107 protein-coding genes and 2 riboswitches (2 of these 109 only partly in view) are annotated in these 111,721 nt (G+C 67.6%); of the genes, 45 read left to right on the top strand and 62 right to left on the bottom strand.

Annotation, left to right across the window (positions count from 1 at the left end; genetic code table 11):
- The 4 genes from AC5P5X_RS08730 to AC5P5X_RS08745 all read left to right on the top strand — a co-directional run.
- A protein-coding gene (locus tag AC5P5X_RS08730; RefSeq protein ID WP_005411198.1) for a DNA topoisomerase I crosses the window boundary here: on the top strand, positions 1 to 35 show its final stretch. Its footprint begins 2,458 nt before the window's first position; only the last 35 of its 2,493 coding nucleotides appear in the window; the start codon falls outside the window, past its left edge; the stop codon is at positions 33 to 35.
- Between the two features lie 129 nt (positions 36 to 164).
- A complete protein-coding gene (gene tsaC / locus AC5P5X_RS08735) occupies positions 165 to 755 on the top strand; it encodes an L-threonylcarbamoyladenylate synthase type 1 TsaC (RefSeq protein ID WP_005411199.1) in 591 nt (196 codons plus the stop codon).
- 43 nt (positions 756 to 798) lie between these two features.
- Positions 799 to 1,488: a DUF4124 domain-containing protein gene (locus AC5P5X_RS08740; protein ID WP_059035553.1), complete on the top strand. Its 690-nt coding sequence runs from the start codon at positions 799 to 801 to the stop codon at positions 1,486 to 1,488.
- Positions 1,489 to 1,510: 22 nt separating this feature from the next.
- A complete protein-coding gene (locus AC5P5X_RS08745; RefSeq protein ID WP_111188951.1) occupies positions 1,511 to 2,257 on the top strand; it encodes a hypothetical protein in 747 nt (248 codons plus the stop codon).
- A 94-nt stretch (positions 2,258 to 2,351) separates the two neighbouring features.
- Here AC5P5X_RS08745 and AC5P5X_RS08750 read toward each other — a convergent pair whose 3' ends face one another.
- Positions 2,352 to 3,128: an SDR family oxidoreductase gene (locus tag AC5P5X_RS08750; RefSeq protein WP_005411202.1), complete on the bottom strand. Its 777-nt coding sequence runs from the start codon at positions 3,126 to 3,128 to the stop codon at positions 2,352 to 2,354.
- A gap of 111 nt (positions 3,129 to 3,239) precedes the next feature.
- Here AC5P5X_RS08750 and AC5P5X_RS08755 point away from each other — a divergent pair, with 111 nt between their 5' ends.
- Positions 3,240 to 3,452 carry a hypothetical protein gene (locus AC5P5X_RS08755; protein ID WP_033835254.1) on the top strand — a complete coding sequence of 71 codons (213 nt, stop codon included), beginning with the start codon at positions 3,240 to 3,242 and terminating at the stop codon, positions 3,450 to 3,452.
- Between the two features lie 99 nt (positions 3,453 to 3,551).
- Here AC5P5X_RS08755 and sppA read toward each other — a convergent pair whose 3' ends face one another.
- The 4 genes from sppA to AC5P5X_RS08775 all read right to left on the bottom strand — a co-directional run bounded on the left by sppA (position 3,552) and on the right by AC5P5X_RS08775 (position 8,771).
- Complete coding sequence (gene sppA / locus AC5P5X_RS08760) at positions 3,552 to 5,474, bottom strand: signal peptide peptidase SppA (RefSeq protein WP_005411204.1); 1,923 nt, start codon at positions 5,472 to 5,474, stop codon at positions 3,552 to 3,554.
- A 115-nt stretch (positions 5,475 to 5,589) separates the two neighbouring features.
- Positions 5,590 to 6,954 carry an MATE family efflux transporter gene (locus AC5P5X_RS08765; RefSeq protein WP_005414611.1) on the bottom strand — a complete coding sequence of 455 codons (1,365 nt, stop codon included), beginning with the start codon at positions 6,952 to 6,954 and terminating at the stop codon, positions 5,590 to 5,592.
- A gap of 235 nt (positions 6,955 to 7,189) precedes the next feature.
- Positions 7,190 to 7,774, bottom strand: a complete 585-nt coding sequence (locus AC5P5X_RS08770) for a DUF3106 domain-containing protein (RefSeq protein WP_005414612.1) — start codon at positions 7,772 to 7,774, stop codon at positions 7,190 to 7,192.
- Positions 7,767 to 8,771 (bottom strand): hypothetical protein, encoded by a 1,005-nt coding sequence (locus tag AC5P5X_RS08775; RefSeq protein ID WP_049450295.1) that lies wholly within the window; start codon positions 8,769 to 8,771, stop codon positions 7,767 to 7,769. The genes AC5P5X_RS08770 and AC5P5X_RS08775 overlap by 8 nt, the downstream gene beginning before the upstream one ends.
- A 413-nt stretch (positions 8,772 to 9,184) precedes the next feature.
- On the opposite strand from AC5P5X_RS08775, the gene AC5P5X_RS08780 reads away from it, so the two are divergent.
- Positions 9,185 to 11,362, top strand: a complete 2,178-nt coding sequence (locus tag AC5P5X_RS08780; RefSeq protein WP_111188972.1) for a primosomal protein N' — start codon at positions 9,185 to 9,187, stop codon at positions 11,360 to 11,362.
- A 96-nt stretch (positions 11,363 to 11,458) separates the two neighbouring features.
- Here the strand turns inward: AC5P5X_RS08780 and AC5P5X_RS08785 are convergent, their stop codons facing one another.
- Both AC5P5X_RS08785 and AC5P5X_RS08790 read right to left on the bottom strand, forming a co-directional pair.
- Complete coding sequence (locus AC5P5X_RS08785; RefSeq protein ID WP_005414615.1) at positions 11,459 to 12,079, bottom strand: glutathione S-transferase family protein; 621 nt, start codon at positions 12,077 to 12,079, stop codon at positions 11,459 to 11,461.
- Between the two features lie 143 nt (positions 12,080 to 12,222).
- Complete coding sequence (locus AC5P5X_RS08790; RefSeq protein WP_005411210.1) at positions 12,223 to 13,002, bottom strand: NYN domain-containing protein; 780 nt, start codon at positions 13,000 to 13,002, stop codon at positions 12,223 to 12,225.
- A gap of 123 nt (positions 13,003 to 13,125) precedes the next feature.
- On the opposite strand from AC5P5X_RS08790, the gene AC5P5X_RS08795 reads away from it, so the two are divergent.
- The gene (locus AC5P5X_RS08795) at positions 13,126 to 14,406 is read left to right on the top strand and encodes an NAD(P)/FAD-dependent oxidoreductase (protein ID WP_111188950.1); all 1,281 of its coding nucleotides are present in this window, start codon (positions 13,126 to 13,128) and stop codon (positions 14,404 to 14,406) included.
- Between the two features lie 91 nt (positions 14,407 to 14,497).
- On the opposite strand, the gene AC5P5X_RS08800 is transcribed toward AC5P5X_RS08795, so the two are convergent.
- From AC5P5X_RS08800 to AC5P5X_RS08810, 3 genes are all read right to left on the bottom strand, one after another.
- Complete coding sequence (locus AC5P5X_RS08800; RefSeq protein WP_111188949.1) at positions 14,498 to 14,953, bottom strand: hypothetical protein; 456 nt, start codon at positions 14,951 to 14,953, stop codon at positions 14,498 to 14,500.
- A gap of 5 nt (positions 14,954 to 14,958) precedes the next feature.
- The gene (locus tag AC5P5X_RS08805) at positions 14,959 to 15,390 is read right to left on the bottom strand and encodes a nuclear transport factor 2 family protein (RefSeq protein ID WP_099473983.1); all 432 of its coding nucleotides are present in this window, start codon (positions 15,388 to 15,390) and stop codon (positions 14,959 to 14,961) included.
- Positions 15,391 to 15,461: 71 nt separating this feature from the next.
- Positions 15,462 to 15,737: a GIY-YIG nuclease family protein gene (locus AC5P5X_RS08810; RefSeq protein WP_005411214.1), complete on the bottom strand. Its 276-nt coding sequence runs from the start codon at positions 15,735 to 15,737 to the stop codon at positions 15,462 to 15,464.
- A 40-nt stretch (positions 15,738 to 15,777) separates the two neighbouring features.
- Positions 15,778 to 15,867: riboswitch (glycine riboswitch) on the top strand.
- A gap of 13 nt (positions 15,868 to 15,880) precedes the next feature.
- Positions 15,881 to 15,986, top strand: a riboswitch (glycine riboswitch).
- 82 nt (positions 15,987 to 16,068) lie between these two features.
- Between AC5P5X_RS08810 and AC5P5X_RS08815 the strand changes: the two genes are divergently transcribed.
- Positions 16,069 to 16,686, top strand: coding sequence for a trimeric intracellular cation channel family protein (locus AC5P5X_RS08815; RefSeq protein ID WP_005411215.1), 618 nt, complete (start codon positions 16,069 to 16,071; stop codon positions 16,684 to 16,686).
- Positions 16,687 to 16,854: 168 nt separating this feature from the next.
- Here AC5P5X_RS08815 and AC5P5X_RS08820 read toward each other — a convergent pair whose 3' ends face one another.
- From AC5P5X_RS08820 to AC5P5X_RS08850, 7 genes are all read right to left on the bottom strand, one after another.
- Complete coding sequence (locus tag AC5P5X_RS08820) at positions 16,855 to 17,928, bottom strand: 3-deoxy-7-phosphoheptulonate synthase (RefSeq protein WP_012481383.1); 1,074 nt, start codon at positions 17,926 to 17,928, stop codon at positions 16,855 to 16,857.
- A gap of 295 nt (positions 17,929 to 18,223) precedes the next feature.
- Positions 18,224 to 18,481: a hypothetical protein gene (locus AC5P5X_RS08825; protein ID WP_005414620.1), complete on the bottom strand. Its 258-nt coding sequence runs from the start codon at positions 18,479 to 18,481 to the stop codon at positions 18,224 to 18,226.
- A gap of 112 nt (positions 18,482 to 18,593) precedes the next feature.
- Complete coding sequence (locus AC5P5X_RS08830) at positions 18,594 to 18,932, bottom strand: DUF6616 family protein (protein ID WP_043034564.1); 339 nt, start codon at positions 18,930 to 18,932, stop codon at positions 18,594 to 18,596.
- 47 nt (positions 18,933 to 18,979) lie between these two features.
- Complete coding sequence (locus AC5P5X_RS08835) at positions 18,980 to 19,720, bottom strand: DNA alkylation repair protein (protein ID WP_005411219.1); 741 nt, start codon at positions 19,718 to 19,720, stop codon at positions 18,980 to 18,982.
- The gene (locus tag AC5P5X_RS08840; protein ID WP_005414623.1) at positions 19,717 to 20,217 is read right to left on the bottom strand and encodes a MarR family winged helix-turn-helix transcriptional regulator; all 501 of its coding nucleotides are present in this window, start codon (positions 20,215 to 20,217) and stop codon (positions 19,717 to 19,719) included. Before AC5P5X_RS08840 ends, AC5P5X_RS08835 begins: the two co-directional genes overlap by 4 nt.
- 72 nt (positions 20,218 to 20,289) lie before the next feature.
- Positions 20,290 to 21,588 carry a sensor histidine kinase gene (locus tag AC5P5X_RS08845; protein WP_049396439.1) on the bottom strand — a complete coding sequence of 433 codons (1,299 nt, stop codon included), beginning with the start codon at positions 21,586 to 21,588 and terminating at the stop codon, positions 20,290 to 20,292.
- A 32-nt stretch (positions 21,589 to 21,620) separates the two neighbouring features.
- Positions 21,621 to 22,328: a response regulator gene (locus AC5P5X_RS08850; RefSeq protein WP_049396398.1), complete on the bottom strand. Its 708-nt coding sequence runs from the start codon at positions 22,326 to 22,328 to the stop codon at positions 21,621 to 21,623.
- Positions 22,329 to 22,434: 106 nt separating this feature from the next.
- On the opposite strand from AC5P5X_RS08850, the gene AC5P5X_RS08855 reads away from it, so the two are divergent.
- Entirely contained in the window at positions 22,435 to 23,364 is a 930-nt protein-coding gene (locus AC5P5X_RS08855; protein WP_099497522.1) for an aspartyl protease family protein, read from the top strand.
- 67 nt (positions 23,365 to 23,431) lie between these two features.
- Positions 23,432 to 24,595, top strand: coding sequence for a serine hydrolase domain-containing protein (locus tag AC5P5X_RS08860; protein WP_111188948.1), 1,164 nt, complete (start codon positions 23,432 to 23,434; stop codon positions 24,593 to 24,595).
- 28 nt (positions 24,596 to 24,623) lie between these two features.
- Here the strand turns inward: AC5P5X_RS08860 and AC5P5X_RS08865 are convergent, their stop codons facing one another.
- From AC5P5X_RS08865 to AC5P5X_RS08875, 3 genes are all read right to left on the bottom strand, one after another.
- Positions 24,624 to 25,235: a DUF6445 family protein gene (locus tag AC5P5X_RS08865; protein ID WP_111188947.1), complete on the bottom strand. Its 612-nt coding sequence runs from the start codon at positions 25,233 to 25,235 to the stop codon at positions 24,624 to 24,626.
- Positions 25,236 to 25,369: 134 nt separating this feature from the next.
- A complete protein-coding gene (gene groL / locus AC5P5X_RS08870) occupies positions 25,370 to 27,019 on the bottom strand; it encodes a chaperonin GroEL (protein WP_005411226.1) in 1,650 nt (549 codons plus the stop codon).
- An 81-nt stretch (positions 27,020 to 27,100) separates the two neighbouring features.
- Entirely contained in the window at positions 27,101 to 27,388 is a 288-nt protein-coding gene (locus AC5P5X_RS08875; RefSeq protein ID WP_005411227.1) for a co-chaperone GroES, read from the bottom strand.
- Positions 27,389 to 27,700: 312 nt separating this feature from the next.
- Between AC5P5X_RS08875 and AC5P5X_RS08880 the strand changes: the two genes are divergently transcribed.
- The 5 genes from AC5P5X_RS08880 to AC5P5X_RS08900 all read left to right on the top strand — a co-directional run bounded on the left by AC5P5X_RS08880 (position 27,701) and on the right by AC5P5X_RS08900 (position 36,053).
- Complete coding sequence (locus AC5P5X_RS08880) at positions 27,701 to 29,491, top strand: endonuclease (protein WP_043034559.1); 1,791 nt, start codon at positions 27,701 to 27,703, stop codon at positions 29,489 to 29,491.
- A gap of 68 nt (positions 29,492 to 29,559) precedes the next feature.
- The gene (gene cutA / locus AC5P5X_RS08885; protein WP_049396392.1) at positions 29,560 to 29,898 is read left to right on the top strand and encodes a divalent-cation tolerance protein CutA; all 339 of its coding nucleotides are present in this window, start codon (positions 29,560 to 29,562) and stop codon (positions 29,896 to 29,898) included.
- Positions 29,895 to 32,267 carry a protein-disulfide reductase DsbD family protein gene (locus tag AC5P5X_RS08890; protein WP_111188946.1) on the top strand — a complete coding sequence of 791 codons (2,373 nt, stop codon included), beginning with the start codon at positions 29,895 to 29,897 and terminating at the stop codon, positions 32,265 to 32,267. The genes cutA and AC5P5X_RS08890 overlap by 4 nt, the downstream gene beginning before the upstream one ends.
- A complete protein-coding gene (locus tag AC5P5X_RS08895) occupies positions 32,264 to 32,827 on the top strand; it encodes a TlpA family protein disulfide reductase (protein WP_099561452.1) in 564 nt (187 codons plus the stop codon). The genes AC5P5X_RS08890 and AC5P5X_RS08895 overlap by 4 nt, the downstream gene beginning before the upstream one ends.
- Before the next feature lie 706 nt (positions 32,828 to 33,533).
- Positions 33,534 to 36,053: a PepSY domain-containing protein gene (locus tag AC5P5X_RS08900; protein ID WP_111189003.1), complete on the top strand. Its 2,520-nt coding sequence runs from the start codon at positions 33,534 to 33,536 to the stop codon at positions 36,051 to 36,053.
- 46 nt (positions 36,054 to 36,099) lie between these two features.
- Here the strand turns inward: AC5P5X_RS08900 and AC5P5X_RS08905 are convergent, their stop codons facing one another.
- A complete protein-coding gene (locus tag AC5P5X_RS08905; protein WP_099473996.1) occupies positions 36,100 to 38,637 on the bottom strand; it encodes a methyl-accepting chemotaxis protein in 2,538 nt (845 codons plus the stop codon).
- A 204-nt stretch (positions 38,638 to 38,841) separates the two neighbouring features.
- Here AC5P5X_RS08905 and AC5P5X_RS08910 point away from each other — a divergent pair, with 204 nt between their 5' ends.
- Positions 38,842 to 39,681, top strand: a complete 840-nt coding sequence (locus tag AC5P5X_RS08910) for an arylamine N-acetyltransferase family protein (RefSeq protein WP_044570951.1) — start codon at positions 38,842 to 38,844, stop codon at positions 39,679 to 39,681.
- Between the two features lie 65 nt (positions 39,682 to 39,746).
- On the opposite strand, the gene AC5P5X_RS08915 is transcribed toward AC5P5X_RS08910, so the two are convergent.
- The 3 genes from AC5P5X_RS08915 to AC5P5X_RS08925 are packed head-to-tail and all read right to left on the bottom strand — an operon-like array spanning position 39,747 to position 41,876.
- Entirely contained in the window at positions 39,747 to 40,118 is a 372-nt protein-coding gene (locus AC5P5X_RS08915; protein WP_099473998.1) for a VOC family protein, read from the bottom strand.
- Between the two features lie 22 nt (positions 40,119 to 40,140).
- Positions 40,141 to 40,779 carry a response regulator transcription factor gene (locus tag AC5P5X_RS08920; RefSeq protein ID WP_005411236.1) on the bottom strand — a complete coding sequence of 213 codons (639 nt, stop codon included), beginning with the start codon at positions 40,777 to 40,779 and terminating at the stop codon, positions 40,141 to 40,143.
- Positions 40,776 to 41,876, bottom strand: coding sequence for a sensor histidine kinase (locus AC5P5X_RS08925; protein WP_043034553.1), 1,101 nt, complete (start codon positions 41,874 to 41,876; stop codon positions 40,776 to 40,778). The genes AC5P5X_RS08920 and AC5P5X_RS08925 overlap by 4 nt, the downstream gene beginning before the upstream one ends.
- A gap of 156 nt (positions 41,877 to 42,032) precedes the next feature.
- On the opposite strand from AC5P5X_RS08925, the gene AC5P5X_RS08930 reads away from it, so the two are divergent.
- The 3 genes from AC5P5X_RS08930 to AC5P5X_RS08940 all read left to right on the top strand — a co-directional run bounded on the left by AC5P5X_RS08930 (position 42,033) and on the right by AC5P5X_RS08940 (position 44,784).
- Positions 42,033 to 42,455 carry a DUF2141 domain-containing protein gene (locus tag AC5P5X_RS08930; RefSeq protein WP_043034552.1) on the top strand — a complete coding sequence of 141 codons (423 nt, stop codon included), beginning with the start codon at positions 42,033 to 42,035 and terminating at the stop codon, positions 42,453 to 42,455.
- Between the two features lie 26 nt (positions 42,456 to 42,481).
- On the top strand, positions 42,482 to 44,005 hold the full coding sequence (locus AC5P5X_RS08935; protein WP_043034551.1) for a carotenoid oxygenase family protein: 1,524 nt from the start codon (positions 42,482 to 42,484) through the stop codon (positions 44,003 to 44,005).
- 62 nt (positions 44,006 to 44,067) lie between these two features.
- Positions 44,068 to 44,784, top strand: a complete 717-nt coding sequence (locus AC5P5X_RS08940) for an ABC transporter substrate-binding protein (RefSeq protein ID WP_100438939.1) — start codon at positions 44,068 to 44,070, stop codon at positions 44,782 to 44,784.
- A 31-nt stretch (positions 44,785 to 44,815) separates the two neighbouring features.
- Here AC5P5X_RS08940 and AC5P5X_RS08945 read toward each other — a convergent pair whose 3' ends face one another.
- Entirely contained in the window at positions 44,816 to 45,715 is a 900-nt protein-coding gene (locus AC5P5X_RS08945; protein ID WP_100438940.1) for a LysR substrate-binding domain-containing protein, read from the bottom strand.
- Positions 45,716 to 45,813: 98 nt separating this feature from the next.
- On the opposite strand from AC5P5X_RS08945, the gene AC5P5X_RS08950 reads away from it, so the two are divergent.
- Entirely contained in the window at positions 45,814 to 45,957 is a 144-nt protein-coding gene (locus AC5P5X_RS08950) for a hypothetical protein (protein WP_164281572.1), read from the top strand.
- Between the two features lie 7 nt (positions 45,958 to 45,964).
- Here the strand turns inward: AC5P5X_RS08950 and AC5P5X_RS08955 are convergent, their stop codons facing one another.
- Entirely contained in the window at positions 45,965 to 46,531 is a 567-nt protein-coding gene (locus AC5P5X_RS08955) for a GIY-YIG nuclease family protein (protein ID WP_088431089.1), read from the bottom strand.
- Positions 46,532 to 46,573: 42 nt separating this feature from the next.
- Positions 46,574 to 48,127, bottom strand: coding sequence for an alkaline phosphatase (locus AC5P5X_RS08960; protein ID WP_495215963.1), 1,554 nt, complete (start codon positions 48,125 to 48,127; stop codon positions 46,574 to 46,576).
- Between the two features lie 121 nt (positions 48,128 to 48,248).
- Here AC5P5X_RS08960 and AC5P5X_RS08965 point away from each other — a divergent pair, with 121 nt between their 5' ends.
- Positions 48,249 to 49,043, top strand: a complete 795-nt coding sequence (locus tag AC5P5X_RS08965; protein WP_100438941.1) for a D-alanyl-D-alanine carboxypeptidase family protein — start codon at positions 48,249 to 48,251, stop codon at positions 49,041 to 49,043.
- Positions 49,044 to 49,056: 13 nt separating this feature from the next.
- Here AC5P5X_RS08965 and AC5P5X_RS08970 read toward each other — a convergent pair whose 3' ends face one another.
- The gene (locus tag AC5P5X_RS08970) at positions 49,057 to 49,650 is read right to left on the bottom strand and encodes a TetR/AcrR family transcriptional regulator (RefSeq protein WP_100438942.1); all 594 of its coding nucleotides are present in this window, start codon (positions 49,648 to 49,650) and stop codon (positions 49,057 to 49,059) included.
- A gap of 16 nt (positions 49,651 to 49,666) precedes the next feature.
- Positions 49,667 to 50,263, bottom strand: coding sequence for an NAD(P)H-dependent oxidoreductase (locus AC5P5X_RS08975; protein ID WP_049418037.1), 597 nt, complete (start codon positions 50,261 to 50,263; stop codon positions 49,667 to 49,669).
- Positions 50,264 to 50,389: 126 nt separating this feature from the next.
- On the opposite strand from AC5P5X_RS08975, the gene AC5P5X_RS08980 reads away from it, so the two are divergent.
- The gene (locus tag AC5P5X_RS08980) at positions 50,390 to 50,926 is read left to right on the top strand and encodes a hypothetical protein (RefSeq protein ID WP_005414649.1); all 537 of its coding nucleotides are present in this window, start codon (positions 50,390 to 50,392) and stop codon (positions 50,924 to 50,926) included.
- A gap of 33 nt (positions 50,927 to 50,959) precedes the next feature.
- Here AC5P5X_RS08980 and AC5P5X_RS08985 read toward each other — a convergent pair whose 3' ends face one another.
- Complete coding sequence (locus AC5P5X_RS08985; RefSeq protein WP_100438943.1) at positions 50,960 to 51,787, bottom strand: isocitrate lyase/PEP mutase family protein; 828 nt, start codon at positions 51,785 to 51,787, stop codon at positions 50,960 to 50,962.
- A gap of 166 nt (positions 51,788 to 51,953) precedes the next feature.
- On the opposite strand from AC5P5X_RS08985, the gene AC5P5X_RS08990 reads away from it, so the two are divergent.
- The 4 genes from AC5P5X_RS08990 to accC all read left to right on the top strand — a co-directional run bounded on the left by AC5P5X_RS08990 (position 51,954) and on the right by accC (position 55,427).
- Positions 51,954 to 52,682: a DOPA 4,5-dioxygenase family protein gene (locus AC5P5X_RS08990; protein WP_033834056.1), complete on the top strand. Its 729-nt coding sequence runs from the start codon at positions 51,954 to 51,956 to the stop codon at positions 52,680 to 52,682.
- Between the two features lie 384 nt (positions 52,683 to 53,066).
- A complete protein-coding gene (gene aroQ, locus AC5P5X_RS08995) occupies positions 53,067 to 53,510 on the top strand; it encodes a type II 3-dehydroquinate dehydratase (RefSeq protein WP_005411251.1) in 444 nt (147 codons plus the stop codon).
- A 59-nt stretch (positions 53,511 to 53,569) separates the two neighbouring features.
- Positions 53,570 to 54,049, top strand: coding sequence for an acetyl-CoA carboxylase biotin carboxyl carrier protein (gene accB, locus AC5P5X_RS09000; protein WP_005411252.1), 480 nt, complete (start codon positions 53,570 to 53,572; stop codon positions 54,047 to 54,049).
- Between the two features lie 10 nt (positions 54,050 to 54,059).
- A complete protein-coding gene (gene accC, locus AC5P5X_RS09005) occupies positions 54,060 to 55,427 on the top strand; it encodes an acetyl-CoA carboxylase biotin carboxylase subunit (RefSeq protein ID WP_005411253.1) in 1,368 nt (455 codons plus the stop codon).
- Positions 55,428 to 55,524: 97 nt separating this feature from the next.
- Here the strand turns inward: accC and AC5P5X_RS09010 are convergent, their stop codons facing one another.
- Positions 55,525 to 55,899 carry a hypothetical protein gene (locus AC5P5X_RS09010; RefSeq protein WP_005411254.1) on the bottom strand — a complete coding sequence of 125 codons (375 nt, stop codon included), beginning with the start codon at positions 55,897 to 55,899 and terminating at the stop codon, positions 55,525 to 55,527.
- Positions 55,896 to 56,861: a hypothetical protein gene (locus AC5P5X_RS09015; protein ID WP_032967023.1), complete on the bottom strand. Its 966-nt coding sequence runs from the start codon at positions 56,859 to 56,861 to the stop codon at positions 55,896 to 55,898. The genes AC5P5X_RS09010 and AC5P5X_RS09015 overlap by 4 nt, the downstream gene beginning before the upstream one ends.
- A 164-nt stretch (positions 56,862 to 57,025) precedes the next feature.
- On the opposite strand from AC5P5X_RS09015, the gene prmA reads away from it, so the two are divergent.
- The 3 genes from prmA (at position 57,026) to fis (ending at position 59,146) form a co-directional block, all read left to right on the top strand.
- A complete protein-coding gene (gene prmA, locus AC5P5X_RS09020) occupies positions 57,026 to 57,946 on the top strand; it encodes a 50S ribosomal protein L11 methyltransferase (protein ID WP_049459111.1) in 921 nt (306 codons plus the stop codon).
- Positions 57,947 to 57,988: 42 nt separating this feature from the next.
- Positions 57,989 to 58,756 carry a DUF3426 domain-containing protein gene (locus AC5P5X_RS09025; protein WP_100438944.1) on the top strand — a complete coding sequence of 256 codons (768 nt, stop codon included), beginning with the start codon at positions 57,989 to 57,991 and terminating at the stop codon, positions 58,754 to 58,756.
- Positions 58,757 to 58,870: 114 nt separating this feature from the next.
- The gene (gene fis, locus AC5P5X_RS09030; protein WP_005419706.1) at positions 58,871 to 59,146 is read left to right on the top strand and encodes a DNA-binding transcriptional regulator Fis; all 276 of its coding nucleotides are present in this window, start codon (positions 58,871 to 58,873) and stop codon (positions 59,144 to 59,146) included.
- Positions 59,147 to 59,272: 126 nt separating this feature from the next.
- Here the strand turns inward: fis and AC5P5X_RS09035 are convergent, their stop codons facing one another.
- From AC5P5X_RS09035 to AC5P5X_RS09060, 6 genes are read right to left on the bottom strand one after another with little or no spacing between them, the layout of a single operon-like run.
- On the bottom strand, positions 59,273 to 60,268 hold the full coding sequence (locus AC5P5X_RS09035; protein ID WP_495215964.1) for a phosphatidate cytidylyltransferase: 996 nt from the start codon (positions 60,266 to 60,268) through the stop codon (positions 59,273 to 59,275).
- Positions 60,265 to 60,894, bottom strand: a complete 630-nt coding sequence (locus AC5P5X_RS09040) for a lysophospholipid acyltransferase family protein (protein WP_005411260.1) — start codon at positions 60,892 to 60,894, stop codon at positions 60,265 to 60,267. Before AC5P5X_RS09040 ends, AC5P5X_RS09035 begins: the two co-directional genes overlap by 4 nt.
- Before the next feature lie 13 nt (positions 60,895 to 60,907).
- Positions 60,908 to 61,345 carry a hypothetical protein gene (locus AC5P5X_RS09045; protein ID WP_100438945.1) on the bottom strand — a complete coding sequence of 146 codons (438 nt, stop codon included), beginning with the start codon at positions 61,343 to 61,345 and terminating at the stop codon, positions 60,908 to 60,910.
- Positions 61,342 to 62,670, bottom strand: coding sequence for a phosphatase PAP2/dual specificity phosphatase family protein (locus tag AC5P5X_RS09050; protein WP_109337587.1), 1,329 nt, complete (start codon positions 62,668 to 62,670; stop codon positions 61,342 to 61,344). The genes AC5P5X_RS09045 and AC5P5X_RS09050 overlap by 4 nt, the downstream gene beginning before the upstream one ends.
- The gene (locus tag AC5P5X_RS09055) at positions 62,670 to 64,421 is read right to left on the bottom strand and encodes a bifunctional alpha/beta hydrolase/class I SAM-dependent methyltransferase (RefSeq protein WP_005414657.1); all 1,752 of its coding nucleotides are present in this window, start codon (positions 64,419 to 64,421) and stop codon (positions 62,670 to 62,672) included. The genes AC5P5X_RS09050 and AC5P5X_RS09055 overlap by 1 nt, the downstream gene beginning before the upstream one ends.
- Before the next feature lie 34 nt (positions 64,422 to 64,455).
- Positions 64,456 to 65,073 carry a CDP-alcohol phosphatidyltransferase family protein gene (locus AC5P5X_RS09060; protein WP_100438947.1) on the bottom strand — a complete coding sequence of 206 codons (618 nt, stop codon included), beginning with the start codon at positions 65,071 to 65,073 and terminating at the stop codon, positions 64,456 to 64,458.
- A 223-nt stretch (positions 65,074 to 65,296) separates the two neighbouring features.
- On the opposite strand from AC5P5X_RS09060, the gene purH reads away from it, so the two are divergent.
- The 3 genes from purH to purD are packed head-to-tail and all read left to right on the top strand — an operon-like array spanning position 65,297 to position 69,117.
- On the top strand, positions 65,297 to 66,880 hold the full coding sequence (gene purH, locus AC5P5X_RS09065) for a bifunctional phosphoribosylaminoimidazolecarboxamide formyltransferase/IMP cyclohydrolase (protein ID WP_099473486.1): 1,584 nt from the start codon (positions 65,297 to 65,299) through the stop codon (positions 66,878 to 66,880).
- A 16-nt stretch (positions 66,881 to 66,896) separates the two neighbouring features.
- Positions 66,897 to 67,775: a hypothetical protein gene (locus AC5P5X_RS09070; RefSeq protein WP_099473488.1), complete on the top strand. Its 879-nt coding sequence runs from the start codon at positions 66,897 to 66,899 to the stop codon at positions 67,773 to 67,775.
- Positions 67,776 to 67,833: 58 nt separating this feature from the next.
- On the top strand, positions 67,834 to 69,117 hold the full coding sequence (gene purD, locus AC5P5X_RS09075) for a phosphoribosylamine--glycine ligase (protein WP_111189005.1): 1,284 nt from the start codon (positions 67,834 to 67,836) through the stop codon (positions 69,115 to 69,117).
- Positions 69,118 to 69,195: 78 nt separating this feature from the next.
- Here the strand turns inward: purD and AC5P5X_RS09080 are convergent, their stop codons facing one another.
- The 8 genes from AC5P5X_RS09080 to rhlB form a co-directional block, all read right to left on the bottom strand.
- On the bottom strand, positions 69,196 to 69,528 hold the full coding sequence (locus AC5P5X_RS09080) for a helix-turn-helix domain-containing protein (protein WP_005414661.1): 333 nt from the start codon (positions 69,526 to 69,528) through the stop codon (positions 69,196 to 69,198).
- Positions 69,512 to 69,895, bottom strand: coding sequence for a type II toxin-antitoxin system RelE/ParE family toxin (locus AC5P5X_RS09085; RefSeq protein WP_033834072.1), 384 nt, complete (start codon positions 69,893 to 69,895; stop codon positions 69,512 to 69,514). Before AC5P5X_RS09085 ends, AC5P5X_RS09080 begins: the two co-directional genes overlap by 17 nt.
- Positions 69,896 to 70,070: 175 nt before the next feature.
- On the bottom strand, positions 70,071 to 70,946 hold the full coding sequence (gene rpoH, locus AC5P5X_RS09090) for an RNA polymerase sigma factor RpoH (RefSeq protein ID WP_005411269.1): 876 nt from the start codon (positions 70,944 to 70,946) through the stop codon (positions 70,071 to 70,073).
- Positions 70,947 to 71,224: 278 nt separating this feature from the next.
- Complete coding sequence (ung, locus tag AC5P5X_RS09095; RefSeq protein WP_099473496.1) at positions 71,225 to 71,938, bottom strand: uracil-DNA glycosylase; 714 nt, start codon at positions 71,936 to 71,938, stop codon at positions 71,225 to 71,227.
- A 9-nt stretch (positions 71,939 to 71,947) separates the two neighbouring features.
- Positions 71,948 to 72,790, bottom strand: a complete 843-nt coding sequence (locus AC5P5X_RS09100; RefSeq protein WP_043034539.1) for a response regulator — start codon at positions 72,788 to 72,790, stop codon at positions 71,948 to 71,950.
- A gap of 7 nt (positions 72,791 to 72,797) precedes the next feature.
- Positions 72,798 to 73,745: a permease-like cell division protein FtsX gene (ftsX, locus tag AC5P5X_RS09105; RefSeq protein WP_005414664.1), complete on the bottom strand. Its 948-nt coding sequence runs from the start codon at positions 73,743 to 73,745 to the stop codon at positions 72,798 to 72,800.
- 3 nt (positions 73,746 to 73,748) lie between these two features.
- Positions 73,749 to 74,435, bottom strand: a complete 687-nt coding sequence (gene ftsE, locus AC5P5X_RS09110; protein ID WP_005411273.1) for a cell division ATP-binding protein FtsE — start codon at positions 74,433 to 74,435, stop codon at positions 73,749 to 73,751.
- Between the two features lie 177 nt (positions 74,436 to 74,612).
- Positions 74,613 to 76,340 (bottom strand): ATP-dependent RNA helicase RhlB, encoded by a 1,728-nt coding sequence (rhlB, locus tag AC5P5X_RS09115; RefSeq protein ID WP_111174146.1) that lies wholly within the window; start codon positions 76,338 to 76,340, stop codon positions 74,613 to 74,615.
- Between the two features lie 511 nt (positions 76,341 to 76,851).
- On the opposite strand from rhlB, the gene trxA reads away from it, so the two are divergent.
- The 3 genes from trxA (at position 76,852) to AC5P5X_RS09130 (ending at position 80,939) form a co-directional block, all read left to right on the top strand.
- Positions 76,852 to 77,181 carry a thioredoxin gene (trxA, locus tag AC5P5X_RS09120; RefSeq protein WP_005411275.1) on the top strand — a complete coding sequence of 110 codons (330 nt, stop codon included), beginning with the start codon at positions 76,852 to 76,854 and terminating at the stop codon, positions 77,179 to 77,181.
- Between the two features lie 228 nt (positions 77,182 to 77,409).
- Entirely contained in the window at positions 77,410 to 79,155 is a 1,746-nt protein-coding gene (gene rho, locus AC5P5X_RS09125; protein ID WP_005414668.1) for a transcription termination factor Rho, read from the top strand.
- A 209-nt stretch (positions 79,156 to 79,364) separates the two neighbouring features.
- Positions 79,365 to 80,939 (top strand): sensor domain-containing diguanylate cyclase, encoded by a 1,575-nt coding sequence (locus AC5P5X_RS09130; RefSeq protein ID WP_111189006.1) that lies wholly within the window; start codon positions 79,365 to 79,367, stop codon positions 80,937 to 80,939.
- A 34-nt stretch (positions 80,940 to 80,973) separates the two neighbouring features.
- Here AC5P5X_RS09130 and AC5P5X_RS09135 read toward each other — a convergent pair whose 3' ends face one another.
- The 11 genes from AC5P5X_RS09135 to AC5P5X_RS09185 form a co-directional block, all read right to left on the bottom strand.
- Entirely contained in the window at positions 80,974 to 81,861 is an 888-nt protein-coding gene (locus AC5P5X_RS09135; protein ID WP_005414669.1) for an energy transducer TonB, read from the bottom strand.
- A 61-nt stretch (positions 81,862 to 81,922) separates the two neighbouring features.
- Positions 81,923 to 83,653 (bottom strand): bifunctional isocitrate dehydrogenase kinase/phosphatase, encoded by a 1,731-nt coding sequence (aceK, locus tag AC5P5X_RS09140; protein ID WP_012481420.1) that lies wholly within the window; start codon positions 83,651 to 83,653, stop codon positions 81,923 to 81,925.
- A gap of 146 nt (positions 83,654 to 83,799) precedes the next feature.
- Positions 83,800 to 84,159 carry a hypothetical protein gene (locus AC5P5X_RS09145; protein WP_005411280.1) on the bottom strand — a complete coding sequence of 120 codons (360 nt, stop codon included), beginning with the start codon at positions 84,157 to 84,159 and terminating at the stop codon, positions 83,800 to 83,802.
- 53 nt (positions 84,160 to 84,212) lie between these two features.
- Positions 84,213 to 84,629, bottom strand: a complete 417-nt coding sequence (locus AC5P5X_RS09150; RefSeq protein WP_111189007.1) for a roadblock/LC7 domain-containing protein — start codon at positions 84,627 to 84,629, stop codon at positions 84,213 to 84,215.
- Positions 84,622 to 85,170: a GTP-binding protein gene (locus tag AC5P5X_RS09155; RefSeq protein WP_049418054.1), complete on the bottom strand. Its 549-nt coding sequence runs from the start codon at positions 85,168 to 85,170 to the stop codon at positions 84,622 to 84,624. Before AC5P5X_RS09155 ends, AC5P5X_RS09150 begins: the two co-directional genes overlap by 8 nt.
- Entirely contained in the window at positions 85,163 to 86,125 is a 963-nt protein-coding gene (locus AC5P5X_RS09160) for a hypothetical protein (RefSeq protein ID WP_049418055.1), read from the bottom strand. The genes AC5P5X_RS09155 and AC5P5X_RS09160 overlap by 8 nt, the downstream gene beginning before the upstream one ends.
- Positions 86,126 to 86,439: 314 nt before the next feature.
- On the bottom strand, positions 86,440 to 88,662 hold the full coding sequence (locus AC5P5X_RS09165; RefSeq protein ID WP_005414674.1) for an NADP-dependent isocitrate dehydrogenase: 2,223 nt from the start codon (positions 88,660 to 88,662) through the stop codon (positions 86,440 to 86,442).
- A gap of 342 nt (positions 88,663 to 89,004) precedes the next feature.
- On the bottom strand, positions 89,005 to 89,517 hold the full coding sequence (locus AC5P5X_RS09170; protein ID WP_005411286.1) for a hypothetical protein: 513 nt from the start codon (positions 89,515 to 89,517) through the stop codon (positions 89,005 to 89,007).
- 45 nt (positions 89,518 to 89,562) lie between these two features.
- Positions 89,563 to 89,856, bottom strand: a complete 294-nt coding sequence (locus AC5P5X_RS09175; RefSeq protein ID WP_005411287.1) for a LysM peptidoglycan-binding domain-containing protein — start codon at positions 89,854 to 89,856, stop codon at positions 89,563 to 89,565.
- Between the two features lie 285 nt (positions 89,857 to 90,141).
- Complete coding sequence (gene queF, locus AC5P5X_RS09180) at positions 90,142 to 90,960, bottom strand: NADPH-dependent 7-cyano-7-deazaguanine reductase QueF (protein WP_012481425.1); 819 nt, start codon at positions 90,958 to 90,960, stop codon at positions 90,142 to 90,144.
- Between the two features lie 528 nt (positions 90,961 to 91,488).
- Positions 91,489 to 92,808 carry a M20 family metallopeptidase gene (locus AC5P5X_RS09185; RefSeq protein WP_005414678.1) on the bottom strand — a complete coding sequence of 440 codons (1,320 nt, stop codon included), beginning with the start codon at positions 92,806 to 92,808 and terminating at the stop codon, positions 91,489 to 91,491.
- Between the two features lie 188 nt (positions 92,809 to 92,996).
- Here AC5P5X_RS09185 and AC5P5X_RS09190 point away from each other — a divergent pair, with 188 nt between their 5' ends.
- From AC5P5X_RS09190 to AC5P5X_RS09230, 9 genes are all read left to right on the top strand, one after another.
- Complete coding sequence (locus AC5P5X_RS09190; RefSeq protein WP_043034293.1) at positions 92,997 to 94,241, top strand: efflux RND transporter periplasmic adaptor subunit; 1,245 nt, start codon at positions 92,997 to 92,999, stop codon at positions 94,239 to 94,241.
- Positions 94,242 to 94,315: 74 nt separating this feature from the next.
- Complete coding sequence (locus AC5P5X_RS09195) at positions 94,316 to 97,549, top strand: efflux RND transporter permease subunit (RefSeq protein WP_111189650.1); 3,234 nt, start codon at positions 94,316 to 94,318, stop codon at positions 97,547 to 97,549.
- 31 nt (positions 97,550 to 97,580) lie between these two features.
- On the top strand, positions 97,581 to 100,703 hold the full coding sequence (locus AC5P5X_RS09200; RefSeq protein ID WP_005411292.1) for an efflux RND transporter permease subunit: 3,123 nt from the start codon (positions 97,581 to 97,583) through the stop codon (positions 100,701 to 100,703).
- A gap of 168 nt (positions 100,704 to 100,871) precedes the next feature.
- Positions 100,872 to 103,049, top strand: coding sequence for a YccS family putative transporter (gene yccS / locus AC5P5X_RS09205; protein WP_111189651.1), 2,178 nt, complete (start codon positions 100,872 to 100,874; stop codon positions 103,047 to 103,049).
- A 156-nt stretch (positions 103,050 to 103,205) separates the two neighbouring features.
- Positions 103,206 to 104,000, top strand: a complete 795-nt coding sequence (locus AC5P5X_RS09210) for an SDR family NAD(P)-dependent oxidoreductase (RefSeq protein ID WP_012481431.1) — start codon at positions 103,206 to 103,208, stop codon at positions 103,998 to 104,000.
- Between the two features lie 84 nt (positions 104,001 to 104,084).
- Complete coding sequence (locus AC5P5X_RS09215; RefSeq protein WP_111189652.1) at positions 104,085 to 105,974, top strand: MFS transporter; 1,890 nt, start codon at positions 104,085 to 104,087, stop codon at positions 105,972 to 105,974.
- A 182-nt stretch (positions 105,975 to 106,156) separates the two neighbouring features.
- On the top strand, positions 106,157 to 106,444 hold the full coding sequence (locus tag AC5P5X_RS09220; RefSeq protein WP_005411297.1) for a CD225/dispanin family protein: 288 nt from the start codon (positions 106,157 to 106,159) through the stop codon (positions 106,442 to 106,444).
- A 34-nt stretch (positions 106,445 to 106,478) separates the two neighbouring features.
- Entirely contained in the window at positions 106,479 to 106,757 is a 279-nt protein-coding gene (locus tag AC5P5X_RS09225) for a CD225/dispanin family protein (protein ID WP_005411298.1), read from the top strand.
- Between the two features lie 43 nt (positions 106,758 to 106,800).
- The gene (locus AC5P5X_RS09230; protein WP_005411299.1) at positions 106,801 to 107,226 is read left to right on the top strand and encodes a DUF2752 domain-containing protein; all 426 of its coding nucleotides are present in this window, start codon (positions 106,801 to 106,803) and stop codon (positions 107,224 to 107,226) included.
- Between the two features lie 559 nt (positions 107,227 to 107,785).
- Here the strand turns inward: AC5P5X_RS09230 and ampE are convergent.
- From ampE to AC5P5X_RS09255, 5 genes are all read right to left on the bottom strand, one after another.
- Positions 107,786 to 108,673 (bottom strand): regulatory signaling modulator protein AmpE, encoded by an 888-nt coding sequence (ampE, locus tag AC5P5X_RS09235; protein WP_005414686.1) that lies wholly within the window; start codon positions 108,671 to 108,673, stop codon positions 107,786 to 107,788.
- A 134-nt stretch (positions 108,674 to 108,807) separates the two neighbouring features.
- On the bottom strand, positions 108,808 to 109,713 hold the full coding sequence (gene nudC / locus AC5P5X_RS09240) for an NAD(+) diphosphatase (protein ID WP_005414687.1): 906 nt from the start codon (positions 109,711 to 109,713) through the stop codon (positions 108,808 to 108,810).
- 121 nt (positions 109,714 to 109,834) lie between these two features.
- Positions 109,835 to 110,227, bottom strand: a complete 393-nt coding sequence (erpA, locus tag AC5P5X_RS09245) for an iron-sulfur cluster insertion protein ErpA (RefSeq protein ID WP_005411302.1) — start codon at positions 110,225 to 110,227, stop codon at positions 109,835 to 109,837.
- Positions 110,228 to 110,258: 31 nt separating this feature from the next.
- The gene (locus AC5P5X_RS09250) at positions 110,259 to 110,723 is read right to left on the bottom strand and encodes a bactofilin family protein (protein WP_024958552.1); all 465 of its coding nucleotides are present in this window, start codon (positions 110,721 to 110,723) and stop codon (positions 110,259 to 110,261) included.
- Positions 110,724 to 110,727: 4 nt separating this feature from the next.
- Complete coding sequence (locus tag AC5P5X_RS09255) at positions 110,728 to 111,471, bottom strand: DUF6776 family protein (protein ID WP_005411304.1); 744 nt, start codon at positions 111,469 to 111,471, stop codon at positions 110,728 to 110,730.
- Between the two features lie 179 nt (positions 111,472 to 111,650).
- Here AC5P5X_RS09255 and AC5P5X_RS09260 point away from each other — a divergent pair, with 179 nt between their 5' ends.
- Positions 111,651 to 111,721, top strand: the start of a protein-coding gene (locus AC5P5X_RS09260) for a DUF4126 domain-containing protein (RefSeq protein ID WP_005411305.1). The gene runs 547 nt beyond the window's last position; the window shows 71 of its 618 coding nt (coding positions 1-71); its start codon is at positions 111,651 to 111,653; its stop codon lies beyond the right edge, outside the window.

Here is a 111,721-nt window from a genome sequence, read left to right on the forward strand (position 1 = left end):
CGGCGAAGAAGGCCGTCAAGAAGGCCGCGAAGTAACTCCACGCCACACGTGGATGAGGGGTAGTGCCGGCCGCTGGCCGGCAGCCCCAGAAGCATCAGATGCCGGCCAGCGGCCGGCACTACCGGGTGCCAGGGTCCACCCCTTCTGCACGCAGCAGGGGGATAATGAAGGCCCACGCCGGGCCGGTCGCCGCCATGAAAGAACTCACCCTGGACTCTGCTGTCGCCACGCTCCGTGCGGGCGGCGTGATCGCCTACCCGACCGAAGCGGTCTGGGGCCTGGGCTGTGACCCTTCGCACGAGGCGGCGGTGCACATGGTGCTGCGACTGAAACAACGCCCGATCGAAAAAGGCATGATTCTGGTCGCGGCCGATCTGGCGCAGCTGGAAGGCTGGGTGCGCCTGCAGGCCCTGCCGGACGCACGCCAGCGCGCGGTGCTGGCCAGCTGGCCCGGCGCCAACACCTGGATCCTGCCGGCCGGACCCCGTGCCCAGCCGTGGGTCACCGGGGAGCACAGCGGCATCGCCGTGCGCATCAGCGCCCACCCGCTGGTGGCCGAACTCTGCCGTGCCTGGGGAGGCCCGCTGGTCTCCACCAGCGCCAACCTGGCCGGCGAACCACCGGCGCGCCGCCGCGAAGAACTGGATCCACGCCTGCTGCGCCTGCTTGATGGCATCCTGGATGGCGAAACCGGCGGCCTGGCCCAGCCCACCCCGATCCGCGACGCGCTCAGCGGCAACGTGCTGCGCTCCTGAGCGGCCGATTGCGCTGCCCCGGACAATCGCGCACCCTGCCGTCATGAACCTGCTGCGCACCGCTTTGGGCCTGTGCCTGCTGCTGCCATCGACGGCACCGGCGGCCGAGGATGTGCGGGTCTACCGCTGCGTCGCCAGCAACGGCGCCGTGGCCCTGCAGGACCGGCCCTGCAACAGCGGCCGCCAGGAAGTCCGCGACCTGCAGCGCCCGCGCGATCCAGCGCCGCGGGTGGTGCGCAGCGATGCGGCCCCCGCACCGCCGGACGAATCTCCGGTGATGCGTGACCGCGAGGTCCGCCACGTCTACATCCAGCCGCCCCAGCCGCTGTACGAATGCGTGCGCGACGATGGCCAGCGTTATACCAGCGACAGCAACGAGGGCAATCCGCGTTGGGTGCCGTTGTGGACCAGCGTCTGGCTGCCACACGGGCATCGGGGCCCATCGTACCCGGGTCCACGCCCGGCCATCGGCACACCGATCGGTCCGCCCGTCGGCGAGGGTGCAGGTTACCGGCCGCCCACCGTCGGCGTAGGCGTGCAGGTCCCGGCCGGCAGCGTGCTGGTGCGCGACAGCTGCCACGCGCTGCCGCCACAGGAGGTCTGTGCGCGCCTGCGCGACCGCCGCTGGGAACTGGACCGTCGCTACAACAGCGCATTGCAGAGCGAGCGCACCGCCATCAACAACGAACAGCGTGGCATCGACGCGCGCCTGTCACGCGACTGCCAGCGTTGAGCGCAGCCTGTACGCTGTGAGCATGAACAGACTGATCTGGTTGCTTCTGGCGCTGCTGTCCGGAAGCGCGTTGGCCGAAGAGGGCGTGATCTACCGCTGTACCTCCAGCAGTAGTGACGTCCCTACCCTGCAGCGCACGCCGTGCCCCACCGGCAGCAGGCAGCAGGTGCTGCGCGTGCCCGGCCCGGCCAACCCGCAGCCGGCTGCCGCTGCACCTGTGGCTGCGGAACCTGCACCCGCCCCCGTCGAAACACCCGCGCCGGTGCCGGCCGGACCGGCCGTTGCCCCTGCGGCCCCAGCGAAACCACGACGCGCGGACGAAGGACGCACCATCATGGAAGCGGGAATGGTTGAACGCGAAGGTGCCAACCAGATTCTCGACAGTGCGACCCTGCGCCGTGATGCCGATGCCCGTGCCGAAGCAGGCAACGGTCCACCGAAGCCGCCGCTTCCCCCGATCTTCCAGTGCACCGACGGACAGGGCGGTGGTTATCTGCACGAGTACGAGGCATCACCTGGTCGCTGCGAACCGATGACGGTGCAGGGCCTGGGCGGGGTCACGCCGATGAACGCGGCCGGCTGCGAAGTCGTACGCGACCGCTGCGAGGAACTTCCCGAAGCACAGCGATGCGGCAGCTGGCAGCAGCGCCTCCGTGATGCCCGCGGCCGTGAACGCTTCGCCGCACCGGAAAACCGCGATACCGCGCGCGGTGAACGCGAGCGGCTGCAGGCGGTGTTGGAGGCCAGCAACTGCCCGGTACCGGGGTGACCGCCACCCGGTAGTGCCGGCCGCTGGCCGGCAACTGCAATCATCTGAAGATCCTGTGGTTGCCGGCCAGCGCCCGGCACTACCTGCGGAAAGATCAGAACCCGTAGCGCAGGAAGCCGCCATCCACCGCGATGCACTCACCGGTGACATAGCTGGCTGCCGGCAGGCAGAGGAAGCCCACCGCGGCGGCCACTTCCTCCGGCTCGCCGATACGACGCATCGGCGTGCGGTTGATCACTTCCTCGTAGTAATCCGGGTCCGACAACGGACCGGAGGTCCGCCGCGTGCGGATGTACCACGGCGCCACTGCATTGACCCGGATGCCATCCTCGGCCCACTCGACGGCCAGGTTGCGGGTCATCTGGTGCATCGCGGCCTTGCTCATGCCGTAGACCACGCCGCTGCGCACATGGGTCAGGCCGGACACGCTGCCGACGTTGACGATCGACGACGATGCGTGGCGAGCCAGCAGCGGATGCGCGTAGCGCGACAGCTCGAACGCCGAGAACAGGTTGGTCTCGAAGATCTTCCGCCATTCGTCCTCTGAATACTCCGTGGCCGCCTTGGTGACGTTGCCGCCAGCGTTGTTGACCAGGATGTGCAGGCCATCACTGTGGTCTTCCACCCAGTCCAGGATCTGCCGGCGGTCCTCGTCGTCGGAGACATCGGCGGCCAGCGCGTGCACCTGCATCTGCGGATACACATCCAGCAGCTCGTCGCGCGCGGTCTCCAGCATGTCGATATCGCGCCCGACGATCATCAGGTCCGCGCCGAAGCCGGCCAGTTCGTGCGCGATGGCCAGGCCGATACCGGCGCTGGCACCGGTGATCAGGGCGGTCTGCCCGTCCAGGCGCCACCGTTGCTGGGTCATGTGTCCTCCGGGGCCGCGCCCGCTGCATTTCGATGCGGCAAGGATACGCGCTCACGGCGGCCCTCTGCCGAGGATGCGACACTGCACGTACGCCCACTGCGGAGAGCCGCCATGCGCATCCCGACCCTGTTCTCGTCCCTGCTGGCCGGCGTGCTGCTGGTGGCCTGCCAGCGGCCTCCGACGCCGAACCCGGAGAAGCCACCGGTGCCCAAAGCGATGTCGCGTGCGATGCAGGAACCGCTGGACCGCGCCAAGGGCGCGCAGAAAGCAGTGGAAGAAGCCGCCGCACGCGAACGCAAGGCCGAGGCCGACGCGACGCAGTGACCTGTGGGGTCAGAGCCCTTTGCGGGGCAAAGGGATCCGACCCCCACCAACGAAAACGCCCGGCCAGGGCCGGGCGTTTTCATTCGTCACCGTTGCCGATCAGAACCCGCAGAAGCAGTAGGCCAGCGCCTTCACCGGCGTGCCGTTGCCCTTCTCGCGCGCCGCGTTCTCGACAAAGCGCAGCTGCGTATCCACTTCCGGCATCGTGCGCGCCAGCACCATCCGCGCCATGCCCGAGTCGGACAGCATCCAGGCGCCGGCACGGCTGCCGGCGAAACCGCTGACAAACTGCGCGAACGGCGTCGCCGCCTTCTCGATGTAGCGCACGCGGTAGGCATCAGCCTTGCCCAGCTTGGCACGGCTGGCGGCATCGGCCACGGCATCCTTCAGGCCACCGAAGGCATCGACCAGGCCACGTTCCTTGGCCTGCGCACCGCTCCACACGCGGCCACGCGCCACTTCGTCGACGGCCTCGACCGGCTTCTTGCGGGCGTCGGCGACGCGACCGGTGAAGTCGGCGTAACCCTTGTTGATCACCGACTGGATGACCTGGCCCACGGCCGGATCCATCGGGCGGGTGACATCGAACGCACCCGCGAAACGGGTGGTGCCGACACCATCGGTGTGCACGCCGATCTTGTCCAGCGCGCGGCTGAAGTTCGGCACCATGCCGAAGATGCCGATCGAACCGGTGATGGTCGACGGATCGGCATAGATGCGATCGGCATTCATGCTGATCCAGTAGCCACCGGAGGCGGCCAGGTCGCCCATCGACACCACCACCGGCTTGCCGGCGGCCTGCAGGGCCACCACTTCGCGGCGGATCTGCTCGGAGGCGAACACTTCACCGCCCGGCGAATCCACGCGCAGCACCACCGCCTTCACGTTCTCGTCGTCACGCGCGGCACGCAGCAGCGCCGAGGTCGATTCGCCACCGATGCGGCCGGCCGGGAGATCGCCGCCGCTGATTTCGCCGGCGGCCACAACCACCGCTACCTGCGGACGGTTGTCCACCGGGTTGCGGCGCGCATCGAGCTGGCCCAGGTAGGTGCCGAAGTCGACGTTGCGGAAACCACCGTCGGCATCGTCGTCGGCCACGCCGCGCTCGATCATCAGATCCTCGAACTCCTCGCGGGTCTTCAGCGCGGTCACCAGCTTCTGCTGCAGGGCGAACTTGGCCAGGTCGCCACCGGCGGCGGCGATGCCTTCCGGCAGCGTGTCGATGCCGGCGGCCAGCTGTGCCGGGTCCAGGCGACGCGCCTTGGCGATGTCCGCCAGATAGCGCTGCCACACGTCGTTCATCCAGAACAGGTCGGCTTCCTTGGAGGCCGGCGAGGCCGCATCGAGCACGTACGGCTCGGCCGCGGACTTGTATTCGCCCACCTTGAACAGATGCACGTCCACGCCCAGCTTGTCCTGCAGGCCGGTGCGGAAGTACTGGCGGTAGCGGCCCAGGCCCTCGAGCACCACCGACCCCATCGGGTCCAGGTAGACCTCGTCGGCCTGTGCGGCCAGCAGGTACTGCGACTGGCCCATGCTTTCGCTGTAGGCCACCAGCTGCTTGCCGGAGGCACGCAGGTCCTGCAGCGCGGTGGCCACTTCACGCAGCGAAGCGAAGCCGGACGGCTGCAGCTTGTCCAGCTCCAGCACCACGCGCTCGATCTTCTTGTCTTCCTTGGCCGACTCGATCACCCGCAGCAGGTCGCGCAGCTGGATCTCTTCGGCGCCGTTGTCGCCCACCGCCTTGGCCAGTGCACGGCTGACCGGGTCGGCGCTGAACTGCTCGACCAGGCGACCTTCCGGGGCGATCACCAGGGTGGTGCGATCCTGCAGTGACTTGCTGGCACCGGCACCCATGCCCGCCGCGATGACGAACATCACCAGCAGCAGGAACAGCAGGCCGAAGAACAGCAGGTTGAGGATCAACCGGCGGGTGAAGTTCATGACGTCCCACAGCCCGATGAAGAAACTGGCGACGGGGTTGCGACGCGCCGGGGGCAGCGGGGGCACGGGTTGATTCATGGAACGCTCCGGATGGCTTCTTGCCGTGGTACCAGCATAGCCGGTGCCGCGTGATGCAGCATCGGACACAAGTCAGGGGATCGCCCGCCATGGGTCGGCATGGCGGGCGGAAAGGTCAGGACAACATCGACTGGCCGATGCGCAGGCTGCTGCGGCGCAGGCGCCAGCCCATCAGGATGGCAGCGGCGGTCAGGCCAACGATCAGGCCGATCCACATGCCCTGCGGGCCCATGCCCAGGCCCAGGCCGAGCCCGGCGCCGAGCGGCATGCCCAGGCCCCAGTACGCGAACATGGCGATGAACATCGGCACGCGGGTGTCTTTCAGGCCGCGCAGCGCGCCGGCCGACAGTACCTGGATGCCATCCGGGAACTGGAAGGTGGCCGCGTACAGCAGCAGCGTCGAGGCCAGGCCGGCCACCGCCAGGTCGTTGGTGTAGACACCGACGATGGCATCGTGGCCGAACAGCAGCACCGCCGCCGACAGCGTCTGCGTGCCCATGATGATCGCGTAGCCGGCCCAGGCCGCACGCCGTACGCCGAAGCCATCGCCACGGCCAACCGCATGGCCGACGCGCACGGTGGTGGCCTCGGCCACGCCCATCGGGATCATGAAGCACAGCTGCGCCACGTTGATCGCGATCTGGTGCGCGGCCGCTTCATTCGCCCCCAGGCGGCCGATCAGCAGCGCGGTGACGATGAACAGGCCGCCTTCCATCAGCACGGTAATGCCGATCGGCAGGCCGGTGCGCAGCAGGTCCCAGATCGCCTTCCAGCGCGGTCCTTCGAAGTGCGAGAACAGCTGCAGGTGGGCGAAGCGCTTGGTGCGCCACAGGTAGAGGGCAAACGCCGTGGCCTGCAGCCACATCATCACCGCCGAAGCGATGCCCAGGCCTTCCGCACCCAGTTCCGGGAAACCGAGCTTGCCGTTGGCCAGCACGTAGCCCATCGGCGCCAGCACCAGCAGGCCGCCGAAGCCGAGCAGCATGGTCGGCAACGTCCAGTGCATGCCTTCGCTCAGGTAACGCATGCAGAAGTACAGGGTCAGCGCGGGCCCGCCCCAGCGCACCGCGTGCAGGAACGCGGTCGCCCCCGGCACGATGTCCGGCGCGATGCCGAACGATGGCAGCAGCGGCGGCACCACCGTGAGGAAGGTGAACATGATCAGCCCCAGCCCCAGCGCCAGCCACAGTGCCTGGCGGAACAGCGGGCCGATCTCGCGCTCGCGGCCGGCGCCGTGCAGCTGCGATACCGAGGCGGTGAGCGAGATCAGGGTGCCGATCGGGATCAGCATCGGCAGCCACAACAGCGCCGTGCCGATGGTCACCGCGGCCAGGGTCGCGGTGGCGTGGTGGCCGGCAATGACGTTGTCGACGAAGGAGATCAGACCGGTGGATACATGCCCGAGCACAAGCGGCAGGGCGAGCAGACCGGTGGCGCCGACTTCCTTGCTGAAGCGCGGCGTGGAGGTTGCAGTAGACATAAGGTGCTTGACGCGAACTACGGTTGCGCGCGAAGGGCACAGGCACCGGGTTGCGGCCGGTCATCTTACGCGCGCAGCGCGCGCATTCCCATGACATGGCGTGAATGCTGGGTTCCGGCAGGCCCCGGCATCACGCGTTGCGATCGCGTTACGAACAGAAAAGGGGACGGAGGGGATTAAGTCGTTTCAAGCACGACCGTGCCGAACACGGCTTAATCCCCTCCGTCCCCTTTGTTTACTGGCCGGCCTGGCGCTTGAGCCAGGCGTCGCGCTCGGCGGCCGGCACGGCGAGGAACGCGCCTCGCACCGTGTCACGCTCCTGCGGTGGCGTGCGCTGCGCGACCAGGGTCAGCTGGGCCAGCTGCGCCGGGCTGAGCTGGCGCAGCACGGCCAGCGCGGCCTCGCGCTGTTCCGGTGGCACGAAGCCGAACAGGCCGTGCAGCTTGGGGAACTCCAGTCCCAGCTGCGGGCCCAGCCGCCAGCCCTCGCGGAAGGCCTGGTCCTGCGCCTGGAACTGCTCGCGCAGGCGCTGCTGCTGGTCCGCCGGCAGCGCATTGAACCGCGCCGCAGCCTGCCGGATGCGCTCCCGCTCGCTCTCCGGCAGGGCGCGCCAGGCCGCGTAGTCGGCACGGCGCTGACGCTGCTGCTGGGCGTCGAGCTGGGTGAACGCAGCGGGCGTCGTGTTTGTGGTGGCCGGAGCGGGAGCCGCCGGTGAACTGCCCGGCACTGGCGGCGGCAGCGGCACGCTCAAGGTCTGCGGCGCGGCGGACAGCGACAACGGCAGGGCCAGCAGCAGGCTGGCGAACAGGGTCTTATTCATCGGCGGCAGCGGTTTCCAGCGTGGCGCTGGCCGGCTCGGGCCGGCTCGGCCTGGATTGCGATTCGTCCACCGGCAACGGGCCGCCGGCGGCGGTCCAGGCATACAGATCGGCATCGGCCACCAGCGGATAGTCGCGGTCGGCCAGCATCATGGCGTCGTCGGAGGCTTGGGCCGGGGTCGCATCCGGCGTGGCATTGACCTTGCTCGGCGGAAGAGCTTCCACCGTGACCGGGCCAGCTTCGCCCACTACCCCTTCCGGCAGTGGAGCGTCGCTACCGGATGAATGTCCTTGCCAGTAGCGCCAGCCCAGTGCCGCAGCCAACAGCACCGCCACCGTCACCAGCAGGATCACCGGGCCGCGCCAGCGCGGCCTGGCATTGGGACGCCGCCGCTTGCCCTGGGCGGCCGCACGATCATCGCGCTGCGGTGCGCGCCAGCTGGTCGCGGGAGCTTCATTGCTGGCGGCCGACGCAGCCGGCTGTTGCAGCTGCTGCAGGCGCTTGGCCGGCAGGTCGCGGATGCGCAGCTGCACCTGTTCGGCCAGCTGGCGCCATGCCGACGCATCGGGCTGGCCGTGCGCATCACGGGGGCAGGCATCAGCCAGCAGGTGCTGGTAGCCCGCTTCGTCCTGGTCGAGCACGCGCATGGCGATACCCTCGTCCAGACTGCCGCCCACCCGCAGCAGGAATGCCAAGCGCGGCAGCGGCCCCATCTCGCCCAGCGCGGCCAACGGCGGCAGCCACTGGCCGCCCACCGGCTCGCGCAGCGCCTGGCGCTGGCCCAGCAGGGTCCAGAAGCGGGTCGGCCACTGCGCCATCGGCAGGTCGCTGGCGACCGCGGCGAAGGCGCGCATCACCGCCACCAGGGTCTGCTCGGCTCGCGCGGCATCGCCGCACTGCAGCTCAGCCACCACCAGGGCACGGCGCTCGACGCCGCGCAGGAACGCCGACAGCGCGCCGGCCGCGGTCGAGGAAACAGGGGCGGGCACAGCCGTCATCGGTCACTCCAAAGGTCTGCCGGCATGATAGCGGCAGCCCATCGGCACCCGTAGGACTTGCGCGCGCAGGCACTTCGTGCTGCAGGTTGTGCACAGCACCACGCCCGCCTCGGGGAAAACTGCGGCATCCAGCTGAATTCACTCTGTTTCAGCAATGTTTCACACTCAAGTTGTTGATTTTGAATGACTTTGAAGTGTGGCGATTTTTTGACCAACCCAAGCGTGAGCTCGTCGCCATCGGCCTCCTGCGTTCCCGTCGACCGGTAACGCACAACGTTATCCACAGAACATGTGGATAAGACTGAATCTCCAATGGACACCGATATTTAGGTGACATTTATGATTCGACGGAGGCCCCCCGGCAGTCTCTGGCCCCTGCCATCCGCGCGCGCATGGCCCGTTACACTGGCCCGATGCTTTCACCCATTCCGACCCTGCAGGTCGCCCTGCCCGTCCCGCTGCCGCGCCTGTTCGACTACCTGTCACCAGAGGGCGATGGCCCCACGGTCGCGGTCGGCTGCCGCCTGAAGGTGCCGTTCGGCAACCGCGAGCTGGTCGGCGTAGTGGTGGGGCACGGCCAGACCGATGACGGCCAGGGACTGCGCCAGGCCTTGGCCTGGTGCGACCCGCAACCGCTGCTCCAGGGCGAGCTGTGGCACAGCCTGCAGTGGCTGGCGCGCTACACCCATGCGCCACTGGGCGAGGTGCTGAGCACCGCCCTGCCGGGCCCGCTGCGCCATGGCGACGCCCTGCCCGACACCCATCACTGGGGCTGGCAGCTGACCGCCGAAGGCCGCGCCCAGCGCGAAAAACTGCGCGCCGGCAGCCGCCCCCGGCAGCTGGCCGAGCTGCTGGCCGACGCCATCGTCGATGAGGACGTGCTGGGCGAACGCATGGACGACTGGCGCACCGCCGCGCGCAGCCTGGCCAAGCGCGAGCTGGCCGAACGCGTGGCGCTGCGCGTCGCTCCGCAGCACGCGCAGCCACTGCCTGGCCCCACCCTCAACACGGAGCAGGCAGAGGCCGTGGCGGCGATCAACGCAGTCGAGGGCTTCCAACCGTTCCTGCTGGATGGCGTAACCGGCAGCGGCAAGACCGAGGTCTACCTGCAGGCCATCATCCACTGCTTGGCCCAAGGCAAGCAGGCGCTGGTGCTGGTGCCGGAAATCGGCCTCACCCCGCAGACCCTGGCACGCTTCCGCGGCCGCCTCGGCATCGCCGTGCATGCACTGCATTCGGGGTTGAACGACAACGAGCGCGCCCGGGTCTGGGCGGCGGCTTCGCGCGGCGAGGCACGGGTGATCGTCGGCACCCGCTCGGCGGTGTTCACGCCGCTGCCGCAGGCCGGCCTGCTGATCGTCGACGAGGAGCATGACGGCAGCTACAAGCAGCAGGACGGCATCCGCTACCACGCACGCGATTTCGCTCTGGTCCGGGGCAAGGCGCTGGGCGTTCCGGTTCTGCTGGGCAGCGCTACGCCTTCACTGGAGACGCTGCACAACGCCTATGCCGGGCGCTACACCCACCTGCGCCTGAAGCAGCGTGCCGGTGATGCGCGGCCACCGCGCGTGCGCATCCTTGATGTGCGCAAGCGACCATTGCATGACGGCCTCTCGGCCGACGTGCTGGCCGGCATTGGCGAGCACCTGCAGCGCGGCCAGCAGGTGCTGGTGTTCAAGAACCGCCGTGGCTATGCGCCGGTACTGCTGTGCCACGACTGCGGCTGGACCGCGCCATGCGACCGCTGCGATGCACCGATGACCGTGCATGGCGGCGGTCGTCGCCTGCAGTGCCATCACTGCGGTGCGCGGCAACCGGCGCCGCTGGCATGCCCCGCGTGCGGGAGTCTGGCGCTGCAACCGCAGGGCATCGGCACCGAGCGCCTGGAAGAACATCTCACCGCCGCCTTCGCCGACTTCCCGGTGGTGCGCATCGACCGCAGCACCACCTCGCGACGCGATGCACTGGAACAACAGCTGGCGAAACTGGGCGACCAGCCCGGCATCCTGGTCGGCACGCAGATCCTGGCCAAGGGCCACGACCTGCCCAAGCTGACCCTGGTGGTGGTGGTCGGCATCGACGAGGGCCTGTTCTCGGCCGACTTCCGCGCCAGCGAGAAACTGGCGCAGCAGCTGATCCAGGTCGCCGGTCGCGCCGGACGCGCGCGCGACCCGGGCGAAGTCTGGCTGCAGACGCATCACCCGGGGCACCCACTGCTGGAGACCCTGGTCAGCGGTGGCTACCACCCGTTTGCGCAGGCCGAGTTGAACCAGCGCCAGGCCGCAGGATTCCCGCCGTTCGCGCATCTGGCGCTGATGCGCGCCGAAGCGCAGCAGGTGGAGCATGCCAATGCATTCCTGCTGGCAGCGCGACAGCTGCTGGGCGAGCAGGACGTGGTGGAGGCCTATGGCCCCATGCCGGCGCCGATGCCACGGCGCGCCGGTTACCAGCGCGCCCAGCTGCTGCTGTCTGCCGCGCAGCGGCCACCGCTGCACGGGGTGCTTTCGCAACTGGTACCGCAGCTGTATGCGCTGCCGGAAGCACGCAAGGTGCGCTGGTCGCTGGATGTGGATCCGACGGATCTTTATTGAGGGGTCAGAGCCCACCCGTCGGGTGGGATCCGACCCCGATGCCCTGGGGTCGGATCCCTTTTCGCAGAAAAGGGCTCTGACCCCCGACGCTTTCGCTTACGTCAGCGGCGACATCACGCCGCGCTGGTAGGCGGGGCGCTCGCGAAGACGGGCGTACCAGTCGGCCAGGTGCGGCAGTTCCGGACGCTGGATCGGCAGTTCGAACCAGGCATAGATCAGCGAGCCCAGCGGGATGTCACCCATCGCGAATGTCTCGCCGGACAGCCACGGCTGCTTGGCCAGGGTGGCATCGGCCATCGCCAGGTAGTCGCCGGCGCGCACGATGGCGGCATTGATCCGCGCTTCGTCGCGGTCGGCCGGAGCGGTGCGCATGATGCCCCAGATCAGGTCGGTGTACAGCGGCGCCATGCGCGAGGTGCTCCAGTCCATCCACTTCTCGGCCTGGGCGCGTTCCATCGGGTCTTCGGCGTACAGCGTGCCCAGCGCGTAGCGCGCACTCAGGTAGCGCACGATGGCGTTCGATTCCCACAGCGGCAGGCCGTGGTCTTCGATCACCGGTACCAGGCCATTGGGATTCATCGCCTGGTATTCCGGCGTCTGCGTGCCGCCGTGGCTGCCACCGACCTCGATGGACTCGTACGGCAGGCCGATTTCCTCGGCACACCACAGCACCTTGCGGACGTTGCTGGAATTGCGACGGCCCCAGATCTTCAACATGCGGGTAATCCTTGCTGGCAATGCGAGCGGCAACGATACCCCTGATCGGGCGGGGTGTGTGCATGCGGGATGCGGAATCTGGCATCCGGGGATTGCCGGCCAGCGGCCGGCACTACCGGTTCCTCGCTGGCCAGCGGCCGGCATTACCGGTTCTTTTTCGGCAGCGCGCGCACGTAGGACGACTTGCCATCCTTCTTCAGTTCGAACAGGCCGATCGCTGCCAGCAGATCGCTGAGCTTGCCGTAGCCATAGTTGCGCGGGTCGAACGACGCCTGGTTGCCGATCTGGCTGCCGACCGGGCCGAGGTGCGACCAGCCATCCTCGCCCTCGGCCGCGGACACCGCGCGGCGCAGCATCTTCACCAGCCGCGTGTCGCTGCGCATTTCCGCACCGCTCTTGCGCGGGCGCGCATCGTCGTTGGCCACCGGCTCGTTCGAGGCCTGTTCGCTGGATGCCTGTTCGGTATCCGGCACGCTGGCGTGGGTCTGGCCCAGTGCTTCCAGGTAGGTGAATTTCGAGCACGCGTTGACGAACGGCTCGGGTGTTTTCTTCTCGCCGAAACCGTACACCTTCACGCCATCGGTCAACAGGCGCATCACCATCGGGGTGAAGTCCGCATCGCTGGAGACAATGGCAAAGCCATCCAGGTTGCGCGCGTACAGCAGGTCCATGGCATCGATCACCATCGCCATGTCCGAGGCATTCTTGCCCTTGCTGTAGGCGAACTGCTGGATGGGACGGATCGCATACTCATGCAGCACCGCTTCCCACCCCTTCAGTCGCGGGCTCTTCCAGTTGCCATAGGCGCGGCGCACGTTGGCCACCCCATAGCGGGCCACTTCGGCCAACACCTCGTCGATCTTCGAGGCCGGCGCATTGTCGGCGTCGATCAACAGGGCGATGCGCTTTTCCGGTTCGCTCATGGACTCCTCGCGGGCGGTTGCCTGAACCCGAGTATCGCCGATCCACGCGGGCGCTGACGTGACAGGCAGTCGCCGTGCGAAGATGCCAGGCGCTTCCCCCAATGCCCCCACTGGAGTGAGTCGATGAGTCGCGAGCGCGTTCCCCACCTGGTTGTTGTCGGCGGCGGTTTTGCCGGTCTCTGGGCCACCCGTGCCCTGGCCCGCGAGCGCATACGCATCACCCTGGTCGACCGCCGCAACCATCATCTGTTCCAGCCGCTGCTGTACCAGGTGGCCACCGCCGGCCTGTCCGCGCCGGATATCGCTGCACCACTGCGCCATATCCTCGGCCACCAGCGCAACGTGGAAGTCCGCCTCGGCGAAGTGGTCGCCATCGACAAGCAGGCCCGGCAGATCCGCATGGCCGATGGCAGCACGCTGGACTACGACAGCCTGCTGCTGGCCACCGGCGCCACCCACGCCTACTTCGGCAACGACCAGTGGGCCGATGATGCCCCCGGCCTGAAGACGCTGGACGATGCGATCGCGCTGCGCCGCAAGCTGCTGCTGGCGTTCGAGCGCGCCGAGGCGGAACCGGACCCGGCGAAGAAGGCCGCATGGCTGAGCTTCGCGGTGGTCGGTGGCGGTCCCACCGGTGTTGAACTGGCCGGCACCCTGGCCGAGATCGCGCGGCATACGTTGCGCAACGAATTCCGCCACATCGACCCGGCCAGCGCCAAGGTGCGGCTGGTCGAGGCCGGCCCGCGCGTGCTGTCCTCCTTCCCGGAAGTACTTTCGCTGAAAGCACGCCGCCAGCTGGAAAAGCTGGGCGTGGAAGTGCTGACCGGTACCCCGGTGAGCGACATCGACAGCCAGGGCTTTACGCTCGGTGACCAGTTCATACCGGCCCGCACCGTGGTCTGGGCCGCCGGCGTGGCCGCTTCACCGCTGGCGCGCACGCTGGACGTGCCGCTGGACCGCGCCGGCCGCGTGCCGGTGCAACCGGACCTGACCCTGCCCGATCACCCGGAGCTGTTCGTGGCCGGTGACCTGGCCGCACTGAGCCAGGCCGACGGCAAGCCGGTACCCGGCGTGGCACCCGCTGCCAAGCAGATGGGCAAATACGTGGCCGAGGTGATCCGCTCACGCCTGCACGGCAAGCCCGAGCCCGGCCCGTTCAAGTACGCCGACTACGGCAACCTGGCCACCATCGGTCGCATGGCCGCGATCGTGCACCTGGGGCGCCTGCAGCTGTCGGGCGTGCTGGCCTGGTGGTTCTGGCTGGCCGCGCACGTGTTCTTCCTGATCGGCTTCCGCAACCGCATCGTAGTGCTGCTGAACTGGGCCGTGGCGTACTGGAGCTACCAGCGCAGCGCGCGCATCATCTTCGGTGATGACCAGGAAGACCGGCGACCCCGACGGTAGTGCCGGCCGCTGGCCGGCTGCCGCGCGGTCCGTCCCCTCTCCGCAGGAAAGGGCTCTGACTCCGTCAACATCATCCATGCATGGCGTGGATCTACCGCTTCATCGGGCCGCCGGGCACCCGCCGTTTCGACCATGCGCGGCAGAAGTCCTCCTTCCTTGCGGTGTCGGCAATCTGCGCGGCACTCCAGTTGCGGGTAATCCAGATCGTCAGTGCCGTGCTGCTCAGATGCCAGCGCAGCATGTCGTGCCGTGGCTGCCGCCAAAGATGGCGGCGGGCAATCCAGAACGCCTCCCGTTCCACCTCTGGCACCTTCTTCTTCATCGCGTCGTCGTAGAAGAACTGCGCGGCGAAACTCCAGGGATTCATCGGCTGAAATCCTGTTCGCGGTTCACTGCTGCACGCAGCCACACCACTGGGCGCACGGTCTGCTGGCTTCGGCCAACCGCCCACCAGGGCAAGCCCGAGCAGGTACAGCAGGCCAGGCAGCAGTGCGATGCCGGCGGCCAGTACGACGACGGAGACCCATGCCTTACCGGCGGCACGCATCGTGCTCACTTCGCCTTCGGTTTCGGGTACCACAACGCGTTGACGATGACCCAGCGCTGGTCGAAGCGCCCCATGTGGAAGTAATCGACGAACCACGGCGTTTCCAATCGCACCGAGGCGGCATTGCCGGTCACGTCCAGCACCGTGCAGCGGCGGTCCCATTGATCCTTCGGGGTTTTCAGTGCGCCCTGCTTTGTCAACGAGACCAGTTCTTCCTTCGACATGCGGCGCAGGCCCAGCCGCTCGTCGGGCGTATCGCCGAGGACCGCGCGCTTGGCCAGGTCCGGGTGCAGGGAGCGGGCGACGCGCTGCGGGTCGGCCTCCAGCTGGCCGTCGACGTAGTCATGGCAGGTGGCTTCGATGGCCGCGAGGGTGGCCGGGTCGGCAGCGGGACTGGTTGACGCGGAGAGAGCGAACAACAGGGCGACGGTGGACATCCGGGTCTCCAGCGCTGAGGGCTGGGCGATCATCGCATGGCGGCACAGAGGCATCCATGTATGCCATGGATCTACAGGGACCCGGCATCCACCGCCTGCAGCCAGGCCAGCTTGCGTTCCCGCGGCTGCTGCTTGAGCTGCCATTCGGCCCGCGAGGCGGCGGCCCGGTCCGGGTACTCGCGCACGGCCAGCACCCGCAGCGGCGGCCGGGCCCGGGTGTAGCGCGCGCCCTTGCCAGCCTGGTGGGCGGCGAAACGCGCGTCCACGTCGGTGCTGATGCCGGCGTAATAGCTGCCATCGCGGCATTCGAGCAGGTACAGGAACCACGGGCGGAGGGACGGGGCCATGCCCGGATTATGCCGTGCTGCACTGCAGCGGATATACTGGCGCCCGAATGCAGGAGAGAGGCGCCGCGCTGGCGCCCGCCGAAGGCGCAGGCTCCCATGATCGCTCAGGCCGGTGGGCCGGAATCCCACCAACCATGCATTCGACTCGCCGAGCTGGAGAGAGGTCACCGGGCATGCCCGGGACGATCCGCCGAAGGGGCACGCGGCCCATGCCGCTGAACTCTCAGGCAAAAGGACAGCGGGAGCGGCACCGGTCATCGTCATTCCGTCATTGCGCAGGCAATGGCGGCGTCCGCGCATGGCCGGCCCCACCGCGCCCGGAGCCTGCCCCATGTTGCTGTCCATCATCTACCTGATCGCCATTTCCGCCGAAGCCATGACCGGCGCGCTGTCCGCCGGCCGCCGCCGCATGGACCTGTTCGGCGTGGTCATGATCGCCTGCGTCACCGCACTCGGTGGTGGTTCACTGCGCGACATCCTGCTCGGCCACTACCCGCTGGGCTGGGTGAAGCATCCCGAGTACCTGGGGTTCACCGTGTGCGCGGCGCTGATCGCCACCTGGGTGGCGCGCTGGATGCACCACTTCCGCCGCACCTTCCTGGTGCTCGATGGCCTGGGCCTGATCGCCTTCACCCTGATCGGCTGCTCGATTGCGCGCGAAGCCGGCCATGCGATGCCGATCGTGCTGATCGCCGGCATGCTGACCGGCGCGTTCGGCGGCGTGCTGCGCGACATCCTCTGCAACGAGGTGCCGCTGATCTTCCAGAAGGAGCTGTACGCGATCATCGCGCTGCTGACCGGCGCGGCCTACCTGTTGCTGCTGCACTGGGGCGTGGCCGACGCCACCGCGATCCTGTGCTGCCTCGGCGGCGGCTTCGCGCTGCGCCTGCTGGCGATCCACTACCGCTGGGAAATGCCGAAGTTCGTGTACCACGACGAAGTGCATTGAGGTTCGCGCGGCGGAATCCGCACCACCCCGGCGATGTACCTGGCGCTGTCGCTCATGCGCAGCGCCAGGCGCATCGCCGGTGCAGATGGGCCGGTCTCCAACTCCGACCGGCCCTGATCGCGGCCGCACCCCCGCAGGCGCTGGCCGCCATCCACACACGTGCCGCACTCAAGCGGCTTCGGACACCTTCACTTCGCGACGGGCGCGCACGGCCGCGGCCAGTCGCTCCAGCACCGTCACGGTGGTGTCCCAGTCGATGCAGCCATCGGTGATGCTCTGCCCGTAGACCAGCGGTTGGCCTTCCACCAGTTCCTGGCGACCACCGATCAGATGGCTCTCGATCATCACACCGACGATGCGCTGTTCACCGTCTTCCAACTGAACGGCGATGTCCTCGATCACCTTCGGCTGGTTGTCCGGGTTCTTCAGGCTGTTGGCATGGCTGGCGTCGATCATCAGGCGGGTCGGCAGCTTGGCCTTGGCCAGCGCCTGGCAGGCCTCGGCGACGCTGCCCGCATCGTAGTTCGGCTGCTTGCCGCCGCGCAGGATCACATGGCAATCCGGGTTGCCGGTGGTCGACACGATGGCGGTGCCGCCCTGCTTGGTGACCGACAGGAAGTGATGCGGATTGGAGGCCGCACCCACCGCGTCGGCGGCGATCTTTACGTTGCCATCGGTGCCGTTCTTGAAACCAACCGGGCACGACAGTCCCGAGGCCAGTTCGCGATGCACCTGGCTTTCGGTGGTGCGCGCACCAATGGCACCCCAGGCCACCAGATCGGCAATGTACTGCGGCGAGATCACGTCGAGGAACTCGACGCCGGCCGGCAGGCCCAGCTTGTTGATGTCGCGCAGCAGGCCACGGGCAATGCGCAGGCCCTTGTCGATCCTGAAGCTGCCATCCAGGTCCGGGTCGTTGATCAGGCCCTTCCAGCCCACCGTGGTGCGCGGCTTCTCGAAGTACACGCGCATCACGATTTCAAGTTCCCCGGCCAGCGCGTCACGCAGCGGCTTCAGGCGCTGGGCGTACTCGATGGCGGCCTTCGGGTCGTGGATCGAGCATGGGCCAACCACCACCGCCAAGCGGTCGTCACGGCCATGCAGGATCTGGTGCAGGGCCGCGCGTGAGGCGCTGACGGTGTCGGAGGCTTCATCGTCACACGGCAGCATCGCCAGCAGCTGGGCAGGCGGTGTCAGCGGTTCGATGGTGCGGATACGCAGGTCGTCGGTGTGCGGGGGCATTGGGGGAGGTCTCCGGAACGTTGGGGGTCCCCAGCGTGGCGGCATGAAAAAAGCCGCCAGGTTCGCTGGCGGCTTTCGGGAATGCGTCTGAAGCTTTCTTCAGGGTGAGCGCAGTCCTTCCTCCGCCAGTGGCTTCGGAAAGTAATACCAGTAAAAGCGGGTGGCGGCTGCGTTCATAGGTTGTATTGATAGCACAGCTTTTGCGCAGTGCAAAATGTTTCATCCGCAACTGGGGACGCGGTTCAGCGAGATGCGCGCCGGCCCTGCCCACGCGGCGGCAACCACGCAACGTCGCTCATTTGCCATGCACTTCCACGTCCAGCAGCAGGCCCTCATGGATGTCGGCCCAGCGTTCCAGCACGCGATCCAGTTCCTGCCGGGCCTCGTCCAGCTGCTCGGGGTTGAGCAGGGAACGCGCGGTGTAGAGATCGGAAACCAAGCGCCGCAGGGCCGATTCCGGGATGGCCACCGACGGCCCCTCCAGCCCCGGCAACTGCAACGCCGGGCTGTCGCCAAGAGGGCCGAACAGCGTGACCTGGAGCGTGCTCTGCATGATCGACCTTCCTGCGGATGGACATGGGCAATGTCCTGTTTACCTCGTCTGGGTGACAGGCGCATGTGCCACCCATGCCCAGCACCGGGATCTGCCGGCGTCTGCCGCCCCGCTACAAGGCGGCCAGGTCGGCAAGGTGCTGGGCCATGCTGTCCATCGCGCCTACCGCCTGGGTGGTGGTGAAGTACTCATGCCAGCCGGTAGCGGCAATGCCGGCCATCAACGCATCGACCTCCTCGCGGCTTGCGCAGCGCCAGACCGCATAGAACTGCTCATCGCTGCCGTGCGGTACGCCCGAGGCAACGCGGCCCATCGCCAGCGGCGTGATGCGGACCGGATCGAACTGCTGCATGCCGGCGCCGATACGGGCGAAGAAGGCATTCCGCTGCTCGGGCGGAAGTGTGGTCCAGGCAGGGGTGGCGGTGTAGAGCTCGATGAAGGTGTGCGACATGGTGGTTCTTCCTTGAGGGTTCGGGGGTTGCCGGCCAGCGGCCGGCACTACCGGAGCGAGCGCAGCGCGCGTTTGCGGATGTAGGCGTTGGCGTCGCTGTGGCGCTCATGCTGCCAACGCGTACACAGCTGGCGCAGCCACTGCGGCTGGGTCTTGCCGGCATCGTTGAGCCAGTTTCCGACCGAATCCTGCACATAGCGTTCCGGATCGTCGGCCAGTGCTTCCAGCAGCGCGGATGCATGTTCCGGGTGCTGCTTGAACAGTGCGATATGCGTGGCCCAGACACCGCGCGGACGCAGTGCTTCGCAGGCGAAGCGGCGCAGGTACGGCGATGTTTCCTGTGACCACGGTTGCAGGTGCTCCAGCGCCTGCAGTGGTGCGGCAACGATGTCCGTGCGTAGTGCCAGCCACGCCCATTCGCGCACACCGAAATGGGGGTCATCGGCCAGTGTGCGCATCTGCTGCAGCTTCCCTGCCAGCGTTGCGCGGGCATCGCTGCCGATCAGGTAGCAGGCCCAGCCGCGCACGGTATCGGAGCTGTGATGCTGCCAGAGCGCAGGCGCCCCCTGCCCCGCCTCACGCAGCAGTTGCGCAGCCAGGGCCATGCGCAGCGTGATGCCCTTGCCTGAGGCGTCCCGCATGCGTTGCAGCGCCTCCGGTGCAAGCGCAGGCGCCACCACCTGCAGCAGCGCGGCAAAATCCACTGCCAGGCATTCTGCCAGATGGGTGGCGGGGACGCGGCCGGTGTTGAGTGCTTGCCGGCGTTCCGCAGGAATGGCCGTGCTCATGCTGCGGATTCCCGCCCGGCGTCCGTGTGCTGCCAGACCTTGTGCAGCAGCTGTGACAGCTGCTGCTGTTCATCAGCATCCAGGCCGTTGAACAGCCCACCGATCCATTGCGTGTGCTGCTCGAACAGCGATTCGGCCAAACGCTTTCCCGGTGCGGTCAGCACGATCTGCAGGCGGCGGCCATCCCCGTCATCGTTGCGACGCTGCAGCAGGCCTTCGCGCTGCAGGCCGTCGAGCAGGCCGCTGATGGTGGCGCGGGTCACGCCGGCGCGTTCGGCCAGCACATGCGGCGGCAGTGCGCCACCGGCCCCGTGCAACAGGAACAGCACGATGAAGCGACCCTCGCTGAGCCCATGCGGTGCCAGCCGCGCGGCGCAGTCGCGATCGATCGACGAGGACAGCGAGAGCAGCTGGAAACACAGGCGCAGCGGCGCGATGTTGGCGTGACCGCGTCGCTGCGCTTCCTCGATCAGGGCATGGTGCTTGGCTTCGATCATCTCACGCACGCGATATTGTTAGGCGCCTAATCATACAGCCGAACAGCCGCTGCCTGTAAACCACAGCCGATATCAGGTGAACTTTCCCAGCAGCAGGCACGCAACCAGCCCGCCGCCCTCCCGGTGCAGCAGCTGCAGTTCGCCCGCGTGCCGCCTCGCCACATTGGCGGCCACTGCCAGCCCAAGTCCCGCTCCACCGGTGGTGCGACTACGAGAACGCTCGCTGCGCTGGAACGGTTGCAGCAGGCGTACTCGGTCGCCCTCGGCGATACCTGGGCCCCGATCCATCACCTCCAGCTGGACCCCTCGCTCAACCACGGCAAGCCGCAGTTCCATCGCCCCGGCATAGCGATCGGCATTGTCGATAAGGTTGTCGAACGCGCGCCGAAGCAGCAACGCGTCGCCGTGCCAGGGCAGACTGTCCGGCCCCTGGATGGAGATCTCGACACCGCGCAGCAACGCTGCCTGCACGCACTCCTCCAGCAGCGCGGCCAGATCCAGCGGGCGCATCTGCAACGGCTGCAGTTCACCGCGTGCGTAATCGAGCACCTGCTCGATCATCGTGTCCATGCGCTCGATGTCCGCCACCATCCGGGCCGCCTGTGGTGTGGGCGCGAACTCGGCGCGCAGTCGCAGGCCGGTCAATGGTGTGCGCAGGTCGTGCGCCACTGCAGCCAGCATATGGGTCATGTCCTGGGCCTGCGCACGCAGGCGCTCTCGACCGGTGCCGATCGCGGCGGCCAGCATCTGTACCTCGCGCGGGCCATCATCCGGCAGGGGCGTGTCGGCTTGCAGGTCCACACGTGCACTGGCATCGGCCAAGCGTCGTAGTGGACGCCCCAGCCGGATCGATGCCCACGCCGCCAGCGGCGCCAGCAACACGGCACCGCCCAGCAGCGCCAGTATCACCTGTCGCCGCCAAGCTGCCAGATCACTGTGATCGCTGCCGACCACCCGCCAGCGGCCATCGGCCTGGCGCACGCCCAGTTCAAACGGCGGCCATTGCATCGCGGTCAGCAGCGCGGCCTGCGCCTTCAGTACACCGACCCGCGCCGTGCCGTCGAGCACCTCGCCGCCTTCGATGACCTGCACATCAGGCGCCTTGCCCTGTCCGCTCCAGACCAGGCGCACCTCCTTCGCCGGCAAACCCATCTGCAGCGCCGCCAACTGGGTGAGCCAGTCACTGGCACTGCCCTTTGGTGGCGCATCCTGCGTCGCCAGATGCAGGCCCAGTGGTGCCGCGGCCTGCTCCCCCCGCAGCACCTGCACGGCCTGGTCCAACCGCATCGGTGGCGGCGCGGGCCGAGGCATCCAGCCAACCACGGCCACGCTGACCAGTGTCGCCAGCAGCAGGCTGGCCAGGGCCAGCATCGTGATCCAACGCGCGGTCGGCCACCGGCTGTTCACAGCACCTGTACCTCGGCGTGGAAGCGATAGCCTTCGCCACGCGATGTCTGCACCAGGGCTTCCGCACCGGGTGAGGCCTGCCCGAGCTTGCGGCGCAGGCGGCTGATCGCCAGGTCGATCGCGCGGTCGACGCTGTCACTCGGTTCGCCACGGCTTAGCTGCAGCAGCTGCTCGCGCCCCAGCACCCGCCCGGGGCGTTCGGCCAGCGCCAGCAACAGGCTGAATTCACCACGGCTGAGCACCAGCTCGTTCCCATCCGGCGCCAGCAGGCGACGTTGTTCCGGCAGCAACCGCCAACCAGAAAAGCGCAGTTCACTGGCTACCTGCGCGCGCAGCTTGTCCTGCCGGCGCAGCAGCGCGCGTACCCGCGCCAGCAGCTCGCGCGGATCGAACGGCTTGGCCAGATAGTCGTCCGCGCCCATCTCCAGGCCGATCACCCTGTCCGGTGCGCTGCCCATCGCCGACAGCATCAGGATCGGAATGGCCCGTGCCTGCAGCCGGCGGCAGACCGACAGGCCATCCTCACCGGGCATCATCCAGTCGAGGATGATCACGTCCGGGCGATCGACCTGCAGCAGCACGTCCAGCGCCGTCGCGTCCGCTGCCACCCGTACCTGGTAGCCATGCAGCAACAGGCAATCGGCGATGGCATCACGGATGCTGGCGTCGTCATCGACAACGATGACACGGGCGGGAGTCGTCATGCAGGCAGTATCAGGCAGGTCTGAATCAGGACGGTATCAACGCCGATATTCCCGCGATACGGCGCTGCGCGCCAATGGTCACCCATGATCACTGCGGAGACTTGCCTTGCGCCTCATCCCATTCGTCCTGCTTGCTGCCCCGCTGGCTGCGCTGGCGTCCGATTCCCCCGAACACATCCTGCCGATGTGGATGCAGGGCGGTCATCCGGCCGTGGCCGTGTCGCTGGACGGGCGTGCCGAACCGCTGCGCTTCGTGGTCGACAGCGCGGCAGGCGCCACCCTGGTCGATGACCGCGTCGTGCGGCGCTACGGTCTGGGGGATGCGGATGCAGAGGTATCACAGGCCCAAGGGGCAAGTTCAGCCTCCGCGCGGCTGCAGCGCATACGCACAACGTCCTGGCAGCTGGGCAGTTGGCAGCTGCAGGCCCAAGCCATGAAGGTCGATCTGTCGTCGTTGCCGAAGGACGATGATCCGGCCATTGACGGCTTGATCGGCAACGATCTGACCGGACGCTGGGACACCCGTTGGGACTTCGGCCGCAATCAACTGGCGCTGTGGACACCCGGCGGATTGAACCTGGAAGGACCGGGTTGCCAGCCCAATGCGCTGCCCGGACGCACTGACGGCCTGCGCCAGTTCGGTTTCATCATGCTTGCACTGGGCGCGCCCGCGGTGGACGCCATCGCCGTGGTCGACACCGGTGCCGCGCAGACCGTCCTCAACGCCGAAGCAGCCCGCGCACTGGGGCTGCGCACCGACGGCAGCGACGCACGGGTGCGGGTGCGTGAAAAGGGCACCGAAGGTCTGGGCGGCGGAAAGCAGGCAACCTGGCTGTACACCCTGCCCGGCATGGCCGGCAACGGCTGGCAGCACCCCTCGATGGAGGTCCGCATCAGCGAACTGCCAGTATTCAAGGCGATCGGCCTGGAGGGCCGGCCGGCGCTGATCCTTGGTGCGGATGCAATGCGCGGCGGCCAGGTGGACATCGGTGCCGGCGCGTCCCGGATCTGCCTGCGCCGGCCGCAGGCCAGCTGACATCCGGCAATGACGCCAGCGGCAGCCTGGCGTAGCATCACCGTGCGCCCCACCAGGAGTTCCACGCATGTGCCGTGCTGCCCTGATGTTGCTGACGCTGTTCCCGCTGGCCGTGCTGGCTGCACCTCCCCCGGTACCCTCGCCGGTCCGCATCGATGCCGAAGCGCAGCGGTTGATGCAGGCCGCACAGGCGCGCGGCATGGCACTGGCGGTGATCGACGGCGGCAAGGTGGTGCACGTCGCCGCCTACGGCGAGCGCAATACCGCAGGCGAACCACTGCGCACCGATACGGTGATGTACGCCGCCTCGCTGACCAAGATGGCATTCGGCCATCTGGTCGCGCAGCTGGCGCAGGACCGCAGCATCGATCTGGATGCCAGCATCGCCACAGCGCTGGACAAGCCGTTGCCGGACTATCCGCCCGAAACGAAGAAGTACGCCGACTACAGCGTGCTGGCCGATGATGCGCGCTGGCGCCAGCTCACCCCTCGCCTGCTGCTCAACCACGCCAGTGGTTTTGCCAACTTCGCGTTTCTGGAACCGGACGGCCGGCTGAAGTTCCACTTCGATCCAGGCAGCCGCTACGGCTATTCCGGCGAAGGGCTGATCCTGCTGCAGTTCGTGATCGAACGCGGACGGCTGGGCGAGGATGTAGGTGCGTTGATGCAGCAGCGGGTATTCGACCGCTTCGGCATGACCCGCACCAGCATGATGTGGCGCGGGGACTTCGCCACCAACCTGGCCGACGGCTGGACCATGGAGGGCACCGCCGAGCCGCACGATGAGCGCAGCCGCGTGCGCGCGGCCGGTTCGATGGATACCACCATCGCCGACATGGCCCGTTTCGCCGCCGGCTACGTGCGCGGCGATGGGCTGTCAGCGACGATGCGCAAGGAGCTGGTGCGGCCGCAGCTACCGATCACCACCGCCAGCCAGTTCCCCACCCTGCAGCCGGAGCTGCCGAAGGCGCTGCAGCGCAAGGACCTGGCGGCCGGCCTGGGAGTGGTGACGTTCCGTGGCCCGCAAGGCGCGGGCTTCTACAAGGGCGGCCACGATGATGCGGTCGGTAATACGCTGGTGTGCGTCGAGCAGCAGCAGCGCTGCGTGGTGATCCTGGGCAACGATGTGCGCGCCGAGGCGACCTTCCCGGCGCTGGTGGCCTTCGTGCTCGGCGACATCGGCGTACCGTGGCAGTGGGAGTACGGCGCAGCGAAGGCATTCGTGAAGTAGATCCACGCCATGCGTGGATGACCTCCCTTCAAAGCGCCTGCTCGAAGAACATCAGGTAGACCAGCCGCCCATTCTCCGGCCGGTCGCCGAAGGCCGGGCCGGCGGTATGCCAGAACCACGGGCGCAGCAGCACCAGGCGGTTGAAGCGCATCGGGATGCGCATGGTCATTTCCCACTGGCTGTCGTCGACGCTGTCGCGCTCGATGATGTCCCGATGCATGTCGCCGCCGTTGGCGTAGCCCAGCGCAGCCAGCTCGTGGGCGTTCAGCGCCATGCGCTCGGTGTTGGTGCGGCGATGGCGGAAGAACTCGGTACCCCCTTCGCAGTGCTCCGGGGCGCTGAGGTAGAGGATGCCGGACCAGTGCGAATGGTCGGTGTGCACCTTGGCGCGACCCACATCGCTGGCCAGGGTCAGCCGGAACTTGCCGTGCGACTGCAACGGATTGACCGGCCGCAGCGGCTCGTTGACCAACCGCGACGCGGCCTCGGACAGGCCGTCCAGCTCCAGCCGTTCGAGCGAATTACGCCCGGGGAATGCCCCCTCCTGCGCCGGGTAGGTCAGGCTCAGGCCGGCCTGGCGCAGGCCGTGTGCATCGGCTGGAGAAAGGAAGTCGTCGACGACGATGAACGAGGTAGGCATGGTCTGCGAGCGTAGCGACGCGGCGCCATGGCGGCAACCGGGCAACAAAAAAACCCCGCCTCGCGGCGGGGTTTTTCCGTGCATCGGGGGGACGCGCCGACCAGGGCCGGCAACGTCCGACGCGGGCGTGGACCTTAGAAGTCCATGCCGCCCATGCCACCCATGCCGCCCATGCCACCGGCGCCGCCCATGGCCGGCTCGTCCTTCTTCGGAGCTTCGGCAACCATGGCTTCGGTGGTGATCATCAGGCCAGCGATCGAGGCCGCGTTCTGCAGCGCCGAACGGGTCACCTTGGTCGGGTCCAGGATGCCGAACTGCAGCATGTCGCCGAACTCGCCGGTAGCGGCATTGTAGCCGAAGCTGCCGGTGCCTTCCTTGACCTTGTTGATGATGACCGACGGCTCGTCACCGGCGTTGGCAACGATCTCGCGCAGCGGGGCTTCCATCGCACGCAGGGCGATCTGGATGCCGTGGTTCTGGTCTTCGTTGGCGCCCTTCAGGCCGGCCAGCGCGGTGATCGCGCGGACCAGGGCAACGCCGCCGCCCGGAACCACGCCTTCTTCAACGGCCGCACGGGTGGCGTGCAGGGCGTCGTCGACGCGATCCTTCTTTTCCTTCATTTCGATTTCGGTCGAGGCGCCGACCTTGATCACGGCAACACCGCCGGCCAGCTTGGCCACGCGTTCCTGCAGCTTCTCGCGGTCGTAATCCGAGGAGGTGTCCTGGATCTGGGTCTTGATCTGCGCCACGCGTGCATCAACGTTGGCCTTGTCGCCGACGCCGTCGATGATGGTGGTGTTCTCCTTGGAGACCTGCACCTTCTTGGCGCGGCCCAGGTCCTTGATGGTGGCCTTCTCCAGCGACAGGCCGACTTCTTCGGAGATCACGGTGCCGCCGGTCAGCACGGCCATGTCTTCCAGCATCGCCTTGCGACGGTCGCCGAAGCCCGGAGCCTTGACGGCCACGACCTTGACGATGCCACGGATGGTGTTGACGACCAGGGTGGCCAGCGCTTCGCCTTCAACTTCCTCGGCCACGATCAGCAGCGGCTTGCCGGCCTTGGCGACGCCTTCCAGCACCGGCAGCAGGTCACGGACGTTGGAGATCTTCTTGTCGTGCAGCAGGATGAACGGGTCATCCAGGTCAGCGGTCTGCGACTGCTGGTTGTTGATGAAGTACGGCGACAGGTAGCCGCGGTCGAACTGCATGCCCTTGACCACGTCCAGCTCGTTGTCCAGGCCCGAGCCTTCTTCAACGGTGATGACGCCTTCCTTGCCGACTTCCTTCATCGCGTCAGCGATGATCTGGCCGATCGACTCGTCCGAGTTGGCCGAGATGGTACCGACCTGGGCGATCGCCTTGTCGTCGGCGGTCGGCTTGGAGATGTTCTTCAGCTCGGCGACGGCGGCCGAAACGGCCTTGTCGATACCGCGCTTGAGGTCCATCGGGTTCATGCCGGCGGCAACGGCCTTGGCGCCTTCGCGGATCAGGGCCTGGGCCAGCACGGTGGCGGTGGTGGTGCCGTCGCCGGCATCGTCGTTGGTGCGCGAAGCAACTTCCTTCACCATCTGCGCGCCCATGTTCTCGAACTTGTCAGCCAGTTCGATTTCCTTGGCGACGGAGACGCCGTCCTTGGTGATGGTCGGGGCGCCGAAGCTCTTTTCCAGCACGACGTTGCGGCCCTTCGGGCCCAGGGTGGCCTTGACGGCATTGGCGAGAACGTTGACGCCGCGCACCATGCGCGAACGGGCGTCTTCACCGAAACGAATATCCTTGGCAGCCATTGCATTTACCTCATTGGTAGCGCCGGACGATGCCCGGCGGCTGGGAGTTTGGGATCAGGTTGAAACAGGTCGCGCCGAGGCTCAGCCGATGACGGCGAGCACGTCGTCTTCGCGCAGGACCTTGTATTCGACGCCTTCGCTCTTGTACGAGCTGCCGGCGTACTGGCCATAGATGACCTTGTCGCCGACCTTCAGCGACGGCGCGCGCACGTTGCCGTTGTCCAGCGGCTTGCCCGGGCCGACGGCCACGACCTCACCCTTGGTGGACTTTTCCTTGGCCGAGTCGGGGATGACGATGCCACCGGCGGAGATTTCGTCGGCTTCGATCGGCTTGACCACAACGCGGTCGTGCAGCGGCTTGATGCTCATAGGAGACCTCTTAAGTGATTGATTGGTCTAAAAAAGTCCGGCGATGTTAGCACTCACCCCAGGCGAGTGCCAGAACCGCACGTGAAGAAACCCGACAACGTCGGGAGCAGGGCAGAGATGGAGCCCCGCCGCCCCCTTTCAAGGGCGGAATGAAAAAATTTTTTCCACCCGCGCGCCTCGGCCAAGGCGTCGGTCCTGGACAATTTCGGTGACAAGCGTCGCACTGTCAGATATCTGACGTTCATTTACGACAAAGTGTCACTGGATCGGCCTTAGGCTCGGTCAGGCATTCCCAATCACAAGGAGTAGTCGATGCGATTGCTGTCCCCGCTTGCCGCCGCCTGCCTGCTGGCACTGGCCGCGGCGCCGGCCCAGGCCGAGGTCTTCATCAATGAACTGCACTACGACGACAGCACCGCCGCCGGTGACGTCGGCGAAGCCATCGAAGTGGTCGCTACCGCAGGTGAAGACCTGTCCGGCTACCGCCTCTACCTCTACAACGGCAGCAATCCTTCGGCCGCCACGGTCTACGCCAACAACCCGGTCCCGGCCGGCACCGCCGCCGGTTGCGGCAGCGCCAGCATCGCCGTGGTCAACTACCCGACCAACGGCATCCAGAACGGCCCGAACGACGGCATCGCCCTGGTCGACGCCAGCGGCAAGGTGGTCCAGTTCCTCAGCTACGAGGGCGCCATCACCGCCTCCGGTGGCCCTGCCGCCGGCATGACCAGCCAGAATATTCCGGTGGCCGAGACCAACAGCACGGCCCCCGGCACCTCGCTGCAGCTGACCGGCAGCGGCAGCCAGTACGCCCACTTCACCTGGGCCGAGTCGGCCAGGCAGACCTTCGGCAGCTGCAACAACGGCCAGACCTTCAGTGGCGGCGGCACCCCGGGCCCGAACACGCCGCCGTCGGTGTCCACCACCACCCCGGCGCAGGGCAGCAGCACCTTCCCGGCCGCGGCCGATCTGGAAGTGGTGTTCAGCGAGACGGTGAACCTGGCCAGCGGCGCGTTCGCGCTGAGCTGCGGTACCTCCGGCAGCGTGCCGCTGACCTTCCCGGCCAGCGGACGCAGCGTGAAGCTGTCCACCAACACCGCGCTGGTGGCCGGTGAAGCCTGCCGCTTCGACATCCGCGCCGCGCGCATCACCGACCTGCAGGGCGCACACCCGGCGGCCGACAGCCGCATCGCCTTCACCGTGGCCAGCACCGGCGGCAATCCGGACCCGGGCAACCCGGGTGTGCCGGCCGGCTACTACTCCAAGGTCAACACCTCCAGCCCGAGCCAGCTGCGCTGCTCGCTGCACGCGACAATCAAGGGCCACACCGCCTACCCGTACAGCGGCTCGGGCACCAGTACCTGGACCATCCTGGAGATCGCCGACGAGGACCCGAACAACCCGAACCGCATCCTCGACGCGTATCGCAACCGCAGCTACGCCAAGGTGACCGATCGCGCCGGCAGCGGCAGTGGCCTGAAGTACAACCGCGAGCACACCTGGCCGAACTCGCTGGGTTTTGCCACCACCACGGGTGACAAGGGCCTGCCGTACGCGCCGTATACCGATACCCACATGCTGTACCTGACCGATGCACAGTGGAACGCCGACCGTGGCAACAAGCCGTTCGGCAAGTGCGACGCCAGCTGCGGCGAGCGCGCCACCGAGGCCAACAACGGCCAGGGTGGCGGCAGTGGTGGCTATCCGGGCAACTCCAACTGGGTGCGCACGCCGGACGGCAACACCGGCACGTTCGAGGTGTGGGGCAAGCGCAAGGGCGACATGGCACGTGCGGTGATGTACATGGCGATCCGCTACGAGGGCGGCAAGGATGCAGCCACTGGCCAGTCCGAGCCGGACCTGGAGCTGACCGACGACCGCAGCAGGATCGTCAAGACCAGCAGCTCGCCGGCCTACATGGGCCTGCTGTCGACGCTGATCGACTGGCACCTGTCCGACCCGCCGGATGATGCCGAGCGTGCGCGCAATGACGTGATCTACAGCTTCCAGGGCAACCGCAACCCGTTCATCGACCACCCCGAGTGGGCGACCCCTGGCCTGTTCACCTCGGCCAAGCCGGCCAGCTGCCAGCTGGCCAACTGACCGCGCAACGCAGCGGTCCACGGCCGCCGCCGGGTCCTGACCCGGCGGCGGCCCTATACTCGACGGTCATGTCGACCGTCGATCCCGTCCTGCTGCTGTTGACCACCTGCCCGGACCGGGCCAGTGCCGAGCGCATCGCGCACGCGCTGGTTGGCGAGCGCCTGGCCGCGTGCGTGACCCGCCTCGATGGCGCGCAGTCGACCTACCGCTGGCAGGGCGAGGTGACCACCGACGCCGAGCTGCAGCTGCTGGTGAAGACCACCGCGAGTCGCGTCAATGACGCAATCGCCCGGATCGTCGAACTGCATCCGTATGAACTCCCGGAGTGCATCGCGGTCGAAACCCGGGCCGGCCTGCCGGCGTATCTGGACTGGATCCGGGCACAGACCCGGGAGGACACTGATTGAAGACTCTGTTTGCGCGTGGCGCCGCCCTGTGCGCCCTGATGTGGCTCTCGCTGCCCGCCTTCGCCCTGGATGAGAAGGATCTGCTGCCGGTGGACCAGGCGTTCGCGCTGACCGCCAGTGCCCCCGAACGGGGCCAGGTGCAGCTGCAGTTCAAGATCGCGCCCGGCTATTACCTGTATCGCCACCGCACCAGCGTCAAGGCCGACCCGGCCTTCAATGCCGGCGCGCTGCAGATGCCCAAGGGCGACAAGCACCACGACGATTTCTTCGGCGAGGTCGAAACCTATCGCGAGCGCCTGCAGGCCACCCTGCCCGGCACGCCGACCGAGGCCGCCAGCACCATCAGCCTGGAAGTGCGTTACCAGGGCTGCGCAGATGCCGGTGTCTGTTACCCGCCGCAGAAGCGCGTGGTGCAGGTCACCCTGCCCGGCAGCGGTGCACAGGCCGCGCCCCCTGCCGCGCGCGCCGGTGCGGCCAGTCCGTTCAACAACCCGCTGGCCGGTGCCGGCAACAGCGGCGGCCTGCGCCTGCCAGGTGCGGCCAGCAACAGCCAGGCGCTGCCGCTGCCGTCGGAGCAGGCGTTCGGCTTCGATGCCATCGCCAGCGACGGCAACACCCTGCTGCTGCGCTTCAGTCCGGCACCGGGCTACTACCTGTATCGCGACCGCACCTCGCTGAAGCTGGAAGGCAGCACCGGCGTGCAGGCCGGCACGCCGCGCTGGCCGGCCGCGCAATCGCATCGCGACGAGCACTTCGGCGATGTCTCGGTGTACTTCAACCAGGTGGAAGTGCCGCTGCCGTTGCGGCGCACGGTTGCCGACGCGGTTGACGGCACCCTCGTGGTGACCTTCCAGGGCTGCCAGACCGATGGCATCTGCTACCCGCCAATGACCCGCCGGGTGAAGCTGTCGATCCCGGCCGGCAAGGTCAGCGCCAGCGCCGACCAGGCACCGCCGCGCAACGAGGTAATCAGCCCGTTGGCTGCGGCGCCACGCGAAGGCGCCAACGGCGCCCCCCTGCGCCTGCTGCCGACGGTGCCCAATACGGATGCCGCCCCCCCGGCCGTCGCAGGCACCGTGGACGGCAATGAATTCGCCGCCGATGCGCGCGGTGACAACGCGCTGCGTACGCGCCCGCCGGCGACCACACCGAACCCGGACCGTTCGTTCGTCTGGGTGCTGCTGCTGGCGCTGGCCGGCGGCCTGGTGTTGAACCTGATGCCCTGCGTGCTGCCGATCCTGTCGCTGAAGGTCCTGAGCCTGGCGCAGAGTGGCGAAAGCCCGCAGCGCGCACGCAGCCACGCGCTCTGGTACACCTTGGGCGTGCTGGTCGCATTCGCGGTGATCGGTGCGTTGATGGTGGGCCTGCGCGCAATCGGCAACGCCGTCGGCATCGGCTTCCAGCTGCAGCACCCGGGCGTGGTGGCGGCGCTGGCCTACATCATGTTCGCGGTAGGCCTGAGCCTGTCCGGCGTGTTCACCCTGGGCGGCGGCATCGGCAACCTGGGCCAGTCGCTGGCCAGCCGCAGCGGCCCGGCCGGTGACTTCTTCACCGGTGCGCTGGCCTGCGTGGTCGGCAGTGCCTGCGTCGGCCCGTTCATGGGTGGCGCGATCGCCTACGCGTTCATTGCCCCGCCGCTGAAGGCGATGACCGTGTTCCTGTTCCTCGGCCTGGGCCTGGCGCTGCCGTTCCTGCTGATCGGCTTCGTGCCGGCGCTGGCGCGCCGCCTGCCCAAGCCCGGCCCGTGGATGGAAACGCTCAAGCACGTGCTGGCCTTCCCGATGTACGCCACCGCGCTGTGGCTGCTGTGGGTGCTGGGCAAGCAGCGCGGCGTGGACGGCATGGCGCTGGTGCTGGGTGGCCTGTTGCTGTTCGCCTTCGGCCTGTGGCTGTTCGAGCGCAACCGCTGGACCGGCTCGCGTGCAGTGACGCTGCTCGGCGTGCTGCTGGCGATCGGCGCATTGGTACCGACCTGGGGCGTGACCCAGCTGGCAGCGCCGGCACGCGCCGCACAGGCCGCCAGCGACAACGTGGTGGAGTATTCGCCGCAGTTGCTGGACCGCCTGCGCGCCGACAACCGCGTGGTGTTCGTCAACATGACCGCCGACTGGTGCGTGAGCTGCAAGGCCAACGAGCGTGCCGTGCTGTCGCGGCCGGAGTTCAAGGACCTGCTCAAGCGCACCAACGCGGTGTACATGCGCGGTGACTACACCAACGTCGATCCGCAGATCACCACGTTCCTGGAAGAGCACAAAGCCGTCGGCGTGCCGCTGTACGTGGTGTACGGCCCCGGCGCACCGCCGACCGTGCTGCCGACCCTGCTGACCCAGGCGGTGGTGGAGGAAGCGCTGCTGCGCACCGCACGATGAAGTGGCAACGGCCAGCGCTGCTGTGGACAGCGGTGCTGGCCGCCGGCCTCGGCCTGTGGGCCGGGCATCGATTGGCTCCTGCGCCGGTTGCGCCTGAGGCCATGCCAGCGGCGCCTGCTGTGGCGGCTGCGGCACCTGCCCTGCAGGTCGGCGACAGCCTGCCCGCGCTGTCGCTGCCCGATCTTGAAGGCCGGCCGCTGGACCTGCGCCAGCACGCTGGCGGTCGCCCGCTGTTGATCAATGTCTGGGCCAGCTGGTGCGCGCCCTGCGTGGAAGAAATGCCCGAACTGGCGCGTTTCGCACATATCCAGGGCGAGCACGGTGTGCAGGTGCTGGGACTGGCGCTGGATACGCCGGAGGACGTGCGCGGTTTCCTGCAGCGGGTACCGGTGGATTATCCGATCGTGATCGAGACCCCGGCGCCGCGCGATGCCAGCGTGCAGCTGGGCAATACACAGGGCCTGCTGCCCTACAGCGTGCTGTTCGATGCGCAGGGGCGGCTGGTGAAGGCAAAGCTGGGACCGTTCGCCCACGGCGAGATCGACAGCTGGGTGAAGTGAGGGTGTTTTTTGCAGGGCTTGCAGCCCTGCACCCTGCTCAATGCAACGGCAACAGCCAAAGCCAAAGCGGGCATTCCGTGGGATGGCGGGGCGGTGTCGGAGTGCGGGGACGCTGCAAGTACGTCCCTGTAAGCTTGGCAGCCGCATCCATGCGGCTGACACCCCGCACTCCGACACCGCCCCGCCTCTGACAGATCTTCGCGGCTGTTGGTAGGTGTCGACCTTGGTCGACACATCTGTCAGATATCGATATTCAGAACGGAATCAGACCCCGTGCCGACCAACGGTCGGCACCTACCAAAGCAGAACGCCGTTCCGACAGATCGCAGGAAACTGTCGAAGGCGGGGTGGGTCCGGTTGAGGGGGCGTGAGCCGCATGGATGCGGCGACCGAGCCTACATGGGTGAGGGCGCTTTGCTTGCGAAGCACTGCTTCGCAAGCGCCCGAACGCACAGCCGCCAGCGGCTGGGCCGGGCCCCGGAGGGGGACTTGCAGCGTCCCCCTCAACCGGACCCACCCCGCCAACCCACGGGAAGCCAGCTTTTGACGTTGACGTTGCTCCGGCTTGTAGCGGGTGCAGGGCTGCAAAGCCCTGCAACAAAACCCTCCTTGACCGTAGCCCGTCCGCCACGGAGAATTCCGCGACTAATTCTCATTTGCTGTTGCGCAGGATGCGGGCGGCAGCCTTCCAGGCCCTCCTCCTTCCATGTTCAAGAACGTCCTGTTCCAACTGCACTGGCTGCTGGGCATCACCGCCGGTGCCGTATTGGCCGTGATGGGCCTCAGCGGCGCCGTGCTGTCCTTCGAGGACGAACTGCTGCGGGCGGCCAATCCCGGCTTCGCCGAAATCGCCGAGCACCATGCCGACGGCCAGCTTCCGCTTGAACTCAGCGAGCTGGTGCCGCTGCTGCAGGCCGGCGGTGATCGCCCCCTGCAGCGCCTGCGCGTGGACGCCACCGGGCAGCGGCCCTCGGTGGCACGCTTCGCCGGTGGCAAGGAACACTGGGTCTACTTCGACCCGTACAGCGGCGAGCGCTTCAGTGCCTTGCGTGGGCAGGCGTTCTTCGATTTCGTCGAGGACCTGCATCGCCACCTCGCCGCCGGCGAGCGCGGCAAATGGATCACGGGCAGCTGCGCCATCGCGCTGCTGTTCTTCACCCTGTCCGGGCTGTATCTGCGCTGGCCGCGACGCTGGTGGCACTGGCGCAGCTGGCTGGCGGTGGAATGGAAACGCAGCGGCCGTGGCTTCCTGTGGAGCCTGCACTCGGTGGTCGGCACCTGGGTGCTGCTGATCTACCTGATGAGTGCGCTGACCGGCCTGTGGTGGTCCTTCGACTGGTATCGCAGTGCCGCCAATACGCTGCTGGGCGTCGCACCGGTCGCCAAGCACAAGGTCGCCACCGGCGCCGCCCTGAACCTGGAGCGCATCGAAGCCACGCTGTATGCCCTGCCCGGCGTGCACACCGGCTACATCGACCTGCGCCTGCCGGAAAAGCCTGGCCAGGCGCTCAACGTGCGGGTGATGGCTGGCGATCCGTCACAGCGCGGTGGCCACCATGACCGTGCACATGATCTGCTGCAGCTGGATCCGGCCAGCGGGGCAATCCTCGATTCGCGCCCCTACGCGCGCCAGGGCGCCGGCGCGCAGCTGGCCACCAGCGTGTTCGCATTGCACTCGGGCAGCTACTTCGGCATGCCCGGGCGTGTCGTGGTGATGCTCAGCAGTCTGGCCATGAGCCTGTTCTTCATCACCGGCTGGATGCTGTACCTGGACCGCCGCCGCAGCCAGCGTGCCGCGCGCGGGCTGCGCCGGTCGCTGCCGGTTGCCACCGATGATGGCCGCGCACCTTGGCTGGTCGTGCATGCCAGCCAGAGCGGGCTGGGCGAGCAGCTGGCCTGGCGTGCCGCCGCGCAGCTGCAGGCCGCTGGCCATGGCGTGCAGGTACTGCCATTGGCCCGGGTCGATGCCACGCAGCTCGCGCGCACTGCGCAGGCATTGTTCGTGCTGAGCACCTTCGGCGATGGCGAGCCGCCGGATGCGGCACGGGGCGCTGCGCGGCGGCTGCTGGCACAAGCGCCCGATCTGTCGGGCCTGCAGTTCGGCCTGCTCGCCCTGGGTGACCGCCAGTACCCGCATTACTGCGGCTTTGGCCGCCAATTCGATGGCTGGCTGCTGGGCAACGGCGCACGTGCGCTGTTCGAGCGCATCGATGTCGATGCCGCCGCGATACCGGCGCTGCGCCAGTGGCAGCAACATCTCGGCGCGCTGACCGGCATCGCCACCGATGACAGCGTGTTGCCGGCCGCGACGCAGATGCACGAGTGGCGCCTGCTCGGCCGTGACCGCCTCAATCCAGGCAGCATGGGCGGCGCCATCTGGCGCATCCGTCTTGCGCCACCGGCCGATGTGCAGTGGCAGGCGGGCGACATCCTGCACATCGCGCCCCGCCACAACGCGCGGTACGCCGCTGCGGTGCTGAAGGCACATGGGCTGGATCCCCAGCAGCCGTTGCTGATTGACGGCCAGCCGCGCACGCTGTTGGCGCTGGCCAGCGAGCGCGAGCTGCCCGATGCCGATGCTGCGCTGGCGGTGCAGGATGCCCGCCTGTGGCTGGCAGGGCTGCCACTGCTGCCGGGGCGCGAGTACTCCATCGCATCCTGTACGGATGACGGTGCGGTCGAGCTGGTGGTACGGCTGGTCCATGACGAAACCGGACGCACCGGCCTGGGTTCGGGCTGGCTGTCGCTGCATGCGCCGGTCGGTGCCAGCATCGTGGCCCGCGTGCACCGCAACCCCGGTTTCCATCGCGTTGGCGGTGCGCCGATGGTGCTGATCGGCAATGGCACCGGCATCGCGGGCCTGCGCAGCCTGCTGCGCGAAGCCGCGCATGCAGGTGAGCACGGGCACTGGCTGCTGTTCGGCGAACGCCAGCGCGCGCACGACTTCCTGTTCGCCGATGAGATCGAAGCGTGGCAGGCCGATGGCCATCTCGCGCGGGTGGACCTGGCGTTCTCGCGCGATGGTGAGGGCGGTTATGTGCAGGATCGCCTGCGTGCAGCAGCCGATGCCCTGCGCGACTGGATGCAGCGTGGTGCGGTCATCCACGTCTGCGGTTCGCTGCTGGGCATGGCCGAAGGCGTGGACCGGGTGCTGCGCGAAGCACTGGGTGATGAAGAAGTGGAAACGCTGCTGGAGACCGGGCGCTACCGTCGCGACGTGTATTGAGCCACAAGGGTAGTGCCGGCCAGCGGCCGGCACTACCGGAGCACGATCAGGCCGCAGCGCGCGCCTGTGGCATCGACTGCAACTGGAACGCGCCCACCGCTTCGGCCAGCGCGTGTACCTGCGCCTGCATCTGCGCGGTGGAGGCACCAGCCTCTTCCACCAGGCTGGCGTTGCGCTGGGTGCTGGCTTCCATCTGCACGATGGTCTGCTTCACCTGCGCGATGCCGGCATGCTGGTCCTGCGATGCACTGCGGATACCGGCCAGCAGCTCGGCCAGCTGCTGCACGCTGCCAACGATCTCGCCCATCGTGATGCCCGCCTGCTCGACCTGCTGGTTGCCCTGGCCAACACGCGCCACCGAATCCTCGATCAGTCCTTTGATCTGCTTGGCCGCTTCGGCACTGCGCTGGGCCAGCAGGCGCACTTCCGCAGCCACCACGGCGAAGCTGCGGCCCTGCTCACCTGCGCGCGCGGCTTCCACCGCGGCATTCAGCGCGAGGATGTTGGTCTGGAAAGCGATGCCATCGATCAGCTGGGTGATGTCGCCGATCCGCCGCGAGGCCTCGCTGATGCCATGCATGGTCGCGACCACCTGGCCGACGGCCTCGCCACCGCGCTGGGCCACCGCGGCCGCCCCCTGCACCAGGGCATCGGCGCGGCCCGCGGCATCGGCGTTGCGGCCAACGGTGTCGGTCAACTCGTGCATCGACGCTGCCGTCTCTTCAAGGTTGGCCGCCTGCTGTTCGGTACGCTGCGACAGATCATGGTGACCGGCAACGATCTCACCCACACCGGTGTCGAGGCTGGACGTCGCCTGCTGGATGCGGGTGACGATGCGGCCCAGTTGCGCGACCGTGGCGTTGGCATCGTCGCGCATGCGTGCGAACACGCCCTGCAGCTCACCTTCCATGCGCACGCTGAGGTCACCACGGGCCAGCGCCGCCAGAAGCGCCTGCAGATCGCCGAGGTTGGTCTCGAAGGTCGCCAGCAAACGGTTGATGCTGGTCGACAACGTGCGCACGAAGCCCTGTTTTCCCTCCAGCGCGATGCGGCCGTGCAGGTCGCCATGTGCGGCGGCGTCGACCAGTGCTGCCACTTCGGTTTCCAGCAGCGTTTCCAGCGCGCGGCTGCGCCACTCCACTGCCACGCCGAGGAAATGCCCTTCGTCGGTGATGGCATTGGCGATCAACTGATAGCGGACGCCGGCATGACCGATCTCGCGCTCCTCGCGCTGGCGCACGCCAGCCAGGCTGGCCAGTGCCGGATGCAGGCGTACCGCATCGCTCCCCACCAGATCTTCAAGCCGGAGTGCAAGCTGCTCCAGCAGCGCCGGATTGGCGTACGCCACCAGGCCTTCGGCATCAATCACCATCAAGCCGGCCTGTGCGCTGTCCAATGCCTGGCGCACGCGGGTGTTGCCGCGGGCCACCGCACGCTCGGTCTCGATGCGCGCGCGCAGGCGCTGCTGCATGTCGACCAGGCGCTGGGCCAGCTGGCCGATTTCATCGTTGGCGTTGTAGACGCGCAGGGTGGTGTCGAGGCGGTCGTCGGCGATGTCGCTGGCGAAACGCAGGGTGTCCTGGATCGGCTGGCGCACCGCACGTAGCACCAGCACCAGGCTGGTGATCAGCACGCCGGCCACCAGCAGCAGGGTCAGTGCGAACACCACGCTCATGGTGCGCGCGCCGGCCTGCTGGCGTGCCTGCGCCCTGGCCAGCGCCGCCACCTGTGCCTGCTGGAATGCGGCCAGCGCCGGCGCTACGCCCGTGGCGGTATCCAGCAGCGACTGCGCTTCCACATCCAGGCCGACGCGGGCAGCGGTATACCCCAGCAGTGCGGCCTGATACGCCTCCATCCCGGTGCGCAGGGTGTCCCGCACATCCGCAGGCAGGCCCGCCAGCGCGAGGTCGAACGGCAGCTTCTCCTCGCTGGCGCGGTCGGCGTGGGTGGAATCACCGTCGAGCAGCAGCAGTGCCTCCTGCCTTCGCATCGTCTGCAGGGACAGCGCCAGCGCGGGCCGCTGCTGCACATCCACCTGCGCCTGCAGGGTGTCGGCGGCCTGCTGCAGCTGCGCAGCGAGGCCGGCATCACCACGGCCCATCTCGTCGACCCGTTCGAACAGGGCGGCCACACCCTGCGAGAACGCATCGGCGGCTTCGGTCAGCGCCTGCAGGGCCTTGCGCCGGCCAGCATCCATCGGCATCGCGCGCAGCGCCTGCAGATCGGTCTGCAACGCCTTCTGCGTGGCCAACAGCTGCGCGCGGTCGGCATCATCGAAACTGCGTGCATACTGGGTCTGCAGGCGACGCGCTTCGGCCACCCGCGTGGACAGGCTGGCAGCCAGATCGCTGCCGCGCTGGTAGCTGGCCTGGCTGCGCGCAGCCAGTGCGTTGGCATGGCCAGTCCAGGCGTAGACAGCAGCGATCGCCACCAGGCCCAGGCCGCAGATCCACAGTGTGGCCTTGAGCTTGTTGGCCACGCTGAGCCGATGTGGCTGCAGCCAGCGCAGCAGCCCGGGGGACGCCGAGTGCAACGCAGCAAGGCGCGTGCGCAGGGACCGGAGGTGGGGGACAACGGCCGACATGACAGACTCCAGGCGGAAAGACGCACCTGTATCGGCCTGACTCAGGACAACTTTAGCGCTTTCTTCGTCTGCGTCCCCCCCATCGCTGGTGGACGCGGCCTTTGTACCGGGTGCAGGCGACGGAGGCATGACACGGCCGCCGCGCTTGACCTCAACCCCGGTTGGGGGAGCACAGTGGACATCCCTCCCCCGCCCGGTGTCTCCATGACGACGCTCGATGTCCCCCGCTACCTGCAGCGCCTGCAGCTGGATGCACCGCCACCGCGGACCCTGGCCGGCCTGACCCTGCTGCAGCAGCGCCACAACGCACTGCTGCCCTTCGAGACCCTCAGCTGCCTGCTGCGCGATGCGGTGCCGATCGACCTGGACAGCGTGCAGCGCAAGCTGCTCGACGAGCGCCGCGGTGGTTACTGCTTCGAACTCAATGGCGGGTTGCTGGCGCTGCTGCAGGCATTGGGCTTCGATGCGCAGCCATTGAGCGCGCGGGTACTGCTGGCCGCCCAGGACGGCGAACTGACCGCGCGTACCCACCTGCTGCTGCGCGTGAACGTAGACAGCGACGATTGGCTGGTGGATGCCGGTTTCGGCAGCCTGACCCCGACCGTGCCGCTGCGCCTGCATGATCCGCAGCCGCAGGCCACGCCGCACGAACGCTATCTGCTGCAGCGCCTGCACGACGAGGGTGATTTCGTGCTGTCGGCCGAGTCCAACGATGGTTGGCGGGCGATGTATCGGTTCGACCTGCAGGCGCCAGCACCGATCGACAACGTGGTGGGCAACTGGTACGTGTGCACCCATCCCGATTCCAGTTTCCCCGGGCAGCTGCGCGCGTCGCTGACCGGGCCGGACTGGCGCCGCACCATCGGCAGCGGCAGCTACACCGAGTATCGCCCCGGGCAGGCACCGGACAAGCGCCCGCTGCATGATGTGGGTGATGTGCGCGCCGTGCTGCAACAGCGCTTCGGCATGCAGCTACCGGACGACCCGCGACTGGACCCGGCCATCAATGACTGGCTGCAGCGCTCGCGCGCCGCGACCTTGTAGGGCCGAGCCCATGCTCGGCTGAGCTGGAGCGGCTGGGCCAACAGCAGCCGAGCGTGGTCTCGGCTCTACAGAGCTGCGCGCGCCTGCAGCGCAATGCGGTTGCCTTCGCTGTCGCGGATCTCGGCCACGCGCCAGTCGCCCGCATCGGCGGGTCCGAAGCACAGCTCGGCGCCCGCTTGCAGTGCTCGCTCCAGGCTCGCATCCAGGTCATCGACGCCGATGTAGACGCGCGCCCCCTGTTCGGAAGGCCGGTAGTCCGCGCCGAGCACCAGCGCAATGCTGGCACCGGCGTCCTCATCGGAGAACGGCAGGTAGGCCATCCGGCAGTCGTGCAGCACCACAGGTTCGTCCACCGCGACCTGCAGCCACCGCTGGTAGAACGTGATGGCACGGTCCAGGTCACTGGCCGGGATTTCCACATGCAGGATCGGGTTCACTGGCACTCCTTGCTCGGTCCACTCAGATGATGCGCAGGGTAATCGCCTTCAGCACCGCACGGGTGCGATCGCGGGTGCCCAGCTTGTCGAGTATGGCGGACACGTAGTTCTTCACCGTGCCCTCGGCCAGGAACAGGCTGCGCGCGATCTCCTTGTTGCTGTAGCCACCGGCCAGCAAGCGCAGGATCGCCACCTCGCGTTCCCCGAAGGTATCGGTGGGCGGTGCTTCATCGTGGAAGCGGTAGCGGGCGCGTACCGGCTCGGTGCTGACCGGCAGCAGCAGGGTTTCACCTGCGGCGACGCGCTCGATCGCCTCGCGCAGGTCTGCGGGTGCGGCGTCCTTGAGCAGGAAGCCCTGTGCGCCGGCCTCGCTGGCACGCAGCAGCAGGTCACTTTCATCAAAGGTCGTCAGCAGCAGCCACGGCGTGGCATCGCCGCGCGCGCGCAGCTGGCGCACTGCTTCGATGCCGTCCATCCCGGGCATGCGGATGTCACTGAGCACAACATCCACGCGCTGGGTGGACAGCGCGTCCAGCAACGCCTGGCCCTCCTCGGCCTCCAGCGCCACGTCCACGCCCAACCCCTGCAACAACGCACGCAGCCCGGCGCGGACCAGCGCCTGGTCGTCAGCCAGGGCAACACGGATCGCGCTGCCGTTCATGCCGGCACCCAGGCGGTCAGGTGCATGCCGCCCTGTGCGGTGCGGGCCAGTTCCAACTGGCCACGCACTGCGGCCAGGCGCTCACGCATGCCGGCGATGCCGTTGCCCTCGCGGATACGTTCGGCGCGCTGGCCGTCGTCACGGATGTCGATACGCAACCGGGAATCCTCCTCGTTGATCGTCAGCCATACGGTGTCTGCGTTGCCATGCCGGGCGGCATTGGTCAGCGCTTCCTGTACCAGGCGCAGCACGGTCTCGGCCATCAGCGGGTCAACCACGCGCACGCACTCGCCGATCTGCAGCTGCAGCTTCGGGCGCGGGAACGGCGCGGCCAGCGCGTGCAATGCGGTGGCCAGATCGAGGCCGCGATCATCGCGCATCGATTGCACCACCTGGCGGATGTCGGCCAGCAACTCGCCGGACAGCTGCTCGGCCAGCACCAATCCTTCGCGCCCGGCCAGCACAGGGTCGGCCGCAAGGGCACGCAGGTTCAAGCGCATCGCGGTGAGCTTGTGCCCGGCCACATCGTGCAGTTCGCGGGCCAGGCGCAGGCGCTCGGCGTCGCGTGCACTGTCGGCCAGCAGCGCGCGTGTCGCCAGCAGGTCGGCATTGACGCGGGCCAGGTCATCGCGGGCCAGCGCCGTGCTGCGGGCATAGTGTGCGGTCAGTGCGGCAAAGGCCTGGAAGCCGCCATAGAGCAGCACCACCAGCAGCGGCTGGCTGAAGCCGCTGTGGCGCAGCACGAGATACATGGCGAGGTTGGCCAGCAGTGCAACAGCCAGCACGAAGCGCGGTGGCCAATGCTCGGCCAGCTGCGCCACCAGCACCACCAGCAGTACCGGTGCGGTGCCGGTACGCGGCTGCAGCGCAACCAGCACGACCGCCAGCAACGCCTGCAACACCGCCGCGACAGCGCGCACGCGGGATGGCACCGACGCCCAGCCGTGCACCACGAACAGCAGCAGGAACACGGCAAGCAGCAGCAGGCTCAGCCCGGCACCGTTGCGCTGCACCGCGAATGACAGGCCCACCACCAGCACGGTGGCCAGGCCGGCGAGGCTGAGGGGACGCAACAGATGGCGGAACAGGCTGGGCATGGCCAGATGCTGACCGCCGCACACGCCGGCGGCAATGGGTCCGGCGCAGAAAGTGACTTCTGGCACGTCGAATCGATGACCACTGGCCCTGAACCCGGTGCAGCGCCGCACGCAGACTGGCGCCACACCGCCACACACACTTCCGGAGCCACTGCCATGATCCGCACCGCCCTGCTCAGCACCGCCCTGACTGCCCTGGCCCTCGCCGGCAGTGCCCACGCCGCCGACCTGGCCGTGACCGTGCACGACGTCCGTGTGCAGACCGGCACCCTGCGCGTTGCGCTGGTCGACAGCGCCGCTGCCTGGGACGGCAAGGCCAGGCCCGTGCAGGCCCAGCAGGCGGCGCCCAGCGGCGACAGCGCCCACTTCACGTTCAAGGGCGTTCCGGCCGGCAACTATGCCGTGCTGCTCACCCACGACGAGAACGACAACGGCAAGCTCGACACCAACCTGGTCGGGATGCCGGTGGAGGGCTACGGCTTCAGCAACAACCCGCAGGTGATGCGCAAGCCGACCTTCGACGAGGCGCGCGTCGACGTACCGGCCGCCGGCACCGCCATCGACATCACCCTGCGCTGATTCCTGCATCCAGACCCGAGGCCACCATGGACCGTCGCCGCTTCCTTCGTACCCTGCTCAGCAGCAGTGCCTGTCTGGCCCTGGGCACCACCGCGCTGCGCAGCGCTCCCGCCTTCGCCGGCGACCCGGCGCGGTTCGCGCAGGGCATGCAGGAACACCCTTGGCTGCTCGGCTGGCGCAGCGTCGGCAGCGAAAGCCTCGGTCCGGCCACCGTGCAGTTGCAGGGAAAGCTGCCGTCAGGCCTGGCTGGCACGCTGTACCGCAACGGTCCGGCGTGGACCGAGCGCGATGGCTTCCGCTACGACCACTGGTTCGACGGCGACGGCATGGTGCATGGCTGGCGCTTCAATGGTGATGGCAGCCTGACCCATCACGGGCGCATGGTTGCCACGCCGAAATTCACCCGTGAACAGAAGGCCGGCCGCTTCCAGTATCCGGCCGCCGGCACCAGCATTCCCGGTGCGCTGGCGGTACGCAACAACGATGATGCCAACGTGGCCAACACCTCGGTGACGATGATCAATGGCCGCCTGTTCGCCCTGTGCGAATCCGGTTCGGCGTTCGAAGTGGACCCGGATTCGCTGCAGACGCTTGGCCCTGTCACCTGGCGTCCGGACCTGGCGGCGCTGCCGTTCTCGGCGCACCCGCTGACCGACCACGACGGGAGCCTCTGGAACTTCGGCTCGATCAGCCTGATGGGGGGCCATGGCCTGCTGGTCTGGCACATCGGTGCGGACGGCCAGCTGCGCAGCGCAAATGTGATCGAAACACCCGAGCATGGCTACCTGCATGCCTTCGCGATGACCGACCAGCACCTGGTGTTCGTGATGATGCCGTTCGATTTCACCGGCGCAGGTGGCAGCTTCTTCGAGCGCATGCAGTTCGCACCGCAGCGTCCGGTGCGCATCGCGGTGGTCGCCAAGGATGCGCCGGACAAGGCGCAATGGTTCGAGGCCCCGTTCGCGGCGATCTACCACTTCGGCGACGCGTTCACCCGCGATGGCGGCATCGTGCTGCGCGCAGTGCGCCACGACGACATCAACGAGGCGCGCTCGCCGATGAAGGAAGCGATGGCCGGTGATGGCGCACACGCGGCCAACAGTGGCGCCAGCCTGGTCGAGCTGCATCTGGACCTGCGTCGTGGACAGGCCCGCTGGCAGACGTTGGGCATCAGCGCGGTGGAGTTCCCGTTGTTCGACCCGCGCTCGGCGAACACACGTGGCGCACGGCTGTATGCGCCGACCATCGACGGCACGGCCACTGCGCCGTACTTCAACGCGGTGGCCGCGTTCGAGATCGAGCACGGGCGCCGCCAGCTCTGGAACTACGGGGCGGACATCATGGCCGAAGAGCATGTGTTCGTACCGCGCCCGGGCAGCCGCAACGCCGATGACGGCTGGCTGATCGGCACCCTGCTCGATCCGGTGAACCAGCGCAGCGGTCTGGCCGTGCTGGATGCGCGCCATGTGGATGACGGTCCGCTGGCCCAGGCGTGGCTGCCGTATGCGGTGCCACTGGGCTTCCACGGCACCTTCGCCGCGCGCGGCTGAGTCCACGCCACGCGGACACCGTTGTTGGCATGCTGGGTCTCCCCTGCCCCGTGGAGTCCTGCATGTCCCTGGCCGACCACCGACGTACGCTGGCACCGCACGGTTTCCTGCGCGTGGCGATCAACCTGGGCAACCCGGTGCTGGCACAGGGCGATGCGCGCTCACCGCGCGGCCCCTCGCTGGAACTGGCTACCGCGTTGGCGCAACGGATGGGGGTGCAGGCACGCTTCACCTGCCACGATGCCGCAGCCTCGGTGGTCGCCGCAGCGGGCGAAGACGGCTGGGATCTGGCCTTCCTGGCGATCGATCCGGCGCGTGCCGACCGCATCGCCTTCAGCGCTCCGTATGTGGAGATCGAAGGCACTTACCTGGTGCGCGAAGACAGCCAGGCGCAGCAAGTGGCCGACCTCGACCGCAACGGACTGCGCATCGCGGTGGGGCGTGGCGCGGCCTATGACCTGTTCCTGAGCCGGGAACTGCGCCATGCCACGATCGAGCGGGCGGACACCTCGGCAGCGGCCATCGCCCTGTTCGACCAGCACGGCCTGGATGCCGCCGCCGGTGTACGCCAGCCGCTGGCGGCCTGGGCGAAGGCACATCCCGGCCATCGGGTGCTGGCCGATCGCTTCACCGCGATCCAGCAGGCAGTGGCGGCACCGGCCTCACGCCCCGCCGATGCGCTGCGGGCGCTGTTTGAGGAAGTGGAAGCGATCAAGGCGGGCCCGTTGCTGGAGGAAGCGTTCGCGCGTGCCGGGCAGGCGGTTACCCTGGTGCAGTGACTGTAGAGTCGAGATCGAGCACCGCGCGGCGTTACAGATGCGCGTCCGCCATGTGCTGCACATGCTCGGCGGCCTGCGCATGCAGCCAGTCGCGGAACGCGAGGAAGCCGCGATGGCTGGCCGAGCGCTGCGGGTACACCAGCCAATGCGGCCACGCCGTCTTCAGGCGCTGGCTGGACAGCACGACCAGCTGGCCGGATTCCAGCAGCAGGCGTGCCCGGGTCACCCGGCCAAGGGCCACGCCTACGCCATCCAGTGCGGCGCGATGGTGCGCCTCCGAATCATCCAGCACCGCCACGAAGCGCGATGGCGGGCTCTGCCCGCTCAACGCGAACCAGGCGCCCCACGCGCCGTCGGGATCACCGAGCAGCGGCCACTGGGTCAGCGGTACACGGTCGATGCCCCCCATGCGCTCGATCAGCGCGGGGCTCGCCATCGGCACCAGCCACTCGTCGAACAGCGGTTCCACCACCAGGCCCGGCCATTGCCCGCTGCCCAGCCGCAGCGCGGCGTCGAACTGGCGCTGCCGCTCGAAATCAATCAGGCGCTCACTCGACTGCAGGTTGATCTCGATCTGCGGATGCTCAGCCACGAAGTGACCCAGGCGCGGCACCAGCCAGGCCGATGCCATCGATGGCACCGCACTGATCGTCAGCACGTGCTCGGCACGCGCGGCATAGGGCTGGAAGGCTTCGTTTATCGCATCCAGATGCGGCCCCACCTGCTCGAGCAGGCGCTGCCCCTCAAGGGTAAGGGTGATACCACGCGGCTGGCGGATCAGCAGCGGCTGCCCGAGCCGTTCTTCCAGCTGCCTCATCTGGTGGCTGAGCGCGCTGACGGTCAGGTTCATCGACGCCGCCGCGCGCGACAGGTTGCCAAGCCGGGCGGCAGCCACGAAGCCCTGGAGGGCATGGAGCGGAGGGCGGGACATAAGGCTTGAAATTCTCTCAAGTCATGCTTGCGGAAATGTCGCTTTTTGCCCGTCCATGCTGCCCGTATCGTGCAATCCACTCAAGTGGAGGCACGCTCATGAACATCTTCGGCGGCTTGTTGTTCCTGCAGGGCCACGTGGCCAGCGCCGAGCTGGCACGCCAGCTGGCCAGCCCGTCCACACCTGCCCCGCAGTGCGCGCGGCAACCGGCCGCGCCGGTTCAGCCGCCGCGAGCCCGTTGAACGCTCCTCAACCTGCATACCAGCGTTGGACGTGTTCAGGCAGCCACGGGATCGGATCGATGTCCAATGCCTGACAACCGTCGAGGGTGTCACGCAGCGCTCTTTCGCCGGGGCCACCGGGGATCCGCAGGCCTTCCTCTTCGGGAAGCTGCGCCGCAGCCCAGTCGTGCAGCCGGTCCATGCGCAGGCGAAGCGCGGCTCGCAGCCACCCCTTCAGTGGATAGCAGCGATAGCCCTGTTCGCCCAGGCCGGCAACCGCAAGCGACAAAGCGTGGTTGGCACCACGTACCCATTCGGTGCGGCCTCCAGCCTTGTCCTGGACCGTCATCGGCGCCGGCGCGCGGTGCGCCTTGAACGGCGAACGCAGCTGCAGCTCCAGATCCCGCGCATCGCGCTCGCTTTCCGCTTCCACCAGCGCACCGGCGTCGAGATCGAAGAACTCGAACCAACGCCGGTGCAATGCGCTGATGCGCCCAAGCGGATCACGTGAGAAACCAATCTTCGCGTAGTCTTCCCACGCACAGGGGAAGACGTAGGCGAAGACACGACCGTCGATGCGGATATCCGACTGCATGTGCGCAGGCTGCCTCGACAACAGCCCGCGTGCAACCGGGCGTTACCGTGGACGCTGCAGCGCTTCCTGCACTGCGGCAGCCACGTCGGTATTGTCGATGTAGCTGCCGTCGTTCCAGCGCACGTGCTGACGGTAGCCGGCATCGACGCCCCGCACGCGCTTGCCCAGCAGCTCCGCGCCGGCGCCCCTCGCCCACAGCGGCACCAGCGCGTTGGAGTGGTTGCCGGTGGGGCGGAAGCTGATTCCGGGCATGCGGCCGCGACCGTTGTTGCGTACCGGCGCGAAAGCCACGTTCTGTGCATCCGGGCCCATCGGCATGCTGTTGTCGTGGTCGGTGGTGACGATCAACAGGTTGCGCTCCCAGCCACCGTTGCGCTCGATCCAGTCGACCACCGCCGCCACCGCGTCATTGAACTCCACGGTTTCTTCGATCAGCCGGCCATGCTGCGGCTGATCGCTGCACTGGCCGTAATGCCATTCGGTGCCGCACGCACTGGTATGTGCGGCCCAGTCGGTGGCGCCGCCTTCCACCATCAGGAACAGCCCCTTGGACGAGCGCTGCTGCAGGAACTGCAGTGCGCCACGCGTCATGGTCGCCAGATCAGGCACGTTGTCGATCTTCCTCACTCCCGAGGGCGTGGCTGCATCCTTGCCCAGCACCTGCAGCTGGCGCGCCTGCTGCAGTGTGTTGGCCACGCGCGGTACACCGATCAGCGGCCTGTCGGCCGGCAACCGTCCCTGCGCCAGTGCGGCGAACGCTTCCTTGCTGCGGATCAGGCGCCACGGTCCCGCCGGATTGCCGCCGATGGTGCTGCCCGCTTCCAGCTGCTGCCAATCCTGCTGCGACACCCACTCCCATGGATTCGCACAGCCCTCCGCCTTCGCGGCGTCCGTACCTTCATGGCAGGCGCGGCCGTCGACGCTGTAGCCCGGGCCGCCCGTGCCCATCACCAGGTCCATGTGGCCCTGCGCCAGCATCTGATGTGCGATGGCGTGATAGTTGCTGCGCGATTCGTTCTGCGCCGCGAACGCGGCCGGCGTGGCATGCGCGAACGGCACCGAGGTGACCACGCCAGTGGCCATGCCCAGGCGCTTGGCGCGCAGCGTATTGAACTCGACCGGCTGGCCATCGTTGTTGAAGTTGATGGCGTTGTTGTAGGTCTTGATCCCCGAGGACAGCGCAGTGCCCGCCGCCGCACTGTCGGTAGCCACCGCGGCCAGGTACTGGTAGCCCGCAAAAGGCAGGTCCAGCGCAGGAACCGGCGCGTCATCCCAGGCCTTGCCCGGGTCGTAGCCAAGCGTCTGCGCGTTGTCACCGGTCGGCTGGCTGCTCGCGTTCAACGGAAAGGTGGTCACCGCCAGGCGCAGTGGGAAATCCGCATAGGGTGCGCCTTCACGGCTGCCGTACTGCCAGTAGGCGGCGGCGTCCCAGGTACCCCAGCCGGCACCGTCGTTGATCATCACGATCACATTGAGCGGACCGGCTTCGGCGCTGGAAACAGCCTCGGCGCGCAGGTTGGGCTGGCAACCGCCAAGTGCGGCCAGCGCGAGCAGCAACGAAGAATGAAGCCAGCGGCGTGGAATGCGTGCAGTCATCGGATGTCCCGTCGGGCCATCGGCGGCCCACAATGGCGATACGTTATATCGTTTCAATATTTCAGCTTCGTGCAGCCGCCGCACACTATCCTCCAGGGTCCCCGCTACCATCGTCGCTTCCATGCCGTCTCCTGCTCCTGCGCGTGCACCGCTGTCGTCCATCACCCTCGATGCGGCAACTTTCGCGGTGATTCACCAGCACAACGCGGATATCGCCAGGCAGCCGGCCTCGCTGACCAAGCTGATGACCGCCTACGCGGCTTACGAATGTGTCGAGGAGCGCGGGCGCTCGTGGGGCGACGAAGTCACCATCGCCGCCGGCGACGTGCATGCGGTTGCCGACGATGAAACGCGCATGGGCCTGGTGCCCGGCGAAACGGTCACGCTCGCGCGCCTGCTGGAAGGGTTGATGATCGTCTCCGGCAATGACGCGGCGCTGGCCATCGCGCGCCACCTGGACGGATCGCAGCCTGCGTTCCTGGAGCGCATGAACCGGCACGCACGCCAGCTCGGCCTGCGCAGCAGCTGGTTCGCCAGCGTCTCCGGCATCACCACGCCGCACCATGCATCCAGCGCGCGCGACATGGCAGTGCTGGCCGCCTGCCTGCTGAATGACCATCCGCAGATACTGGCAATCACCGCGCAGCGCGCGTTCGTGCATGGCAGCTTCAGCCGCAACAACCAGAATGCGCTGCTTGGCGATGATGGCGTGGATGGATTGAAGACCGGCTACACCCAGGCAGCAGGCTTCTGCCTGGCCGCCACCGTATGCCGGGCAGTGCCCGGGCGGGATCAGCCGGTACGCCTGATCACCGTGGTATTGGGTTCTGAAAGCCGCGACGCGCGCGATGCCCTAGTGCGCGATCAGCTGGCGGCAGGATTCGCCACGCTGGCCAGCAGCACTGCCGGGGCCTGACGCCCGAAGCGGCTCAGCGCCGCTCGACCGTCGCCACGATCAGCCGCTGCAGCTCGGCCTCGGCGTTGGTCTTGTCCAGCGCGCCTGCCGCCACGGCTTCGGACAGGGCTTCAGCCGCACCGAGAATCGCCCAGCGCCCAGCAAGTGGCACCGTGCCATCGGCGGCAAACGGACCCAGCCATATGTTGCAATTGTCGATGAAGTCCTGCTGGTAACGCCGCCGCACCTCGTGCAGTTCCGGCGCTCCCACCAGCGCGGCGAGGATGCCCTGCACTTCACTGCCCTGGCTGAGGATGCAGTCGATGTAGCCGGAGCCGATGGCCGCCGCACGGTCGGCCAGCTGCGCGCGGGCGCGGCCGATACGCTCGTGGAAGACCACCGTCTGCCGCCCGTCATAGTCATCGTAGAGCGCGGCCAGCAGGCCGTTGCGGGTCACGAAGTGATCGTAGGCCACCGGCTTGGTCACACCGGCCGCCTCGGCCAGCCGTCCCAGCGTCAACGCGTCGGTGCCTTCTTCACCCACCAGCGCCCAGGCCACGTCCAGCAACTGGCGGGCGCGTTGCTCGCGGGTCAATCGGCGGCGCGTGGGAGCGGCGTTGGCGGGCATCGGCGGAACACGGCGATCAGCGCATCGGAGTGCCTATTTTACGGCCGATCGCCAGCGCGGTCTGCAGATGCGCTCCAGCCGCACCGGTATCGGCATCCAGCAGCAGGTCGGACGTCAGCACGCGTGCGCCACAGTAGTCGAAGATGCCCATGTCGATCTGCGTCTTCATCGCCGCATCGTAGCCGCGTCGTTCGACCATCGCTGCATCGGCACCGCCCAGCCCCACCAGATGCACGTTCAGGCGCTGCAGCTTCTTCACCAGCTTGCCCTGCGCATCCTGTGCGTAGGCCCATTCGTTGGTGAAGACACGGTCGATCCAGCCCTTCAGCAGTGCCGGGAACGACCACCAGTACAACGGGAACACCAGCACCAGCGTATCGGTGGCCTCCAGCCGTGCGTGCTCGGCGGCGATGTCGGCCGGTACCGCGCCGGTGCTGCGGAACAAGGCTTGGTCCTGAGCGTTGAAGCGCGGATCGAAGCCTTCGGCCATCAGATCGGCGTAGGCCACGGTGTTGCGGGCGTCGGCAGCATTGATGGCATCGCCGATGCGATGCGCCATCGCATGGGTCAGCGAACCGGGTTCAGGGTGGGCGATGACAATGAGGCTGTGCATGGGGGGTCTCCAGAAATCAATACCTACCAATAGTAAGTAGTGATTTTCGGGATACCAGCGCCATCGATGGGACGCTGTTTTCGCATCCACCGTATAGTGCGGCGGTGCCCTGTGAGACACCCGAACATGGATCGACGCCTGCCCCTGACGATGCTGATGCTGCTGTCGCTGTTGCTGTTGCTGCCATCCGCCTTCGCAGGTGAACTCAGTCCCAGTGATGCGAAGGCTCTGCGCGAAGATGTGCGCGCCATGATGGCTGCATACGCCCGCGGCGATGCGGACTTCCTCATCGAACGTACCCATCCCAGCCTCAAGCGACTGGCCGGCGGCGATGACGCCTTCCAGGCGATCACCCGTGATGCGTTGAAGAAGCAGCACAACGCCGGTGTAGTGATCATCAGCGAAGATGTAGGTGTGCCGACCCGGACCTATGCTGCCGGAGAGGAAGAAGTCTGCTTCGTGCCACGCCAATCCCTGATACGGGTGCGTGAAACCCCAATGCGCAGCACCACGTTCATGGTGGCCGTGCGCCGCGTTGGTGGTTCCGGCTGGACGTATCTGGATGGCACCGGGCTGCAGGGCAATCCAAACCTGCTTCGCCAACTGCTGCCAGCGCTGGAACCCGACGTGACCTTACCCAAGCGGGAGATCGAGGCGCTGTAGTCGCCGGCCCCTCCCGCCTTGCACGGCGTGGATCTAGCGGAACAGCGCGTTCAAGGCAGCCCCGGAGGCCGCCTGCTGCAGGCCATCGAAGCGTCCGTCCTGCACGATCGGCTGTGCCGCCTGCATCAACCCGCCCCACGCAGCACGGGCCAGCGCGCCGCCCAGGCTGACCCGGCGCACGCCGAGCGCGGCGATGTCCTGCAGGCTCAGCGACGTCGGTCCACCGACCAGCAGGTTCACCGGCTTCGACCCGGCAGCGGCGACCACCGCGCTGATCTGCTCGCGCGTGCTGATGCCAGGTGCATACAGCACGTCGGCACCGGCCTCTGAGTAGGCACGCAGGCGCTGCAGGGTGTCCTGCAGATCCGGCACGCCAACGAAGAAGTTCTCGGCGCGGCCGACCAGCAGCACGTCGCCACCCGCGCGGTCGATGGCTGCACGGGCAGCGCGCAGGCGCTCGACCGCCTGGTCGATCGGACGCAGCGGTGCATCGGCCACGCCGCTGGCATCCTCGATCGACAATGCCGCAATGCCGGTGTCGATCGCCGCGGCCACCGCCTCCTGCACCGCCTGCGGCGTGGCGCCGAAGCCATCACCGAAGTCGGCATTCAACGGCAATGGGGTCGCTGCCGCCATCACGCGCAGATGCGCCAGCGTGGACTGCAGCGAAACCGCTCCGTCCGGCCGTCCTTCGCTCCAGGCGCAGCCGGCACTGGTGGTGGCCAGTGCCTGGAAGCCCTGCCGCTGCAGGTAGCGGGCACTGCCCACATCCCACGGGTTGGGCAGCACGAAGCAACCCTGCGCGTGCAGCTGGCGGAAGAACGCGCGCTTTTGCTGTGTGTCGGCATCGGGCGAGATCATGGAAGGGCTCCGGGGCGGCAGACCTGCACCCTAGCCCGCCCAGCGGCCATGCTCAACGACAACGGGGCGCACCTGCATGAGGTGATGCCCCCTGCTTATTGGACGCTGTGGATGCGGGTGCCCGAGCGTGCTTGCCTGCCCACACGATGCCGCCACGGAGCCCTTCATGCACCCGGACCCGCAGACCCTCACCGACGCCGGCGATGATGACGCCCACTGGGCCGACCTGCTGTCGCCGGCACGGCGCCGCCTGATCGCTTCGGCGGGTCTGGCCGCTGGCGGCCTGGCCAGTGCCTCGACCGCCGCCGCAGCACCGCGCGGCAACGACGCGGTGAATACCACCGAGCCTGGCCGCCCCGGCTTCCGTGCCATCGTGCCGCCAGCACCGGAAGGGCGCAGCCCCTGGGGCCAGGCCACGGCCAGCGAACCGACCCCGCGCCCGGCCAGCGTGCGTCCCGGCGAGGCCACCCTGCCCGTGACCCCACGCGCCTACACCGACATCAAGAGCTATCACGCGCACATCTACTTCGACGAGGACAGCTTCGAGAAGGCTGCGCTGCTGCGGCGCTGGGCGGCCGAGCGCTTCCCGGTGGAGCTGGGCAACTGGAACCTGGAACCACGCGGGCCGCACGTCACCCCGTCGTTCTACTTCGGCTTCACCAACGACCTGCTGCCGGTGCTGGTGCCCTGGCTGCAGCTCAACAGCCTGGGCCTGACCATCCTGATCCACCCCAATACCGGTGATGGCCGCGCCGACCACCTGTATTACGCGTTGTGGGTAAACCGCGCGCAGCCGGTGAATGCCTACAACTGGCCGGCACCGAAGCCTGGGGAACGGGAGCCGCTGGAAGAGGTGTTCCCGAACGTGGTGCCGACGGTGCCGCTGGAGACGTGAGCGGGGCGTGGCGGGGGACAGTAGGTGTGCGGCACACCTTGGGCTGCCCCTCGGTGGGTGCGTGGCGTGCTGCGTACCGAACGTCCTCCATCCACGCATGGCGTGGATCTACTGACCGGTAGCCTCGTCAGCGCGTGGCGTGGATCTACCGCAGCACCGCCCATGACAGCATCAGCCCTGCCCATGCCTGCCGCCATCGTCGGCCTACGTGCATGCATCCCCGGTCTGCGAGCCATTCAGCGCGCCTTGATCCAGCGCCCGCCATACGGCCACAAGCGCTCCGGCAGATTTCAAACGTTCGATTGAAACGCTGCAAACTTCGCCGAACTGGACAGCATCCGCCGGTTCCGCCAGACTGCCGCCCTTTCCCGTCTTCCGGATCCCATGGCGAAGCTGCTGGTCCTGCACGGCCCCAACCTCAACCTGCTCGGCACACGCGAGCCGGAGGTCTACGGCCACACCACGCTGGCCGACATCGACCAGGCCCTGGCCAGCCAGGCATCGGCCGCCGGGCACGCGGTGGAGAGCCTGCAGTCCAATGCCGAGCACGTGCTGGTGGACCGCGTGCAGGCCGCGCGCGACGACGGAACCGCTTTCATCCTGATCAACCCCGCCGCCTTCACCCACACCTCGGTTGCCCTGCGCGATGCGCTGGCCGCGGTGGCGGTGCCGTTCATCGAGATCCACCTGTCCAACCCGCATACCCGCGAACCGTTCCGCCAGCACAGCTACTTCAGTGACAAGGCGGTGGGCGTGGTGTGCGGCTTCGGTGCCGACAGCTACCGCTACGCGATGGACGCGGCGCTGCTGCGGGTATCCGCCACCTGATTGTCGACCCGGGCGCCCACGGCGCTCTCCTCACCTAGATAGAAACCAAAGAGGCCCTCATGGATCTGCGCAAAATCAAGAAGCTGATCGACCTGCTGGAAGAGTCGAACCTGGCTGAAATCGAAATCAAGGAAGGCGAAGAGTCGGTGCGCCTGTCGCGTGCCCCGGTGGCCGGCTATGCCGCCCCGGTCGCCGCCCCGGTGTACGCCGCTCCGGCCGCCCCGGCACCGCAGGCAATGCCGATGCAGTCGCCGACCGAAGCCTCCACCGGCGGTACCGCCAAGCCGGGCCCGGCACTGCCGGAAGGCCACGTGCTGCGCTCGCCGATGGTCGGCACCTTCTACGCGTCGTCCGCCCCGGACAAGCCGGCCTTCGTCACCGTTGGGCAGCAGGTCAAGGAAGGCGAGACCCTGGCCATCATCGAAGCAATGAAGATGTTCAACCCGATCGAAGCCGACACGTCCGGCACCATCGTCGCCATCCTCGGCGAGAACGGCCAGCCGGTGGAATTCGACCAGCCGCTGTTCGTGATCGGCTGAGGGGCACGCCATGCTCGACAAAGTCGTCATTGCCAACCGAGGGGAGATCGCGCTGCGCATCCTGCGCGCGTGCCACACCCTCGGCATCCGCACGGTGGCCGTGCATTCCACGGTCGACCGCAACCTCAAGCATGTGGCCATGGCCGACGAGTCGGTCTGCATCGGCCCGGCGCCGTCGCCGCAGAGCTACCTCAACATTCCGGCGCTGATCGCCGCCGCTGAAGTCACCGACGCGCAGGCGATCCATCCCGGTTACGGCTTCCTGTCGGAGAACGCCGACTTCGCCGAGCGCGTGGAAGAATCCGGCTTCATCTTCATCGGCCCCAAGGCCGACACCATCCGCATGATGGGCGACAAGGTCGAAGCCATCCGCGCGATGAAGTCGGCCGGCGTGCCGTGCGTGCCCGGTTCGGGCGGCCCGCTGGGCGATGACATCGTCGCCAACACCAAGATCGCCCGTGAGATCGGCTACCCGGTCATCATCAAGGCGGCCGGTGGCGGTGGCGGTCGCGGCATGCGCGTGGTGCATGCCGAGGCCTCGTTGAAGACCTCGATCGAAACCACCAAGAGCGAGGCCAAGGCCGCGTTCGGCAATGGCGAGGTCTACATGGAGAAGTTCCTGGAGAACCCGCGCCACGTGGAAATCCAGGTGCTGGCCGACGGCCAGGGCAACGCCATCCACCTGGGTGAGCGCGACTGCTCGATGCAGCGCCGCCACCAGAAGGTGGTGGAAGAAGCACCGGCACCGGGCATCACCGCCGAACAGCGCGAGCAGATCGGCAAGGTCTGCACCGAAGCCTGCGTGCGCATCGGCTACCGCGGCGCCGGCACCTTCGAGTTCCTGTACGAAGACGGCCGCTTCTACTTCATCGAGATGAACACCCGCATCCAGGTGGAACATCCGGTCACCGAAATGGTCACCGGCATCGACCTGGTGGCCGAGCAGCTGAAGATCGCCGCCGGCCAGAAGCTGTCGATCAAGCAGAGCGACGTGGTGCTGACCGGCCACGCGATCGAGTGCCGCATCAACGCCGAAGACGCCGAGACCTTCGTGCCCAGCCCGGGCACCATCACCGGCTTCCATCCGCCGGGTGGCCCCGGCGTGCGCGTGGATACCCACATCTACAGTGGCTACCGCGTGCCGTCGAACTACGACTCGATGATCGGCAAGCTGATCGTGCACGGCCCGGACCGCGAAACCGCCATCGCCCGCATGCGGGTGGCGCTGAGCGAGATGGTGGTCGACGGCATCAAGACCAACATCGCCCTGCAGCAGCGGATCATGCGCGACAAGGGCTTCCAGGCCGGTGGCCAGAACATCCACTACCTGGAAAAGCGTCTTGCCGAGCGCAAGAACAAGCCGATCGCACTGACCTGATCGGCAGCAGGTACTGGACATGAAAAGGGCGGGGATATCCCCGCCCTTTTTCTATTGCCGTAGAGCCGAGCGTGGGCTCGGCTCTGCAGCAGGTGCATCAGCGCTTGTCGGCAGCTTCGGCCGGGATCTGCGAATTCGCCAGCGGGCGAACACCATTGGGCGAGCTCGGGTCGACGATCACCATCGTCTCGGTGGACCCATCGGGCCACACCACCTGGAAGGTACTGCCTGCCGGCAACGAAGCAAACGGCATGCCGCTCTGCGCGCGATAGACCGCAGCGACCTGGCTGGCACCCACGCGGCGCACATCTTCCTGCGCCTTCACCGTGGTCAGTTCCACTTTCGACAGATGCCGGTAACGATCTTCATAGGTGTCGATCATCAACAGCCCGACCGCGCCGGCCGAATAGGCCACGAACAGCGCCACCCAGAACCAGAACTTGGCCCCATGCAGGAATCGACGGTAGTTCATTGCCCGCCCCTCTTGCCAACCAATCGCTTGATCCACTGCTTCATTTTCCCCGCACCTTGCCGCGAAACCGCAGCGTCATACACGAAATCCCGGAAATCCTGCGTCCCATCCTGCGAACAGATCCCTCCATTCGCACAAAAACTGTTGACCAGCACGCTGTCGGCACCACACGGTAGACCGAGCTCGCAGGCCGCAACCCGCCACGCCAGTTCACTGAGCTGTTCACCCGCCACCAGGCCAGTGAGCGCCTGGTCGCCCGCCGCGCGCACGCCCATGCCCGGTGCAATGGCCATGAAGGCCTCCGGATCGCGCGATGTGCGCACCCGCTCGACCAGGTCACGGCGGTACTCGGGGCTGTCATTCAGCGGCTCGCCTTCGGCAAACAGCGATGCTTCCGCTGCGAGGTTGCCCTGCGTGGCCGCCTTGCGGCGCTCGGCCAGCACCAGCGCGGACCCCAGCTTGTCGCCCGGCACGAAGCCGCCACAGCGCTGCGCCACGCGCTCGCGCGCCTGCACCATCGCCGGTGCAGCGGTCAGGCCCAGCCCGGCCAGCACATTGTTGTCCAACCGATAACCGCCCGGATCGATGGCGTACTGCGCGCAGTAGTCGTAGACCCGGCTGAGCATCCAGCGCGCCTCGTGATTGCCGTCGTCGGCCTGCACGCGCAGGCGCTGCGCGTAGGCGTACAGATCGGTCGCATCCTCGATGTCCGCGCGCAGGTCCAGCGGCAGGCCCGAAGGCAGCGCGTTGCCGCGCTCGAACGCCGCCAGGCGACGCGCCAACGCTTCCGGCACGACCGGCAGGGGCGCCGCATCGTCCGCCGCAACCTGCGCCGTCGGCAGTTCGCCTGCGGTCACCGGTACCGACCCGGCATGGCCGCTGGCCCGATACCCGGCCACGCCCAGCACGGCCACCGCCGGCAGCACGAGCAACCAGGTTTTCAGGGTCGGAGCAAAGGCCATTGGCGGCAGTGAGCGTTCATGGCGCACAGGAAAGCAACAAGTTTAGCAAGGCCCGCCAGGCCTGTCTGAATCGGTTCCGTTCATCTCCAAGCGGCATCTCAGGCAATACGGAGACGCTCCGATGGTCTAGCATGGCCCCCTTTCCCGCGATTGCCCCCACCGCCATGCCGTTCCTGGAACTGACCCTGCGTTGCACCGAAGCTACCCAGCCCCGCTATGAGAATGCGCTGGAGGATGTCGGCGCACTGGCCGTCACGCTGCTTGATGCCGAGGCCGATACCAGCAACGAACAGGCCATTCTCGAGCCGGGCGTGGGCGAGACCCCGCTATGGGACACACTGGTGCTGAGCGCGCTGTTTCCCGCCGACAGCAACGCATTGCTGCTGCTGGCCGCGCTGGAGGCGTTCGACCCGGAACTGGACTGGAGCAGCGGCAGTTTCCGCGCGGTCGAGGACGAGGACTGGGAACGCGCCTGGCTGGACCAGTTCCAGCCGATGGCTTTCGGCAGCCGCACCTGGATCGTGCCGTGGAACCATGAACTGCCGGAGGCCGCACAGGCTGCCGACGCCGCCGTGGTGCGGCTGGACCCGGGCCTGGCGTTCGGCTCGGGCACCCACCCGACCACCGCGCTCTGCCTGTGCTGGCTGGACCAGCTGGCCGTGGATGGCTTGCTGCAGGGCCAGCGCGTGCTCGACTTCGGCTGCGGCTCCGGCATCCTTGCGCTTGCCGCGCTGAAGCTGGGCGCCGCTGAGGCCATCGGCGTGGACAACGATCCGCAGGCCCTGGTCGCCACCGCCGACAATGCCGAGCGCAACGGCGAACAGGCGCGCATGCACGTGTACCTGCCGCCGGACGAACCGGTCGCCACCTACCCGATCGTGGTCGCCAACATCCTCGCCTCGGCACTGGACGCGTTGGCCGAGCTGCTGGCCGCGCGCGTGGCTGCCGGCGGCCGTATTGCCCTGTCCGGCATCCTGCACGGCCAGGAAGGTGAACTGCTGCAGCGCTATGCCGAATGGTTCGACGACCTGCAGGCGACCCAGGATGGCGACTGGATGCGCATCACCGGCGTGCGCCGCGCCTGATCGTGGTTGAATGACTGCTGGATCCGAGCCCGCACCCTGAGCATGTCCGAGCCGAACCCACCGCGACGCCCTCTGGCAACCTTCCTGCGCACCGCCCCGGAAGGTTCGCCCGTGCCTGCGACCGATGCGCGCACGCAGGAACCGCAAGAACACGCGTCGCCTGCCATGCAGGTGCCAGCCGGGCCCGCCGAAGCGGCGCATGTTGCGGCGGAGATGCAGCACGACGATGCGCCTGTCATCGTTGATGACATTGCGGCCATCGCGTCGGCACCGGTTGCAGTGCCGGCAACGACGGCCGCCGTTGACGCGCCGAGTTTCCTTGGCAGTGCGCGCCCCCGCAGCCTGCCGGCACCGCGCTGGCACTGGCTGCTGGTTGCAGGGCTGGCGCTGCTGCTGGTGCTGCAGAGCCTGCTGGCCGACCGTGCGCGGCTGGCCGCCGACGCTGGCAACCGTGCTTGGCTGGGCACGCTCTGCGGCCTCCTGCGCTGCAGCCTGCCGGCCTGGCATGAACCCACTGCCTTTACCATGACCAGCCGCGAGATCCGGCCGCTGCCCGGCCGGGCCGGCGTGCTGCAGGTGCAGGCCAGCATCCGCAACGACGCTCGCTGGGCACAGGCCTGGCCGGACCTGCGCCTGTCACTGTCCGATGCTGATGGCCGGGTGATCGGCAGCGGTGTGTTCACGCCTGCGCAGTACCTTGGCGAGAACCCCGGCGCCGCGCTGCTGGAACCGGGCCAGAGCGCGCGCGTCGCCTTCCGTGTGCAGGAGCCCGCCGCATCCACCGTCGCATTCACCTTCGACTTCCTCTGAACGTGAAAAGGCGACCGGCCGTGGCAGGCCGGGCACGCTCGCGCTAGACTGGCCGCCACCACCTCGTCCGGCCGCGCGCACCGCGCGCACGGGCCCACCGAATCGGGAACCCCCTTGAACGCTGTCCTCTCTCGTCCTGACAACAGTCGTGGCGCTCCCCGGCCACCGCTGCGTGAACATGTCGCCCAATCCGTGCGCCGTTACCTGCGTGACCTCGATGGCTGCGACGCGGACGATGTCTACGAGATCGTGCTGCGCGAGATGGAGATCCCGCTGTTCGTGGAAGTGCTCAACCACTGCGAAGGCAACCAGAGCCGCGCCGCCGCGATGCTGGGCATCCACCGTGCCACCCTGCGCAAGAAGCTGAAGGAATACGGCATCAGCGCGTAAACGCGCACGGGTAGTGCCGGCCGCTGGCCGGCAACCCCACGAACGGTGGCAGGATGTTGCAGTTGCCGGCCAGCGGCCGGCACTACCGGTAGATCCGCCCCATGCGTGGATGGAAGCCCGGCAGAATCAACCGCCGCCGCCCGCCTTCCAGTAATACCGCACCACGTGGAAGAACACCGGCGCGGCGAAGCACACCGAATCCAGCCGGTCGAGCATGCCGCCATGGCCCTCGATCATGTGGCCCCAGTCCTTGATGCCCCGGTCACGCTTGATCGCCGACATCACCAGGCCGCCCCAGAACCCCATCAGGTTGATCAGCAGCGACAGGCCGAACGCCTGCAGCGGCGTGAACGGGGTGATCCACCACAGCGACGCGCCCAGTGCGCTGGCACTCAGCACGCCGCCGACGAAGCCCTCCACCGTCTTCGACGGCGACAGCTTCGGCGCGATCAGGTGCTTGCCCAACAACTTGCCCCAGATGTACTGCAGCACGTCCGAGGACTGCACCACGATCACCAGGAAAGCAAACAGCAGCACGTTGCGCGAGGGGTCATGGCCCGGCACGTGCAGGTTCAGCAGCAGCGGCACATGCGAAATGCAGAACACGCAGATCATCAGCCCCCACTGCACCTTAGCGGTCCGCTCCAGGTAGTGCGTGGTGTCGCCGCCGATGGTCGACAGGATCGGCAGGAACAGGAACGCGTAGACCGGAATCAGCAGCGTGTACATGCCGTACCAGTCGATCCACACCAGGTAGTACTGCCACGGCAGCACGATGTAGAACGCGGCCAGCAGCGCGTAGTAATCGCCTGAGCGGGTCGGCGCCAGGGTGATGAACTCGCGCAGTGCGAACAGCGAGATGATCGCGAACAGCACGATCACCCCGGCGCGGCCGAAGAACAGCGCCAGCCCGACCACGATCGCCATTACCCACCACGCGCGGATGCGCGACACCAGGTTGGCGATGACCGCGCTGGGCCGGCCGCGCTGGCGCCATCGCAGCGTTTCGGCCACCAGCGTGGCCAGTACCAGCACCGCACCGACGCCAGCGAACAGCAGGCCGGTCTGCTGGCCCACGCTCTGCGCTGCCAGGTCGCCGGACACATCGATCAGGAAACTCATGCGCGCCCCCCGTTCGGCGCCAGGTCCAGCAGCGCCTGCCGGCTGCGGGCCAGGAAGGCCGCCTTGTCCTCGTCGGCCTGCAGCCGCAGCGGCGTACCGAAGGTGGCCGTGCACAGCAGCGGCAGCGGCAGGAACCGGCCCTTGGGCATCACCCGCTTCAGGTTGTCGATCCACACCGGCACGAATTCCAGCTCCGGCCGTTGCCGTGCCAGGTGATAGATGCCGCTCTTGAACGGCAGCAGCGGCTCATCGCCCACGTTGCGGGTACCTTCCGGAAACAGGATCAGCGAGCAGTCTTCGTCCACCGCGTCACGCAGGGCCTGCAGCGGATCCTGCTGGCGATGGCCGGCCTCGCGCTCGACCAGCACGCCGTTGAACACCGCATCGATCAGGTAGCGACGCAGGCCGTCGCGCTGCCAGTATTCGGCCGCGGCAACTGGCCGCACCTGGCGCCGCAACGCAGGCGGCATCGACGACCAGATCAGCACGAAGTCGCCATGGCTGGCGTGGTTGCCGTAGTACACACGGCGCTCGCTGGACGGCGCGCAACCGATCCACAGCGCGCGGGCACCGGTCACTACATGGATCGCACCACTGCAGGCGCGGGCAATCAGTTCGGCGAACATTGGTCCCTCCCGTTCACGTCTGCGGCCACAACACGGCCAGCACCAGCAGTGCGAACTGCACCGCTGTCAGCAGGTACTGGCGCAGCAGCAGGCGACGCATGCCGGCCCAGCGCGCGTCCCAGCCCCGCAGGGGCGCCTCGGGCGACGCGCGGCGCAGGCCGCTGTCCTGCAGCAGCTGATCAGTGCGGCGCGCGGCGGCATCGCCGTCCATACGCTCATCGCGCAGCAGCTGCAGCAGGCTGGCGTCCAGCGCAACCCGCCACGCGTGGTACGTCTGGGCCACCCCTGCAGACATGCTGGCCAGCAGCAACCCTGCAGCGATCATCGCCAGGCCCGGCTCGGTGCCGAGCAGCAGCAATGCCACCAGCAGCAGCCCCAGCGACAGGCATGCCGGCCAACGCCCCTGCCGCAGCAGCAGCTGCATGGTCGCCAGATCGGGAACCGTGCTCATGCGCGCACTCCTGCCGCATCGGTGATGGCACGCAGATGGGCCGTACCCAGCACGATGCCAGGGCGCGCAGCACGCACGATCGCCACCGCCGCGTCCGCATCGGCCGCACGACCACTGCGCAGCAGCCAGGTGGCCACGCTGGCGGCGCTGCGCGAATAGCCCAGCGCGCAGCACACCAGCAATGGTCCGTGCGCATGCAGGCGCTCGATGGCCTCGGCCGCTTCGCGCAGCTGTTCCGGTGCAGGGACCACCAGGTCCAGCATCGGCACGCTGGCATACGCGGCGCCCTGCGCGCGACAGGACAGCTCGGCGCAGGCATCCACCACGCCCCCCAGTGGCGGCGGCAACGCGCCGTTGGGAATGCGGCCCAGCCACACGCCGTCCAGCACCGGCTCCGGCTGCGGCGCACGCCGCGTCCACAGCCGCGAGTTGATCCAGGCAGCGCCCAGGTACGGTGCCAGCAGCCATCGCGCGGCCATCGTCAGGCGGCCATCGGCGCGCTTCTGGAACACCGCTGTACCCAGCCCGGCATAGGCCAGCGCCACCAGCAGCAACGACGTCACCGGCCACAGCAGCCACAACGCGGCGCCACGCAGAAGCACCACCGGCACCAGCAATACAGCGGCCCCCAGCAGGTACAACGCTGCCAATCGCCAACGCCTCGCATCACGCGCGGTGTGCCAGGCCCACGATGGTGGCGTGCCCTGCTCCGGCCACAGCCAGACGCACAGCCAACCGGCCAGCAGGCCGGTCGGGATATCGACGAAATGGTGCTGGAACGTGGTCAGCACCGAGACGCCGATCAGCAGTGCCCACACATGCAGTACCCCGCGCCACACGCCATGCAGGTACTGCGCGAACTTCACCCACAGCACGATCAACAGCACGATGTGCAGCGACGGCGCCTGGTTGAACGGCTTGTCGAAGCCCAGCAGCACATCGAACAACCAGCCGAACACACCGCCGATCTCCGGACGCTCGAAGCTGAAACGCAGCGGCCACAGCAGGAAGCAGGCCACCGCGATCAGCTGTGCACTGAACAGTCGCAGCGCATGCCGGTCCAGTTCCAAGCGATGCCGGCACAGGAAGAACGAGATTGCGTAGAACAGATCGATCGACCAGTACGGCACGATCGTCCACGGCACGAACGGGATGCGTGTCTCCCACGCGAACGCCATCACCGGCAGGGTGGCGTGGCGGCCGGCCATCCAGTTGGCGAAGCCGTAGCTGGCGAAGAAGAACGGACCCAGCAGGGCCAGCCACAGCAGGGCGCGCCGCCAGGGGCGCCCTTCCTCGGCCAGCGGGGTTGCGGCGAGCGTCGCCATCACGCGGTCCGGCGCGCCAGCGACACGGTGAAGATGCCGAAGTCGTCGATGCGCTGCGCCACCTTCTCGAAGCCGGCGAGGCGCACCAGCTCATCCATCTCCTGCTGGGTACGGCGACGCATCACCCACGCCGCGCCACCGCGATGGCTGGTCAAGGCGCGCGCGATGAATTCCAGCTGCGGGTGCCAGGGCTGGCCGGTGTAAGCCAGGTAGCCTCCCGCCGGCACCGTTGCGGCAATGCCCTGCAGCGAGCGCAGCACGGCGTCGTTGTCGGGGAACAGTTCGTACAGGCCCGAGACCACCGCCAGTGTCGGTACTGGATCGACCTTGGCCAGTTGCGCCGGATCGAACGCATCGCCCTGCTCGAAGCGGGCGATGTCGGCCGCACCCAGGCGCTCGATCAACGCTTGGCCCTGGGTCACGTTCAGATCGCTGAAATCACGCAGCACGATACGGTCGGCGCGCTGTTCGCCCTGGCCCAGCGCTTCCAGCACATACCGGCCATGGCCGGCGGCCACGTCCAGCACACGCACCGGCGTGCCCTGCCCGCGCAGGCGCTGGGCGGCGTCACGCAGCAGTTCCTGCAGGTGCTGGCCGCGCACGCGGATGCCGCGCCAGCCGATCGCATCCAGGTAGTTGCGATCGACCATCCGCCCCAATGGGCCCTTGCCGCGCGCCTCATTCCGGTAGATGTAGTCCAGCGTGCTACCGGAATCGAAACCGGTCCGCAGGCCCAGCGCGATGCCTTCGGACAGCGTGCCGCCGAAGCGCAGGCCGCCACGCACCACGCGCCAGCGCAGGTCGGCCAGGCTGTTGCGCTCCGGTGGCCAGGCCAGGATCTCGGATTCTTCGAAGGTTGGCCCGTGACGGTGCGCGTCGCGCCGTGACAGCTCGCGCAGCGGCTCGGCAAAACGCGCCTGGATGAAGCTGCGGATGCGCGCCAGTGCTGGTGCACGATCGCGCTCGCCGAGCGTGTCGTGGAAGAAGCCCGGCAGATGCACACGCTCCTTGATCGGGCTGGACAGGCGCTCGTAGAAGCGGTCCTGCGGGCCACGGTGCACGACGAAATCCGAGCCGGACACCAGCAGCTGCACCGGTACGCTGATTGCCTGCGCATCGGCCACGATGCGGTCGGCCGCCTCGTACAGGCCCAGCAGCACGCGCACCGAAATCGGCCGGGTGATCAGCGGGTCGGTGCGATAGCTTTCCACCCGCGCCGGATCGTGGGTCAGCCACTGCGGCTTGACGTAGCTGTTGACGAAGAAGTTGCCACGCAACTTCTGCATCAAGGCCAGGCCCGGCCGCGCGAACGGCACGTACAGCTTCACCTTGAACGCCGGCGAGGCCATGACCAGCGCGCGCAGGCGTGGCGCGTAGTCGTGCACCCAGGTCGCGGCGACCACCGCCCCTACGCTCTGCGCGATCACCACGATGTCTTCCACCGCAATGCCGTGCTCGGCGCCGATGTGGGCGATGAAACTGTCCAGATCACGCACCAGCGCCGGGAAGCCCGGTGCATCGCCCCGTGCGCCCGGCGAACGGCCATTGCCGCGCGCGTCCCAGGCGAAGAAGGCGGTGTCGGGCAGGTCCAGCTCATCGACCAGGTGGGTGACCCGGCCGGAGTGCTCATGGCCGCGGTGCAGCAGCACGATGGCCTTGGTGGCCGGCGTTGCGGTGGTGCCCGCCCAGTACCGGTAGAACAGCGGTACCTGGTCGAAGCTGTGGAATTCCCGTTCCTGCGCCTGACGCATGCAATCTCCTGATTGTCTTCTTGTATCTGCTTGATTAATTCGGCGAAACCGCTGCTTCCCGCAGTCCCCGACGGACGCGGTTGACCATCGTCAGCACGCACAGCACCGCCATGACCGCGGCCACGCCAGTGACCGTCATCGCGCCAACCCACTCAAACGCCAGCAGCAGGCCCAGCGCACCGATCACGAACGCGCGGTCGCTCTTGCCCATCGGGCCGTCGTAGCGGCGGCTGGCACCGACCATCAGCCCCAGCACCCCGGCGTACTCGCTCAGGGCCGCGGTCCAGGCCAGCAGCCACAGCGTCTCGGGGCGCACGCCCGGCACACTGAGCAGGCTCAGGTACAGCGCCGCATCGGCGATCACATCGCACAGCTCATTCAGATAGGCGCCCAGCCGCGACTGCTGGCCGAACTCGCGGGCCAGCATGCCGTCCACGGCGTTGAGCGCCATGCGCAGCAGCATCCACAGTGGCAGCAGCAGGTACAGCAGGGGCTGGGCCGGCGCGCAGCACCGGACGGCGGCGGCCACCAGCAGCGAGACCACGGCAGCGGCCACGGTCACCGTATTGGCAGTGATCCCCATGCGGTACAGGCCGCGTACGGCTGGACGCAACAGGTCCTGGAAACGTCCTTTCAATGCATAGATCGACATGATCCGTACCCGCTGATCCTTGGCAGTGCGGGCACAGCCTACCCCATCGTTGGCAGATTCCGACAACCCTGCTCTGGTCCGCAGGCCAGCCCCCGGATCGGGCCGGATCGGTGTGCCCGACCCGGCCTTGCGTCGATCGCCACGGCAAATTACCCCTTCCAGCGCCCGCCACCGGCCCCCACCGCCTACAATATCGGCCCCGCTCCGCTGCCGATTCTGTCCCATGACTGCTGATCTGTTGCCCGTCCGCCGGGCCCTCCTCTCCGTTTCCGACAAGACCGGTCTGGTCGAGCTGGCCACTGCGCTGGCGGCACGCGGCGTGGAGCTGCTGTCCACCGGCGGCACCGCCAAGGCGATCCGCGATGCGGGCCTGGCCGTGAAGGACGTGGCCGACGTCACCGGTTTCCCGGAAATGATGGACGGCCGGGTCAAGACCCTGCACCCGATGGTGCACGGCGGCCTGCTCGGCCGTTCGGGCCTGGATGATGCGGTAATGGCCGAACACGGCATCGGTGCCATCGACCTGCTGGTGCTGAACCTGTACCCGTTCGAATCGGTCACCGCCAAGGCCGACTGCACGCTGGCCGACGCGGTCGAGAACATCGACATCGGCGGCCCGGCCATGCTGCGTTCGGCAGCCAAGAACTTCGCCCGCGTGGCGGTGGCCACCGACCCGTCGCAGTACGCCGAACTGCTGGCCTCGCTGGACGCCAACGACGGCCAGCTGTCGGCCGCCACCCGCTTCGCGTTCTCGGTGGCCGCGTTCAACCGCGTTGCCCAGTACGACGCCGCGATCAGCAACTACCTGTCGGCGGTCACCGCCACCGACGCCGCCGTGCCGGCCCGCGCCGAGTACCCGGCGCAGATGAACTCCACCTTCGTGAAGGTGATGGACCTGCGCTACGGCGAGAACCCGCACCAGAGCGGCGCGTTCTACCGCGACCTGTACCCGGTGCCGGGCACGCTGGCCACCTTCCAGCAGCTCCAGGGCAAGGAGCTGAGCTACAACAACCTGGCCGACGCCGATGCGGCGTGGGAATGCGTGCGCCAGTTCGATGCGCCGGCCTGCGTCATCGTCAAGCACGCCAATCCGTGCGGCGTGGCGGTTGGCGCCGGCAACGGCGATGCCTACGAGCTGGCCTACGCCACCGACCCGACCAGCGCCTTCGGCGGCATCATCGCCTTCAACAAGCCGCTGGACGCCGCCACTGCCAAGGTGATCCTGGACCGCCAGTTCGTGGAAGTGCTGATTGCCCCGGATTACGAGCCGGCCGCGCTGGAATACGCACAGAAGAAGGCCAACGTGCGCGTGCTGCGCATCCCGCACGGTGATGGCCTGAACAACTTCGACAGCAAGCGCGTCGGCTCGGGCCTGCTGCTGCAGTCCTCGGACAACCGCGGCATGACCCGCGACGAACTGAAGGTGGTCAGCAAGCTGGCGCCGACCGACAAGCAGTTCACCGACCTGCTGTTCGCCTGGAAGGTGGCCAAGTTCGTGAAGTCCAACGCGATTGTGTACGCCAAGGACAACCGCACGATTGGCGTGGGCGCCGGCCAGATGAGCCGCGTGTACTCGGCGCGCATCGCCGGCATCAAGGCCGCCGATGCCAACCTGGTGGTCGAGGGTTCGGTGATGGCCTCCGATGCGTTCTTCCCGTTCCGCGACGGCATCGATGCCGCCGCCGCCGCCGGCATCAAGGCGGTGATCCAGCCGGGCGGTTCGATGCGCGATGCCGAAGTGATCGCCGCCGCCGACGAACATGGCCTGGCCATGGTGTTCACCGGCGTGCGCCACTTCCGCCACTGATACTGGAGCGACACGGATGTCCGCAGTCTCACTGAAATCGCTGGCCATGCTCGCCCTCGCGGGCGCGGCCGTGCTGGCCGGCTGCAAGCCTGCGGCCGCCCCGGTGCCTGCGTCGTCGCCACAGGCCGCCACGTCGGCCCCTGCCGAGCCGACGGCGCACGTGAGCCGCACCGCACGACTGCAGGCCTTCCTGGTCCAGCGCTACGGCAAGAACGCCAGGCTCTCCGGTGAATGGCACGGCAGCTGGAACGACGACGGCGAAACCCGCCCGATGGACTGGCACGTCTGCGCCGAGCAGCCGGTGGTGAGCGGTGACAGCTGGCAGCAGTTGCTGGCGGTCTGCGGCGCACTGTCCGAAGGCGCGCACATCGACGCGGGAACGATCGACTTCTTCGTGCTGCGCCCGAAGGGCGATGGCTTCGACGTGACCAGCGAACTGACCGGCGAACGCTTCGGCAGCGGTGGCCAGCCCGGCACGGTCAGTGTCATCCGCGCCGGTAGCGACTTCCATGGCTTCCGCGTCGAGGACGGCTGGTTCGGGCAGGGCTTCTCGCTGCTCTCGCAGTCGCTGATCCTGCCAGGCCCGAACGGCCTGGTGGCCAGCGGCAGCGTGCGCAGCCATATCGACAATGATGCCCAGTACGAGTGCGACAACCCAGGGGCCAGCAGCGACCCGGAGACCGTCGAGGACTGCCGTACCCGCCGCTTCAGCATCGATTTCGCACTGCGCTTCGACGACAGCGATCGCAGCGCGCGCATCTGGCCGCTGCTGATCGAGGAAACCGGAACCACCTGTGGTGGCAAGCAGGTCCGGCAGGAACACCGCTTTACCCTGGACCCGAAGACCTGGGCCTATTCCTTCCCCGAATCGCTGCGACGCGAAGGCTGCGAATGAAGCACCTGCGCCAACGGGGACATCGACCTTCCCTTCCCACGCAATCTGGAATCTCGTGATGAACGTACTTGTCATCGGCTCTGGCGGCCGCGAACACGCCCTGGCATGGAAGCTGGCCCAGTCCTCCCGTGTCACCGAAGTGATCGTGGCGCCCGGCAACGCCGGCACCGCCAGCGAAGACAAGTGCCGCAACGTGGCGGTGAAAGTGACCGACATCGACGGCCTGCTGGCGCTGGCCCAGGCCGAAGGCGTGGCGCTGACCGTGGTCGGCCCGGAAGTACCGCTGGTGGCCGGCGTGGTCGACCGCTTCCGCGCCGCCGGCCTGCGCATCTTCGGGCCGACCGCCGCCGCCGCGCAGCTGGAAGGCAGCAAGGCCTACGCCAAGGACTTCCTGGCCCGCCACAACATCCCCACCGCGTTCTACGCCGTGCACACCGAGGTGGATGCCGCGCTGGCCTATGTGCGCGAGAAGGGCGCCCCGATCGTGGTCAAGGCCGATGGCCTGGCCGCCGGCAAGGGCGTGATCGTGGCGATGACCCTGGCCGAAGCCGAAGACGCGGTGCGTGACATGCTGTCGGGCAACGCCTTCGGCGATGCCGGTGCGCGCGTGGTGATCGAAGAGTTCCTCGATGGCGAGGAAGCCAGCTTCATTTCGATGGTGGACGGCGTGCACGCGCTGCCGATGGCCACTTCGCAGGACCACAAGCGCGTCGGCGACGGCGACACCGGTCCGAACACCGGCGGCATGGGCGCCTATTCGCCGGCCCCGGTGGTGACGCCGGAGGTGCATGCGCGGGTGATGCGCGAGGTGGTGAACCCCACCGTGCAGGGCATGATCGCCGACGGCATCCCGTTCACCGGCTTCCTCTACGCGGGCCTGATGATCGACGCCAGCGGCGCGCCGAAGGTGATCGAATTCAACGTGCGCTTTGGCGACCCGGAAACGCAGCCGGTGATGCTGCGCCTGCAGTCGGACCTGGTCGAGCTGGTGGAAGCGGCCATCGATGGCCGCCTGGACCAGGTCGAAGCGCAGTGGGACGTGCGCCCGTCGCTGGGCGTGGTGCTGGCGGCCAGGCCGTACCCGGAAGCGCCGATCACCGGTGACGTGATTTCCGGCCTGGACGACGTGCCGGCCAGTGCCAAGGTGTTCCATGCGGGGACTGCATTGGACGCGCAGGGCCACGTGGTCAGTGCCGGCGGTCGCGTGCTGTGCGTGGCCGCAATGGGCGACAGCGTGCGCGACGCGCAGGCCAATGCCTATGCCGGCGTGGCCAAGGTGACCTGGGCCAACGAGTTCCACCGCAACGACATCGGCTGGCGCGCGATCGCACGCGAGGGGTGAGGCACACCCCCGCTTCCATGCATGGCGCGGATTGAATACCACGGTAAAGCAAAGGCCCGGCATTGCCGGGCCTTTGCTTTACAGGACTGCTTCGAGACCCTTCCGATCAATCAGGTTCAAAAGCTTCAGCGACGGCCCGCTCGGCTTCTTCTCGCCCTGTTCCCAGCTACGGACCGTCGAAACGCTGGTGTTGAGCACACCTGCGAACACCGGCTGGCTAAGTTCCAACGACGTGCGAAGTGCACGGATCTGGGCGCTGCTGTATTCGGGCACAGGCTCCAGACAAAGCGCCTCGTACATGCTCATGCGCCGCTTGTCGATGAAGCCGCTGGCGTAAAGGCCCGCCGCGCCTTCATGCACCGCATCGAGGATCGCACTCTTTGCGCGTCTATGTTCAACCGTCTTTGTCATGGCAAATCTCCTGCAGTTCTCCGCAGATAACTGCCCTGTCCAACTGTGCAGGGCTCATTCTCAAGAACTCAGACGCATACAGCTGAAGGGCATCCCGTTCCGCACTACTGATGGTCGCGCGCGCGTTCTTCTCGTAGCAGAAGAGAAAGAACCAGTAGCGCCCCACCTTGGTTGCGACAATAACGCGGGCGCTACCGCGCTTTCCGCGGCCCGGCAGCGCAACTCGCTTTTTGAGAAGGCCGCCCCCTATGTCTGCATCAATCAGTCCTTGACGCATTTCCACCACCGCGCGGCACAAGGCTCTATCGGTCAGTGAAGAACGTCGTGTACTGCGGTTGAAGCTTCGAGTGCGGAAGACACGTGACATGATCATACCGTGCCACCGAGTGGTACGGCGTGAAAATCAGCGTCCAGCGCATGCTGCGGTCGGCGCGGTTACCGCCCTGGCGTCAGGATTGATCCACGCCATGCGTGGATGCGCTCCAAAAACAAAAAGGCCCGGCATCACCGCCGGGCCTTTCTTCATTCCAACGCCTTCCCGCTTACGCGGTGAACAGCGCCTTCATCTTCTTCAGCGCGTTCGCCTCAACCTGGCGGATGCGCTCGGCCGACACGCCGTACTCGTCGGCCAGCTCCTGCAGCGTCACCTTGCTGTCGGCGTCCAGCCAGCGACGGCGGATGATGTCGCGCGAGCGGGCATCCAGTTCCGCCAGGCCTTCGCGCAGCAGCTGCATCTGGTTGTCTTCGCTGTCCTCGCGCTCGTAGGCCATCGACGGGTCTTCGTCATCGGCAACCAGGAACGCAGCCGGCGACGGCGGTGCGTGTTCGTTGTCCTCGTCGGTCGGCGCGTCGAAACCGATATCGCGGCCGGACAGGCGCGACTCCATTTCCATGACCTCGCGCTCGGACACGTTCAGGTCCTTGGCCACCGCGCTCACTTCCGCCGCGTTCATCCAGCCCAGGCGCGTCTTCGACTTGCGCAGGTTGAAGAACAGCTTGCGCTGCGCCTTGGTGGTGGCGACCTTCACGATGCGCCAGTTCTTCAGGATGAACTCGTGCATCTCTGCACGGATCCAGTGCACGGCGAAGGAGACCAGGCGCACGCCCATGTCCGGGTCGAAGCGCTTGACCGCCTTCATCAGGCCGATGTTGCCTTCCTGGATCAGATCGCCCAGGGCAAGGCCATAGCCGTTGTAACCGCGGGCCACGTGCACCACGAAGCGCAGGTGCGAATGCACCAGCTCGCGGGCGGCGTCCAGATCGTTGCCGTCGCGGAAGCGACGGGCCAGGTCCTGTTCGTCATCGACCGACAGCACCGGGATCTGGTGCACGGCACCGATGTAGGCGTCCAGCGAACCGAGCGCACTGGGAATCGGGAGATTGTTTGCCACAAGGGCAGTAGAGGTGTTCTGGCTCATAGGCACCCATCTTAGCAGTCCGGGATTTGGACTGCTAAAGGAGGAAAAAGTTCCAGCATCCTATTGATGCAACACTGGTCCCAAACAGAGCCCTACCGTAGCGCGATTTGATGACAGTGGCGAGCGCGCTTTTCGGGATTCACAATCCCTTGGAATTCAAGCAATTACCTGCCGGGAACCGGCCGATTCCGGTCAAGCGGAGCTGAACGGGCCGTTCTGGAGGCCCATTCAGGCCAGGGAACGTTGTCCGGCGTTCAGGCCCGGCCGCCAGCCGGCGCTCAGAGCACCGAGCGCGGCGGCAGCGACCAGTCGATCGGGGCCTGGCCGCGACGCAGCAGGTACTCGTTGGCCATCGAGAAATGGCGGCAGCCGAGGAAGCCACGATGGGCCGACAGCGGCGACGGATGCGGGGCCTTCAGAACGCGATGGCGACGGGTATCAATGACCTTGCCCTTCTGCTGCGCGTAGGCACCCCAGAGCATGAACACCAAGCCTTCGCGTTCGCGGTTGAGCACGTCCACCACGTGATCGGTGAAGCCTTCCCAGCCACGGCCCTGGTGTGCGCCGGCCTTGCCCTCCTCCACCGTCAGCACGGCATTGAGCAGCAGCACGCCGCGTTGCGCCCACGGGATCAGGCAGCCGTGGTCCGGGCGCGGGATACCGAGATCGCTCTCGATCTCCTTGTAAATGTTCAGCAGCGACGGCGGCACCGGCACGCCCGGCGGCACCGAGAAACTCAGGCCATGCGCCTGGCCACGGCCGTGGTACGGGTCCTGGCCGAGGATCACCACATTCACCTGCTCGAATGGCGTGGCGTCGAATGCGGCGAAGATCTGCGGGCCGGGCGGGAATACCGCCGCGCCACTGGCCTTGCGCTGGCGCAGGAAGCTGGACAGCTCGCGCATCTGCGGCTGCAGGAGGTAATCGCCGACATGCTGCTTCCAGCTCGGTTCCAGCTGGATCGTCGGGGTGTCCGCTACTTCATCAATCATTGCACCACTTCATCGAATCAGGGGTCCATCGTTCAACCGGGCCAGGCGCAGCTGGAACAGCACCTTGGTGACCAGCAGCCGTTCTTCGATCGGCTTGAGTACCAGGTCGTTGGCGCCGGACTGCAGCAGCCCGGTCTGGTTATGCGGGTTGCCGTCGCCGGTCATCACCAGCACCGGCAGGCGGCGCTTGCCGTAGCCGAAGTCCACGCGCACGCGCTGCACCACGTCGCGGCCGCTCAGTTCGCCCTTCAGGGTGACGTCGGTCAGCACCAGGTCGATGCGATGGCGGCTGCGGCCCAGCGACTCGGCGGTGAGCAGGGTGAACGCCTCTTCGGCGCTGACCACGTGCAGCACGTTCAACTGCTGGCGTTCGAGCATGCGCTTGGTGGCCTCGGCCACCACGCGGCTGTCCTCGATATAGAGGATGGTCGCGCCGGGAATGGTCTGCGGCTGCACATAGCCGCGGATGAAGGTCGCCAGCGCCTCGTGGCCCAGCGCCTTGTCGAAATAGTCGGTGACGTACTCGGTGAAGCGACGCTGCTCCAGATGCTGCTGGGCATCGCCGGACACCACGATCACCGGCACGTAGGCCTGGCCGGCCGCTTCGCGGATCATCCGCGCCAGCGCCAGGCCGTCGCCATCACGCAGGGTCAGCGAGGTGGTCACCAGGTCCACCGGGCCCTGCGCCAGCGCCTGCTGCGCATCCTCGATGCTGTCGCAGCCAATCACCTCCACGCCCGGCAGGTCGCGCTGCAGGACGTCGGCGATCAGCTTGCGGACCAGCTTCGAGCCATCGACCACCATCACCCGCGTCGCGGGCCCTTCAAGGTGCTTCAGCGCTTGCGGTTGCATGCCGGTCTCAGGTGTCGGTCGGTCGGGTCTGGCGCAGGAAGTGGCCGGTGACCAGCCACGCACCCAGCCAGCCCAGCAGCAGCGTGCCGAGCAGGACCAGGCCACCGTGCAGCAGGTCCAGGCCGTGCAGCACGAACGGGCTGCCGTAGCTGCGCGAGAGTTCGGCCAGCGGCACGCGCAGCGCGGCACCGGCGGCGCCGATCAGGGCCAGCGCAACCGCGCCGGCGCCCAGGCCATACCACGCACCCAGGTACAGGAACGGGCGGCGGATGAAGCCATCACTGGCGCCGAGCAGCTGCAGCACGCCGATCTCTTCGCGGCGGGCCTGGATGTCCAGGCGCACGGTGTTGCCGACCACCAGCGCGGCACCGACGCCGAGCAGGACCGACAGCACCTGCACCAGCCGCGCGCCGAACGCCAGCCAGGCATCCAGGCGCTGGCGCCACAGTGCATCGTGCTGCACCAGGTCGGCCTCGGGCAGGCTCTCCAGCGCGCGCGCCAGGCGCGCGTCGTCCTTGCCCTGGCCGGGGGTGATCACCAGCAGCGAGGGCAGCGGGTTGTCATTGAGTGCGTCGATCGCCTCGCCGAGGCCGGCGTCGCGCAGTTCCTGCAGGCCCTGCTCGGGCGTGCGCACGTTCACTTCGGCCACGTCATCGCGGTCGCGCAGCTGGCCGGCCAGGCGCAGCGCGCCGGGGCCATCGACGTTGCCCTTCAGGAACACATTGATGTCGCGCGACTGCTGCACGCTGCCGGCGAACTGCTTGAGGTTGTCCAGCGCGATCGACAGGCCCAGCGGCAGGGCCAGCGCCAGCGCCATGACCATCACCGTCAGCAGGGTCGCCCACGGTTTGCGGCAGGCACGGCCGAGGCTGAACACCACGCTGTGCGCGTGGTGCTGGAACCAGACGCCCACGCGCGAGGGGGCGGCGGCTTCGCTGTTTTCGTTCTTCGCCATGCGTTACTCCGCCAGATCCTGCGGCGAGATGTCATCCACCAGCCGGCCGTGGTCGAGGATCAGCACGCGCTTGCGCATGCGGCGCAGCAGCGGCAGGTCGTGACTGACCACCAGCACGCTGGTGCCGCGCGCGGGCAGCTCGGCGAACAGGGCCATGATCTCCGCCGCCAGGGTCGGGTCGAGGTTGCCGGTCGGCTCATCGGCCACCAGCAGCTTGGGCTCACCGACGATGGCGCGGGCGATGCCAACGCGCTGCTGCTCACCGGCCGACAGCTGCGAGGGCAGCGCCTTCTCGCGGTGGCCCAGGCCCATCCGTTCCAGCACCGAGCGCACGCGCTTGCTGATGTCGCCACGGCGGGTGCCGCGCAGGATCAGCGGCAGCGCCACGTTCTCGGCGATCGAGCGGTCCATCAGCAGGCGGTGGTCCTGGTAGACCGCACCCACCGCGCGACGGTGGCGGGGCACATCGCCGCCACGCACCTTCAGCAGGTTGCGCTCGTCGAACACCACCGCGCCACGGCTGGGCCGCTCGTCCAGGTGGATCAACTTGAGCAGGGTGCTTTTGCCCGCACCGGAATGGCCGGTGACGAACAGCATCTCGCCCGGCGCGACCTCGAAGCTGACATCGGTCAGTGCCTCGTGGCCACCGGCGTACTGTTTGCTGACATTGTCGAAGCGCAGGACACTCATGCCCCGATTATGCAGGACCGGCGCGACGTCGTGGAGACGGTCACACGAGCGGTAGTGCCGGCCGCTGGCCGGCAACCCACACAACTGCCAGCCAGGGTGGGTGCCGACCGTTGGTCGGCACGCCCTTGAAGCCACCCGACCAACGGTCGGGTGCTACCCGCTGATCGGCAGCGCCGATCAGTTACCCGACAGCATCCGGCGGATCTTGCGGCCGATGCGGGTCAGGAACGAATCGCCGGTATCAGCAGCCGTGCGCACCGGCTTGGCCACCACCTGCACCGGCGTGACCGGGCTGGCGCCATTGCCGGCGGCGTTCTGCACGCCCTCGGCACCTTCGACCGGACGACCGTGGCGACGGCGGCGGCGCTTGCGCGGCTTGTGCTCGCCGTCCGCAGCACCTTCCGGTGCGCCTTCGGCGCCCGGCGGGCGCGGCGGACGCGGGGCCTGGGCAGCGGCGCCTTCGGCACCGGCGGCCGGCGCGGCAGCGCCCTGCTCGCCTTCCGCGCGTGGCTTGCGCGGGCCACGCGAACGGCGTTCGCCGCTGCGCTCACCGTCACGGCCACCACGGCCACCACCACCACCGCCGGAACGGCCGCCACTGCGGCCACCGCCCCGACGCTCTTCCTCGGCGGCACGGGCTTCGCGCGCTTCGCGGAAGATCTGGCCGACGCTTTCGTTGTCCTCGCCTTCCTCGCCTGCAGCCGGTGCCGGGCGTTCCGGGCGCGGCAGCGGGGTCAGCAGTTCCTTGGTGACCGGCTCGGACGGAATCTTCTGCTCGATGTAGGCCTCGATGTCCGGCAGGCCCATGGCGTAGCGCTCGCAGGCGAAGCTGATCGCGTCGCCCTCTTCACCCAGGCGCGCGGTGCGGCCGATGCGATGCACGTAGTCTTCGGCGTCGAACGGCAGGTCGTAGTTGTAGACGTACTTGATGCCGTCGATGTGCAGGCCGCGCGCAGCCACGTCGGTGGCCACCAGGATTTCCAGCTGGCCCTTCTGGAAGCGGTTGAGCAGGCTCTCGCGCTTCTTCTGCGGCACATCACCGGACAGCACGCCGACACGGTAGCCGGCCTTTTCCAGCGAACGCGCCACGCGCTCGACGAACACCTTGGTGTTGACGAAGACCATGGTGCGCGCGCCTTCGCTGCGCGACAGCAGGCCCAGCAGCAGCGGGATCTTCTCGTCGTCGGCCGGGAAGTAGATGCGCTGGCGCACGCGCGCGGCGGTGATGGTCTCGGCTTCGACCACCAGCTTCTGCGGCTCGTTCATGTGCTCGTAGGCCAGCTCCAGCACGCGGTGGCTGAGGGTGGCACTGAACAGCAGGGTCTGGCGGGTGGTGCGCTCCGGCATGCGGCGCAGCAGGAAGCGGATGTCCTTGATGAAGCCCAGGTCGAACATGCGGTCGGCTTCGTCCAGCACGCAGATCTCGCAGGCGTGCAGCGACACCACCTTGTGCTGCTTGACGTAGTCGATCAGGCGGCCCGGGGTGGCGATGATCACGTCCACGCCCTGCTGCAGCAGCTCGCGCTGCTTGTCGTAATCCACGCCGCCGTAGACCAGGGCGAAGCGCAGGCCCAGGTCGGAACCGAACTTCACCGCATCCTTGTGGATCTGGATGGCCAGCTCGCGGGTCGGGGCGAGGATCAGCGCACGCGGATCTTCCGGCTTGCGATCGGCCAGCGCCGGACGCGTCAGCAGGCGGTTCACGACAGCGACCAGGAAGGCCAGGGTCTTGCCGGTGCCGGTCTGGGCCTGGCCGGCGACATCACCGCCGGGCAGCGCGACCGGCAGGGTCAGCGCCTGGATCGGGGTGCAGCGGGTGAATCCGGCTCCTTCAAGGCCGGCCTGCAGGGCCGGGTGCAGCTCGAAGGAGGAAAAGGTCAAATCGGTCAGCGGTTTGTCGCTCATGAGTCCGTCTTGGTATGGCCGCCGGCCCGTGGGGCGGCTGGCACTTCATCGTCTAGGGGCACCGTCGCAAACTGCGGCCCCTGCGGCGGGTTGGCAGGCTGGGACCACCCGGTCCGCGCGCCGCACAATGGCCCAGTTTAACGCACTCGGGCCGGCAAACCGGAATGCCCTGTCTCACCAGCTGAAGAGACGGCGCGCCTTCATCCAGCCACACGGGACTTGAACGACCCCGCCGGTCCCGCTGGTGTCGCCCGCTGCCACCCCCATCTTCGGGAAGACAGTGAAATCCGACACATACCGGGCTTCGAAGCGATCACGATACGCTGGGTTCCAGCCGGCGCCTGTCCCCGCCCTGCGATAGGGGTACACTGCCGGCCGTGAGCGTCCAGGCATCCCGCCGAACGCACCGCGGCAGTGCGCCGCGAGGCAACGACGAGGGTCGCGCCACCGGGCATGGCCCAGTTCACCCACCTCCGGCATGGCCGGGTGCAATCCAAGACGAGAAACCAAGATGAGCGACAAGGTTGTACATGTCGGCGACGCCGACTTTGATAGCGCAGTGCTGAATTCCAAGGAACCGGTGCTGGTCGATTTCTGGGCCGAATGGTGTGGCCCGTGCAAGATGATCGCCCCGGCGCTGGACGAACTGGCCGATGCCTACCAGGGCCGCGCCAAGATCGCCAAGGTCAACGTCGACCACAATCGTGCGCTGGCCGCCAAGTACCACGTGCGTTCGATCCCGTACCTGGTCGTGTTCAAGGACGGCGAGAAGGTCGGCGAGCAGATCGGTGCGGTGGGCAAGGCCCAGCTGGCCGGCCTTCTGGACAAGGCCCTGGCCTGATCCTGCTGTTTTCCGGCAGCCGCCACCCGCGGCTGCCGGCGGACGCCCAGCGTCCATGATGAATGCTGTTCCCGGCAGCCCTTGCACGGCGCCGCAGGCCGATGATAGTGTCGGCACATCCGGCCGCGTTCGCGTGCCGCACCCTCTGGACGCAGTTTCTTCCAGACCCATTCCCAACGTTCGCCGCCCCAGCCGGGCGCTCGCACCTTCAAGCGAGGAATAACGCTCTTGTCCGATAACACTTCCGAAACCGGCAGCGCCGATGCGCCCGCCGAAAAGCGCGTGCGCAAGCCCCGCGTGAGCAAGGCCGCCGCCCCGGCAGCCGCCGAAACCAGCGCCGCTCCGGCGCAGCCGACCCTGCCGCTGGCCGCCGCGCCCGAGGCACCGGCCCCGGCCCCCGCACCGAGCGCGCCCGCCGCCGAGGCCCCTGCCAGCAGTGGCGGTGGCGAAGGTGGTGAGGGTCGCGAATCCGGCCAGCCGCGGCAGCAGAACCACCAGGGCGGTGGCCAGAACCAGGGCCAGAACCCGTACAACCAGAACGGCCAGCAGGGCCAGGGGCAAGGCCAGGGCAACCGCCGTGACCGCTTCCGCAACCGCCGCGACCGTGACCGCAACAACAACCGCTTCCGCGACGACGGCATGCCCAACGACGGCGGCGAGCAGCAGCCCTTCGTGCCGCGTCCGCACGCCAACGTGCCGGAAGGCTTCCCGGTCTATTCGCTGAGCGACCTCAAGCGCATGCCGGCACAGAAGCTGCTGGAAATCGCCGAGCAGCTGCAGATCTCCGAAGGCGTGGCACGCGCCCGCAAGCAGGATGTGATCTTCGCCCTGCTGAAGGTGCTGACCCGCCATGGTGACGGCGTCGCCGCCGACGGCGTGCTGGAAATCCTGCCGGACGGCTTCGGCTTCCTGCGCGCGGCCGAAGCCAGCTACCTGGCCGGCCCGGACGACACCTATATCTCGCCCAGCCAGATCCGCCGCTTCAACCTGCGCACCGGCGACCACATCTCCGGCCGCATCCGCTTCCCGAAGGACGGCGAGCGCTACTTCGCGCTGAACATCGTCGACACCATCAACGGCGAGCCGATCGAAGCGTCGAAGAACAAGGTGCTGTTCGAGAACCTGACCGCCCTGTTCCCGCGCCGCCGCTTCACCCTGGAGCGCGGCAACGGTTCGTCGGAAGACATCACCGGCCGCATCCTCGACCTGATGGCGCCGCAGGGCAAGGGCCAGCGCTCGCTCATCGTGTCGCAGCCGAAGGCCGGCAAGACCATGATGATGCAGCAGGTCGCCACCGCCATCACCACCAACCACCCGGACGTGCACCTGATCGTGCTGCTGATCGACGAGCGCCCGGAAGAAGTGACCGAAATGCAGCGCACCGTGCGCGGCGAGGTCATCAGCTCGACCTTCGACGAACCGGCCGCGCGCCACGTGCAGGTGGCCGAAATGGTCATCGAGCGCGCCAAGCGCCTGGTCGAGCACAAGAAGGACGTGGTGATCCTGCTCGACTCGATCACCCGCCTGGCCCGCGCGTACAACAACGTGGTGCCGAGCTCGGGCAAGGTGCTGACCGGTGGCGTGGACGCCAACGCCCTGCACCGCCCGAAGCGCTTCTTCGGTGCCGCGCGCAACGTGGAAGAAGGCGGCAGCCTGACCATCATCGCCACCGCGCTGGTCGACACCGGCTCGAAGATGGACGAGGTGATCTACGAAGAGTTCAAGGGCACCGGCAACAGCGAAGTGCACCTGAGCCGTCGCATCGCTGAAAAGCGCGTGTTCCCGGCGATCGACATCAACCGTTCCGGCACCCGCCGCGAAGACCTGCTGATCGAGCCGGAACTGCTGCAGAAGATCTGGATCCTGCGCAAGCTGCTGCATCCGATGGATGAAATGGCCGCGATGGAGTTCCTGCTCGACAAGATGAAGAACACCAAGTCCAACGACGAGTTCTTCGGTTCGATGAAGCGCTGATCCACGGCATTGCATCGAAAAGAACCTGCCGCTCGCTGCGGCAGGTTTTTTTTTACCTGCAGGGCGACCCACTTCACTTCACCGCCGCCCGGTTTTGGCGATAATCCGCCCGACGCCCTGCCCGGCCCCGAGGGCCTGGCCACCGATTCCCGCTGTCGCCCCTTCCGGAGAACCGGTCGGGTCCAGCCTCCTGCCGGATCCGTCGACGCATGCGCACGCTGTCTCCCCGCCTCAACCTGGGCAAGCTGATCCTCGCCCTGGCCCTGCTCAGCGCCATCATCGCGCTGGCCAACACCCTGCTGGCCAGCTACCGGGTGCAGCGCGACCAGCTGGTCGGCAACACCCTGGAGGCCAACCGCGTCTACGCCACCAAACTGGCCGAAACGACCCAGAACTTCCTGCTGGCTGCCCAGCAGGAACTGGCCTACGCCGCCACGCGGCTCGGCCAGGGCAACCTCGACCCGGCACAGGCCCAGGACGACGCCAGCCGCCTGCAGCTGCAGACCAACAGCTTCAACTCTTCGCTGGTGGTGGATGCCGACGGCCTGGTGATCGCCACCTCGCCGCAGACCCTGCAGCTGCAGGGCGAAGTACTGCACAGCGTCGGCAACAATGCCGCGCTGGCCGCGCGCCAGCCGATGATCAGCGACCCGTACCAGTCGGCCACCGGCAAGCTGCTGGTCTCGCTGTCGCACCCGATCTTCGATCGCCAGGGCCACTACCGTGGTTACGTCAGCGGCACCCTGTACCTGCGCCAGCGCAGCGCACTGCACACGCTGCTGGGCAAGCACTACTACCGTGATGGTTCCTACCTGTACGTGGTCGATCGCCATGGCCGCCTGCTGTACCACGCCGATGGCAAGCGGGTGGGCGACTACGTGGTCGGCAACCCCGCAGTAAAGGCCGTGGTGCGCGGCGAGCGTGGCGCGCAGCAGGTGCGCAACAACCTGGGCGTGTCGATGCTGGCCGGCTATGCGCCGGTGGCGGCCACCGGCTGGGGCATCATCGCCCAGCGCCCGACCGAGGCCACGCTGCAGCCGCTGTCGCGGTTGATGACTGCGGTAATCTGGAACGCAATCCCGCTGGGCCTGCTGTCGCTGCTGATCACCTGGTGGTTCGCCCGTCGCATCTCGATGCCGCTGTGGCAGCTCGCACGCAACGTGCAGGGCGGCGAAGACACTGGCAATGCGATCAGCCACGTCAGCGGCATCCGCGCGTGGTACTTCGAGGTCGCCCAGCTCAAGCAGGCGGTACTGCACAGCTTCAATGCGCTGCAGGACCGCATCGGCACGCTCAACCGCGCCAGCCGCACCGATCCGCTGACCAGTCTTCTCAACCGCCGCGGCCTGCAGCAGGCGCTGGATGCCCTGCAGGTACAGGGCATCCCGTTCGCGATCCTGGCGCTGGACATCGATCGCTTCAAATCGATCAATGACAACCACGGCCATGACGTCGGCGACGCTGCCATCGTCCACATCGCCAACCAGATGCGCCGCTACTCGCGCGACAGCGACATCCTCTGCCGCGCCGGTGGCGAGGAGTTCCTGCTGCTGTTGCCGGGCATCAGCGCCGAGTCAGCGCGACAGGCTGGCGAGCGTCTGCGCCAGCACATTGCCGACCATCCGTTTGAACCGGTCGGCACCATCACCGTCTCGCTGGGCGTGGCCCACTTCCCCAGTTTCCATGTCGATGCCGAGCAGGCACTGCGGCTGGCCGACAAGGCGCTGTACCTGGCCAAGGAACAGGGCCGCAACCGGGTGGTGGTCTACCCCTACGCCGATTGACGCGGAGCCGGGCTGGCCGGCTCCGCAGTGATCGTCAGCCCTGCTCCAGCGGCGTCAGCAGGCGCAGGCCGCGCTTGGCGCCGTCCACCATGTAGATGCCGCCCTCGGGCAGCAGGTCGCTGCCGTTTTCCGCCGCGTCACCGGTCACCCACGGTGCGCGCTGCTTCGGTCCTGGAATGAAGGCGCGCCAGCGGCCATAGCGCTCGGCAGCGGCATTGCGATCATCCGAGAACGCATAGTTGACCGGCACGCGTACCGACCAGAATTCCCGTGTGACGTCCTTCCCGCTGCTTGGAGGAATGAAGGTCCACTTGCGGGCGGTATTGATGCTGGCCTTGGCCAGCACATCGCGCAGCTTGGCCATGGTCCGCTCCGGCCCCGCCACGGTCATGTTGACCTGCTCGGCGATGACGTCGGCCACCGTGCCATCACGGGCGACCTTGATGATCAGGATCACATCGCCCTGACCACCGATCCTCATTGCCTCGTCCGGATAGCGCGGCGGCGCCAGGCGCTCTGCGGTCACCGAATCGGTGGCCTTTGGATCGTACTCGCTGAAATCCACGCTGGTCATGCTGACTTCGTAGTCGCCCTTGCCCGTGGACTTGCCACGCAGACGCACCCGAAACGGTGCCTGTGCGGCGACGGCCTTGCCATCGACCCGCGTCGGCTCGAAACGCCAAGGGCGAATGGTGCGTTCAACAAACGCGGCAACACCCGGGCTGATGTTTGCCTTCTGATCGAGCACCAGAGCGCTGACTGCGCCTTCTGCCGTGACCTCGATCTTTCCGGTCAGTGTCATGCTCAATTCGGTGGTGGCACGAACCGCGCGCGTGGTCTGCGCGTTGGCATCGCCGGCGAACAGCGGAGCGCCGGCACCAACGGCCAACGCGAGAGCGAGGAACAATGGGGAACGCATCATTGCCGGATCCTTGGTGATGAAGGGCGAGAGTACCTCAGTCCCAACACCCATGACAGCTGGCTCACGCCAACCGGTGCGCGCCAGCATAGGGCGGCGTGTCCGGATAGTCACCTCGGGCGAAGCGTTCCTGCAGGCCCTGCCACCAGCCCGGGTCGAACAGGTGCCGGTAGTGCTCGCGCACCGCTGCCAGCTCTGCAGCGGGCAGGCCCATGAACGGGCCGAAGCGCTCGGGAAACACGTCGCGCGGCCCCACATGGAACCATGGCTCGTCGGACATCGCTTCCTCCGGCGTACGCGGCTGCGGCCAGGCGCGGAACACGCAGTCGCTGACCAGGCACAGTTCGTCGTAGTCGTAGAACACGGCCCGGCCGTGCCGCGACACACCGAAATTCTTCGGCAGCATGTCACCGGGGAAGATGTTGTTGCGTGCCATGTCGGTGATCGCCTGCGCATAGTCGAGCACCGCCGCCCGCACCGCCTCCGCGCCCTGCTCGCGCAGGTACAGATTCAAGGGACGAAAACGACGCTGCACATAGCACAGTGCGACTTCGACCTCGTCGCCATCGATGCGTACGCTCTGCGCGCACTGCTGCAGCAGTTCACCCAGCAGGGCCGGCGCGAAGCGGTCGCGCGGAAAGCGCAGGTGGCGATAGGGCTGTGCGTCGAGCAGACGGCCGACACGATCGAGGTTGAACACCAGTGCGTACTTCTCTTCCACCTGCTGCCGCGACATCGCCTTGGGCCACGCGAAACGGTCGCGGATCAGCTTGAACACCAGCGGGTAACTGGGCAGGGTGAACACCGCCATGACCATGCCCGGCGTGCCCTCTGCATGCACCAGCCGCTCCTGCGGGTGCTCGTTGAAATGACGGAAGAAGGTGCGGTAGCGCTCGGTCTTGCCCTGCTTGGCGCGGCCCAGCACGGTGTAGATCTCATCGATGGGCTTGCCCGGCAGCAGACTGCGCAGGAACACCACCGCATCACCTACCGTGGCCAGGTTGGCCTGGAAGTAACTGCGCGACACGCCGAACAGGTGGGCCACGTCCCGGCGCCGGGTCAGCACCGCATCGGCGCGCAGGCCACGCTCGTCGTTCACCAGGGCAATCACGCACGGCGAGAACCGGTGCTCGCCGAACACGCGGCCAACCAGGTAAGCGCGGCGCTCGCGGTAGAACACCGTGTCGAGCAGCTCGATGCTGCGTACCGGCGTATCGCCCCAGTGGGCCAGGTCATCCTGCAGGCGCACCGCGATGGCCGCGGCGCAGCGCAGCTGGTGCGCATAGGGGATATCGAAGCGATAGTCGGCCAGCACCCGCTGCAGCGCCTCCACCGGCCGCGTCGGCGAAACCGCGTAGGTATGCCGCGCCACCGGGTGGGTGATGGCATCGGAGGGTTCGACATCGAAGGCGATGAACTCCAGCGCCGGGTCCACGCCCCGGATGGCAAACAGGCGCCGCGACAACGTGTTGTAGAAGGTCTTGTACAGCTCGGCGTCGATCAGGCCCTGCAGCAGCGCGCTGTAGCGGGCGTGCACCCGCAACCACAGCGCGCGCTCGCCGATCGCGTCACCGGCGAGGCGGCGCAGCGCATCCATCTGCTCGGCGATGCACAGGTCGTACAGGGCGATGCGCTCGACCGCATCCTGTCGCGCACCGGCCCAGTCGCGCTGCTCGAAGCGCTGCCGCGCCCGCGCGGTGATCGCCGCAAAGCGGGCGTGGTACTGCTCGAAACCGTCGCGGATGGCTACCGCGATGCGCGGTGCCAGCTCGGCAGCGATGTCAGGCCTGGACATGCATGGCTCACCCGGGAGGACCGGCTTCACCATACGCTGGCGTGTGCGATGCCGTCGAGCGCGAAGGTAGTGCCGGCCGCTGGCCGGCAGCACCTGGACCGTCGAGGGATCGATGCAGATGCCGGCCAGCAGCCGGCACTACTGGCTCAGATCGCCAGTTCGGCTTCCACGTCCTGCACCTTGCGCCGTGCCAATGCCAGGTTGGACCTGGTACGGTCCAGCACGATGTAGAAGAACAGGCCCTTCTTCTTCGCCACCGGGCGCATGATGTGGTACGCCTTGCCCAGCGAGATCAGGATGTCCTCGATGCTGTCGTTGAGGTTCAGCGATGCGGCGGTCTTCATCTTGGCACGGATCACTTCGGTGTTGCCGGCGGCGGCCACTTCCATGTCCATGCCGGCACCGGCTTCGCCCAGCAGCATGCCGCTTTCATAGTCGACCAGCGCCACTGCCTGCGCGCCGTCGATGCCCATCAGTGCGTTCAACGATTCATTCAGTCCAGCCACGTCGCACCCCTTGTCGATGTTGGTTCGAGCCCCTCGTTCCCCTGCGGCCGGGCTCACGATCCGCCGAGTTCGGCCAGGATCGCCTGGCCACATTCCCTGCTCTGCCACAGCACCTGGCCGATCACGCTTCGCTGGTCGCAGGCCGCCATCAGCAGCAACGGCACGCGCCCCTCGGCCTGGATCGCCAGCATCAGCACCTTGCCGCCCGCGGCTTCCAGCATCAGCGTCTGCAGATCCCAAAGCACCAGTTCGCGCCCCACTGCTGCAGCCAGCGCCAGCATCGCGCTGGTCATCGCTGCCAGGCGTTCACCGCGCCCTTCGGCACCGGCACTGACCAGGGCGAAGCCATCCACACTGGCCAGCACCACCGTGCGTATGCCTTCCACCCGCTGCTGCAGGTCTCGCAGCAAGGGCTGCAGGCGCTCACGCTGGCCGGCGTCGGGCAGTAGCGCCACCTGTCCGTCAGCCATGCGCGGCCACCAGTGCGTGCGCTTCCATCTCGCCCATCAATACATCCATCAGCAGCAATCCCTGTTCGCGGTCGCGGGTATCCACGGCCAGTAGCGGCAGCGGCTGGTCATCAAGGCAGGCAAGGGCGGCCCAGTCATCCAGCGCGGCGTGCGGTGCCTGGTCGAGATGGGTGACGGCCACCACCAGCGCCAATGACGATGCGAACGGCCGCAACACCTGCAGATAATCCTCCAGTTCGGCAACCACGCCCGCGCGCCGCGCATCCAGCAGCAGCACGGCGCCGCGGGCGCCCTGCAGCAGGATCGGCCAGAGGAAATCGAAACGCTGCTGTCCCGGCGTGCCATACAGGCGCAGCCGCTCGCCATTGGGCAGGTCGATATCTGCATAGTCCAGGGCGACGGTGGTGGAGGCCTTGTCGGCACCGAGGCGGTCGCTGTTGGCCACGTCGGTGTCGACCACCGCGCCGGCCGCGATGCTGCGCACCAGGGTCGACTTGCCACTGCCCATGCCACCCAGCACCACCACCTTGTGCTCACGCATTGCGTTCGCTCCCACGCAGGTGACGCCACAGGCGGGCGAGCAGGCCGTTGTCAGCGCCGGCAGCGCGTTCCGGCAGCGGTACCGCCGGTGCTGCCTGCAGCTGCGCGTAACCGCACAGGTAAGCGGCATGGATGAAATCGCGCACGGCCGCAGGCGGCAGATCAAGCAACATCGCGCACTCGTCCACCGTGCACGCGCGCTTGAGCAGCAGCGAGCACAGGCGGAAGCCATCATGGTCATGGCCCAGCACACGGAAATCGGGCCAGCGCAGCAGCTTTACCGAAGCACCGCGCAGGCGTTCGTCCAGTGCCTGCCAATGGCGGCTGCGTTGCGCCCATTGCCACAGCAGCGGCCGCAGTGGCTGGCGTGGCCGCTCGCCGGCCAGGCCATGCAGGCGTGCGGGTGTCAGCGCATCCAGCTGCAGGCGTTCGAAGGCATCGGCCAAACGCTCCACCAGGGCCGTAGCCGGTTCCTGCAGCAGCACGGCCTGGTCATGCTCCAGGTCCATCAGCAGCAGAGGCTCGCCCGCATCACTCAACAGGGCCTGGCCCTGTCGCAGCGGCAGCCGCTCGCGCAGCAGACGGGTGATGGCATGCGCACCATCAGCCAGGCGGATCGGTGCGGGTGCGTGCATGGCCAAGGGCTCCACTGCCAACTGCATGCGGCGCAGCGCGCGGCCGATGGCACCATCGTCAAGCACGTCCTGGTGCCCGTCGCCATCACGCAGCTGGCCGCCGATGTCTTCGATCCAGCACTGCAGTCGCGGACGCTGCTGGCGCATGCGCAGGGCCGCGTTGCGCAGCGCCGGCGTATCGCGGATGACCAGCAGGTCGCAATCATCCAGGTCCTGGCTGCGGCGGATCTGGCCGTCCGGCAGGGCCGATGCCACGCGCAGCCGCTGCAGCAGGGCCTGCTCACCCTGGATGTCGGTTCCCACTACCAGCACGCGTGCCATCCGTGTTCCCCGTGCGGCCACCTCCCCGGTGGCCTCGCGTCGCCAAGGCTAGGGCATCGCCAGCGGCAGCCGTCGTGATCGACTGCTCAGATCGAGGGCGGTTGCAGACGGTGTCCGATCAGTTCTGCGACGGCCATCGCGGGCAAGTTTCATGCCTCGTTGACGACATTCCGACAGCCGACGGGAATCACGGTTCTGGACGCGGGTCGAATGGGGTGAGATCCATTTTGCATGGCAAAAGGGTTCTGACCCGGAGCCCAAAAGAAACCCGCGCCGAAGCGCGGGTTCCGGTGTCACGACCGAACGGCGATGGATCAGCCGCGCAGCTGCTCCAGCGCGGCGTTGAAGGTCGCGCTCGGGCGCATCGCCTTGCTCGCCTTGGCGACGTCCGGGCGGTAGTAGCCGCCGATGTCCACGGCCTTGCCCTGCACCGCGATCAGCTCTTCGACGATCTTCTGCTCGTTGTCGGTCAGTGCCTTGGCCAGCGGTGCGAAGCGTGCCTTCAGTGCCGCATCTTCGTCCTGTGCGGCCAGCGCCTGCGCCCAGTACAGCGCGATGTAGAAGTGGCTGCCACGGTTGTCGATGCCACCCAGCTTGCGCGACGGCGACTTGTCGTTGTCCAGGAACTGGCCGTTGGCTTCGTCCAGCGCCTTGGCCAGCACGCGGGCGGCGGCGTTGTCGTAGCGGTTGCCCAGGTGTTCCAGCGACGCGGCCAGGGCCAGGAACTCACCCAGCGAATCCCAGCGCAGGTAGTCCTCTTCGACGAACTGCTGCACGTGCTTCGGGGCCGAACCACCGGCGCCGGTCTCGAACAGGCCGCCACCGGCCATCAGCGGCACGATCGACAGCATCTTGGCGCTGGTGCCCAGCTCCATGATCGGGAACAGGTCGGTCAGGTAGTCGCGCAGCACGTTGCCGGTCACCGAGATGGTGTCCTCGCCCTTGCGGATGCGGTCCAGCGAGAACGCGGTGGCTTCCACCGGCGGCAGGATGCGGATGTCCAGGCCGGTGGTGTCGTGGTTCTTCAGGTACTGCTCGACCTTGGCGATGACCTGCGCGTCGTGGGCGCGGGCGGCATCCAGCCAGAACACGGCCGGGGTGCTGCTCAGGCGGGCGCGTTCGACGGCCAGCTTGACCCAGTCCTGGATCGGCGCGTCCTTGGTCTGGCACATGCGCCAGATGTCACCGGCTTCCACGGCGTGTTCGAACACCACGTTGCCGGCATCGTCGGTGACCTTGACCACGCCGTCGGCGGCGATCTGGAAGGTCTTGTCGTGCGAACCGTACTCTTCGGCCTTCTGCGCCATCAGGCCGACGTTCGGCACCGAACCCATGGTGGCCGGGTCGAAGGCGCCGTGCGCCTTGCAGTCGTCGATGACGGCCTGGTACACGCCGGCGTAGCAGCGGTCCGGAATGACCGCCTTGGTGTCCTGCAGCTTGCCTTCGGCGTTCCACATCTTGCCCGAGTCGCGGATCATCGCCGGCATCGAGGCGTCGACGATCACGTCGCTCGGCACGTGCAGGTTGGTGATGCCCTTGTCCGAATTGACCATGGCCACGCCCGGACGCTGCGCGTACTCGGCGGCCAGGTCCGCTTCGATCGCGGCGCGGGTGGCTTCCGGCAGCGACGGCAGGCGCGCGGCCAGGTCACCGATGCCGTTGTTGGCATCGAAACCGGCCTGCTTGAGCACGTCGGCGTGCTTGGCCAGCACGTCCTTGTAGAACTCGTTGACCGCCACGCCGAACATGATCGGGTCGGAGACCTTCATCATGGTCGCCTTCAGGTGCAGCGAGAACAGCACGCCCTGGGCCTTGGCATCGGCGATCTGCTCACCGATGAACGCGGCCAGCGCCTTGCGGCTCATGACGGCGGCATCGACGATCTCGCCGGCCTTGACCGTGGTCTTTTCCTTCAGCACGACGGCGCTGCCGTCCTTGCCGTGGAAGGTGATCTTCAGCGCACCGGCGTTGGCCAGGGTGGCCGACTTCTCGCTGCCGTAGAAATCGCCGGCGGCCATGTGCGCGACGTGCGACTTCGAATCCGACGCCCAGGCGCCCATGCGGTGTGGGTGCTTGCGCGCGTAGTTCTTCACCGACAGCGGTGCACGACGGTCGGAGTTGCCTTCGCGCAGAACCGGGTTCACCGCACTGCCCTTGACCTTGTCGTAGCGCGCCTTGTAGTCGCGCTGCTGGTCGTCGGCCGGGGTTTCCGGGTAATCCGGCAGCGGATAGCCCTGGTCCTGCAGTTCCTTGATGGCCGCCTTCAACTGCGGCACCGAGGCGGAGATGTTCGGCAGCTTGATGATGTTGGCGTCCGGGGTGGTCGCCAGCTGGCCCAGCTCGGCCAGGTCGTCGCTGACCTTCTGCGCGTCGGACAGCAGTTCCGGGAACTGCGACAGGATGCGGCCGGACAGCGAGATGTCACGGGTTTCCACCACGATGCCGGCAGTGGCGGTGTAGGCGTCGACGATCGGCAGCAGCGACTGGGTCGCCAGGAACGGTGCTTCGTCGGTCAGCGTGTAGAGGATCTTGGACATGGGGGACTTGGACTCTGTAGCAATGCTCAGGGGAAGGCCGGCGCCAGCGCCGGGCCACGTGCAACCGTGTCGCTTTCCCCCGTCGCCGTCAGGGTGGGCGCGCGGCGGGGAAACCCCTGCATTGTCGCGTTTTCAGCCGCGCGGGGCAAAGCGGCGCCATACGCGGCGGTACTGCACGGCGGCAACGCTGTGATCCATCCACGCACGGCGTGGATCTGCGCGAACGCCGCCGTCAGTGGATCCACGCCATGCATGGATGAAGCCAGCCACCGGCCAATAAAAAAGGACGCAGCCTTGCGGCTGCGTCCATCGTGAGTCCTGCCGGGAGAGAGTCGGCAGGACTTACTTGACCTCGAACTCCTGCGGCGTTCCAGCCGCCTTGCCATCGACCGTGACCTCGGCGCGGTACTTGCCGGCCGGCCAGCCCTTTGCATTCTTGAACGTGACGTTGGTGGTCTCCGCGCCGCTGGCATTCAGGGTCGCGGTCTGTTCGCCGGCCACCTGGCCGTCCTGGAAGGTCAGCTTGGCACCGACATTGACGTTGTTGGCGGCGCCATCGGTCTTGACCGAGACGATGACATCATCCTTCGGCGAGAACAGTGCAGCCGGGGCGACCGATTTGTCGGCGGCAGCGGTCTTGCCCACGGTGACGGTGGAAACGCTGACCGCGGCAGCTTCCGCCATCGGCGGCGGTGCACCGGTCATCGGTGCCGGCGCTGCCGGCTCGGCCGGAGCCGTGGCGGCCGGAGCGGCGTTGGTGTCGGTCGACTCTTCCTTCTTCTTGCAACCGACCAAGGCAACGCTGCCCAACAGGGCGGCGATCAGGGCGGTCTGGAGCGGGGTGGTCTTGATCATTCGGGGTTCCTCCCAGGGATTGTCGGACGGCGTTTGATCGCCGGCTTACTTCGGCGGCAGTTTCAGGGTCTGGCCCGGGAAGATCTTGTCCGGGTCGTCAAGCACATCGCGATTGGCTTCGAAGATCTTCTTCCAGGCGTTGGCGTCGCCCAGATGCTGCTTGGCGATCTTCGACAGCGAGTCACCCTTCTGCACGGTATAGGTGCCGCCGCTGACGATCTCGGCGGTGCTGTCCACCGAAGCGCTCACGCCGGAGAAGTCCGCCTTCGGCACCTGCTCGGCGGTACTGTCGACGCTGGCGCTGACGCCGGAGAAATCGGCTTTCTTCTCGGTACTCATCCACAACTCCCGTCTGCATGACTACGTGGCTCGCACGGTGCCATGGCGGTTGTTAAATGGGGATGGTGCAGATGTGAAGCCGCCCCGGGGGGCGGCTGAACAATCGGGAGAGACGGTGCCCGGTAGTGCCGGCCGCTGGCCGGCTGTGCCAGGGGGATCCGGCCTTGGCCGATTGCCGGCCAGCGGCCGGCACTACCCGTAACCGCCTGCGAATCATGGTAGTGCCGGCCGCTGGCCGGTGTTCGCCGGGCATGGCCCGGCACAACGGGCAACCGCCTGCGGCGGTTACTGGCGCAGTTCGCGGTAGGTCGCGGCCGGGGCGGCAATGCCGGGACTGGCGCGCCACGGGTTGATGTCCAGGCCACCACGGCGGGTATAGCGCGCCTCCACTTCCAGCCATTGCGGCTGGCAGCGCGCAGACACCTCGCTGAAGATCCGCTCAACGCACTGCTCGTGGAACTCGGCGTGCTCGCGGTAGCTCACCAGATAGCGCAGCAGGCCGGCACGATCGATCTTCGGCCCGCGGTAACGCAGGCTGACCGTCGCCCAGTCCGGCTGGCCGGTGACCGGGCAGTTGGACTTCAGCAGTGCCGAGACCAGGGTCTCCTCCACCACCTCACCGGCATTGGCCGAGAGAAAGTCCGCCTGCGGCGGGCCGTAGCAGTCGATCTCCAGCTCCAGCCCGTCGATGGATTCACCGAGCGGCGTCTCGCGCAGGCCCGGCAGCCCGAACTCGACCTGGACCGGCGCACCGGCACAATCCGACAGATCCGCCACGATGCGCGCGCGCAGTGCCTCGGCGCTGTCGATGCGGGTGCTGTTGAGGGAGTTGAGGTACAGCTTGAACGACTTCGATTCGATCAGCCGCGGCGAGGTGCACGGCACCTGCACGGTGGCCACGGCCACCTGCGGCTTGCCACGCGGGTCGAGCCAGCTCAGCTCGAAGGCGTGCCAGCGGTCATGGCCGACGAACGGCAGCGCGGCGTCATCGAGGCCGATCTCGGCGCGGGCGCCGCTGCGGGGGATGGGAAACAGCAGGCCGGGATCGTACTGCGACGGGTAACTGACCTCGCGACCGAGGCTGGAATCCTGTGGGGTGTTCATGGGGGGCATTGTATCGCGCGGACGGCGGGCCTTCGGCCGGGCCGGCCAACGGCGGAGCCCCTCCGTGGTGGTTCAGGCACGATCTCGGGGTCGGCCGGGAGGGTGGGTTGGCTGGGGGCCGCTGCAAGTACGTCCATGTAAGCTCGGTCGCCGCATCCATGCGGCTCACGCCCCCAGCCAACCCACCCTCCCGGCCATGGACAATTTCCCGCGCCACCACGGGAAAGATCAGGAAAATCAAAATCAGAAGCCGATCCTTCAGACATTCATGACGTCCGCCGTGCCGACCAACGGTCGGCACCCACCAACAGCAGCGGGCACCAACAGCCGCGGGAAACTGTCGAAGGCGGGTTGGGTCCGGTTGAGGGGGTGTCCGCGGCATGGATGCCGCGGCCAAGCCCCCATGGACGGGTTTACGGCGTCCCCCTCAACCGGACCCACCCCGCCATCCCACGGAATGCCCGCTTTTGACGTTGACGTTGCCGTTGATCCAAGCGGGTGCAGGGCTGCAAGCCCTGCCGGAAACCCTCACCCCGCCGGAGTGCCGGCACCGTGCAGGTAATCCAGGCTCACCTGCAGCAGCGCGCGCAGTCCGACATCCAGCGCCTTCTCATCCAGCAGGAACTTCGGCGAATGATTGGCGGGCGCCGTCGCCGGGTCGATGCCCACGCTGGTGGAACCAACGAAGAAGAACATCCCCGGCACTTCCTTCGCGTACAGCGAGAAATCCTCCGCGCCCATCTGCAGCGGTGGCTCGTACACGTTGTCCTTGCCCACCACCGCCTGCAGGCTCGGCAGCATCTTCGCGGTCAGCGCCGGGTCGTTCACCGTGGCCGGGTTGCCTTCCGATTCGTAGATGTCGGTCACCGCCTTCGCACCGTGCGCGGCGGCGGTGTGCTCGGCGACGTTGCGCAGGTCGGCGAAGATCTGCTGGCGCATGCCCTCGTCGAAGGTGCGGATGGTGCCGACCATCTCCACCTCGTCCGGAATGATGTTGTAGCGGATGCCGCCGTTGATCGCACCGAAGGTCAGCACCGCCGGTTGCTTGGACAGGTTGGCGCGGCGGCTGACGATGGTCTGCGCGGTGCCGACCAGATCGGCGGTGGCCACGATCGGGTCGACACCGTTCCACGGTGCCGAGCCGTGCGTCTGGCGACCGATCACCTTGATCCCGAAACGATCCGAGGCGGCCATCAATGGGCCACCGCGCACCGCGATCTGGCCGGCCTGCACGCTGGAGAACACATGCAGTCCAAACACCGCCTCCGGCTTGAAGTCGGCGAACAGGCCTTCCTTCAGCATCAGCGCGGCACCGCCCTCTTCCGGCGGCGGTGCGCCTTCCTCGGCCGGCTGGAAGATCAGCATCACCTGGCCCGGCAGGTCCTTCTTCATCGACACCAGCGCTTCGGCCACGCCCAGCAGGGTAGCGGTGTGCGCGTCATGGCCGCAGGCATGCATCACGCCCACGGTCTGGCCGCGGTACTGGTCGGTGGCCTTGGAGGCGAACGGCAGCCCGGTCTGCTCGGTCACCGGCAGCGCGTCCATGTCCGCACGCAGCGCGATCTTCGGGCCGGGCTTGCCGCCTTCGATGATCGCCACCACGCCGTGGTGGGCGATGCCGGTCTTCGGCTTCAAGCCCATCGCACGCAGGCGCTTGGCGACCTCGGCCGAGGTGCGCACCTCGCGGTTGGACAGTTCCGGGTGCTGATGGAAGTCGCGGCGCCATTCAACCACCTTGGCCTGCAGGCGCTGGGCAGCGGCGGTCACTTCGGGGCGTTGCCCGTCCTGGGCGTGGGCAACGGCCGGCAGGGCCAGCAGCAGGGCGGACAGCAGCAGCGAACGGCGCATCGCAATCTCCACAGCAAGAGGGGTCCAGCTGAATGTAGGGCAACACCGCCGCCACGGGAACCTCCGCGGCCGGATCCGGTCTTAGCGCCCGTCCCATCCGTCATGCAGGAAACGTGATGTGGCACAGGTATGCTTTGCGCATTGCCAACCGGGGCCGCGCCCCGTCCAGCCCTCTTGGAGTCCTCGTAATGTCACGTGTTTGGAAGATCGTGCTGCTGGTCGTGGCGGTTCTGGTGCTGGCCGTGGTCGGCCTGCGCGTCATCGGCGGGGGCAAGGACAAGGCTGGAAAGCCGGCAGCGGGAGCGCGCCAGGGTGGCGAAGACCCGGATGCCGGCCCGGTGCCGGTGACCGTGGTCGAGGCCACGCACCAGGACGTACCGGTGTATGCCAGCGCACTGGGTACCGTGACGGCAATGAACACCGTCACCGTCAGCCCGCAGGTCGGTGGCCAGCTGATGAGCCTGAACTTCCGCGAAGGCCAGGAAGTGAAGAAGGGCGACGTGCTGGCAGTGATCGATCCACGCACCGCCCAGGCCAGCTATGACCAGGCCGCGGCAGCCAAGCGCCAGAACGAGGCGCTGCTGGCCACCGCGCGCTCCAACTACCAGCGCTCCAATGCGCCGGAGTACCGCCAGTTCGTCGCCAAGACCGATCTGGATACACAGCGAAACCAAGTGGCACAGTACGAAAGCGCAGTCGCGGCGAACGAGGCCAGCATGCGCTCGGCACAGGTGCAGCTGCAGTACACCAGGGTCACCGCACCGATCACCGGCATCGCCGGCATCCGCGCGGTCGACGCGGGCAACGTGGTCAACGCCGGCACCGCGCTGGTCACCCTGACCCAGATCCACCCGATCCACGTCCTGTTCAACCTGCCCGAACGCCAGCTCGGCGACGTGCGCCAGGCGCAGGCCGCCGGCGCGGTGCCGGTGGCGGCACTGGACCGCGCCGACTCGCACGTGCTGTCCGGCGACGGCAAGCTGGACGTGGTCGACAACCTGATCAGTGCCGACAGCGGCACCTTCAAGGCGCGCGCGCTGTTCGACAACACCGACAACGGCCTGTGGCCGGGCCAGTTCGTCAACGTGCGCATGCAGCTGCGCACGATTGCCGGCGGCGTGGTCATTCCGACCCAGGCCGTGCTGCGTGGGCCGGATGGCGAGTACGTCTACGTCGTGCAGGGCGACAACACGGTGAAGATGCAGACCGTGCGCAGCGGCGTGGAAGTGGGCGACAGCCAGGTGCAGATCGCCGAAGGCCTGAAGGGCGGCGAGCGGGTGGTCAGTGAAGGCCAGTTCCGCCTGAAGCCGGGCAGCAAGGTCACCGCACTGAAGCCGGGCGAAACCCCGGCCGCACCAACCGAGGCCGAGCTGAAGGCGGCCGAACAGAAGAACGGTGGCGGCGGTGGCCGTCGCGGTGGCGGTCCGCGCTGAGCGCAGGCCACGGTTCTCCCTCGCGCCGGCGAACCCGCCGGCGCCGACATTGAAGTGCCAGCAAGGATCAGTCCGTGGGCTTTTCGACGATCTTCATCCGCCGCCCGATCGCTACCTCGCTGTTGATGGCGGGCCTGTTGCTGCTGGGCATCCTCGGTTACCGCAAGCTGCCGGTGTCGGCGCTGCCGGAAATCGATGCGCCCAGCCTGGTGGTCACCACCCAGTACCCCGGCGCCAACGCCACCACCATGGCCTCGCTGGTCACCACGCCACTGGAACGCCAGTTCGGGCAGATCTCCGGGCTGGAACTGATGACATCGGACTCGTCGGCCGGGTTGTCGACGATCATCCTGCAGTTCTCGATGGACCGCGATATCGACATCGCCGCGCAGGACGTGCAGGCGGCGATCCGCCAGGCCACCCTGCCCTCGTCGCTGCCCTACCAGCCAGTCTACAACCGGGTGAACCCGGCCGACGCGGCCATCGTCACCCTGAAACTGACCTCTGACACGCGCCCGCTGCGCGACGTCAACAATTACGCCGACTCGATCCTGGCCCAGCGCCTGTCGCAGGTGCAGGGCGTCGGCCTGGTCTCGATTGCCGGCAACGTGCGCCCGGCCGTGCGCATCCAGGTCAATCCGGCGCAGCTGTCGAACATGGGCCTGACCCTGGAACAGCTGCGCAGCGCGCTCACCCAGGCCAACGTCAATGCGCCCAAGGGCTCGTTGAACGGCAAGACGCAGTCCTACAGCATCGGCACCAACGACCAGCTGGCCAGCGCCGCCGAGTACCGCGACACCATCATCAGCTACAAGAACGGCCGCCCGGTGCGGCTGTCCGACGTGGCCGAGGTGGTCGACGGCGTGGAGAACGACCAGCTGGCGGCCTGGGCCGATGGCAAGCCGGCGGTGCTGCTGGAAGTGCGCCGCCAGCCGGGCGCCAACATCGTGCAGACCGTCGAGCGCATCCGCGCGATCCTGCCGCAGCTGCAGGGCGTGCTGCCGACCGACGTGCACCTGGAGATCTTCAACGACCGCACCGAGACCATCCGCGCCTCGGTGCACGAAGTGCAGTTCACCCTGATCCTCACCATCGGCCTGGTGGTGGCGGTGATCTTCGTGTTCCTGCGCCGGCTGTGGGCCACGATCATTCCCTCGGTGGCGGTGCCGCTGTCGCTGGCCGGTACCTTCGCGGTGATGGCCTTTGCCGGCATGTCGCTGGACAACCTGTCGCTGATGGCGCTGGTGGTGGCCACCGGCTTCGTGGTCGACGATGCGATCGTGATGATCGAGAACATCGTTCGTTACATCGAGCAGGGCAAGAGTGGCAAGGAAGCGGCCGAGATCGGCGCACGCCAGATCGGCTTCACCGTGCTGTCGCTGACGGTCTCGCTGGTGGCGGTGTTCCTGCCGCTGCTGCTGATGCCCGGCGTCACCGGCCGCCTGTTCCACGAGTTCGCCTGGGTGCTGAGCATCGCCGTGGTGCTGTCGATGCTGATCTCGCTGACGCTGACCCCGATGATGTGCGCCTACCTGCTCAAGCCCGACGCCCTGCCCGAGGGCGAGGATGCGCATGAGCGCGCAGCGGCGGCCGGCAAACAGAACCTGTGGACGCGCACCGTCGGCCTGTACGAGCACAGCCTGGACTGGGTGCTGGGCCACCAGCGCCTGACCCTGGCCGTGGCCGGTGGCGCGCTGGTATTGACCGTGCTGCTGTACGTGTTGATTCCCAAGGGGCTGCTGCCCGAGCAGGACACCGGCCTGATCACCGGCGTGGTGCAGGCCGACCAGAACATCGCTTTCCCGCAGATGGAACAGCGCACAAGGCAGGTTGCCGAAGCGCTGCGCCAGGATCCGGACGTGACCGGCGTGTCGGCGTTCATCGGTGCTGGCAGCATGAACCCCACGCTCAACCAGGGCCAGCTGTCGATCGTGCTGAAGGAGCGCAGCCAGCGTGATGGCCTGGATGAGATCCTGCCGCGCCTGCAGAAGGCGGTAGCCGGTATTCCGGGCGTGGCCCTGTACCTGAAACCGGTGCAGGACGTGACCCTCGATACCCGCGTGGCCGCCACCGAATACCAGTACTCGCTGTCGGACGTGGACAGCGCCGAAGTGGCCACGCAGGCCACGCGCCTGACCGAAGCGCTGCGCAAGCGCCCGGAACTGGCCGACGTGGACAACAACCTGTCCAACCAGGGCCGCGCGCTTGAACTGAACATCGACCGCGACAAGGCCAGTGTGCTGGGCGTGCCGATGCAGACCATCGACGACACGCTCTACGATGCGTTCGGCCAGCGCCAGATCTCGACCATCTTCACCGAACTCAACCAGTATCGGGTTGTGCTGGAAGTGGCGCCGGAGTTCCGTACCAGCACCGCGCTGATGGAACAGCTGGCCGTGGCTTCCAACGGCGCCGGCGCGCTGACCGGCACCAATGCCACCAGCTTCGGCCAGGTCACCTCGTCCAACTCGTCCACCGCCACCGGCATCGGCGCGCAGAACACCGGCATCACGGTCGGCGCCGGCAACATCATCCCGCTGTCGGCGCTGGCCGAAGGCAAGGTCAGCAGTGCGCCGCTGGTGGTCAGCCACCAGCAGCAGCTGCCGGCAGTGACGGTCTCGTTCAACGTGGCGCCGGGCTATTCGCTGTCCGAAGCGGTGCGTGCGATCCAGGAGACCAAGGACAGCCTGGACATGCCGGCACACCTGCATGCCGAGTTCATCGGCAAGGCCGCCGAATTCACCGGCAGCCAGACCGATGTGGTGTGGCTGCTGCTGGCCTCGCTGGTGGTGATCTACATCGTGCTCGGCGTGCTCTACGAGAGCTACATCCACCCGATCACGATCATCTCCACGCTGCCACCGGCCGGCGTCGGCGCGCTGCTGGCGCTGATGCTGTGCGGGCTGAGCCTGTCGGTGGACGGCATCGTCGGCATCGTGCTGTTGATCGGCATCGTCAAGAAGAACGGCATCATGATGGTGGACTTCGCGATCGAGGCGCGTCGCGCCGGTGCCAACGCGCATGAAGCGATCCGCCGCGCCTGCCTGCTGCGCTTCCGCCCGATCATGATGACCACCGCCGCGGCAATGCTCGGCGCACTGCCGCTGGCGCTGGGCACCGGCATCGGCTCGGAGCTGCGCCGCCCGCTGGGCATCGCCATCGTCGGCGGCCTGCTGCTGTCGCAGCTGGTCACGCTGTACACGACGCCGGTGATCTACCTGTACATGGAACGCTTCTCCGAGTGGCTGGCGCGCCGCCGCGAACAGCGCGCGCTGCGCAACGGTTCGCTGCAGGAGCCGCAGGCATGATCCACGCCCCGCTGCTGCGGTGGGCCGCACGATGAACCTGTCCGGCCCCTTCATCCGCCGCCCGATCGGCACCGCGCTGCTGGCCATCGGCCTGTTCATGGTCGGCCTGATCTGCTACCTGCGCCTGGGCGTATCGGCACTGCCGAACATCGAGATCCCGGTGATCTTCGTGCATGCCAGCCAGTCCGGCGCGGATGCAGCGACCATGGCCTCGACAGTCACCGCGCCGCTGGAGCGCCACCTCGGCCAGCTGCCGGGCATCGACCGCATGCGCTCGTCGAGCTCGGAAGGCAGCTCGCTGGTGTTCATGATCTTCCAGAGCGGCCACAACATCGATTCGGCCGCGCTGGACGTGCAGACCGCGATCAACTCGGCGCAGGCCGACCTGCCTTCGGGCATGGGCTCGCCGATGTACCAGAAGGCGAATCCGAACGACGACCCGGTCATCGCCATCGCGCTGACCTCGCAGACGCAGTCGGCCGACGAGCTGTACAACGTCGCCGACTCGCTGCTGGCCCAGCGCATCCGCCAGATCAGCGGCGTTGCTTCGGTCGACATCGCTGGCGCTTCGACGCCGGCGGTGCGTGTGGACGTCAACCTGCGCCTGATGAACGCGCTCGGCCTGACCGCCGACGACCTGCGCAACGCCGTGCGCGCGGCCAACGTGACCTCGCCCACCGGCTTCCTCAGCGACGGCAACACCACTACCGCGATCATCGCCAACGACTCGGTGGCGCGTGCCGCCGACTTCGCCGACCTGGTGGTCAAGACCCAGGGCGATGGCCGGGTGATCCGCCTGAAGGACATCGCCAACGTCTACGACGGCCAGCAGGATGCCTACCAGGCCGCGTGGTTCGACCACAAACCGGCGGTGGTGATGTACGTGTTCACCCGTGCCGGCGCCAACATCGTGGAGACCGTGGACCGGGTCAAGGCGCAGATCCCGACCCTGCGCGATTACCTGCAGCCCGGCACCACGATGACGCCGTACTTCGACCGTACGCCGACCATCCGCTCGTCGCTGCATGAAGTGCAGATCACCCTGCTGATCAGCCTGGCGATGGTGGTGCTGACCATGGCGCTGTTCCTGCGCCGGCTGGCACCCACGCTGATCGCTGCGGTGACCGTGCCGCTGTCGCTGGCCGGTGCCGCGCTGGTGATGTACGTGATGGGCTTCACCCTGAACAACCTGAGCCTGCTGGCGCTGGTGATCGCCATCGGCTTCGTGGTCGACGATGCGATCGTGGTGATCGAGAACATCATGCGCCACCTCGACGAAGGCATGCCGCGGATGCAGGCGGCGCTCACCGGCGCGCGCGAGATCGGCTTTACCATCGTCTCGATCACCGCCTCGCTGGTGGCGGTGTTCATCCCGCTCCTGTTCGCCAGCGGCATGATGGGTGCGTTCTTCCGCGAATTCACCGTCACCCTGGTGGCGGCCATCGTGGTCTCGATGATCGTCTCGCTGACGCTGACTCCGGCGCTGTGCAGCCGGTTCCTCAGCGCGCACGACCACAGCGCGCCGCCGTCGCGCTTCGGCCGCTGGCTGGATGCCGGCCATGAGCGCATGCTTCGCATCTACACGGTCTTCCTCGACTTCTCGCTGCGCCACGCGCTGCTGCTGTCGCTGACCCCGCTGATCCTGATCGGCGCCACCGTCTTCCTGTTCGGCGCGGTGAAAAAGGGCGCGTTCCCGCCGCAGGACACCGGCCTGATCTGGGGCCGCGCCAATTCCAGCGCCACGGTGTCCTTCGAGGACATGGTCGCCCGCCAGCGCCGCATCACCGACATGCTGATGGCCGACCCCGCGGTGAAGACCGTGGGCGTGCGCCTGGGCAGCGGCCGCCAGGGCTCCAGCGCACAGTTCAACATCGAGCTGAAGTCGCGCAGCGATGGCCGTCGCGAGACCACGGCGCACGCACTCGCACGGCTGAGTGCCAAGGCCGACCGCTACCCCGACCTGCAGCTGCGCCTGCGCGCGATCCAGGATCTGCCCAGCAACGATGGCGGCGGTTCCAGCCAGGGCGCGCAGTACCGCATCTCGCTGCAGGGCAACGACCTGGCATCGCTGCAGGAATGGCTGCCCAAGCTGCAGGCGGAGCTGAAGAAGAACCCCAAGCTGCGCGATGTCGGTACCGACGTGGACAACGCCGGCCTGCGCCAGAACATCCAGATCGACCGCGCCAAGGCCGCACGCCTGGGCATCACCGTGGGTGCCATCGACGGTGCGCTGTACGGTGCGTTCGGCCAGCGCCAGATCTCCACCATCTATTCGGACATCAACCAGTACAGCGTGGTGGTCAACGCCCTGCCCTCGCAGACCGCCACCCCCGCCGCGCTGGACGAGGTGTACGTACGTGCGCGCAATGGTGACATGGTGCCGATCACCGCGGTGGCCACGCAGATGCCCGGCCTGGCCCCGTCGCAGATCACCCACGAGAACCAGTACACGACGATGGACCTCAGCTACAACCTGGCTCCGAACGTGAGCATGGGTGAGGCCAAGGCGATCATCGACGCGACCGTGGCCGGCATGCGCATGCCTGGTGACATCCGCCTGGCCGATGATGCGGGCTTCGGCTTCAACTCCGACCCCAGCGACATGCTGATCCTGGTGTTTGCCGCGATCCTGACCGTGTACCTGGTGCTGGGCATGCTGTACGAGAGCCTGATCCATCCGGTCACCATCCTGTCCACGCTGCCGGCGGCGGGCGTGGGTGCACTGCTCGCGTTGTTCGGCACCAACACCGAGTTGTCGGTGATCTCGATGATCGCGCTGGTGCTGTTGATCGGCATCGTCAAGAAGAACGCGATCATGATGATCGACTTCGCGCTGGTGGCGCAGCGCGAGCATGGCCTGGCACCGCGCGATGCCGCGCGCGAGGCCAGCATCGTGCGCTTCCGCCCGATCATGATGACCACGATGGTGGCGATCCTGGCGGCGGTGCCGCTGGCGATCGGCCTGGGCGAAGGCTCCGAACTGCGCCGCCCGCTGGGCATCGCGATGATCGGCGGCCTGCTGTTCTCGCAGAGCCTGACCCTGCTCAGCACGCCGGCGCTGTACGTGATCTTCTCGTGCCTGGCCGAACGCTGGCGGGCACGTCGCGCACGCAAGCGCGAAGCGAAGCTGCTCAAGCGCGCGCAGCGTGCGTAGAACGGCCCATCCACGCATGGCGTGGATCTAAGGGTAGAGCCGGCCGCTGGCCGGCTTTCTCGGTACGGCAAATCTGCCGGCCAGCGGCCGGCACTACCGCGGTGGTCCGCCCTCCATATTTCACGCGCACCCCGCAATAATGGTGGGAGATCCTTCCGCCGAGCCTGCATGCCCGCCCGCCAATCCCGCCTCAGCCGCCTGTGGGCCCACGAGAAGGCCAGTTACGGCCTGCGCGTGTTCATCGCCCTGACCGCAGCGCTTGCCGTGTGCTGGCAGCTGGATGCGCTGACCGCCCTGCCCGGCGTTTTCCTCGGCATCATCGCCAGCGCCATCGCCGAGACCGACGACAACTGGTGGGGCCGGACCAAGGCGGTGGCGCTGTCGCTGCTGTGTTTCTGCATCGCTGCGGCGTCGGTGATCTGGCTGTTCCCCTGGCCGTGGATCTTCATCGGCGCGCTGGCACTGTCCACCTTCTGCCTGACCCTGCTGGGCGCGCTCGGCGAGCGCTACGCATCCATCGCCCAGGCCACGGTAACGCTGGCGATCTACACCATGATCGGGCTGGAGCAGCACGGTGCCAGCGACCTGCACACCGCGCTGCAAGCGGTCAGCCACCTGCTGGCGGGCGCCGTCTGGTACGGACTGCTGTCGATCCTGTGGACCGCACTGTTCGCCAACCGACCGGTGCGCGAGCGCGTGGCGCGGCTTTACATCGAGCTGGGCCGCTACCTGCAGCTGAAGGCCGCCCTGTTCGAACCGGTACGTGAGGCCGACCTGCAACGCCGCCAGCTCGACCTGGCCGAGCAGAACCGGCGCGTGGTCGGCGCGTTGAACGAGGCCAAGACCGCGATTCTCGCCCGCTTCGGCCGTTCCGGGCGGCCGGGCGTGAACTCCGGCCTGTACCTGCGCCTCTATTACATGGCACAGGATTTCCACGAGCGCGCCAGTTCCTCGCACTACCCGTACGGCGCCCTGGTCGATGCGTTCTTCCACAGCGACGTGCTGTACCGCTGCCAGCGCCTGCTCGATCTTCAGGGCCAGGCCTGCGCGCGCCTGGGCGAGGCGATCCGCCTGTGCCGCCCGTTCGTGTATGGCGAAACCAACCAGCAGGCCGGGCGCGACCTGGCCGATGCGCTGGCCTACCTGCGCGACCAGCAGCGCCCGCAGTGGCAGCGACTGCTGGGTTCGCTGGACCTGCTGGTGCACAACCTGCGCAGCATCGAACGCCGCCTGCTGGACGCCGAACGCTCCGAGGCCAGCCTCGACAATGTCGATACGCGCCTGCGCGACAGCAACCCGCATACCCTACGCGAGATGGGCGTGCGCGTGCGCCAGCAGCTCACGCCCGGCTCGGTCCTGTTCCGCCACGGCCTGCGCATGGCATTGGCGCTGATCGCCGGTTTCGCCGCGATCCGTCTGTTCAATGCGCAGAACGGCTCGTGGGTGCTGCTGACCATCGTATTCGTGTGCCGGCCCAACTTCGGCGCCACCCGCCAACGCCTGGCGCAGCGCATCGTCGGCACCGTGGCGGGCCTCGTGCTCACCTGGGCGCTGCTGCAGTTGTTCCCGCAACTGCACGTGCAACTGCTGATCGCGCTGCTGTCGGCGCTGCTGTTCTTCTTCACCCGCACCGACCGCTACCTGGTGGCATCGGCGGCGATCACGGTGATGGCCCTGACCTGCTTCAACCTGATCGGCGATGGCTTCGTGCTGATCGTGCCGCGCATGGTCGACACGCTGCTGGGCTGCGCGATTGCCGCTGCCGCCGCGTTCCTGATCCTGCCCGACTGGCAGGGCCGCCAGCTGCACCTTGTGCTGGCGCGGGTGCTGGAGACCGCCGCGCGCTACCTGGATTCGGTGCTGGGCCAGTACCGCAGCGGCATGCGCGATGACCTGGCCTATCGCATCGCCCGCCGCGACATGCACAACGCCGACGCCGCGCTGTCCACCGCGCTGTCGAACATGCTGCGCGAACCCGGTCACGTGCGCCGCAACCTGGATGCCGGCTTCCACTTCCTGGCGCTCTCCAACACGCTGCTTGGGCACTTGTCGGCGCTGGGTGCACACCGCGACCAGGTGGACAGCTACGCCGGCGATCCGCTGGCCTTGGCCGCCGGTGACCGCGTGCGGAAAGCGCTGCAGCAGCTGGCCTCGGCCCTGACCGCACGGCAGCCGGTCAACGAGGACGACAACGACGCTGATCGCGCGGTGGCGGCCGAGCTGGAGCAGATCGACGAGGCGATGCCGGCGAAGCTGCAGTTGATCCGCACCCAGATGGCGCTGGTGCTGCGGATGCTGCCGAAGGTGCGGGCGGCGGCCAATGAGGCCGTGCGCACGCTCACCTGAAGGCCGGCGCCGGGCAGGGCCTGGCGCGACCCGCAGTCCATCCACGCATGGCGTGGATGGACTGCACCGTGTGCAACCGTGTGTTGCGCCTGGCGCTGCATCCCGATCACGTTCCTGCGCGGATACTGGGTGATCCCCTGCTCCTGGACTCCCCCCATGAAGATCGAACTCGCCGGCCGCACCGCGCTCGTTACCGCTTCCACCGCCGGCATCGGCCTGGCGATCGCCCAGGGTCTTGCCGCGGCGGGTGCGCGGGTCATTCTCAACGGCCGCAGCACCGACAGTGTCGAACGCGCCCGCCAGCGCCTGCTCGCCGCCGTTCCGGGTGCCGAGGTGATCGGCGTCGCCGCCGACCTTTCCGATGCAGCCGGTGTCGATGTGCTGCTGGCCGGCCTGCCCAAGGTCGACATCCTGGTCAACAACGCCGGCATTTTCGGCCCCGAGGACTTCTTCGAAACCGAAGACGCCACCTGGGAGCGCTACTGGCAGACCAACGTGATGTCCGGCGTGCGCCTGTCGCGGGCACTGCTGCCGGCGATGGTCGACGCCGGCTGGGGCCGCGTGCTGTTCATCTCCTCCGAATCGGCACGCAACATTCCCGCCGACATGATCCATTACGGTGTCAGCAAGACCGCGCAGCTGTCGCTGTCGCGCGGCCTGGCCAAGCGCGTGGCCGGCAGTGGCGTCACCGTCAACGCGGTGCTGCCCGGCCCGACCCTGTCCGACGGTTTCGCGGCGATGTTCGAAGATGAACGCCAGCGCAGCGGCAAGCCGCTGGAGCAGATCGGCCGCGAGTTCGTGATGGCACACCGGCCGTCTTCGGTGATCCAGCGCACCGCCACGGTCGAGGAAGTAGCCAACATGGTGGTGTACCTGGCCTCGCCGCAGGCTTCGGCCACCTCCGGTGCGGCACTGCGCGTGGATGGCGGCGTGGTCGACGATATCGTCTGAGACCATCGACAGGTGTGCGGACCAACGGTCCGCACCCACAGCGGATAGGCAGGAATGCTAGGCTGCGCCGGTCAAGGAGGTTCCATGTCCGGTCACAACCAGTTCGCCCTGCTGCGCCAGCGCCGTTTCCTGCCGTTCTTCGTGGTCCAGGCGCTCGGTGCGTTCAACGACAACGTGTACCGGCAGGCGATCATCAGCATGTTGCTGTTCATGGCCGTGCCGGAGGAAGAACTGGGGCTGTACGCCACGCTGGCACCGGCCATCTTCATCCTGCCGTACTTCCTGTTCTCGGCACTGGCCGGGCAGATCGCCGACAAACTGGAAAAATCGCGACTGATCGTGATCACCACCACCATGGAGATCGTGATCATGTCGCTGGCGGCCACCGGCTTCCTCACCCAGAGCCTGCCGGTGCTGCTGGTCGCCTTGTTCTGCACCGGCATGCAGTCAACCCTGTTCGGCCCGGTGAAGTACTCGGTGCTGCCCTCGGTGCTCAAGCCCGAAGAGCTGACCGGCGGCAACGGCCTGGTCGAGATGGGCACCTCGATGTCGATCCTGTCCGGCATGATCGTCGGCGGCCTGGTGTTCACCGTGGCCGGCAGCCATGGCACGGTGGTGGCCGCGTGCGCGATCATCGCGCTGGCGATCTGCGGCAACATCGCCGCGCGGCTGATTCCCAAGGTCGATGCCGGCGACCCGGACCTGAAGATCAACTGGAACCCGCTGCCGGAATCGCTGGCGGTGCTGCGCATGGCGCGCCAGCAGAAGGCGGTGCGCAATTCAATCCTGGGCGTGTCCTGGTTCTGGTTCGTCGGCACCGTGCTGACCTCGCAGCTGCCGGCCTATGCGGTGACCAACCTCGGCGGCGAACCAACCCTGTACATCTTCGCGCTGGCCCTGTTCTCGGTCGGCACCGGCGTCGGCTCGCTGCTGTGCGAAAAGCTGTCGGCACGCACGGTGGAAATCGGCCTGGTTCCGCTGGGTGCGTTCGGCATGACCGCCTTCCTGCTTGACCTGTACTTCGCCCGCAGCGGCGAGGCGACCGCGCACGGACTGACCGTCGGCACGTTCCTGCAGCAACCCGGCAGCATCCGCATCGTCATCGACCTGATCGGCATCGGCCTGTTCACCGGTATCTTCGTGGTGCCATTGTTCGCGCTGATCCAGAGCCGCACGCCGAAGGCGCAGATGTCGCGCGTGTTCGCCGCACTGAACATCCAGAATTCCGGCTTCATCGTCGGCGCAGCCCTGTTGTCGCTGGCCGCGCACAAGCTGCTGCACTGGACCATCCCGCAGCAGTTCCTGGCGCTGGCCATCGCCAACGCGCTGGTGGCGATCTACATCTTCACCATCGTCCCCGAATTCCTGATGCGCTTCCTCAGCTGGCTGATGGTGCGCACCCTGTACCGGCTGCGCCCGCACGGCATCGAAGCCAACGTGCCCGACGAAGGCGCCGCGCTGCTGGTCTGCAACCATGTCAGCTACATGGACGCACTGATCCTGTCGGCGACGATTCCGCGTCCGGTGCGCTTCGTCATGTACTACAGGATCTTCAACATCCCGGTGATGCGCTGGATCTTCCGTACCGCCAAGGCGATCCCGATCGCCGGTGCGCGCGAAGACCCGGCGCTGATGCAGCGCGCGTTCGATGACATCGACGCCGCGTTGGCCGAAGGCGAGCTGGTCTGCATCTTCCCGGAAGGCGCACTGACCAGGGATGGTGCAATCGCCCCGTTCAAGTCCGGCGTCGAGAAGATCCTCGAACGGCGGCCGGTGCCGGTGGTGCCGATGGCCCTGCGCGGCATGTGGTCGAGCATGTGGAGCCGGCGCGACAGCCGCCTCGGCCGCATGCGGGTGCCGCGCCGTTTCCGAGCCACCGTCGAGGTGGTGGCGGCACCGTCCATGGACGGCCACACCACCAACGCCCAGGCGCTGGAAGCCCAGGTGCGGGCCCTGCGCGGCGATCACGCCTGACAGAATCGGACTGACAAGCAGGCCCGGCAACCTCCCCCGCATACGCCACCGTCCAGTGGCGAACACGACATGCCGTGCGTGTAAACGCATACATGCAACGCCGGTTGCGGTAGATTACGCACCCACAGGGGGGAGGTTCGGCCGATTCACCAAGGCCGGCCACCAAGGAATGGAGTCTCGCTTTGAATCAACCACCACCGCTCAGCCGTCCGGTCTACATCCCCAACCATCTGGTCTGGGCGATCCTGACGACGCTGTTCTGCTGCCTGCCGTTGGGCGTGGTGTCGATCGTCTATGCCTCCCAGGTCGATGGCCGCCGCGCGGCTGGCGATCTGCCGGGGGCCTACAGCGCGTCGCGCAAGGCGGGCTGGTGGGCAGTGGCTTCGGCCGTGGCCCTGCCGGTCCTGTTGCTGTTGTGGCTCGGGCTGTTCGGCGGCTTGGCCGTACTGGGCGCTCTTTCCGACCAATGATTCACCACCACCACCCATCAAGGAGCTTGAACCCATGAATACCGCTACTCCGCAGGTCCCGAACAACCTGGTCTGGGCCATCCTGACCACCCTGTTCTGCTGCCTGCCGGCCGGCATCGTGTCGATCGTCTACGCCGCACAGGTCAACGGCAAGCTGGCCGCTGGCGACATCGCCGGCGCCCAGGACTCCGCCGCCAAGGCCAAGAAGTGGGCCATCTGGTCGGCCATTGCCTGGGCCGTGCTGGTCGTGCTGTACGTGCTGTTCTTCGTCGTGCTCGGCGGCATGGGCGCGATGAGCAACAGCGGCTACTGATACGCCTGGACGGATCCGGCGCCTGCGCCGGATCCGTTGTTGCATGTCCGCGCTTCCCGCTCGTTCCCGACTCGCCCGCTGGGCACCGCTGCTGGCTTCCGCCGGCCTGGCCGTGGGTGCCACGGTGGTGCTGCGCAACGTCAATCCGTATGTCGCCGGCAATCCACTGCCGAGCTGCCCGCTGTACGCCCTGACCGGCCTGTACTGCCCGGGCTGTGGCAGCACGCGCTGCCTGTATTCCCTGGTCCACTTCGACCTGCCCGGCGCGATGGCGATGAACCCGCTGCTGGTCATCAGCCTGCCGTTCCTGTTGCTGATGCTGCTGAACATCGCCGGCATTCGCCCTCGCGTGCTCGACCCGCTGATGCGGGTGCTGGCCAATCCTGTGTTCTGGCTCTGGGTGCTGCCCGGGTATGCGCTGCTGCGCAACCTGCCGTGGGCACCGTTCACTGCACTGGCACCGATCTAGGTTTCCAGCCAACGGCGCAGCCCCTCGTGGTGGGCGGCGTTTGTCGGTCATGGGATAGGCCGGGCGGGTGGACTGCGCAGGGGTCGCTGCGAGTACGTCCATGTAAGCTCGGTCGCCGCATCCATGCGGCTCACGCCCCTGCGCAGCCCACCCGCCCGGCCACGGACAGTTTCCGTGCGCGTCCACCACGGAAAAGAAAGAGAAGATCAAAAGCAGAAGCGGATCGCTTCGCTACGCTCGCTCGGAGCCAAGCATGGCTCGGCTCTGGAGAACGTCCGTGCGCGGAAAACTGTCGAAGGCGGGGTGGGTTGGATGGCGGGGGTGTGAGCCGCATGGGCCCGAGGCATGCCTCGGGCGGGTTGGGCAGGACGCCCAACCCGGGTCTTGCCGTGTGCGCAGGACAGCGCACACGAGCAAGCGGCGACCAAGCCTCCATGGACGGATTCACGGCGTCCCCCGCCATCCGACCCACCCCGCCAACCCGCAGCAATCCAGCTGTCGCTGTTGCTGTTGCTCTGTTGCCTCTGCAGGTGCAGGGCTGCAAGCCCTGCCAAAACACCTACGTCACCCAGCCTGCAATCACCAGCAGGGCGAGGATCGCCAGCCACAGCAGCAGCATCCGCCACACCAGGCTCATCGCATCACGCAGGTCCGGCAACCGCTGCCACACCGGCAACAGCCCCGCCTCGGTGTAGTCGTGCGCATCCTCGCGCAGTTCGGCGTTGACGCTGGCCCGCGCCACCGCACCCAGGAACCCGGTATTGCCGGTCAGGCGCTCCCCATGGGCCTGGCGCCACGCCTTCCACGCCGTATCGAAGTTGCCCACCAGCGCCATCGAGAACGCCATCAGCTGTGCCACCGGCCACTCGATCCAGCCCAGCAGCCGCTGCGCCAGCGCCAGCGGCTCCACCGGCACGCGGGCACGCATCGGGCTTTCCGCCATCAGCGCCAGCAGCCGGTAACCGAGCGCGCCAGCCGGGCCCAGCAACAGGAACCAGAACAGCACCGCGAACCAGCGCCGCAGTGCGTTGAGCACCGTCGCCTCGACCAGCGACGGAATGTCCTCGCGCAGGCTGCCGCCGGCCGACTGCAGGTTGCGCACTGCAGCCTGCCGCGTCGCCGCATCATCGGCATCGATGATGGCCTCGATATCGCGGTCCAGGTCACGCGGGCCCCAGCACCAGGCCAGCACCGCCACGCCCAGCAGCAGCGACGGCAGGCCGAACAGCACCCCGCGCAACAGCCACGCCAGCAGCGCCATCAGCAACAGCGGCGGCAGCAGGGCCAAGGCAACGCCGGCCGGTCCCTGCCAAGCCTTGCCACCACGCGCATCCAGCCAGCCCAGCCAACGCCGGAAACCGTCGAAACGGCGCAGCGAGGCAGCAGCGGCCGGAGCAACATGGCCCAGGGCCAGTGCCACCAGCACGGCGGCCAGAGTGGTGAACATGGCAGGTCTCCCTACGAAACAGAACGCTCGGCGCCGCTACCTTACCTGTCGCAGCGGCGCCCTCAGCGGTGAACCGGACTGTAACCCGTGCCGTGTTCAGGTGGCGGCAATGCAATCACCCCAGCCGGCCCGCCTCAGCCCTTCTGCTGCCGGTACCAGTGCTCGATCAGGCCGCGCGAAATCGAGATCGGCGGCGACAGGCGGATGCCCTGGCCATCGTCCTCCACATCGCGCGCCAGCGCCGCGCCGACCTCGTCGGCACTGAACCAGCGCGCGTCTTCCAGCTCGCCGTCCACGGTCGGCAGGTCATCCTGCGCCTGCGCCCGGAAGCCGACCATCAGTGCGCCCGGGAACGGCCACGGCTGCGAGCCCAGATACTGGCAAGCGGTCACCCGCACTTTGCTCTCTTCGTGGACTTCGCGTACCACGGTCTGCTCGAAGGTCTCGCCCGGTTCGACGAAGCCGGCCAGCACCGAGTAGCGACGTGGCGCCCAGTTCGACTGGCGGCCGAGCAGCAGGCGGCCCTGGTTTTCAACCGCCACGATCACAGCGGGGTCGACACGCGGATAGTGCTCGGTGGAACACTGCGCGCAACGCCCCACGAAGCCGCCACGGGCGAACGCCACGGCACCACCGCATACCCCGCAGAAACGGGTGCGCGAGTGCCAGTAGGACATGCCACGTGCGTAGCTGAAAGCGGTCGCATCAGCCACCGACCACAGCAGCGCGGCCTGGCGCAGGTCGAGGCGACGTGGTGCGGTGACGGTGACGCTGGCGGCTTCAACCGAGAACCACGCTTGTTCCCCGCGCAGGCCGAGGAAGATCGCGGAGCCGGGACCGCCGCCGATGTCGGCGCCGGTCAGCGCCAGCGGCTGGTCGTCATCGCCGGTGAAGGCGCTGCCGTCCTGATCGAGCACCAGAATGTGCGCGCCCGGCCACAGGCGCGCCAGTGCATCGGCATCTTCGCGCAGGGCATCGGCGCGCTCCAGCGGTTCGCCCACGAAGGCGAAACCGGAAAGCGGCGAAGGAGTATTGGGCATCCTGCAAGCGTGCCGCCAATCGATGCGGGTGGCAAGCCGCGGGCTTTGCCGAAGCCGTCTGTGGGTGTGGAGCTTGTGCTCCACACACCTTGTCGCGCGGGACGCAGGCCCCGCGCCCCGCCTACATGCTGAAACTGCTGCCGCAGCCGCAGGTGGTCTTTGCGTTCGGGTTGCGGATCACGAACTGTGCACCGGTCAGGCTCTCGGTGTAGTCCACCTCGGCGCCCATCAGGTACTGCAGGCTCAACGGGTCGACCAGTAGGGTCACCCCGCTGGTCTGTACCGCCAGATCGTCCTCGGCACGGTTCTCGTCGAACTCGAACCCGTACTGGAAACCCGAACAGCCACCACCTTCGATGTACACGCGCAGGGCCAGGTCGGGGTTGCCCTCTTCCTGGATCAGGGATTTGACCTTGGCGGCCGCCGACTCGGTGAAGTTCAGCGGGCGCTCCAGCGACTGGTAATCGGGCGCGGCGGCCGGGGTGGCGCCGGGCAGGGAGACTAGCGTGCTCATGGTGTCAGCATGGGGGTGCCGACGATGGCTTTCAAGCCATCGCCTCGGCCAGCTTGCGGCGCGCGGCGGTGTCACCCTTGCCGCCATTGGCCTCATCAGCTTCCGGGGCCGGCAGGGCGGCCATCGGGGCGCTGGCATGGATCAGGCGACCGTTCAGCTGGGCGCCCGCATTCATCTCCACCACCTGGTAATGGACGTTGCCGTTGACCCGCGCGCTCGGGGTCAGTTCGACTTTCTCGCTGGCGTGCACGTCGCCGTCCAGGCGGCCACTGATGACCACCACCTGGGCACGGATCTCGCCCTCGATCACGCCATGCTCGGCGACCGTCAGGGTCGCGCCACTGGCGCCTTCGGCGGCGATCACCTTGCCATGGATGCGGCCTTCCACGTACAGGCCACCACTGAATTCCACATCACCGCGGATCACCACCTGGTTGCCGATCAGGGCATCCACCACCAGCTGGCCTTCACGGTTGGATTTGCTGCTTCCGAACATCTGCCTACTCCCCTTTGCTGGCCGGCGCACCGGCCTGTTTCCAGTCGAATACCTGGGTGGTACCCCCCGTACCACTCCCCAATGTCACCCGCACGCGTTGCGGGGTGAAGTCAGCCGGCAGCATCACGCTGCCGGTGAGCTGCTGGAAGTACCGGAACGAGTAATCCTGTCCCGGTACCTTGCTGCGCTGGTGCAGATCATCCCAGCTGATCGTGGCCAGCTTGCCGTTCTTGACGCCTTCCACGGTGAAGCGCATCTGCCCCTGGCTGATGGCGCCGCGGTTGAGGTTCTGGGTCAGCACCGCGGTGTACTGCCAGGTGCCGGCCGCTTCCGGGCTGAACTCGATCGAATGGGTGTTCAGGCCCTTGCGCTGGCTGGTCGAACCCACCAGGCGCTCATAGAAGGCAACGTCGGCACGCAGGCCGGCGATTTCCTCATCGCGCTCGGCCAGCGAGGACTGCACCTCGGTGTTGGCGGCGCGGCTAATGCGGTCGGAGGCTTCCAGCGTGGCCTGCTTCTGGCGCAGTTCGGTCAGCTGCGCCTGCAGCGTCTCGGCACGCTTCTCGGCGGCCTGCAGGCGCTGGCCCTGCGCATCGCGCGGGGTGGCCATCCAGCAGCCGCCGAGCACCGCCAGCACCAGGCTGAGCAGCCAGATGCCGCCGATCACCAGCAGGCGGCGGCGGTCGGCCGGCGGTTGCGGCGCGCCGGGCAGGCGGACCTGCACGCGCATGGGAGGACGGTTGGTCATGGGTGGATTCCGGGGCATCGCGAGGGCGACACCGGTACGGCCCCTGTGGCAAACGACGGGCTAGTGTATGACAGGACGGGTGGGTTTCCTGCGCAGTGGCGAGCCACGGTCTGTGGCGTTCAGGCATGCCATCGTCGATAGTGTGGTCCCCTGCACAGTTCCGTCGCCGGACCATCGCCATGACCGAAGCCCACCTGTTCGTGATCGGCATCCTGCTGGCCTGGCTGGCCGGCATCCGCGTCTACCTCAC

This window comes from Stenotrophomonas sp. YJH_SMC_91 (genome assembly GCF_059368495.1).

Coding starts and splice junctions, on each gene's coding strand:
- AC5P5X_RS08830 (WP_043034564.1), bottom strand. CDS start 18,932: ATGTCGCACACCTTCATCGAGCTCTACACCGCCACCCCTGCCTGGACC.
- AC5P5X_RS08745 (WP_111188951.1), top strand. CDS start 1,511: ATGAACAGACTGATCTGGTTGCTTCTGGCGCTGCTGTCCGGAAGCGCG.
- AC5P5X_RS08815 (WP_005411215.1), top strand. CDS start 16,069: ATGTTGCTGTCCATCATCTACCTGATCGCCATTTCCGCCGAAGCCATG.
- ftsE (WP_005411273.1), bottom strand. CDS start 74,435: ATGAGTGTCCTGCGCTTCGACAATGTCAGCAAACAGTACGCCGGTGGC.
- AC5P5X_RS08990 (WP_033834056.1), top strand. CDS start 51,954: ATGCACCCGGACCCGCAGACCCTCACCGACGCCGGCGATGATGACGCC.
- AC5P5X_RS08910 (WP_044570951.1), top strand. CDS start 38,842: ATGACGACGCTCGATGTCCCCCGCTACCTGCAGCGCCTGCAGCTGGAT.
- AC5P5X_RS09230 (WP_005411299.1), top strand. CDS start 106,801: ATGTCCGCGCTTCCCGCTCGTTCCCGACTCGCCCGCTGGGCACCGCTG.
- AC5P5X_RS08880 (WP_043034559.1), top strand. CDS start 27,701: ATGCGATTGCTGTCCCCGCTTGCCGCCGCCTGCCTGCTGGCACTGGCC.
- AC5P5X_RS09085 (WP_033834072.1), bottom strand. CDS start 69,895: ATGTCACGTGTCTTCCGCACTCGAAGCTTCAACCGCAGTACACGACGT.
- AC5P5X_RS08770 (WP_005414612.1), bottom strand. CDS start 7,774: ATGAATAAGACCCTGTTCGCCAGCCTGCTGCTGGCCCTGCCGTTGTCG.
- trxA (WP_005411275.1), top strand. CDS start 76,852: ATGAGCGACAAGGTTGTACATGTCGGCGACGCCGACTTTGATAGCGCA.
- rhlB (WP_111174146.1), bottom strand. CDS start 76,340: ATGAGCGACAAACCGCTGACCGATTTGACCTTTTCCTCCTTCGAGCTG.
- aceK (WP_012481420.1), bottom strand. CDS start 83,653: ATGTCCAGGCCTGACATCGCTGCCGAGCTGGCACCGCGCATCGCGGTA.
- AC5P5X_RS08820 (WP_012481383.1), bottom strand. CDS start 17,928: ATGCCCCCGCACACCGACGACCTGCGTATCCGCACCATCGAACCGCTG.
- AC5P5X_RS09175 (WP_005411287.1), bottom strand. CDS start 89,856: ATGAGTACCGAGAAGAAAGCCGATTTCTCCGGCGTCAGCGCCAGCGTC.
- AC5P5X_RS08965 (WP_100438941.1), top strand. CDS start 48,249: ATGCCGTCTCCTGCTCCTGCGCGTGCACCGCTGTCGTCCATCACCCTC.
- AC5P5X_RS09150 (WP_111189007.1), bottom strand. CDS start 84,629: ATGGCTGACGGACAGGTGGCGCTACTGCCCGACGCCGGCCAGCGTGAG.
- rpoH (WP_005411269.1), bottom strand. CDS start 70,946: ATGAGCCAGAACACCTCTACTGCCCTTGTGGCAAACAATCTCCCGATT.
- AC5P5X_RS09135 (WP_005414669.1), bottom strand. CDS start 81,861: ATGATGCGTTCCCCATTGTTCCTCGCTCTCGCGTTGGCCGTTGGTGCC.
- AC5P5X_RS09210 (WP_012481431.1), top strand. CDS start 103,206: ATGAAGATCGAACTCGCCGGCCGCACCGCGCTCGTTACCGCTTCCACC.
- sppA (WP_005411204.1), bottom strand. CDS start 5,474: ATGAATCAACCCGTGCCCCCGCTGCCCCCGGCGCGTCGCAACCCCGTC.
- AC5P5X_RS08985 (WP_100438943.1), bottom strand. CDS start 51,787: ATGATCTCGCCCGATGCCGACACACAGCAAAAGCGCGCGTTCTTCCGC.
- AC5P5X_RS09130 (WP_111189006.1), top strand. CDS start 79,365: ATGCGCACGCTGTCTCCCCGCCTCAACCTGGGCAAGCTGATCCTCGCC.
- aroQ (WP_005411251.1), top strand. CDS start 53,067: ATGGCGAAGCTGCTGGTCCTGCACGGCCCCAACCTCAACCTGCTCGGC.
- AC5P5X_RS08835 (WP_005411219.1), bottom strand. CDS start 19,720: ATGAGCACGGCCATTCCTGCGGAACGCCGGCAAGCACTCAACACCGGC.
- AC5P5X_RS09045 (WP_100438945.1), bottom strand. CDS start 61,345: ATGAGCACGGTTCCCGATCTGGCGACCATGCAGCTGCTGCTGCGGCAG.
- prmA (WP_049459111.1), top strand. CDS start 57,026: ATGCCGTTCCTGGAACTGACCCTGCGTTGCACCGAAGCTACCCAGCCC.
- AC5P5X_RS09160 (WP_049418055.1), bottom strand. CDS start 86,125: ATGGCACGCGTGCTGGTAGTGGGAACCGACATCCAGGGTGAGCAGGCC.
- AC5P5X_RS09015 (WP_032967023.1), bottom strand. CDS start 56,861: ATGGCCTTTGCTCCGACCCTGAAAACCTGGTTGCTCGTGCTGCCGGCG.
- AC5P5X_RS08840 (WP_005414623.1), bottom strand. CDS start 20,217: ATGATCGAAGCCAAGCACCATGCCCTGATCGAGGAAGCGCAGCGACGC.
- erpA (WP_005411302.1), bottom strand. CDS start 110,227: ATGAGCACGCTAGTCTCCCTGCCCGGCGCCACCCCGGCCGCCGCGCCC.
- AC5P5X_RS09010 (WP_005411254.1), bottom strand. CDS start 55,899: ATGAACTACCGTCGATTCCTGCATGGGGCCAAGTTCTGGTTCTGGGTG.
- ung (WP_099473496.1), bottom strand. CDS start 71,938: ATGATTGATGAAGTAGCGGACACCCCGACGATCCAGCTGGAACCGAGC.
- AC5P5X_RS09040 (WP_005411260.1), bottom strand. CDS start 60,894: ATGTTCGCCGAACTGATTGCCCGCGCCTGCAGTGGTGCGATCCATGTA.
- AC5P5X_RS08955 (WP_088431089.1), bottom strand. CDS start 46,531: ATGCAGTCGGATATCCGCATCGACGGTCGTGTCTTCGCCTACGTCTTC.
- AC5P5X_RS08860 (WP_111188948.1), top strand. CDS start 23,432: ATGTGCCGTGCTGCCCTGATGTTGCTGACGCTGTTCCCGCTGGCCGTG.
- AC5P5X_RS08950 (WP_164281572.1), top strand. CDS start 45,814: ATGAACATCTTCGGCGGCTTGTTGTTCCTGCAGGGCCACGTGGCCAGC.
- tsaC (WP_005411199.1), top strand. CDS start 165: ATGAAGGCCCACGCCGGGCCGGTCGCCGCCATGAAAGAACTCACCCTG.
- AC5P5X_RS09100 (WP_043034539.1), bottom strand. CDS start 72,790: ATGCAACCGCAAGCGCTGAAGCACCTTGAAGGGCCCGCGACGCGGGTG.
- AC5P5X_RS08750 (WP_005411202.1), bottom strand. CDS start 3,128: ATGACCCAGCAACGGTGGCGCCTGGACGGGCAGACCGCCCTGATCACC.
- AC5P5X_RS09155 (WP_049418054.1), bottom strand. CDS start 85,170: ATGCGTGAGCACAAGGTGGTGGTGCTGGGTGGCATGGGCAGTGGCAAG.
- AC5P5X_RS09200 (WP_005411292.1), top strand. CDS start 97,581: ATGAACCTGTCCGGCCCCTTCATCCGCCGCCCGATCGGCACCGCGCTG.
- accC (WP_005411253.1), top strand. CDS start 54,060: ATGCTCGACAAAGTCGTCATTGCCAACCGAGGGGAGATCGCGCTGCGC.
- AC5P5X_RS08935 (WP_043034551.1), top strand. CDS start 42,482: ATGGACCGTCGCCGCTTCCTTCGTACCCTGCTCAGCAGCAGTGCCTGT.
- AC5P5X_RS09225 (WP_005411298.1), top strand. CDS start 106,479: ATGAATACCGCTACTCCGCAGGTCCCGAACAACCTGGTCTGGGCCATC.
- AC5P5X_RS09050 (WP_109337587.1), bottom strand. CDS start 62,670: ATGGCGACGCTCGCCGCAACCCCGCTGGCCGAGGAAGGGCGCCCCTGG.
- AC5P5X_RS08980 (WP_005414649.1), top strand. CDS start 50,390: ATGGATCGACGCCTGCCCCTGACGATGCTGATGCTGCTGTCGCTGTTG.
- AC5P5X_RS08895 (WP_099561452.1), top strand. CDS start 32,264: ATGAAGTGGCAACGGCCAGCGCTGCTGTGGACAGCGGTGCTGGCCGCC.
- AC5P5X_RS08905 (WP_099473996.1), bottom strand. CDS start 38,637: ATGTCGGCCGTTGTCCCCCACCTCCGGTCCCTGCGCACGCGCCTTGCT.
- AC5P5X_RS08795 (WP_111188950.1), top strand. CDS start 13,126: ATGAGTCGCGAGCGCGTTCCCCACCTGGTTGTTGTCGGCGGCGGTTTT.
- AC5P5X_RS09025 (WP_100438944.1), top strand. CDS start 57,989: ATGTCCGAGCCGAACCCACCGCGACGCCCTCTGGCAACCTTCCTGCGC.
- AC5P5X_RS08805 (WP_099473983.1), bottom strand. CDS start 15,390: ATGTCCACCGTCGCCCTGTTGTTCGCTCTCTCCGCGTCAACCAGTCCC.
- accB (WP_005411252.1), top strand. CDS start 53,570: ATGGATCTGCGCAAAATCAAGAAGCTGATCGACCTGCTGGAAGAGTCG.
- AC5P5X_RS08825 (WP_005414620.1), bottom strand. CDS start 18,481: ATGCAGAGCACGCTCCAGGTCACGCTGTTCGGCCCTCTTGGCGACAGC.
- AC5P5X_RS08865 (WP_111188947.1), bottom strand. CDS start 25,235: ATGCCTACCTCGTTCATCGTCGTCGACGACTTCCTTTCTCCAGCCGAT.
- AC5P5X_RS08810 (WP_005411214.1), bottom strand. CDS start 15,737: ATGGCCCCGTCCCTCCGCCCGTGGTTCCTGTACCTGCTCGAATGCCGC.
- AC5P5X_RS08740 (WP_059035553.1), top strand. CDS start 799: ATGAACCTGCTGCGCACCGCTTTGGGCCTGTGCCTGCTGCTGCCATCG.
- AC5P5X_RS08900 (WP_111189003.1), top strand. CDS start 33,534: ATGTTCAAGAACGTCCTGTTCCAACTGCACTGGCTGCTGGGCATCACC.
- AC5P5X_RS09165 (WP_005414674.1), bottom strand. CDS start 88,662: ATGTCCAAGATCCTCTACACGCTGACCGACGAAGCACCGTTCCTGGCG.
- AC5P5X_RS08975 (WP_049418037.1), bottom strand. CDS start 50,263: ATGCACAGCCTCATTGTCATCGCCCACCCTGAACCCGGTTCGCTGACC.
- AC5P5X_RS09215 (WP_111189652.1), top strand. CDS start 104,085: ATGTCCGGTCACAACCAGTTCGCCCTGCTGCGCCAGCGCCGTTTCCTG.
- AC5P5X_RS08785 (WP_005414615.1), bottom strand. CDS start 12,079: ATGTTGAAGATCTGGGGCCGTCGCAATTCCAGCAACGTCCGCAAGGTG.
- AC5P5X_RS09070 (WP_099473488.1), top strand. CDS start 66,897: ATGTCCGCAGTCTCACTGAAATCGCTGGCCATGCTCGCCCTCGCGGGC.
- AC5P5X_RS08845 (WP_049396439.1), bottom strand. CDS start 21,588: ATGCTGGCCCTGGCCAGCCTGCTGCTGGCGACACTGGTCAGCGTGGCC.
- AC5P5X_RS09185 (WP_005414678.1), bottom strand. CDS start 92,808: ATGCGCCGTTCGCTGCTGCTGTCCGCCCTGCTGCTGGCCCTGCCGGCC.
- AC5P5X_RS08940 (WP_100438939.1), top strand. CDS start 44,068: ATGTCCCTGGCCGACCACCGACGTACGCTGGCACCGCACGGTTTCCTG.
- AC5P5X_RS09080 (WP_005414661.1), bottom strand. CDS start 69,528: ATGACAAAGACGGTTGAACATAGACGCGCAAAGAGTGCGATCCTCGAT.
- AC5P5X_RS08925 (WP_043034553.1), bottom strand. CDS start 41,876: ATGCCCAGCCTGTTCCGCCATCTGTTGCGTCCCCTCAGCCTCGCCGGC.
- AC5P5X_RS08930 (WP_043034552.1), top strand. CDS start 42,033: ATGATCCGCACCGCCCTGCTCAGCACCGCCCTGACTGCCCTGGCCCTC.
- AC5P5X_RS08780 (WP_111188972.1), top strand. CDS start 9,185: ATGCTTTCACCCATTCCGACCCTGCAGGTCGCCCTGCCCGTCCCGCTG.
- AC5P5X_RS09060 (WP_100438947.1), bottom strand. CDS start 65,073: ATGTCGATCTATGCATTGAAAGGACGTTTCCAGGACCTGTTGCGTCCA.
- AC5P5X_RS08945 (WP_100438940.1), bottom strand. CDS start 45,715: ATGTCCCGCCCTCCGCTCCATGCCCTCCAGGGCTTCGTGGCTGCCGCC.
- ftsX (WP_005414664.1), bottom strand. CDS start 73,745: ATGGCGAAGAACGAAAACAGCGAAGCCGCCGCCCCCTCGCGCGTGGGC.
- groL (WP_005411226.1), bottom strand. CDS start 27,019: ATGGCTGCCAAGGATATTCGTTTCGGTGAAGACGCCCGTTCGCGCATG.
- AC5P5X_RS08790 (WP_005411210.1), bottom strand. CDS start 13,002: ATGAGCGAACCGGAAAAGCGCATCGCCCTGTTGATCGACGCCGACAAT.
- cutA (WP_049396392.1), top strand. CDS start 29,560: ATGTCGACCGTCGATCCCGTCCTGCTGCTGTTGACCACCTGCCCGGAC.
- queF (WP_012481425.1), bottom strand. CDS start 90,960: ATGAACACCCCACAGGATTCCAGCCTCGGTCGCGAGGTCAGTTACCCG.
- AC5P5X_RS08875 (WP_005411227.1), bottom strand. CDS start 27,388: ATGAGCATCAAGCCGCTGCACGACCGCGTTGTGGTCAAGCCGATCGAA.
- AC5P5X_RS09055 (WP_005414657.1), bottom strand. CDS start 64,421: ATGCGTCAGGCGCAGGAACGGGAATTCCACAGCTTCGACCAGGTACCG.
- AC5P5X_RS09255 (WP_005411304.1), bottom strand. CDS start 111,471: ATGACCAACCGTCCTCCCATGCGCGTGCAGGTCCGCCTGCCCGGCGCG.
- AC5P5X_RS08800 (WP_111188949.1), bottom strand. CDS start 14,953: ATGCGTGCCGCCGGTAAGGCATGGGTCTCCGTCGTCGTACTGGCCGCC.
- AC5P5X_RS09170 (WP_005411286.1), bottom strand. CDS start 89,517: ATGATCAAGACCACCCCGCTCCAGACCGCCCTGATCGCCGCCCTGTTG.
- AC5P5X_RS08850 (WP_049396398.1), bottom strand. CDS start 22,328: ATGACGACTCCCGCCCGTGTCATCGTTGTCGATGACGACGCCAGCATC.
- ampE (WP_005414686.1), bottom strand. CDS start 108,673: ATGTTCACCACTCTGGCCGCCGTGCTGGTGGCACTGGCCCTGGGCCAT.
- AC5P5X_RS09035 (WP_495215964.1), bottom strand. CDS start 60,268: ATGAGTTTCCTGATCGATGTGTCCGGCGACCTGGCAGCGCAGAGCGTG.
- nudC (WP_005414687.1), bottom strand. CDS start 109,713: ATGCCCAATACTCCTTCGCCGCTTTCCGGTTTCGCCTTCGTGGGCGAA.
- yccS (WP_111189651.1), top strand. CDS start 100,872: ATGCCCGCCCGCCAATCCCGCCTCAGCCGCCTGTGGGCCCACGAGAAG.
- AC5P5X_RS08970 (WP_100438942.1), bottom strand. CDS start 49,650: ATGCCCGCCAACGCCGCTCCCACGCGCCGCCGATTGACCCGCGAGCAA.
- purH (WP_099473486.1), top strand. CDS start 65,297: ATGACTGCTGATCTGTTGCCCGTCCGCCGGGCCCTCCTCTCCGTTTCC.
- AC5P5X_RS09190 (WP_043034293.1), top strand. CDS start 92,997: ATGTCACGTGTTTGGAAGATCGTGCTGCTGGTCGTGGCGGTTCTGGTG.
- AC5P5X_RS08920 (WP_005411236.1), bottom strand. CDS start 40,779: ATGAACGGCAGCGCGATCCGTGTTGCCCTGGCTGACGACCAGGCGCTG.
- AC5P5X_RS08960 (WP_495215963.1), bottom strand. CDS start 48,127: ATGACTGCACGCATTCCACGCCGCTGGCTTCATTCTTCGTTGCTGCTC.
- AC5P5X_RS08775 (WP_049450295.1), bottom strand. CDS start 8,771: ATGACGGCTGTGCCCGCCCCTGTTTCCTCGACCGCGGCCGGCGCGCTG.
- AC5P5X_RS09250 (WP_024958552.1), bottom strand. CDS start 110,723: ATGTTCGGAAGCAGCAAATCCAACCGTGAAGGCCAGCTGGTGGTGGAT.
- purD (WP_111189005.1), top strand. CDS start 67,834: ATGAACGTACTTGTCATCGGCTCTGGCGGCCGCGAACACGCCCTGGCA.
- AC5P5X_RS08765 (WP_005414611.1), bottom strand. CDS start 6,954: ATGTCTACTGCAACCTCCACGCCGCGCTTCAGCAAGGAAGTCGGCGCC.
- AC5P5X_RS08755 (WP_033835254.1), top strand. CDS start 3,240: ATGCGCATCCCGACCCTGTTCTCGTCCCTGCTGGCCGGCGTGCTGCTG.